Consider the following 115,343-nt stretch of genomic DNA (forward strand, 5'->3'; position numbering starts at 1 on the left):
CGGCATCAAGCTCTCAGTCGAGAATGACTTCCCGTGGGGAGAAGAAACATCAGATGAGATTCTAGTCAAACCCGATACGAAAAAAGCGACATTCACATTCAAACCGTCTGAAGCCGTTTTGAACGAGCTTCAGGGAGTCGTCGAGGCGCATGCATCTGACTGGGTCGATGCAGCGATCTATCAGGATACGAGTTACTTCTCACTTGTTGATGATGCGTCATATCTCGCAAAACAACAAAAGAACTACGACGATTGGAGCCGCAAGGACTTAGAGTGGGACGGCGAATTCATGAATGCATCGATTGACCGTTCTTCAGCGAAGTTCGTCGAATATGGTGATACGGTCGGCATCGAAGTCATGGCGACAACGTATATCCGAGGTGAAATGTATACACCTGATAGTGAATCACCAGGAAAGTCTACGGCGAAATCCCTCTTCCGTTATCTCTTCACGTATACGAGTGATGAAGATAGTTATGAAGAAGAGTTCCGGATTCAGCAAGCAACGAATATCAAATGAACATAAGGGAGGCTACACAGATGATGGATTGGCAATCAGTCAAATCACGTTTTCAAGGAATGACAGCAAAAGAATTACAAGAACAGGCGGAGCAGGCGCGACGTGAGAAGGGACGCTTGTTGTATGAAATCGGTGAGCGGCATTACATGAAGCTCCGGAGTGAAGGGCGTCGTCGAGAAATCGAGGAGATTCTTGCACAAGAAGTACTCGTATTTGGTGCCTTGTCACGAATCGACGAGATGGAAGTCGAAGCTGCCCAAAAACAATGTAAGTCATGTCGGACGCCGCTTGAGCCGGGCGCGAAGTTCTGTGGGAAATGCGGTACGTCTGTCCCGCGCGAGAACGAACAAGCGAAAGTTGAGTGCTTGACGTGCCACACGCCGCAACGAAGTGAGCAACACTACTGCACATGTTGTGGATCGGAAATGGGGCAACGTCTATGAAGTATTGTTCGACCTGTGGGCAAGCACATGCTCCGCACGCCCAGTACTGCGAAGTAGACGGAACACCCTTAGACAAGCAGGGGCGTCCTATCCGTTTTGAACAAGCTGCGCATTTCTGTGTCGGGTGTGGTACACAAATGGACGGTCGTTCGTCCTACTGTCCGAATTGCGGACATTCGCGTCTTGTCGCGGCGACGTCAGAAGAATCACTCGTTGATCGACTACCGGGTATGCACGATATTCGACAAAAGCTGAAGTCGCAAGATTGGAATGTGAACCTCCCGTGGAAAGAGCGTGGCCAGGTATTCTTATCGCGATTCGATTTATCACTTGGGAATCCGAGTCTTGCGATTGGTAGTATCACCGCTGTCATCTTTTTTGCTGCCATCATCGTCTTATTATTCATCATGCTGGGTCTTCTCAGCGATAACACAGCACTTGAAGGGGTCAAGAATGCGCAACAAGACATGGGAGACGACTTTAGTACGTTTGGTATGTTCTTCTTCCTCGCATTCGTTGCCCTTGCTGGTCTACAACTGACGTCGAGTGAAGACTTAAAGTCACGTTTTCTGACGGAAGTGACAGGTAACGATACAGAATATTTCTCTGAAATTCAAAAAGCTGTCAATCAGCTTGATTTTCATATCTTCTCAGGGCACTTCTTGTTGTCCTTACCGGGGCTAGTTCTCCTCATCGGAAGTGCCTGGTTACTCGAACGTGGTGGTGTCATCGGAATCAAAGCGACATCGTGGAATGAACGCATTGAACGTGCTGCCGTATTTGCCCTGACGTTATCGTTGATTACGCTAGTCGTCGGACTGTTTGCGACGGACTTCGGGATCTTCGATCTTCATCTGTTCGCAGGGATGATTCGCATTTTCATTCTATCGTTTGCTGGAGTCCTCTTATTCCAATTCATTGGTCAAACGAAACTCGATGGTTCTTGGCAAGTCGGACGGATTGCTGCGACGACATTGATGAGCATCTACTTGTTCGGTGTCCTTTTGACATCATTCGGACAACTGTATTATCTAAATCAGATGGATGAACTGGACGAAGTCGAGTTCGGTGAATCCGCAAGCCTCGTTTTGTTGAGCGGTGCTTCTCCGCTCTACGCAATGTCACAAGCAGGACAAATCGACTTCAAGATGACCGTTTTGACGGAAGACTTTCATTTAGGTGCTGCCTTATATGGCGAAGACCGCTTAAGTGATTTGCAACGACCGGTAGAAGCAGCCGGGGAGGCATCGAATCTTGGTCGAATTCAAGGGATCATCTACAATCAGATTGAAAATGGCGAAGAGCCGACGCTTGATCCGAAAGTGACACGTTTTGATGAAACGGTTGATGCGGGACTGTTGACACGCTTCGCACAAATGGCAGATGCTTCTACTTCGTTCGAAGAAGAACAACTTGTCAATTCAAGTGTCGCCCCGTACGGCTTGATTGCCTTGATTCTGATGTTCGTCATTCACGTCGGAATCGGTTTCCGCTGGATTCGGACGTTACCTGGTGTTGCGATTTATGCCGGTGTATTCTTGGTCGGTGGACTTATTTTGGCTTACTTCACACAAACGCGACTTGAAATCCAATGGGATAACGATCTGTTAGCTGGTGTCGTCATTTCTACTTTGACATTCTGGAATGCGTTCATGCTGTTCCTCTTCCCATTCCTCGGTGGATTAGCGGGATATGGATTGAGCCGTTTTAAAGATACAAAAGGATGATTCAAAAAAACGCTTGTCTCCGTTTTCGAAGACAAGCGTTTTATCATAAGGATTGTTTAGTGGTTTGTTCAAATTCAATCGTTGAGTCCTGCTCGATGGCTAAATCGTGAAATGTCAGACTGCCGTCTTCATCAAAAGTGATCTCTAGAGATGACTCATAAAAGTAGAGCATCATACTATTTTCAGAATCGAATCGTCCACTATATGTATAGTCATCGAGTGGCTGTCCTTCAAAATCACGGGCATCATGAATCGTCAATGTCGCCTCACGATTAGGACGTGTCACGACATCGATCGTCGCATCGGTATAATCTTGTTCGTACTCGCCTTGATCACTCGTCGAGTAAGTATAGGTCCCTGCCACGTCACGAAATGCCTGCTCGACCTTGCCGAGTGTCCGGTGGCGGCTTGCTGCTTCGTTTGCGAGTGCACGATCACCAAACGTCTGGTTCATGACTCGTTCCGCGTAACGTACGGCATCCGTCGTCTGATTCATGAATAAAGCGGCTTCGAGGTCGTGAAAAGCTTCTTGTTGTTGCGTCAGCGCGATCAGACGTTTGTCGGTCGCACCTTCCGTACGAGCCTTCTCACGCCATTGTTGTTCTTCGTATAAGTCTCCAGAAAGTGTACTTTGAGCACTTTGCTTTAAGTAAAGATCTGCTGAATCATTGCTACAACCACTTAGTAGGAGAGCTGTGAAGAAAAGAGGAAGTACACGTAACATCATGATGTCGCCTCCTTCTTGAAGGTTCGTTTAATCGACGTGATGTGATACTGTTCGTCATCAAACGTGATTTCATATTCGACACTAGCGCGATGAGATGGCTGATTTTCCATATCGAAGTCTCGTCGATCGTATGTTTCGGTCGTCTCGACATGGAAGTGTTTTTGATCAATGGCTTTTATAGCATCAAACGTCATGTCCTGTAAGGCGACGTGGCTCGTCGGATTTTCTTCTGAAAAGGCGAGTCGATTGCCGAAAGACTCGCGCTCGTCTTCCGTCAAGTCATCGTCTCCATAGAATAAGTCAGCATACGGTATGTATTCATCGAGTGATGAATCGTAATACTCCCAGTCACCGCCCGTTTCGTTTCCGATCGAAGGAAGACGTTCGGCGTACGTACTCAAAAAGCGGTATAGCGAATCGGGTGATGCCGTATCAAACGTGAGGGAATCCTCAAGTTCGTCATCCGTAAGTTGATCGCGTTGAGTCGATGAGAAGCCTTCTGGCAAGACCTGCTCGACATCCGCGGCGGTCTGTGTCAGTTCACTCGTTTTAAACAACGGTTGTGCAGCTTGATATTTCAAATAACCGAACGTACCTCCACCGATACAAAGCAGTAGAAGCAGCAATCCGGTGAACCATGATTTTTTAGATGAACGGGACCGCGTCTGATGATTTTTTTGACCACAGACCGGACAATAGATCATCTGGTCATTCATCGGGGTTTGACAATTCGAACAATGTGACACAAAAAAGCACTCCTTTCTTACCTTTGTCATTATAATGTAAAATAAAGATAAAAAATAACAAAATTTTTAAAAAGGAGAGGGAATCATGGATCCATATGAACGATTAGGAATATCACGCACCTCATCGATGAAAGAACTGGAGCGAGCGTATGCTGAAAAGTTAGAAGCGCACCCAGACGAATCCGAGGAACGGACAGAAATCGAGCGAGCATATGTCGTCATCAAGTATGAGAAAAAACAAAAGAATAAACGGAATAAGCGAACGGTTGGCATTGGAGCGCTCGTTCTCCTACTCGCTGCCGGTGGTGGGACATATTTCTTCTTGAATCAGGAAGAGACGCCTCAAGCGGTTGAACGCCAAAAACAGAACGCTTCATTCGTCATTGGTGAAGAAGAGAAGAAGAGTGAGGATAAGACGAAATCGTCGCAAGATCCGGAAACGTCGAAAAAGCAAGATTCGACGGAAGTGTCGGATCAGGACTACAAGGCGCTCCAAGATATTTCGACACTCTTTTTCCGAGAACTCGAAGATGCATTGACAGAGCGAAGTGTCAAAGGACTTTCCGTCAGCACCGATACGTATAATCAGACATTCCAAGGAAGCTTGAATGACTTAGTCACAGGTGGATACATCTTTGACGGAGAGCTCAGCGTCAATGACATTCCTCAAAACGACATCACGATTAAAGGTGACCAAGCGACGGTCCAAGCGACAGTCGACTATTCCTCTCGATCGTACCAACCCTATCTACATGAACGTCCGGAATCGAGCACGATCGTTTGGGAATTGAATCTCGTCAAGTCTGGGAAAGACTGGCTCGTCAATCAGCGAAAATCTCTCTCGGATTCAGCGGACGGTAGAGGGATGGAAGTCCGGGAGTCCGTCAAAGGAGATATCATCGATACGGTTCACCAGCATGCGAAGGAATGGGAACAGGCATATATCGATAAAGACACGTCTGCGTTCACGTTATTTACATCGACTGCTTACTTGAACAAACAACAAAGTTATTATGCCAGCATGAACAAACGTGGTGTGTATTGGGATGGATACCTCGACTCGGTCGAATATTCACCGGCATCGATCACGGTCAGCGAAAAAGCAACGGACTTATCGGCTACGGTCGAAGCGCTATGTTATTACGAAGGTGATTATTATCGAGAAGAGGATGATTCTCTTGAGGAGAGCGACCCAGGAGAAGACGTCCCGTTCAAGTATTATCTAAAATATGATGTTAAGAATGAACGCTGGTACATCGTGGATTCACAACCTTTAAAATCGTTTAGCCAAAACGATACGACGACCTATTAAATCAGAGGAGGACTTATAGTGAGAAAAATCGTAGTAGCATCGACACTTGCTCTTGTGCTCAGCACGTTACCAGTAGCGAGTGACTCAGCAGCAGCTTTAAGCAAAGGGGAAAAATCAATCGTTGATCGACAAATCGCTTTACTGAAAAAAAGCAAGCTATCCGGTGGCTACAAACCGATTGATGTCCGGTCTGCCTATCTACTTGGTGGAAAGTATCCCGAGACGTTCACGCTGTATGAACGCTTCAATTCGAAGACGTATATGAATGATGTCATCGGGAAAGCACAGAAGTACGATGCGAAAAAGAAGAAGTGGACGACGATCTACACGTATACGGATCGAGACACGGACTATTATGATGTGCGTGCAAAAGGAAAACTACTCGATACGAAGAAGGAACAGCTCGTCATCGGTCCTTCTGGTGGAAGCGGTGGGTATGTTGTACCGATTCTAATCGGTTCGACAGATGGTAAAAAGATCAAAAAGATGTTTGAGTCGAAAAATGCGTATCCGTTTGGTCGAGCGCTCATTAAAGACAAAAAACTTTTCATCGGTTCGATGACGATCGTCCATGATGTCTATTCTTATAAAGGCAAAACATTGAAGCATCGTCTTGGTACAGGGGCGGATGATCGGACAGTTGCTGGAAAAGTTTCAAAATATATGACGCTCGATTATTATAATGGTAGTACTCATCTGACAAGTGGTAAGTCGATGACGCTCAAGAAGGGAAAACGTTTCGGAATCGTCCGTAAGTCAACGAAGGATACGAATCCTTACGTCTATCGTGCGTTTTCTTCGGGAGAAGGAAAACTTACGTTTGATGGATATGGTTTTAAAGCGGTCGAAAAGGGCGTTGAGAAGTGGAACTTTGAGCCGGATGCTTACGATAAGTCCGTTACTGTGAAATTTACAGTGAAATAAGTACAAGCCAGGTCCTGTCGATTCAGGAGCTGGCTTTTTCATTTGTCCTTCCGGTGGGATTGCAAGCGATTCCATGATACGCTAGGGAACAGAAAAACCTGTCCAGAAAGAAGGAATTCCTATGCACATTCTTGTCATTGACGATGAGTCAAGCATCCGACATCTCGTCAAACTCCAACTCGAGCTCGATGGTCAAACGGTCGAGACGGCTGCCGATGGAGTAACGGCAATCGCGTTACAGGCGACGCAGACCTTTGATTTGGTTGTCCTCGATTTGATGCTACCGGATACGACCGGCTTCGATTTAATTCCTCGGCTTCGGGAAAAGACGCCTGACTTACCGATCTTGATGCTGACGGCACGTGATCAAATGAACGATAAGATCATCGGTCTGCAGCTCGGAGCGGATGACTACATGACAAAACCGTTCAATGGAACGGAACTCGTCTTACGCGTCAAAAATTTATTGAAACGCGCGAAGACGGTCACACCACCCGTGCCTGTTGTGACCGATCCATTCTTATCGGTTAATCCGGAAGAACGAGTCATCCGTCTTGACGGACAACCGTTGCCGCTGACATACCGGGAGTATGCGTTGCTCGCACTCTTCCTAACACATCCGAAACGGGTCTTCGAGCGTGACGAATTGCTCGAACAGGTCTGGGGCTTTGACTACTCTGGTCAGACCCGTGCCGTCGACATCATGGTCCAGCGCTTACGCAAGAAGCTCGGCGCGCAAGGCGAACGGATCAAGACGATTTACGGTGTCGGCTACAAGTGGGTCGACGCATGAAGCTACGCCAAGTCATCACGGAAAACTTCGTCCTTCTCCTCGTTCCGGCACTACTCGTTCTGTTTTTGATTCTTTATGCCTTCATCCAATCGAATCTCTATGAGAACGCCGTCGAGTCGGTCCAAAAACTGAGTCGGGAGGCAGAACTCTATACGACGAATTACCTCGCAAGCGAAGAGACGGATTCGCTCGCCGATACGGCGGTGCCGATCGCGTCCTACTTAGCAGACCGGTTCGACGCACGCGTTCAATTATTCGGACCAAACGCGGAACTGCTCGCCGATTCAGAGCGCGATCAATTGCCACTTCTCGCGGGAGACATTGATCAAGCCTTAAAAGGAAAATCGAGTTATCTGTTCCTCAAGGAGACTGATGTTCCGGTGCTGTTCTTCTCAAGCCCGCTGTACGGCAAGACCGATATCATCGGGTCCGTCCGTTTTCTCGTCGATCTCCGGACGGAAGCTGAACTGCTGCGGCAATTCACCTATGTCTTCACCGGTGTATTTCTGATGTTGATTGTGATCGCCGTCTGGACAGCGCGGCGGATGGCGAAGACATTAATCGGACCGATCGACGATCTACGGAGTGTCTCGCATGCCTTGACGAAAGGGCACTATGCGAACGCACTTCCAGCTTATCCGTATGAGGAACTGAACCGACTTGCAGCAGACTTCTCGACACTTGCTGACGCAATTCAGCACAATATCGGACAGCTCGAGCAACAACGAAATGACCAACAAACGTTCATCGATCACATCACGCATGAACTTCGGACACCGATGACGGCGATTATGGGCTATGTCGAATTGATCCCGAAACTGCCACCGGACGAAGCGGCACACTGCTATCACTACATCGAAGTCGAGAGTCAGCGCTTGCTGCGACTCGTCTCACACAATCTTGAGCAGGCGAAACAGCAACGTAATGAACGCCACGCAACTTCGACGATGTTCGCACTTGATGCCCTGCTTACCGATGCCTTATTCATCATGCAACTGCGACTTGACGGACAAGGGGTTCAAGTCGAACAAGATGTTCCGTCCATTTACGTGCTCGGACAACCTGATCAGACGAAACAGATCTTGTTGAACTTACTTGAGAATGCCGTCAAGTATAGTGACGCGATGACGGTGACGTTTGCAGTAGTCAGTACGGACACGACATTGCAACTCATCATGACAGATGACGGGATTGGCATCGATCCAGCCGTGCTTGCCGAATGGGAGAACGAGCAACATAGTTTGACGACGGCGAGTGGGAATGGACTCGGTCTGCCGCTCTGCCGGCGTTTGATGCAGGAACAGGGTGGCGAGTTCGCGCTTGAAAGTGATGCGAGTGGTACACGTATCATACTCACCTTCCGATTAGCCAATCAAACGTGATGTAATCGCTTACAAATGATACATTTACGAAACATTTCGACCGGATTTACGAAACAATTGCCCCGTAATCTAAGACTTAAGCAAGGAGAGGAATCATGAAAGCATCGACCATCGCGTATCTCTTCCTGATGGGTATCTTGTTTGCCCTCGGTCTTCTTTTGCTTCAGCAGACGGTCTTCGGACGCTTACATGTCCTTGATGGACCAAAACGACTGAATGCTTCCGATGACTCGCTTCCGACTGAATTGACATTACGTCACCGGTCATGGGGCGAGCAGACGGTAGAAGACGGAACGGAAGTCCAGCGCATCACGACTCTTTTGAAGCAAATGAAGACGGTGGCAAACGGGACCTGTTCGGCAGGTACTGCAACATTTAACGGCACGCTTCGTTTCTTAAACGGAACGACATGGACGTTCTCACTCGGAGAAAGCATGACGTTAAACGGACAATGTGTCGCAAAACGTCCGAATACACAGACGACGACATTAAACGCGCGGTTCTTGAATGCGTACCACGAACCGGAACAACTTGCGCGTCAGTTCGCCGAGGCAGAAGTCGTGACGTGGTATGAAGCGGGGCGCTCGCGTACGTTGACTGCACGCGAGCGAGAAGACGTCAAGCATCGCCTGACGCAGGCAGAGCCGATGACGGACTATGAAGAAGTTGGTCAGGCGCTTGATGCGAGTCAGGGACAGCCGCGCATTCTCAAGCTCCAGCGGTTCAAGGATGAGCAGAACACGCGTGCGAATCTGATGAACGTCACAGTGTACGAAACATTGTTCAGCGTCCAGTACATGGATGATGACAATGGGAACACCTTCTATTTAAAAGGTCAACTCCTGCCAACAGGGAAGGAGGCGGGACGATGAGAAAAGGAATGCTCTTCTTGCTGAGTATCATTTGTCTCATGAGCATTTGGATCGTCCGCAACAATGAACAGACGAAGCAGGGTACAGCTGCGCGGGAAACAGTCCCGCATTTGACGGCGTATGTCTCCGCGAAAGAGGATATCGGCCGTGCCTTGCTATCGTCATATTGTGAACAAGCGGGGTGTACGTATGAGTTCGTGCGTCTCTCGACGGAAGAACTCGTCCGGCGTGTGACGAAGGAAGCGGATCATCCGCGCGCTGATGTCATCATCGGGGGAACGTGGGACGCCCACCAGACGCTCAAGCAACGGGGATTATCGACGCCGTTTCCAAGCGACATGGATCAAGCGGAGCTGCAAGATCCGGGTCGTTACTGGATCGGCTATGAAGTCGAACGCTTAGCGATCGTCATCAATACGGACGTCTGGAACGAGCGGTTCGGGGCAGCACCATATCCGAAGACACTCGCCGACTTGACGGCGAAGCGGTACCAGGACGAGTTGATTTTGCCGGATCCGAACCATTCTGGTACCGGCGCGACGATTCTGCAAGCGGTCTTTGACGGATACGGAACGAAGGCGGAAGATGTCTTACGTCAATTGATCGAGCGAACGCGACTATTCACGGCAAACGGATTTGCACCGACGTCGTATGTCGCCAGTGGGGAAGCGATGCTTGGGGTCAATTTCATCGGCGATCAACAATCGCTACGTGAAAAGTATTATCCGGTTAAAAGCATCCCGCTTGATACGTACTCGATCAACGCGATTTCGAAGTTAAAGGGACGGACGCAACAGAAGCAGGCGAATGCCTTCATGCGTTTCGTACTGTCGACTGACGGTCAAGCCATCCTGCGGAAAGTTTCGTACGGAACGCCGACCTATGCGATCGCGAAGACACAACCGATCCAGCAAAATATCGGGCAGGACATCGTCGCCGATTACCGGGACTATCTCCGTCGATTCAATCAGCTCCAGGACAAATGATGCGAAGACTCTGATTCAGGATAGGGGAAATGGAAGATGGGCTTCTTCAGCATCAAAAAATTGCCGAATGCGGGCATACCAATCGAAGTACAACGCAAACAATGGTTACAACAATTCTTAAAGGCCTTTTTAGTCGTCTTCTTCTCATATATGGCGATGTACCTCATCCGGAACAACTTCAAGGCAGCACAACCACTCTTGAAGGAAGAACTCGGCTTTACAACAACAGAACTTGGATATATTGGTTTTGCCTTCTCGATTACGTACGGGATCGGGAAAACGTTACTCGGGTACTTCGTTGACGGGAAAAATACGAAACGTGTCATCTCGTTCTTATTGATTTTATCTTCTCTAATTGTCACTGCGATGGGACTGTTGATGAGTGCCGGCGGAAGTCCGGTTGGTCTCTTGATGGTCCTTTGGGGACTCAGTGGTTTCTTCCAATCGGTCGGTGGACCATCGTCGTATTCGACGATCGCCCGCTGGACGCCGTTTGAAAAACGTGGACGCTACCTTGGGTTCTGGAACGTCTCGCACAACATTGGTGGAGCGATTGCCGGGGGTCTTGCGCTTTGGGGAGCGAACGTCTTCTTCAACGGAAGTGTCGTCGGGATGTTCATCTTCCCGGCAGTGATTGCGCTTGTCATCGGGATCGTCGGTCTGTTCATCGGGAAGGATGATCCGGAGGAACTCGGGTGGAACCGGAGTGAGGAAATTTTCGAGGAACCAATCGAACCGGAAAACATCGCTGCTGAAAGCATGACGAAGTGGCAAATCTTCAAGACGTACGTCATCTCAAACCCATGGATTTGGACGCTCTGTATCGCAAACGTCTTCGTCTACATCGTCCGGATCGGGATCGATAACTGGGCACCACTCTATGTCACAGAACACTTGCATTTCAGCACGGAGAGCGCCGTTAATACGATCTTCTTCTTTGAAATCGGTGCATTATGCGGCAGTATGATTTGGGGGTATGTGTCCGACTTACTCAAAGGGCGCCGCGCGCTCGTCGCAGCAATCTGTCTTTTGCTGACAGGAGTCGCGGTCCTCGGTTATCGTTACGGTACGAGTGAAGTCATGATCTATGCGTCCCTGTTCGCACTCGGTGCGCTCATCTATGGACCACAGCTCTTGATCGGCGTCTCGGTCATCAGCTTTGCACCGAAACAAGCAACGACGGTCACGAACGGGATGGTCGGTACGTTCGGTTACTTGTTCGGTGATTCGATCGCAAAAGTCGGTCTCGCAAAAATTGCTGACCCGGAAACGAACGGTCTAACGATCGGTTCGGTTACGTTGCACGGCTGGAGTGATACGTTCGTCATCTTCAATGCCGCGTTACTGTTCGGGTTGATTGCCTTAGCAATTGTTGCGGTCGTCGAAGAGAAAAAGATTCGTCGCCTTGGACTGCTGGAACGCCAAGCGGACAAACTAAGCTCATGAATATGGACAGTCCCTCTCTAATGAAAGAGAGGGGCTGTTTTGTATATTCCTAATCCGAAAACAATATGCAAAAGGTATGTTTTCAATCTGATTAGGGAATGAAAAAAAGAAGCAGAGTAATCGCGCGAACGTGTCCATTTCATGAAAGAAGTGAGCACTGAACAAAAAAACGGCTGTACAGTGTTCCGTTTTAGGTTTTCTCATCACAAAGAGCGGTAATAAGGAGAGGACGAAGACGTGTAAATCAGAAAAAGGAAGTGTGAATCATGCTATATACGATTACTTCAACATTGCCGATTCAACATGGTGGACGTACGAAGTCGCTCCTTAGTCGAATCGCATTGATCGAACAGCATCTAGATTACGCGACGACCATCATAACGACCAACTACGATGGGTCGTATGATGAGGTGATACGGACGTTTCGCGACAAAAATAGGATAAGTGAGACGACACAAGTGGAGAATTTGTATGACTGGCTTTCCCAAAAACGATTATTCGGTCCAAAAGAAAGGGTTGAAAGCGTAAGAGAACTGGAGGGACTACGTGCCGTCCATGTCGATGTCAATACGGTCCGTTATTATGATGGAGATACGTATGTCTTGTACCGAAAATATCAAGAGAAAAGTGATTGTCTAGCATTCGAAGATTTCATGAGTCCAGTCTCGAAGAAAAAAGTCGAACGCTGGCAATACAATCATAGCGGTCGTTTGCATCGTAAGATTCGTTACTCACCAAATACGCATAAAAAAATCCACGAACAATTTTACGATCGGTACGGTCAAATCTATTGTGAGAAGCACTTCGAAGAGCAAAAACGAAACAAGCTGATTTCGATTCAAATCTATCGACAAGGACGACCCGCGTATACATTTCAGACGGAGACAGATCTGTTCCTTCATTACTTCAATCAGCGTTTCTCAGATGGCGACATCGTCTTTAATGATGCACGATTACTAGACCGAGCGCTGCTCAACAGTACACCTCAAACGAAGAATGTACTCGTTTTCCATAATTCTCATCTGGATGCGAATCCGCAACAGATAAAAAAGTCGTACCGCACCGCGCTTGAAAGAGCAGATCGTGTCGCAAAATATCTTGTTTTAACGAATCATCAAAAAGACGAGATCCAAGCACGTTTTTCGATACCGGATGATCAGTTTGCAGTCATTCCACATTCAATCGTACCAGTTGAAATCGATCGAACGCATGTACAGGATCAGTTTTGTTTCATCGGACGCTTCGGAAAACAAAAGCAACTCGAGCACTTACTCCGCAGTTATGCCATCTTCAAACGATCGGGTCACCCGACGAAACTTGCGCTTTACGGAGCGGATGAGGATGGACAACTGGCTTTGATGAAACAGATGATGTACTTGCTCAACATTGAAGAAGATGTTCTGATTCATGACTTTACGTCGACACCAGACCAAGTCTTTGCTTCTTCCCGCGCGTCGTTATTGACGAGTCGATTTGAAGGATTCGGTCTGACCGTCATGGAAAGCATTAATGTTGGCTGTCCAGTCATTGCTTATGACGTTCGATATGGACCACGTGAAATCATCGAAGATGGTCAAAATGGATACCTCGTACCTGAGGGGGATGTTACGGGATTCGCAGAAAAAATGGTCGATATCGTCGAACGACCGCTCACACACGTACAAACGAAACCTACGTTATATCAGACGAAGGGCATTGAAAATTACCGCAACCTGCTGAACTGGCTGCATACTGAATGATCGAAGGAGCGAATACAATGAAAAAACCAATTAAAAAAGCCATTATTCCAGCTGCGGGGCTCGGCACACGCTTTTTACCGGCGACGAAAGCCATGCCGAAAGAGATGTTACCGATTCTTGATAAACCGACGATCCAATACATCGTCGAAGAAGCCGCTGCTGCAGGAATCGAAGATATTATCATCGTGACCGGAAAACACAAGCGTGCGATCGAGGATCATTTCGATCATCAATATGAACTAGAAGCTGCACTTCAGGCGTCGGGAAAAACAGATTTACTCGAGAAAGTGTGTGCCTCGACGAATCTTGCGAACATTTTTTATGTCCGCCAAAAAGAACAAAAAGGACTTGGTCATGCGATTTGGACAGCTCGTCAATTCATCGGGGACGAACCATTTGCCGTCTTACTCGGCGATGATATCGTCGAGTCGGAGACACCCGCGATTCGTCAATTAATGGATGCCTACGACGAGACCGGTCAGTCCGTCATCGGTGTCCAAGAAGTCGAACCAAAAGAAACACACCGTTACGGAATCATCGATCCGATCGATAAAGATGGACGACTCTATCCGGTTCGCCGATTCGTCGAGAAACCCGAGCCCGGGACGGCGCCTTCGAATCTTGCGATCATGGGCCGATACGTCTTGACGGCGGATATCTTTGATTACTTGGAAAACCAGTCGGAAGGGGCTGGGGGCGAAATCCAATTGACCGATGCGATCGAACGGTTGAATGCGGATCAAGCAGTCTATGCGTTTGATTTTGAGGGGAGCCGTCATGATGTCGGTGAGAAACTCGGTTTCGTCAAGACGACGATTGAATATGCAATGAAGGATCCTGAAATGCATGAAGAATTAAAAGAATTTCTGAAACGATTCCAGTGAATCAGACGTGTACATCCAAGTGGGTGTACACGTTTTTTGATGGTTACAAAAGTATGAGATGGTCTCCATAGCTGAATTTTTTAGAGGAGAATCTAAAAAAAGACCCCTTAAAGGTCTTTTCACAACAGATGACTAGCAATCCGAACGATGTTTCGTCCTGATTTTTTGGCTTGATAGAGGGCTTTATCGGATAGTTCCATCGAATGCTGGACAGGGATGTCGCGCTTTCCGGAAGACAGTCCGATCGACGTCGTAACATGAATCGAAGAGCCATCTAATAAACGGAACGTATGCCGTTCGACTTCTTGGCGAATTCGTTCTGCGATGGTAGTTGCTTGTTCTGGCGTCAAATCCGTTAAGAGTACGATGAACTCTTCTCCACCCATACGGGCGACTAAATCTTCCGGACGGGTATTGCGCTCAAGGATTTTCGCAAATTGTTCCAAGACCGCATCGCCATTCGAATGACCGTACTGATCATTCACTTGTTTGAATTGATCCAAATCGAGAATGATCAAGTGATAGGTCGAAGATTGACCGGCTAGTGTCTTAGCGCGTAATTCCCATGCCCGTCGATTAGCAAGACCGGTCAACGCGTCATACTCCGCTAAATGTTGATAGACTTCAAGCTGCTTCCGGTGACGTTGTTGGAGTGGTAATAGATAAAGGAATATGCCGTACATCAAAAGCGTAAGGCTTCCATGAAAAACGACGAGTGGTAGCGTTTGATCCGGTAGCAAAAACAGTAGTGTACTTCCGATGAAAAGATGAAGCACACCAAAGCGTAAAGCAAGATGCGTCTTTTGTCGTAAAAGTAATGAGAGGATCACGATCCCTGCTGACGCAAGAAGTACAGCATCGATGTTCGCGTTGATCCATGTATGGATAAGCGTGATGAGCGTTAGGCTAAGAAACGGTCCTTTTTCTCGATGATATGCTAATAGAACAAAAGGAATGACCTGCCAAAACAAAGACTGTGATGAAAGTAAAACATCAATCGTCAACATGTAAGTCCCAAACCAGAGGATGAGGATTACGGTACCTACACGTTCACTATTTCTACTACGAATTAGTTGATATGTGGCTAAAAGGAGATACGTCAGTGCAAAAATCATGCACCCTTGAATCATCCAATCTTGAATCATATATAAGACATCCAATCTATACAAATAGTTTTCTAAAATATATAATTAAAAACGGTTAGTGTCAAATACTGTATATAAGTATTTGACATAATGGATTTTTATGGAGACAAAAAGGACCATTTTCCTCAGATTTTAGAGGGAAATGGTCCTTCATCTTCGAAGTATAGCATATGCCAGATACTTGACAAGTGATGGGAGTCACTGTCATTTTATAAGGTGGTATATGAAAGTGTTTAGAATTTATTGTAATTCAAATCGACGTTTGATTTCATGTGAAGGAATCCATTTTTTTGAGCGAGTGTCGCACTTTTTGCTCCTTGTACAGAAGAAATCGTCAATGTTTTAATGTCTTGAGATTGACTCAATTTTTGGAGGTCCGTCATCCGATCTTTTGACCACTGATCGTTGGCGACCGTTGAATAATTGAAGTTCTCCCACATGATGCCATCGATATAAGGATACGTATGGTATTTCAACGTTCCGAATCCCCAGTTCTGGATCAGCGAAAGCGACGCATGTTTAGTTTTAAGTGATTTTAAGAAGTTCGTCATTCCTACCCGTTGTTGTTCGAGAATGACGGGTTGGTCGGCATGTTCGTTATCGATGTTGCCTACTGTATCGAGGAAAACGCCATCTAGTCCTTTTTGGACGATTTGTTTCTCGACTTCTTTCATTAAAACAGCTTGGTAGTGTTTCGATGTGATGTCCGTTAAGTACGAATCCCATTCAGCGTAATGAATCCGCTGACCATCGCGGTGGAAAAAGTCTGACTCGACGAGTTGCCCCATCAAATCCGTATTCCAGTTATCTGCTTCCATCGTATTGATGTAGCCGTATACTTTTGTACCGTTTTGTTGAATCTGTTTGATTTGTGCAGCGGAATAGAAGACAGGTTCGATGATCATGACATCGTACTGTTGCATCTTTTTGATTTTCGCTGCTGACGGTGCGTCGTAGTAAACTTTGTACGACTTCGCATTGTCTAATGGATTAGATTTTTCTGCTTTTGCGTCTAGTGACGACATGAAGAACACTCCTAATAAAAGAATGCACAAAATAGACGTCATGCGCTTGAGTGAGATAATACCCATGTTGATAGCCTCCTGATTAATTATCAGAGAGCGGCTGCGGCATTGCAGACTGGCGATCGGTATCCGGAGATCGACGACCCATGTCTTTGCGCCCTTACTTTTCAGTAAGTTTGCCCTTCTCGATATGAAATTGTAGTGTTCCAACGATACATTTCTTCCATCTTCATACCGATAAAAAACAAAAGGAGTGAATAAAATGATATATACTCAGCACCGGCAAGGCATCAAGTGGATTGAGATGATCGTTAGTATTCTTATTATCGGCACTTTAGACTATATGTTTAACCTTTCGATCTTAAAATGGACGATTGACCCACTTATTTTTTATATTTTACTTTTTTCTCTCCGTTACGGACTCCTCGGAGCCTTCGCGAGCTTTCTGTTTACGATGATCTATCACCTGAGTTCTCTCGCCTGGGCAGGAGAAGACGTTTTACTCTTCGTTTATGACCGAGGTGAATTGTCATGGATCATCCTGCACTTCCTAGTCGCGATTTCTTGCGGTATGTTCAGTACTTCTTTCCAAGAACGTTATCTATCCTTACGCTTACGACAAGAGGAAGTGACAGAAGAGAACGAACGGTTGCGCGATACGCTCGAAAAGTTACGCGTTGCGCAAGAGGCAATGCGTAACAAAGTACTTGAATCCAATCACACGTTGACGAACATTTACCGGATTGGAACAGAACTTGATCAATCCGTCGCGGACATTGTACGCGATAAGCTGTTGCAAATCTTACAGGATTCCTTCGATGCAAAGGAAATCGCGATCTACCACGTTGATGCGTCACGTCGTACGCTTCGGTTGCACATTCGTTTCGGTGATAAGGAACTGTTACCGCAAACAATGTTCATCGATCCGGAACAAGGCATCTACCAACGGATGTTCCAAAAACAGGCGATTGCCATCCGGACAATCGATGAGACGGATGTGCCGTTACTCTTAGCACCGATCCGTTATGACGGACGCATCCAGGAAGTCGTCGTCATTCAATCGATCGCTTTTGAACGCTTGACGAATTATGAGATGCACGTCATGCAGTTGATCGTTGATTGGACAGGTTCACGCATCGAAAAAGCGATGCTGATGGAATGGATCGAGACACGACACGAATTAATTGAAGGGACGCATATCTTCAAGCGAGAGCACTTTGATGAAAAAGTGAAATACCAAGAATATAGACGCGAGCATTATGGTCAACCGTATAGTCTCGTTCAGCTTGATATTCGAAATACACCGTTTTCTCTGATTGAACTGGAATTGATCTTGCGACAATCGATGCGTGAAATTGACCTGATCGGTTTTGATGAAGACACGGAACACCTTCAGTTCTTATTACCCGGAACACCTCAAGAACATGCGAACCGATTCCTCGAACGAATCAAGGCTATGTATGTTCAAAAAGGAGGGCGTGTCCAATGACGACACTCCTACTCGTTCTTTATGTCCTTCATCTTTTGCTCATCGTGTTGGCTTATCGCGTACTCGTCTTTCGATTGCCAGAGCAAGAGCGAGGGATCTTAACGTTCATTTGCTTATTCAGTGCCGTCCTACCGCTTCTTGGTGAAGTACTAGGGGGACTGGCTTATCTGATTTCCCGTCGTTTTGCTTCTTCCGATACGTTACTGGATTACGATGAATATGTGCAGTTCGATGTGATGAATCTCGAAGGACTTCAACAACAAGCTGCAGACAATATGGAGATGGTTCCGATTAAAGAGGCATTGAACATGGATGCAAAGCGTCGGAAGCAATCGATGATTCATTTGACGACATCGTCCTTGAAGGAGACCGGAAAGTATTTGCAATATGGACTCGATCATGACGACTCAGAAACCGTTCACTACGCAGCGACGGTGCGAAACTCGCTGTTCGACCGTTACGAAGCTAATCTTCGTCTACGGGAACAACAACTCAATCCGGTAGATGTGACGACGTATCATCTCTTCATTCAAGAGTGTCGAACCTTTCTCGAGAGTGGATTATTAGACGAAGGTGGTATTCACCGATTGGATGAACGGCTTGAGGCTGTACTTGAGCAAATGCGAGCCTTCTATCCGACTGATCTCGTTCGGATTGAAGCAGAAGCAGAGATGGCGCATCGGCAAGGAAAGAATGAGAAGGCGATTGCGTCGTATAAAGAGATGATTCATATCCACCCGACGTTGCCAGACGGATATCTCGCGTTAATCCGCTATTACTTTCGACGAAATGACTGGACTTCGATTGGACCGGTGCTCCGTCAGTTAAGAACAGAAGTGGCAGATGAGGACATCCCAGAAGAACATCGCTTCATATTGGAACGTTTGGAAGGAGGAGACCAATGAATAAGAAACCTTACGGCTATCTCATTGGATTATTTGCCGTGTTATTCGTGACGATGGGCATCGTACAGCTATTTCGTCTCGATTATCCGCATCGACTGATTCCTTCTGAAGAAACGAAGGTCCGTTCATTCGAGACGGCAAATACGAAAACGACTGAAGCAAAAGGGGAGGCACTTCGTGTCTACTTACTTCAAAACGATAGCGACCTGTCAAAAGGCGCAATCGAAAATTTCTCGTATGCGTTGAAATATGCGAAAATCGATCACCAACGGATTCGTACGTCAGACATCAAGACGCTTCAACCAAATGACCGGACAGTGCTTGTCTTATCCGGTGAACATACGAAGGAATGGCCGTATGAGACCATTCGAAAATTCGTCCAACAAGGCGGTCGCTTGTACATCGCTGGTCGATTCATCGATCCGAAATGGGGCAACTTAGTAGGGGTAGAACGCTTTGGTGATTTTAAAGAGGACGTCAACGGGATGACGTTTAAAAAAGACTTATTTCCCGGGTATATCGATTTACCGAAAACTTCTACCTTATTCGTCCATAGTATTGCGGATGTGACGTTAAAAGATGCCGATGTCAAAATCGAGGCTGATGGGAATCCGATCTTATGGACCCATGAATACGGAAAAGGAGAGGTCTTGTTTTGGAATACCTCTTCGTTGCTCGAAAAAAACTCGCGCGGTTTACTCGTTCAGTCCCTTTCGTTGCTGTTTCCAACATTCGTCAGTCAGCAAGTCGCTGTGAAGCTGGCGCATTTCGATGATTTTCCGGCACCCGTACCGGATGCCTCCAACCCAGCGATTCAGAAAAACTATGATTTGACCGTCAAGGACTTCTTCGCAGAAGTCTGGTGGAAAGATATGCAACGGATCGCGAAGGAACAAGATGTCATCTATTCTGGATTCATCATCGGAAGCTATAAGAACGCGATTTATGATACGGAAAAACAATTGATTGAAAACATTCGTTTTCCGATGCTGAACTTCGGACGGGGATTATTGAAGATGGGCGGAGAACTCGGTTTACATGGATATAACCACCAACCGCTCATCGTTAACGGTGAGACGATGGATCCAAGTCTCGGCTATACCACTTGGGAGAACCGTAAACAGATGGTGAAAGGAATCGAGGAAGTAAAAGCAGCGCATCAATATTTCTTCCCGAACGAGCAACTGCGTAGCTATGTACCACCTTCGAACATTATTGGTCCAACCGGTTTATCCGTCTTAAATGAAGCGTTCCCGGATGGAATGATTATCGCGTCTCTTTATATCGGAGACTCCTCAAAAGGAAGTTACATCCAAGAGTTCGAGCCAGATCCTGTTCATAAGAATCTCTATAACTTCCCCCGGATCACAAGCGGATACAATGAATCGCCTGAAGACATGTTCGTCTTAGCGGATGCTGTCGCGAACTTCGGGCTTGTCTCGCACTTCATCCACCCGGATGACGTCCTCGATGAACGACGCTCAAAAGGACAAGGATGGCCGAAGATGGAACGTTCGATTGAAAAGATGTTCAAAACGATTCATACGGATTATCCGTATCTCGAAAGTATGACGCAGTACGATGGCTACAAAAAAATGAAGCTGTATCAAGAATCGAACATCGATGTTCGTTATTCTAAAACAGCGATTGAGATTTCAGGTAGTCAAATGCTTCTTCCTTCGAAGATGGTTGTTCGAGTCAATGAAGGAAAACTAGCGACCGGGTCCTTCGCGTACGGGCAAGTGCGAAAACTTGGGGATGCGGACGATTTATACGAAGTAGAACTCAAGAAGAACTTCGCGCGCATACCGGTACTGGAGGGATCTCAATGAAAATTGGTTTAGTGTTAGAAGGGAGTTATCCCTATGTCAGTGGTGGTGTCGCCAGTTGGGCACATATGTTGATCCAACAAATGACAGAGCATGAGTTTGAACTGATCACGATTACACCTACACGGATGACAGAAACCGACTTCCGGTACACACTTCCTGCGAACGTCGTCGGTGTGACGAACCTTGCACTTGATCAAACTCATGAGACACGTCCGTTAAAACAGACGTTGACGCCGGAACAGGAAGAAGATATTAAACGATGGATGCGATTTCAGGCGACGAATACATCGATTTTCCCGCTTTTTGGTCAAGCGATCGGAACGTCGACTCAATTTTTCTCAAGCCGTCTCTTTTTTGATCTCGTTAAGACGAGTTACCGAGAAGAACGACAAGCTGGCTCCTTCATCGATTATTTATGGATGTGGCGTAGCATGTATGCACCCGTTCTTGAATTGCTCCAAGCCGACTTACCGACCGTCGATCTGATCCATTCTGCGTCGACTGGATATGCAGGACTCGTCGCAGCAGCGATCAAACAGCGACAGCATGTTCCGTTCGTCTTGACGGAGCATGGGATTTATTCACGGGAACGGGAAGAAGAACTCGTCCAAGCGATGTGGATTCCGCAAGAGTATCGCATGCACTGGGTCCAGTTCTTCCATCATTTATCACGCGAAGCCTACGCTGGGGCAGACAATATCATTACGCTCTTTGACCGAAATGGTGAATTGCAGCGCGAACTCGGTGCGCCGGCTGAAAAGATTCGTGTCATCCCAAATGGAATCGATGCGACGGGGCTTGCAGCGTTAGGACATACTCCGAAGCAAGACGTACTCCGGATCGGTGCGATCGTTCGCATCGTTCCGATCAAGGACATCAAGACGATGATCCATGCCGCAAAGGTCTTACAGGAAATGCAGGTTCCATTCGAAATGACGATCATGGGTCCACTTGAAGAAGATCCGGAATACGCCCGTGAATGCCAAGAACAAATCGATCTTTTTGAACTATCAGAGAGTGTGAAACTCGTCGGAAAGGTCGATATTCGGAGCTATCTGCCATCGTTTGATGTCTGTTTATTGACGAGTATTTCGGAAGGTCAACCACTTGCTGTCTTAGAAGGCATGGCTGCAGGGATACCGTGGGTCGTGACGGATGTCGGTGCGTGTTCCGAGCTAATCAATGGACGTGAGGATGATCCTTACGGTCCAGCTGGATTCGTCGTACCACCGGTCAATCCGCGTCGGATCGCGGAGCGATGCGCGTGGTTCCAGTCGCATCCCGAAGAAGCGATTCGCTTCGGACAAAATGGGAAAGAGCGCGCGCTTGCGTATTATCAAACGCACCGCTTCATCTCGGAGTATCAGACATTGTATCAAGAGAGGGGGGTGACGTATGGCGGGCATCGGATTTAAGCTTCAAAAATTATTTCAAGAAGACTATTTCTCATCACGACTAAAAGCATACGCCTTTGCAGGACTCGTCACGTCCGGTCCATGGTTAATCGTCATCTTGACCATCGCTGTGACCCAGTGGCTGACGACATTCCTGTCGATTGCCTCTTTTGAAGAACGGACGACCTTCAATCTGGTCGTCTCATATAGCTTCATTTTTTCACAAGTGTTGCTCGGTATTCAGCAACTCGTCGTCACACGGTATTTAGCAGATTGTTTTTATGAGAAGCGATATGAAGATCTGTTTCCTGCATTTTTAGGAATGACAAAGATGACGATGGCGCTAGGGAGTATCGTCTTTCTCATCTTCCTCAGTTTTTCAAAACTTCCGCTCTTGTTGAACGGACTGATTTTCATTCTGTTCATGACGATTAACCTGATTTGGGTACATTTCCTGTTCTTAAGTGCCGCGAAGTTCTATCAGGCTGTCGCGTATAGTTTTTTGATTGGTGGTATCGTAGCTGTCGGGTCGGTCGTACTCATTGATCGGTATCTGATGGAGTATGTAACGGGTCTCATCACACCAAGTCTTGCCTTAACAGCAGGCTTCACATTCGGTATGGTCGTCACGTTATTTGGTCTATTCACCTCGATGTTGCTGACGTTCCCGCAACGCGGGACGAAAAATCAGTTTACTTACTTGAGTTACTTTGATCGTTACCCAGCACTCTTTTGGACGAGCTTTCTCTACAATATTGGTGTGTGGGTCGGGAACTGGGTTATCTGGTTCTCAGATGGAGGAGCTGTTCATCTTGGGACATTCCGTTATCATCCGTTATACGATACGGCCATCTTCTTGTCCTATTTGACGGTCATTCCGACGATGACGATCTTCGTCGTTTCCGTCGAGACGCGTTTTTATGAACGGTATCGTATTTTTTATGGATACGCGAATGAAGGCGGAACGCTAGATCAGGTCGAAAAAGCGCGGGACGCCATGTTGCTTGTCTTACGTCAGGAGTTACAACGACTGTTTCGAAATCAAGGATTGTTTACGCTGTTTACCTTATTGTTCGCCTCGACGCTACTCGGTTATCTTGCATTACCGGAAGCAACGATCAGTATCTTCCAAATGACGACGATCGGTGCATTCTCGAATGCGATGGTTCTCGTCTTGACACTTTTGTTACTGTATTTTGAGGATCAAAAAGGGGCAGCCTGGATTTCATGCGTGTTCTTCTTCTCTAATGGGATCTTAGCCTTGTTGATCGCGCCGTTCGGTTTTTCCGGATACGGTCTCAGCTTTGCAATCGGGTCGACACTAACGTTTGCATTTGCGCTGATTCGACTCATCCAGTATGTCGCAGACATTGATTATCATACGTTTTGTCGAATGGTCTTACCGCAACGCTCGATGCGCTTTACACGATGGAGTGAACGATTGAATCGCTCCTGGATGTGAAGGAGTGAAAGGTTTCTTTTAAGCGGATGTCGTTAAATTTAAAAGGGCGATCCATTTCCGAATTCGTATCGGAAGTGGATCGCCCTTTTTAGTTTGAATACAAAACATTATTATTTTTGATAGCCGTCCGGATTCTTAGACTGCCAGCGCCAAGCATCCTTACACATGTCATACAAGTTTTTTTCTGCTTTCCATCCAAGTAAACGTTCTGCTTTGGAAGCGTCCGCATAACACGAACCAACATCTCCCGGACGTCTCACCGTGATCTTTCGATCGATTTGCAGAGACGTCGCGTCTTCGAACGTCGCAACGAGTTCAAGCACACTCGTTCCTTGTCCCGTTCCTAAATTGAACGCTTCGATTCCGGAATGATCGTGGTAGAGCGCTTTGATATGTCCTTTTGCTAGATCGACGACATGGATATAATCGCGGACACCTGTACCATCTTCCGTATCGTAATCATTTCCGAAGATTTGAAGGGTATCGAGTTTTCCAGCAGCGACTTGCGTTACGTAAGGCATCAGGTTGTTCGGGATACCGTTTGGATCCTCACCGATGAGACCGCTCATATCCGCTCCGATCGGGTTGAAGTAACGAAGTAACGTAATGTCCCATGTCGGATCAGCATGGGCGATATCTTCAAGCATCTGCTCGATCATCAGTTTCGTCGCCCCGTAAGGATTCGTCGCAGAGCGCGGAGCAGACTCGGTAATTGGTGTCGTCTCAGGCACACCATAAACTGTCGCAGATGAACTGAAGACGAGCTTCTTGACATCATGACGTTCCATTACTTCGAGTAAGACAAGGGAACTGATCAGATTGTTTTGATAGTAGAACAGTGGTTGCGATACCGATTCACCAACTGCTTTTAAACCAGCAAAGTGAATGACGGCGTCAATCGCATGGTTTTGGAAAATTCGCTCTAGTGCCGATTCATCCCGTACGTCCGCTTCATAGAACGTGACCGTCTGTTTCGCGATCTGCTCGACACGTTCAAGAGCACTTCGATGACTGTTACTTAAATTGTCGACGACGATGACTTCATGACCCTCTCGCAGCAGTTCGAGGCAGGTATGGCTTCCGATATAGCCAGCCCCTCCCGTTACTAAAATATTCATGTTGTACCCTCCGATTAATTCCATTATTTATCTAATAATAGCATAAATAGAGAGGTTTTTTCTGGATTTTGCTTTACATTCGTTTCGTTAAACGAATCAGTTGAATACGCGAATCGGACTCGATGATCTGTAAATGATAATGGGTGCTTAACCGCAGTCGTCCCGCCGTATTCGTCCGCTGGAACGTTCCAAGACGCGCCAGTTCTTTTTGAGAAAGACGAGGGTTCTTCCAATCGATGGCGTATGCCCGATCATCGATGAGGTGTACGGTAAACGAATCATACGTCCACGTTTCGTCCAAAGCCGTTTTGATTTTTTGTTTCGGAGATCCGAGACCCGCCCATGTCGTAGCGGGATCGTTAAATAAATCTGTCGCTTGTGTTTGTTTCGGGAGCGCCATGTATTCGTTTGTCCATGTCAACAATGCTTGATCCGTCATCATCGAACCGATCGTTTTTTCGGACAGGTCGTTCACTTTCATATAAGCTTGTGTCCGATCAGGAAGCTGAATACGCGCGCGATCCTTGACGATATCGAGGACAGGGAACGCATCACCAAATACAGCGGATTGAAGAACGGTCGAGGAGTCGGCATGGCGATAGATCGGACTCGATTCTGTTGATACAAAATGATAGATCACGTCTTTCTTCATCCATGTCTGGTACCCCCATGTAGCAAGCGCACCAAAACAAAAGCAAGCGAGCGCGAGAAATACGAGTCGCCAGGAGAAAAATCTTTTTTTCGACACCTGAAGAGGTTGTTCCGTCTGAGGGAGTAGCATCTCGTCTCCTTCATCGAGTAAAGGAACAGAGGTGATGAAGCCATAAAAATCGGCAATACTCTCGCTAGGATGACCTTCTAAAAATCGTTTCCACTCTTCCGGACGAACTGTATCTTGTTGAAACGGTCGAGAGGGGGCTGTACCTGTAAGGTGAAGGCAGGTCGCATGAAGCGAAGAAGATGTAGATAAGGACAGCAGGATTCGTTCATGGAGGCGCTTGATCTCGACTTCCGTGTGAGAGGTATAGAATTGTAAAGCGGATAAGGCACGATGCATAGGACGGCCTCCTTCCTTCTAACGTCAAGATTTGTATGAATTTTCCGTTTGGTTTTATGATATCATTTTTTCTATAGCGACGAATGGAAAAGGAGGTAGGACGGTGCTCGATATTCATAACCATCTTTTACCGTTGACGGACAATGGCGCGACTCACGTCGAAGAGACGATTCGGATGGCACACCGTGCTGCTGCGGAAGAGGTGCGCCGAATCATCGCGACACCTTATGCGACGCATGCGACAGCAGAAGAAGTCCAATTGATCGTAGCGGAGTTGAATGTTTTACTCGCCCAGCGACAGATTCCCGTTCTAGTCTACCCTGGGCATCAAGTTCGCTTAACGCTCGGTTTACGAGATGCTGTTCATCAAGGTCACGTCTTGACGTTAGCGGATACCGCCTATCTGCTAATCGATTGTCCGGATGATTCATTACCGGTCTATACGGAAGAAATCATGATGGGATTAATCGAAGACGGATACCTGCCGATTCTGGCACAACCGGAAGATAACGTGGAACTTCTTCAAAATCCAGAACGTCTGATTCGATTGATGGAAAAGGGTGTGCGCTGTCAACTAGCGACACATAGTATTCTCGGTCATCATGGAGAAGAGAAGAGACTGTTTTGTCAGCGTGCGCTTCAAGAGGGATGGGTCCATTTCATTGCATCGAATGCTAAAAAAGCAACAGATGGTCTTGGGTTTATGCCGGCGTATCATCAGATTGAACAATGGTGTGGAGCAAGTGTCGTCGATCGACTACAATGGAATGCTGAGCAGATTTTGGTATCACCGCCAATTGTCTAATACACGACGGTAGCTTTTCCAATCGGAAAGGCTATTTTTTTAAAAACTTTTTTAATAAATCAAAATCTAGGACAATATGTGATATGATATCATTACTTGGTACTAAAAATATTCAAGCGATTAATCAATACGGGCATGATTACGTTCGAATCTCCGAGGACATCGTCACGTACGCCGCTCAATTCTTTCATTTTTTAGGCATCATCATCATTAGCGTCGTGAACGCTGGAACAACTCGAGGAGGAAGTAATACATGAGTAAAGAAAAAATCGCACAGCTGCGCAAACATGTCTCGCCTTTTGAAAAGGCAGATATCAAGGCCAGCATTCGACAGATGATCAATACGATCCTGCCGTTTCTCGTCATTTGGTTTTTGGCGTATCAAGCACTTCACATTTCAGTCTGGCTCGCAGTACCTCTCGCGATGATTGCCGCTGGATTCGTCGTGCGGATGTTCATCATCTTCCATGATTGTACACATGGTTCGTTCTTCAAAAATAAAAAAGCCAATGCGATCGTAGGAACCATCACAGGTGTGCTAACTCTATTTCCGTACGAAAAGTGGAAACGAGAACATGCGATTCATCACGCTTCAAGTGGTAACTTGGACAAGCGAGGCGTCGGTGACATCTGGGTAATGACGATCGAAGAATACATCGAGTCATCGAAATGGACGCGATTGAAATATCGCCTCTACCGGAACCCACTTGTCATGTTCGGGCTAGGTCCGTTGCTCTTGATTTTGGTGACAAGTCGTTTTAACCGGAAAGACGCACGGAAGAAAGAGCGTCTTAACACATATCTGATTAACGTATCACTGATCGTTTTATACGGTCTCTTGATTTACTGGATTGGCTGGCAAGCATTCTTGATCATCCAAGGGACAACGATGTTTACAGCAGGCGTACTTGGTATCTGGTTGTTTTATGTCCAGCATACATTCGAAGATTCTTATTTTGAAGATGAAAGCGAATGGGATTACGTCAAGGCTGCGATTGAAGGCAGTTCGTATTACGAACTCCCTAAAGTATTGCAGTGGGTGACAGGAAACATCGGTTTCCATCATGTCCATCACCTGAGTCCACGTGTACCGAACTATCATCTAGAGAAGGCACACGTCTCGACGCCACCACTTCAAAAGGCGACGACAATCGGCTTGTTCTCTAGCTTAAAATCCTTACGTTATAAACTGTACGATGCTAAAAATAAGACGTTCGTCACATTCCAGGATATTAAGCATCTCCTGCGTGAACCGAAACCATCATCACTTTGAGCTTGCAGCACTTTATCTTTTTTAAGATGAGGTGCTTTTTTCGTTGAATTCACATAAACTTGACCGATAAAAGAGTAAGGAATGGAAAAATATAGGCACGACAAATTTGGAAATGTTATTCTAAACTAAAGAATAAAGAGAAGATATGTGCAGAGAGGAGGACTGGCATGAAAGGGAAAATATACTTCTGGCTGCTGTTTTTAAATGCGATTGCGACAGTAGGGGCGCTTGTCTACCTGTCTTTTGAACTGGGCGCTTTCGGCATTGTCTTAATGGGGCTAACGATCGTCTGGCTTGCTTGGAAAGTATTACGACTCTTTTCTTCGGTGATCCGATTGCAACAAGAAGGCATTGAGGTAACCGAACATCGTTTTCCGGAACTGTATCATGATATCGCGGCGTTATCGGAACGTTTGAATTTAAAGACACCACGCATCTACATCGTCGGAGACAATGTATCGCCTATTAGAGGAGTAAGTTTGTTCCGAACGAACGTGTTTTTCTTACCAGAGAAAGCCATGAGAGAGCGAAATGAGTTCGAACGAGTTCGGGAGTTGCTTCGTCTGAAACACAATGACGAGGAAAAACGATTCGCATTATTATTAGGCAGTTGGATTCCATTTCTAAGACCGGCTTATTTGCGAGCTGTATTTTTGTACCGGGATCGTCAAGCCATGCATCTTGTAGAAGACCCAGATAGTGTCATGCAGGGTATTCTAAAAGAAAACGGACGGCACCAATTGATCAATGAAATCGATGTAACAGCATATTTAGCTGAAAAGAGGCAGATCACGCTAGCTGAAGTTGTTAGCGAAATGGTCTACGCGACACCGACGACAGACAGACGATTGATTGAATTAGGCTGGATGTCACGCGAGACCCCTACTGGGCAACGTGCTGTTCGTTTTTTGTTGGTAGCATCGAGTATAGTAGCATTCGTTTTGATTGGCTGGAGTGTCCAGAACGTTTCATTGTCAAATGAAACCGCAAAAGCTGTCGTCACCTCATCGGATGAATCAAAGGCGAATGGATTGCAGGAAACGAAATTGATGGCTGCCATTCAAAAAGGCACGTTAGAAGAAGTCCAAAAGGAGTTACCAGACGGAGATATGAAAGCCGTGGATGCAGATGGTGATACAGCACTTCACTATTTAGGGTATCGGAAGTCAAGTGAAGGACTAAAGGAAATCTTTGATACGTTACTTAAGCAGGGGAGTGATGTGGACGCGATCAATGACTTTGGAGAACGTCCGTTCATCACAGCAGTATATAGTAACAATAATGAATTAGTAGAATTGTATTTAAAGAACGGTGAAAAGATCAATCAGCTCGATGATCAAAAGTACACGCCTTTACATCATGCGGTGGAAGGGGAAGGCGTTCAAACCGTGAAAGTATTGCTAGAACAAGGGGCAGACGTCTCGATTAAGAATAAGGATGGTTTGACGCCTTTGATGTTGGCGCAACAATATGAATTAGATGATATCATTCGATTGTTAAAGCAACATACGTCTCAAACATTATAAGAAAAATGCTCCTTCCCCGGTCGGGGAGGAGCATTTTTTGTGAACTTATTTACCTTGAAGAGCTGGATCCACGTTAAGGATACGTCCTTCAATTTTGTAATCGATTGTTTTCTTAGAAATCGCGTAGTCGCGGAACGTTTCCCAGTCAGAGAGACCGAGGTCTGTGAAACGACCATCATCATAAGCTGTTTTAAATGCTGTTAAGCCATCGGCTCCTGTCGCAGAGAAAGCATTTGTTGCAACAACGTACATTTTCGCTGGATCAACGACTTCTTCCACTCCGCCATCCTTCGTGATTGTCATCTTCGTGACACGCTCACCTTTTGCTTTTGAGCCATCGTATTCGAGCTTCATACCAGAAACTTGTAAGAAACCACCGTTTTCAAGTGGGAATAATCCAACACTGCTTTCGAACAATTGTTTTAATTCTGCTCCTGATAATTTAACCGTCGCAAGCGTATTACCGAATGGTAATGTTGTTAAGATTTCGCCAGTTGTCAGTGGACCTGCATCGATAGCAGCACGAATTCCACCACTGTTTTGAACAGCGATGACGGTATCAGGATTTAATGTTTTTGCTTTTGCAAGCATGCCGTCTGTAATTAAGTTACCAAGAGCTGTTTCTGAGTTACGTACACTAATTGGATTATCTGGGTTTGTCCGTAAGTTAGGGAGTGCTGTCAATACTTCTACACCAATTTCTTGATTTTTGATAGCTGAAATTTTGTCAGCGTAAGGCTTCAAGATTTCAGCAGCACCTGCATCCGGAAGCTGTGCTTTTACATCAAGTAGTGATCCCTTATATGATTTAAGCTTTCCTTTGTAGTCGAATGTCATATTGACATCTCCAAGGAACTCGCTATATTGATACGCTTGAACGATAATTGTTGGTTCTGTTTTCTTTGGATTGACTTCTGGATCAACAGGTACATAAGTCGGTTGAAGAAGCTTAGAATGTGTATGACCACCGACGATGACGTCAATTCCATCAATATTTTGAGCGAGTAATTGATCATTATCGACTGCAGGATTATCATCGTAACCGATATGCGTCAACGCAACGATTTTATTGATACCGCGTGCTTTGAACTTATCAACCGTCGCTTGAGCACTCTTGATATAGTTCGAGAAAGCAACCGTTCCTGGACTTGAAATGTCGACTGTCTCTTCTGTCGTTAAGCCGAAGAAACCAACTTCTTCACCGTTGATTTTTTTGATGACACCTTGGTAGATCCGTCCATCTTCCGGACCAGACGTGATTGTTTTCTTTTGCATGCCATTGAAGAGCGGATTTTTACTGAAATCAACGTTTGCTGTGATGAATGGGAAGTCAGCGCCAGCAACGAAGGCTTGCAAAGCAGCACCTTGATCTTTAGCACCTAGATCAAACTCATGGTTACCGAACGTCATCATGTCATATTTCATGTAGTTCATGAGTTTAAGATCGGCTTGTCCTTTGAACTCATTGAAGTAAAGTGATCCAGAGAAGACGTCACCTGCATCAAGAAGAAGCGATGGTGTACCTTCTGCACGGTAAGCGGCACGGCGTTCTTTAATAGCAGTTGCGCGCTTTGGTGCAAGATCAAGCGAAGCGTGTGTATCGTTCGTATGGAGTAATGCGAGGCTGAAATCATCTGTATTGATGTCACGGACGATGATTTTTGCTTTTGTTGTGACTGTTTTACCTTTATGCGTTAAGCTACCTGTCGCGTAGTAAGTACCTGACTCACTTGTATCGACTTTGCTCCATTTGATTTCTTTATCGTAGACTTTACCGTTTGCGTAAAGAACAGCTAGTTTTTTTGGAAGGTCTGGTTTTTGATCGACTGAAATCACTTGTTCCTTTACGGATTCGATGATTTTGATGACATAGTTTTCGACGTGAATTTTTACTTCGATTGGGAGCTTTTTCTTACCATATGTGCCATGAACCGTTTGGTAGCGATTGAAGATGTGCTTGTTATATGCACCCCATGAAATTTTTTCTCCCTTATATGTAGCTGGAAGCTTAACGGGTTCACCTTTAGTGAAAGTGAGTGACTTCAATTTGACCGTCTTGACTTTGACATGAGTTGCAGCAGATACGGTCGTTTGTGCAGCCGGCACGATTGCCGATGTCGTCAATGCGACAGCTACAGCTGCCGCGTAAAGCGGTTTTGATTTGTACATAAATAAAAATCCTCCCTCGAGATAGTATGAGGTCGACTAGCGATCGATGACCTCTTCTTCTACTATAAATGCTTAACGGACAATCGTGTCATGAACCTTTTGTAAAATGCGTAAATTCTTAGGTCCGACGACAATACAACCCCAGCAAGTCGTTTGCTTTCTTCTTTAAAGTAAAAAAGACAGAAAATGATTGCGCTTACATTATATCTTTTTATTCAACCAAAGGAAACGTAATTTATGAAGGAAGCATACATATTGCCCTCATTTTGAGATAATACCATAGTCATCATTTTCAAGATATTGTATAATTTATTATATAAAACACATGTGATGGGGAGGTGGAGAGTTTAAATGAATGAAAAGCTGCGCGGTAGTCTACTTGTAGGAATTCTTTGTGTAATGGGCTTCTTGATTATTTGGGGGCTGGCCTCTCCACCAACGACAATTGAGTTCCCCTATTTTACCCATACTTAATCTTAGTGAAGAATCGACAAGTATCACTTGTCGATTCTTATTTGTTTAGTAGGAAAGCTACAGTTTGGTGTCGGTTCACGCTATACGTTGACACGCTTTTTACGGATGGCTAGAATTGATTAAGTGTACTTCGTGTATACACAATTGAAAGATAAACGAGGGGGGATGGATAATTAGACATGATACATCATGTCGATCGGAGGAATGTTCGTTTGAGGAATCGCGGACAGAACCCGTTTTTTGTTTGAATTTGATCCAGAATTCATTGAATTACAAATACATGCACCATGAAATCGGAAGGAACTTACACTTATGTTGAAAGAAATGAAAAGTATCATCCGGGAACAGGTTGAAAACTTTCCTTTGATTCGCCGGCTCGCGCGATATGAAATTAAGTCCGCGCACGCAGAACAACGCCTTGGTCTCTTATGGGAGCTCCTCAATCCGGGTCTCCAAATTTTCATCTACTGGTTCGTCTTTGGTGTCGGTCTGCGAGGGAATGAAAATGTGGATGGGAACATTCCATTCATCGTATGGCTTCTTTGCGGGATCGTCGTTTGGTTCTTTATCAACGATGCTTTATTACGTGGATCGAACTCGATCAATAGTCGACTTGCGATGGTGACGAAGATGCGTTTCCCGATGAGTGCCATTCCGTCGTACGTTATTTTGTCACGGATGTATCAACACTTCGCAATGCTTGTGATCGTATTCATCGTCATCCTCGCAAATGGGATTCCGATTACATGGAAACTACTTCAGTTACCTTACTACATGATTGCGACGTATATTTTCGTCTACGCATTTTCACTTTGTTTCTCAACGCTCATCACGCTCGTTAAAGATATTCAGCTCTTCTTACAATCGATGATGCGGATGCTCTTTTATATGACACCGATTCTTTGGAATATCGAGCGATTCCCAGATGCTCTGCATGGTGTCCTTCGCCTAAATCCGGTCTACTATCTCGTCGAGGGATACCGGGCAAGTTTGCTTGGTGGCCATTGGGTCTGGCAGGAATGGCCAACTGGATTATACTTCTGGAGTGTCACGCTCTTGTTGTTCACAGCTGGAACATTCTTGCATATCAAATTCCGTAAATCATTCACTGAGCTCGTCTAAGGGAAGGAAATCGCCATGTCTATGATTAAACTCGACCATGTCACGAAACGCTTCGACATGGTTACGACTACAAAAGAAAAATTCAAGCTCTTGTTCAAGAATCAAAGCAAGAGCGTTAAAACATTTACTGCACTGCGAGATATCTCGCTTGAAATCGGCTCGGGTGAAGTCGTTGGACTCGTTGGAATTAACGGTTCCGGTAAATCCACACTTTCGAACTTGATTTCAGGAATCATCTATGCAAACGAAGGAGACGTCGCCATCAATGGTGAAGTCGCGATCATCGCTGTCTCACAAGGATTAAAGAATGTCCTGACAGGGCGAGAGAACATTCGCTTGAAGTGTCTCATGCTTGGGATGGATGACGCGGAAATCGAGCGTCGGATGCCAGGAATCATCGATTTCGCTGATATCGGAGATTTCATCGATCAGCCAATCAAGAAGTATTCGAGTGGGATGAAATCTCGACTCGGATTTGCGATTGCCGTCAATGTCGACGCAGATATTCTAATTGTTGATGAAGCCTTATCCGTTGGTGACCAAACCTTCTATAATCGTTGTATTGATAAGATGAACGAGTTTAAGGATGAAGGCAAGACGATTATCTTCGTCAGCCACTCGTTATCACAAATCAAGAGTTTTTGTGAACGCGTCATTTGGCTCGAATATGGTCAAGTACGACTCGACGGAACAACGAAAGATGTCTTACCGGAATACAAAAAGTTTCTTGCGGAATATAAAAAATGGTCGAAAGAGGAGCAACATCAATTTCGGCGTGACCGTTTAAAAGCACAAGCTGCTAATGCTCGTTCCGGGAAACAAAACACGGATTCAGATGAAAACATCAAACATCCGGCATTGATCTTATCTGCGCTAGGTATTCTTGTACTTGCAGCAGGAAGCTTAATGGTCGTTGATGAGACGCCATCTTTGGCGAATTTAAGCGACGCTATCTTAAATTTCTTTTGATTCTCTGCGCCAGGTACCAATCGGTATCTGGCTTTTTGCATTATGTAAGTAGGAATTAGTAAAAGGAATGAAGAATGCTAAAGTGAGTGGAAAAAGAAGGAATCATCGCAACTCAAGAAATGTAATCAAAAAAAACGGAGTCTTGGACTCCGCTTTCATCAGGTTTGTGAACGATCCATATAGGTTTTGACGCGTGGTGCTTCATACGTTGAAAAACGTTCTAAAAGACGTTCAGCATCTGATTCGACGATCAACATGGATCGGTGTTCTGGAATCAAAAATCCTTGACGTTCCATCGTATCGAATAGGGAAATCAAGGCATCATAGTAGCCATCAATGTTCAGTACACCACATGGCTTTTCATGAAGTCCAAGCTGTGCCCAAGTGAAAACTTCAAAAAATTCCTCCATCGTTCCAGGACCACCTGGGAGAATGATGAATCCGTCAGAGAGCTCTGACATTTTGGCTTTTCGCTCATGCATCGAGTGGACGAGATGCAGTTCGGTTAGTCCAGGATGCGCAAGTTCTTTTTCCTGAAGAAAGTGGGGAAGAACACCGATTGCTTGACCTTTAGCAGCGAGCGTAGCATCTGCGACTGCGCCCATCGTTCCAACGCGTGATCCTCCATAAACAAGTCCGATGCTGCGCGCGGCGAGCGCTCGACCGAGTTTTCCTGCCGCCTCTCGAAAGAGTGGATCGGCACCATCTTTAGAACCACAAAATACAGCAAGTCTATTCATGAAAGAACCTCCTTCGTTATCTTCACCATAGCATATTCGGTGATCGGACGGCAGGGTAGACCAGAAAGGAGCTTGATATGCGACCACGTACAATTGTTTGGCTCGTCCTAATCATCGCAGCAATCAATTTAGGACTTGGGATATGGATGCCCGATACATCGACTCGAACGACGATTAGTTCAATATTACTAGGATTGATTCTAATACTCGGAATATTTTATGTCATTGCGTTGCGACAATCATCTAAATAAAAATGCTCGTTCGACTCATATGAGTTGAGCGAGCATTTTTATTTAGATTTGAAAAAATAAAGCGATGGAATATTCAAAAGAATCTATTTTCATACACAAATTCAATACTTTGATGGATAGTTTGTAAAAAAAGAACAGTATTCAGGACATATGATACGTGTCAAAAGTAATGGTTATAATGAATAATGTGTAAAATAACATAAATATTCGTATTCGAATATTTAGAGGGGGTCTAAGGATATATGATGTTGTTACAAAGCCAGACGAAAAAAATTAGGAGGTTATTTATATGAACTTGAAAAAGAAACTAGGTTTAGCAATTGCTGCTTTATCATTGACTGCTACTTTCGGTGTCAGTGCTGCAAATCAAATTGGACATAAAGACATAGCAATCGAACGTATTCCACTTGAATATTCGGTTAAACGTGACGTAGCAATCGAACGTATTCCACTTGAATATTCGGTTAAACGTGACGTAGCAATCGAACGTATTCCACTTGAATATTCGGTTAAACGTGATGTAGCAATCGAACGTATTCCACTTGAATATTCGGTCAAACGTGATGTAGCAATCGAGCGTATCCCACTTGAATATTCGGTCAAACGTGATGTAGCAATCGAACGTATCCCACTTGAATATTCGGTTAAACGTGACGTAGCAATCGAGCGTATCCCACTTGAGTACTCAGTCAAACGTGACGTAGCGATCGAACGTATCCCACTTGAGTACTCAGTCAAACGTGACGTAGCGATCGAACGTATTCCACTTGAATATTCTACAACACGAGCATAATTAACTATTTTGACTAACAATGTTTTTTAAAAAATCACTTCGAATAGAAGAAATGATTTTTTTATACTGATTCATGTTGAGTAGTTCGAACAAAAAATACGCTTTGTCATACGCACCAATAATTTGTTCTTTAGTCGCGCCCAACTTCTCAAGGCAATCTCCCTTTTGAGCGTATAACTGTCCTAATACCGACATGTCTTTAAAATTAAGGCTTTCTTCAATTGCTTCATCAATCAATTGCAGAGCTTGTTCATATTTAGAGAAATCTAATAAAATTTTAGAAAAATTATAGGTGATTCTAATTTTTTCTGTTACTAAATCATCGCTATCAAAATTTAATTTGAGGATTTCCTCATAAACATTAATACTATGCTGATAACTTTTATTTTCAGAGTATAGATTCGCGATAGCTGACTTAATACGAATCAGCATACTGGGTGAATAATGAGAAGTTAGATAATCTGCTGATAAATTTTGAAGCTCAACGATACAGGTTCGATAATCAATTTTTTGAAGCCGATACGAACAAAGGTAATAGTAGTATTTGTACAATAGTACAAACTCAAAAGAAGAATCATGTTGCTCTAAAATCTTTTGACTCTCTTTATAGATCGACTCAAAGTCTTGATTTCTAAAACGATGTAGTAAGTCTTCATCGATCGTCTTTAATGAATCTTGTTGACGATTGGGATCTAGAAACGCAGAAATTGGAACTTGTAACCTTCGGGATAGCGCATATAACAATTCGATTGTTGGGGAATGTGTGCCACTCTCAATCTTACTGATTTCTGCTTGACTGCAGATACCGTTTGCTAAATCCTTTTGCGTTAGATTATGTTTTTTTCGCAGACGGCGTAACGCCAAACCAATTTGCGGTGACGTGAAATGATCCATTGGATCCTCGTCCTTTCATGAAAATTGAACTGTTACTCAGTATCCATTTCTATTATAGAAGTGATTGCAAAGGGATACCATAGATTTACTTGATTTCATATCAATGTTTCATCGCCCGCCGTATTTGATTCAGAAAGGGGTACACCCATGACACTCATCTTAAAAGAAACGCGACGTAACATGACTTCTTGCGCTTGGTGTCTCAATGCTGCTACCGTCTCAGTCGCCCCCTTGGCTCATCGGGAAATGGATCAAACCATTGCTAAGTCTAAGAAAGATAGAAACAAGACTGCTTGAATCATTCAAAGGACTTCATTCGTATGTGGGATGAAGTCCTTTTTGCATGATTTTCATCAGAAAGGAGCAATCACATGATAGGAATTACGATCGTATCAGAACAGGATGGTTGGTTACAACGCTCACGTCCCTCTTCAGCGATGAGACACTTTTGTGAAACCCATCGTTTTTCTTTAGATGTTTTTAATTACGACATGCATACGTTCGAGGATTTACTGGATTATATGGATTTTCAAGAATATGAACATTATCTCTTTATTCTACAAGGTGAAGGAGAACGTACATTACGACTGGTTGCTTATTTGCAGCAGCAGATGCTTCATGTTCAGTTTCATTTAATTCGAGCGGAAGGTGGTATCGTATTTGGACAACCCGATTTTCTAAATGGTTTAGAACTACCTCTCATATTTGAGGATGAAAAGTTAGTGCTTCCCATCGTTCAAAACGAGTTATTGTCTTTGATGACGGGCGTTCATCGATATGCTTCACTATTCCAACCACAACCGCTGCGGCATGTCTATATCGAAGATAGCTCATTGTTGAATCGTATTCCGGCATCTTTTTTCACATCGATGACAGTGAATAGTATCGTGTATTTCGATCATCCGATGCGTCACGATCTACCAATCATTGAATTAATGAGTCGGACGCCAATCCTTCTTGCTTTCGTTGATACCCTGTTCCCTCCGCTTGAAACACGACTGGATGTGTTATCTCGGGCAGAACTCGCTCATCAATTAAAGCGCTGGAAGGATACCGGATGGATCCACAACGAACGATTCGCCGGTATATTGGATTATGCGACACAAGTTGGATCGAACAGTTCACACCGTCTTTTTTTCTTTGAAGATGGTATCTATGCGGATCGTCAGAAAACGGATCGGTTGAGTTCGGACATTTCTCTAATGGTTGAGAAAAGAGCAGGACAGTTTGAAGCATTGGCCACACCAAAGGAACTCGAGTTATTTCCGTTACTCTATCAACTCGCAGGATCATTTTCAGGTGAAAGTCGATTCGTTACACCCTATTCAGATTTAGAATTACCACGAACGATTGGACGTATCGGTCCACTCACGTTGATTGGTATTCAAAATGAAGAGGGGTATTTCGCTTTCGATTTAACATCGATGCAACTATTCGAGACGAACGAAGCATTTTTGTGGATTCTTGAAGCTGATCAAAAAGAACAATTTGACGTGTTACCAGAACGACTTGGAGCAGACTATGCAGAAGCGATTCGATACTATAAGGAGTTGATGTATCATGAGTGACGTATTATTTGGTCCATTTTTAAGAAAAGGAAGCTATTCTCGTGTTGAAGTACTCGATCACGTTTATGCAGATGAACGTTTTGGACAACTGTATCAAGAAGCGAAGCAAATCACAGAAATTGATGAGTTGACGTTTTATCGACGTTATCTACAAAAAGAAGAGACGGTTCTGTTTTACGGCACCTTCGATCCAAAACTCTTTAATCTGTTATCCGACGAGGGGTACGATTTATATTTGATCGAGTCAGAAATGATTCGGACACATCAAATCGATACACCGTACCGTCATAAAGTATATGGCTGGAGCCATGATGTGACAGACGTCGTAGGTCCTGAATTCTTTGATCGGATCGTTCTTCCTGGTACGACCATCATGCATTACAACCGTGGGGAACTGCTATTATTCTTTCGGAACATACGTCAACTTTTAGGTGTACATGGAAGACTTCTCGTTTCGTTGCACGATATTCCTTATCTAAGAGAATCAGAGCAGTCCATTTCGACTCGACGGATTCATGATACTTTAATGTTCTTTGGTCATCATGTAGATAGCGAACGACTCTTATTTAATGCGTATTTAAAATCAGGTAGCGAAGAAAAAGTAAGCTATGCGATCGATTACTTATACAAACCTGAAACCTTGTTTGAATTCGCGAAACTCTCTCGTTATGAAGGGCAATCAATATATGAAGGAAAAACAATCGTCGTTCTTGAATTCAATAAACAATAAGCTTTTGATAGAATAGAAGGAGAGTAATTTTAAAATATATCTCCTAGTTTAGTTTGAATGGGTCTAAAGACAGGGTATTGAGATACAGAAGTTTTGTATTACGATTCAAAGTACATCATGAGAAAGAGGAGCCGGACCATCATGGAAAATCAGAACGAAACTACCTTTCAAAAAAGCTGTCTATCGTTCATTGAGACTTTGTTTCCAGACGAATCCTTTCACTTCTTAGAAGAATCGAGAGCAATGGATGCTTTCGGACATCACGGTATTCAATTGTTTTTTTCTTCAGAACTTCGAACGCTAAAATTCAGTCTTCTCAAACAGACACATCAACGATACGATCGCGTGTTTGTTTCGGAGAAAACCGAACAAAACACTTTTTTTCGAAGGCTGTTGGAGGCAACATATGAAGAAAATCAATTGTACATCGATCATGTCGTAAAAACCGATTAATCCAAAGAAAAGGCATGGGAGCGATTACGCCCCATGCCTTTTCTCTTTTTAAGCTTCAATCGATGCTGATCCACGTTTTAACGCATGGTCAATCGAAGTCGCCATCTCTTCTCGAACTGTAGTTGAGATCAGTCTACCATCGAAATAAATTTCTTTAGATAAACTCAAGTGAACGAGTAAATCCTCTAATACGAGCTTTAAATCAAGAGGTTTCGTCGGTTCGAGCGCCTGTTGTATGAATTCATTCAGAGATGGGTGCTGAACATGCTTTGGATCAATCAAATCAATGATCGTCGTATTTAAAGCAAGTGCTAAGCGTTCGAGGGATTGGGGAGTCGGCATCCGTTGTCCGCGTTCATATGCGGAAATCGTCGTCGCAGTTTCACCGCATTTTTCGGCTAGATACTTTTGGGTGTACTTATGCTGTTTTCGTAGTTGCATGATTTTTTTTCCAAGTGCGCGATTCATAGCGCTTCACTCCTATTCCTCAGGTCATCGTGTATAGTACTAATTAACCACTTATGGTATAGAAGAAACCTTTTGATTGTAAAAAAGCGTTTGAATAAGGAAATAAAGAAAGATTGAAATTCCAAAAGTGGATTATTCAAGGTGGTATTATTCTTTTGGATACCACATGTTATTCTAAGGTGTATGTGAAAAAAGGAGTGTCTTCATGAAAAAAATTACATGGTCCGGCTACGTTGTCATCGCCGTTCTATTGGTTCTCTTTATCTCAAGTTCGATGCCATACCAGGCACAATCCATCAAGCCAGGGTTATCTCGATATATCCCGTTAGGATTTGTCGATCATTTGCGTTTCATCTCCTTCTCGTATCACGGAGAAGTCAGTGTTGATGCACTCGGACGAAGTGGCTTCATTGAATTTTTCATCCGAAAAGCCGCGCATGTCTCGACGTTTCTCGTGTTAGGTGTGGCATTGATTGATTTGACACGTCGCCGCCTGACAACAGGACTTGCTGTTTTATTCGCTTATTCGTTAGCAATCATGGTGGCTGTCTTTGATGAGTTTCATCAGATTTTGACGGGAGATCGGACGGGACTCATCCAAGATGTCTTACTCGATGGAACCGGGGCATTGATTGGAATCGGATGTTATCTACTCGTCTATAGGAAAAAAGTACGACGCCAAGCAGGAAGTCTTTCCTTCCGGCACGAAAAGAGAAGGCATCACTTTTAACGAAGGAGACTGCCTTATGAAGACTTCCCATTTGTTGATGACGAGCGTCGGGCGCCGGACGAAACTGGTCGAGTATTTCGTCCGTGAGATGCCAAACGGTCATGTCAGTACCGCGGATTGTAGTCCACTCGCACCGGGTCTCTATATGACTGAACGCCATCATCTCGTACCACGCATCGATGCACCGGACTATATCGAGCATTTACTTGAACTGTGCCAGCGGGAACAAGTGACAGCGTTATTGTCATTGATTGATCCTGAACTCGAGTTACTTGCAGCGGCAACAGAACGGTTTGAAGCAATCGGTGTCACCGTACTCGTCTCACCGATGGACGCGTGTCATCTCTGTTTTGATAAGTACGCGATGTATACGTACTGTGTTACGGAAGGTATCGCGCATGCGCGGACATATGTGACGCTCGAAGCGTTTCGAAGTGCACTTACGCTAGGGGAAGTCCAGTTTCCGGTCTTCGTAAAACCACGTAACGGGAGTGCTAGTCTTCATGTCCAGGTCGTCTCTTCACTTGAAGTCGTCGAAGGATTGTTTGCCGTCCATTCGGATTTATTGATTCAAGAATACTTAAGAGGGCAAGAGCTTGGGGTGGATGTCTATGTCGACTGGCTAACGCATGAAGTCACTGATATCTTCATCAAGGAGAAACTCGTCATGCGCGCTGGAGAAACCGACAAGAGTCGCTCCATCAAACGCGACGACGTCTTTGAACTGATCGAGCACGTTTTAGAAGGAACAGGTCTCGTCGGTCCGCTTGATTTTGATCTCTTCGATGTCGACGGAACGCTGTATTTATCAGAAATCAATCCGCGATTCGGTGGTGGATATCCACATGCTTACGAATGTGGCGTCAACTTTCCGAAAGCGATCCGAAACAATTTGCAAGGGCAACGTAATCCCCGACGCATCGGTGCATATACGGAAGACATCTATTTATTGAAGCACGACACGTTGACGCTCTTACCGGCATCTCTGCTTAAGCAAATCAAAAAACCGTAGGCATACGAAAAAAGAGTGATCCGGTGTGATGCCGGATCACTCTTTTTAGGTGGAAGGGGATGATCAGGAAAGAGAGACGCGTGCACGCTTGAGACACTGCACGGCAGAGGTCCAGCTACCGAAGAGAGCGTTAATCGTTGAAGTGCTCGGAACCGAGCGATCTTCTGCCCATTTTCGGTAATGAATAATGCTGAGGGAAGGTAATTCTTCTTGTGCCTGTCGTAGTGCTTCAAGGACATCTTCTTCGACCCATTTTCGGCGAGGAGGTGCGATGTCGAGGCAAGCAAGAGCATCTGCCCATGAACCGTATTTACGGGCAATCGTCGCGACTGTCGGATGTCCGTTTTCTTGTGCCCAAATCGCATACGTCTGTGTCGTCAGGCGTGGAAGGACATCTGAAGCTTCGAGCAGTGCCGTGATAATGCGTTCTTCTGTCATCGAGATAGAACGTGTCATTTCAATGTGTGCTTCTTCGAGTGCACGTGACCAAGAACCGAAGCGTAAGTTGATCAGTGTCAAGGAGGGTCCATGTTTCGCCTTTGCCCACTCCCGGTAGCTGTTGCTATGGAAAGGGTGGAGACGCGTTGATGCTTCCTTGATGAAAGCAAGGATTTCCTCATCAGAGAAATAAGGACGGATTGATGAGAGACCAGCGGCTTGGAGTGCTTCACGCCAAGAGCCAAATACATTAATGATCGTCGTGATCGATGGAATGTCTTTTCCAATCGACCAGCGCGCATACGTCTTTGCGTCGAGAGCGGGATATTCGATACTAGCTTCGATTAGGCTATCGATGACTTGTTGTTCTGTCCATTTCTTCATGATGTCATACCCCTTTCGTGTAGGTGCTCTAGGTGTGGGTACTGTCGTGAGGTGGAAGTCGACGAAGCGACGTATAAGCGAGAAGGCTAAGCCAAATAAAATAAAATCCGCTCGGTCGGACGAGAACGCTTTCCGTGAATTGGAGCAACCCGAGCCAGCCGGTAAGCAACAGCGCGAGGAAAGCGAAATCCGTCATTTGAATACGAAAGAATCGGTAAAACAGATAAAGAAAAACCGCGATGTATAGCAGACAACCGATGAGTCCGAATTCGTAGAGATAGGTGATCGGTGTACTGTGGAACGTATAGAGAACTTGTTCGTTTAGCTGTTCTTGTAGTCCGCGTGGTGCACTCCCGATGCCGTGACCGAACCAGAGTGCATCTGCGGAAGCCCGCCAACCTGCTTCCCATAGCGTAAATCGTCCATTGAGACTCAGCAAACGGGGAAGCAGACCTTGAAACGAAAAGACAATGAGGAGAATCAGGCTTCCCGTCACATAACAGGCCGTTACTTGCAACCGACGTCTCGTTCCCGGAACCATTCGAATACTCGTCAAAAGGGCGAGGAGAATAAAAGAATAGATCCCGGTCTGCGAACCACTTTTGAGTAAAGCAATGATGATCAGAAGTAGAAAGACGGCGTGCAGAAGGCTGTGCCGACGAGGAAACTGTTTGAGCAGATAAAACCAAGCAAATAGTCCTCCTGGAACGAGCCAAGCTGCAAACGTATTCGGATTGTTCATCAGTCCAGCGAGACGAAGGAATGAGCCTTGTTCCCCTACGTACAACTGAGGAAACGACAAAGGACCGATTCGAAGCCATTGCAGGTTTTCGACCGGGACATACTCTGATCCAAATGAGACGATGAGGGCGTAGGAAGCAAGAAAGACGGCTTGCCCGTAAAGGAAATAACATAGAAGACGATGCCATTGGTTAATCGATGTACGCGAGAGCGAAGAGACGATGCCAACGAAAAGCCAAGTCGAGATGAGGTAAAGCGAAGCAAGAATACGATCCGTATTCGCGTTGAAAAAGAAAAATACGATATGAAAAGTCAGATAAATCAGAAAAATTAGTACGATTTGATGCCCAGCCGCCCGATTGACGCGATAGAACGGTTGTAAGATGAACCAACAGACGCTAAATAGAATGGTGTAAACGGGAAGCAACCAAAAGGACCACTGTTTCGGCAACACTTCGTCCGTGAAGGATAAGGGACGAATCCAAGCATCGAGCATGATCCAAACGACTAGGATGGATAAGGCAAACGATGTGGGTATATTGGCTGATTTTAACATGATTTCTAAAGTCTATCCACCCTTCATATAGGACTTATTACCGATTTAAGAACTTTTTAATCATCAAATTTGTATTTACCCTTATCTTTCAAAATATCATGCAGATAAATGAAACAATATTAAGAAAAACGTGATCATTTTTTCGTGAATCGCGTTTTTTTCGTGACATGATTTCATGCTGTGAACTAGCGTCACGCAAGCGAGATAGCTACCGAAAAAAATATAATCATTTCCACCAAGCTCTAATTGTTTTGGGAGTCGATTGGAAATAAGGTGTAGACATAACCAATGTCCATCCATTCGGTCAAGCCAGAAAGAGGTGAACAACAGTGAGCTCGATGCATCAAAGAAAAACTTTCGGAGATCATCTGACGACACTCCGACGCGGCTGGTGGCTACTCGCACTCTTCATGATTCTCTTCGCAGGTGCCGGATATGCTCTCAGCACGTATGTCATTCCGAAGACATACGAGGCGACGGCTTACATCCTCGTCGTTCCTCAAGAGAATACAGAGGCGACATCGACGCCGACACTCGTCAGTACCTATCAAGATATTCTACGAAGCCCAGAGGTCGTTGATCAGGTTGCTCAAAAAATGAACGTTACCGATAAGCGACTATTCGATTTGACGGATCGTCTAACGGTTTCAAGCAATCTAGATTCGCAAGTTATCGCCTTATCCGTCACGGATCGTTCGGCGGAGCAGGCAGCCATCCAGGCGAACACGATGACGGAAGTCTTCCAGGACTATCTACCACAACTAATCAACACGAGTAAGACGGAAGTGTTCTCGAGTGCACGGATCCCAACGAACCCCGTATCTCCGAACATTTTAATGAATACAGGTATCGGTGGTGTTCTTGGTCTGATGCTCGGACTTCTGATCGTCTATTCTCGATCGTTAAGCAAAAAGGAAGTGACACGTGAAGCGACAGACAGTTATCCGAAAGCCATTCCCCGCACCCATTCATGAGAGAGGAGAGGAGACACCGTCATGCAGCATTCCCCGCTCACCCCGTATCGTCGGCAGTTGAAGATCGGACTCCTTCGCCTGATCGACGCCGGAATCATCGCACTTGCGACCGTAGTGACGTTCTATTTCTTTAATCCACTCCATCTCACTGTCAACTTCGAGTTGCAGGATGCACTCGAAATCGCCCTCATCCAGTGGGTCGCCCTTACGTTCGTCGCACATTGGATGCGCTTCTATCAAATCATCTGGCGCTACGCAAGTCTACGTGATCTTGCCGTCTTACTCGTCGTCGTTCTTGCTAGTAGCTTCGTCTTACTCGGTCTCGAATACGCGTTGTTCGACTTTGCCGTCGAACGGGCGATCTTCTTACAGACAGGACTTGTCCTAAACGGTCTCTTATTCGTCCGCCTGTTGATTCGTGGACGTAGTTTAAGACTCGTTCCGGACCATAAGACGCTCGGAAAACGAACACTGATCATCGGTGCCGGTGCTTCCGGTCAGATGATCACAAAAGAGCTGAAGCAAAAGAAGTCGCATATCTTAAACGTCGTCGGACTCCTCGACGATTCGCTCGAACTACGCGGAATGCGGATTCATGGTGTTCCTGTCATCGGCGCGATCGATCAACTCGAATGCATCATCGAAGAGCAGAAGATCGAAGCGGTCGTCCTAGCGATTCCATCTTTACCGTATCCACAACGGGTTGAATTGCTGAACCGGATTAAGCAGACCCAAGTCGAAGCGCACACGTTACCAATGCTTGTCGAACTGGCATCTGGAAAAGTCTCCATCAAACAAATCCGTGAAGTTTCAATCGCTGACTTACTTGGTCGCGAACCCGTCGAGCTCGATATTACGGAAATCGAACGAAGTGTCCACGGGGCGACCGTCCTCGTCACCGGTGCTGGTGGTTCGATTGGTTCAGAGATTTGCCGACAGTTGATTCGTTTTCGTCCCGAACGGCTTGTTCTTCTCGGACACGGCGAAAATAGCATTTATCTGATTCGTCGAGAACTCGAGTGTCTCAGCCGGGACATCCAGTTCGAATCCGTCATCGCTGATGTGCAAGATAGTGACCGGATGCTTGAGGTCATGCGACGCTTCGAACCGGATCTCGTCTATCATGCAGCAGCCCATAAGCACGTGCCGTTGATGGAAGATAACCCGAGCGAAGCTGTCAAGAACAACATCTACGGCACACGCAACGTCGCTCGAGCAGCAGAAGCAGCTGGTGTCAAACGATTCGTCATGATCTCGACCGATAAGGCCGTCAATCCGACGAGTGTGATGGGGGCGACAAAACGAATCGCTGAGATGGTTATCCAGCAGATGGCTCGTAACAGCGAGACGACGTTCGCCGTCGTCCGGTTCGGGAACGTCCTCGGTAGCCGTGGTTCCGTCATCCCGCTCTTTAAAGAACAAATCGCGAAAGGCGGACCGATTACGATCACGGATCCCCGGATGACACGCTATTTCATGACGATCCCAGAAGCGAGCCGGCTCGTCATTCAAGCGAGTGTTCTCGCAAAAGGTGGCGAAGTGTTCGTGCTCGATATGGGCGAACCGGTCCACATCACGACACTGGCGAAGAACTTGATTCACTTGAGTGGCTTCACAGAAGAGCAAATCCCAATCGTCTATAGCGGTATTCGAAAAGGCGAAAAACTGTACGAGGAACTGCTCGCTCAAGATGAGGTCCATGACGAACTTGTCTTTGATAAAATCCTCGTCGGGAAGACACGCCCCTTCGGATCCGTCGACCCGTACTTGCGTGAGATTGCCCAAGCGCTTGGGCAGGATGAGGTCCTTCGCCAGTATTTGTTAGGAATTACGAATGAGACCGACGTCGACCCAGTCGCACCGACGATGCGGATCGCTCGTGAATAGAGAGGAGGGAGAACGATGAAAACGGCCCGACTGTCCCGCTTCAATCTCATCTTCATTGCTGATACAGCGTATTCGCTACATCAATGGATGATTTTGACGCTCTTGATCAAATGGAGTACACCGCTCAACATCGGTTACTTCAACTACGCCCTTGCCATCACCGCACCGATCGTCATGTTCTGTTGGCTGAACGCCAGTACGATCCTGACGGCAGAACGGGCTGGACTGACGAACTTCTGGCTCTTCATCAAGACCCGTTTTTCGCTTCTCTCAGCAGGCGTATTCGTGTTACTCGTTATCTATTATTTCTTCGGTGAGGCGGACATCTTACTCCTAACGTTACTCGTGTATCTCAATAAATATATGGAATCGTTCGCGGACCTCGCATACGGCTTCTTGCAAGGACACACCGCCTTCAAGGAAGTTGCTGTCTCGAAGATCTTTCGTAGTCTCTTGAATGTCTCGGGTGCAGCACTCGTCCTCTTTACGACCCATTCCATTCACGGATTCGTGCTCGCCTTGATTGCTGGGAACTTGATCATGCTACTCGTATACGACTTACCGACGATTCGCCGTGTGGGTCGTGGCTTTGACAATCAAGCGCTCGACTTACGATACCGGTCAGGCAAGGAATTATTCCTCAAAGCGATGCCACTCGGATTCGTTGCTCTCTTGATTGCCTTGAACGCGAACATTCCGCGATTGTTCGTCGGGCACGCAATCGGAACAGAAGAGCTCGGGTACTACGCTAGTATCGCCTATCTACTCGTACTCGGTAGTCTATTCATCCACTCCTTGATTGCCGTCTTGCTACCGAACTTCTCGTCTGAGACTGGTGAACGACAAAGTTTGCCAGAGTTGCGCAAGCTGACCCGATCGATGTTACTCATGACGAATATCGTCGGTATCTTGTTGATTATCGGAGCCATTTTCTTCGGAAAGTGGGGCTTGACGATTTTCTACAACGCGTCGTTCGTTCAATACCATCTGATTTTCGTCTTGATGATGGTTGCCTCACTCTTTTTCTACAATTCGACCGTCATCCAAGCACTCCTGACCGGTTTCCAACAGTTTCGGATCCAGACGATCTCAATCTTCGGTAGTGTCGTCGTCAATCTGATCGCTTGTAGCTTATTGATTCCGCTGTACGGTCTATACGGAGCAACGATTGCGTACACACTTTGCGCCGTCACTCAGATCGTTCTACTTTTACCAGCACTGTATCGGTCCTTATATCCACGGGACGTCGCTCTCGTCGTCGAACAAAGCAGCTAAGGAGGGAAGAAGATGCGACCAATCCTACTACTCATCGTGCTCGAAGCGCTCGTTTGTCAATTCGCCCGGTCGCTCTTCCCGGACACGTACGTGACCGCCTTACTGCTCCTGAACTCAGTCCTGTTTCTCTACTACCTACTTCGCCAGTCAAAGACAACACCACTCTTTCTCATCTTCATCACCGCCTTCTTCGTCCGACTGGTCTTGATGTTCATCGATCTCGAGTTGTTTCGCTTACCGCCACACAGTGGTGACGATACTGAGGCTTTTCATCTCGAAGGTGTCCAAATCTTCACCGATCCGTCGACCTTCAATGATGTCGTCCGTGGCACCTATTCCAAGTTTCTTGGGATCTTCTACCTGATGTTCGGTCCAGAACGGATACTCGCTCAGTTCTTCAACGTCATCCTCGGCGTCGTCGCCGTCGTCATCCTAGCGAAGACACTTCAACGGTTACGCTTACCAGAACGATACGTGTTCGGAGCGACACTAGTTTTCGCGTTCTTCCCACAAGGATTGTTACTCTCACCGATTCTCTTACGCGACCAAATCGTTGCACTCGGTATCGTCTATACGCTCTACTACATGGTGCGCTGGACGGAAGAGAAATCCGGATCGTATATGATTCTCGCGTATCTCGGCTACTTCGTCAGTACGATGTTCCACTCCGGTCTTGCCGTCGGAATCATCGTCTTACTCGTCTACTTCTCGTTTTACAGTCATGAGACACGACGAATGGATTTTGAACCGACCAAGGTGCAGCGACTAATCTTCCAAGTGCTCATCGTCGGCTTCATCGTCTATAGCTTCCAAGACGTCTTGTTCGCGAAGTTCACCCACGTTTCAGAAAACGGACAGTTGTTCAGCGGGATGAGTTACGATCGTGGCGGCTCGGCTTATCTAAACGGATTGACGGTAACGGGTCCAGCGGACATGATTCTCTACGCACCGATCCGAACGATTTACTTCTTATTCTCACCGTTCCCGTGGCAATGGTCGAGTGTCATGAACATCCTGATTTTCTTCCTTGACGCGATCTTCTACTTCATCGCCTGTTTTGCAATCGTCCGGTCGTTCAAATTGATCCGTCAGCACCCGTTCGGCAGCGTCCTCTTCTTCTTTTTCCTTCTCTTTGCTCTCAACGCCGTCATCTTCGGTCTTGGAACCGGCAACGTCGGAACGGCCATTCGACACCGGTATAAGTTGTTCCCGATGATACTCATCGTCTACACATCCGTCCACTACATGCGCTTACAAGCGCGCCATTACTTCGAGGAGGTCGAACACCGTGCCGAATAAAACAATCTTAATCACTGGTATCGCTGGTTTCATTGGATTTCACGCCGCACGTCGTTTCATCCGAGAGGGTTACCGAGTCATCGGACTCGATGAAGTGAATGACTATTATGACCCGACGTTAAAGGAAGCACGGCTCGCTGAACTAGGAACGAACTATACATTCTACCGGGTCTCACTCGAAGAAACAGCAGCAGTCGCGCAGATCTTCGAACAAGAATCGATTGATCTCGTTCTCCATCTCGCAGCACAAGCAGGGGTGCGTTACAGCATCGATCGACCGGATGTCTACATGACATCAAACATCGTCGGTTTTCTCTCGATTCTTGAAGCCTGTCGCCATCACCCAGTCGAACAACTGATCTACGCTTCTTCAAGTTCCGTTTACGGATCGAATACGAAAATGCCGTTCGCGACGACGGACGCCGTCGATCATCCACTCAGCCTGTACGCCGCCTCAAAGAAAGCGAACGAATTGATGGCACACACTTATAGCAGCCTCTACGGGATCAAGACGACGGGCCTTCGCTTCTTCAGTGTCTACGGTCCATGGGGACGCCCGGATATGGCACTGTTTAAGTTCACGGAAGCGATCGCAAAAGGCGAACCGATTGATCTTTATAACTACGGCGAGATGGGACGGGACTTCACTTACGTCGACGACATCATCGAAAGCATTTACCGTCTCTTCCAGACCGAACCGGAAGTCGACGCAACGTTCGACGCTTCAAAGCCCTTACCGGATCGAAGTAACGTCCCGTACCGTGTCTACAACATCGGTAGCCACAGTCCGATTCGACTCAATGAATTCGTTGCCTTGATCGAACAGCGACTTGGGAAGACAGCAATTAAAAACGGGATGCCGCTTCAACCAGGCGACGTTCCGGAAAGCTTCGCTGATGTCACTTCCTTGTTTGAGACGATCGGCTATCGACCACAGACGACGGTCGAAGCGGGGGTCAATGCATTTATCGATTGGTATGAGAGTCATTACTTGCTGAAGGAGGAAATTCAAGATGGCGCTTAAAGAGGAATTCTACTATCGCTCTCCAATCTTCATCCAAAATTGGCTGACCTCCTTATACGGTCGGAAGTTAATGCAAGAACGATACGGCCCTCTCTATGAACAGAAGATGAAGGAGCTTCGGAAGAAGGACCGGACGCAAGATTATAAAGAGGAGCAACTTGATCGTTTGAATGCCTTCCTCATTTTCGTTGCAACGCATACGCCATATTACGCGCAACTCTTTCACGAACATGATATTCAATTACCGTTCACGTCACTGGAGCAGCTAAAGACGATTCCAATCCTTGAAAAAGAAACACTTCGTCAAAACAATGATGCCTTCATGTCCCGCGTCGATGCGCCGGTTCGAGGGAGAACGGGTGGAACGAGCGGGAAGTCACTTCAAGTTGCCTTCATGCGTGATGATGTCCAGGAACGAATGGCGCATCTCGATTACTTCAAAGAACGTCATGGATTCCACGCTGGGATGCGCCGGGCGAGCTTTACTGGACGGACGCTGACCGCCGTCGATCAAAAGAAACCGATCTTCTGGCGGATGAATCGACCACTCAATCAGTTGTTACTATCGATTTTTCATATGAAAGAAGAGAACTTCCCGGCATATCTCGAAGAACTGAATCGTTTTCAACCGAGAGCGCTCGACGGAACACCGACAGCGATGGTCGAAATCGCTCGTTACATGTTGAAGCATCACATCCAGCTGGATATCCCGCTGATCGCTATCTTCCCGACATCAGAAACGGTAACAGAAGAGATGCGCTCGATTCTTGAGGAAGCATTCGGTGTCCCAGTCTTCGATCAATACGGTTCTTCGGAAGGTGCACCAATCATCTCGGAATGTAGTCATCGAAAATTACATCTCCACCATGAGACAGGCATCATCGAACCGTATGGAGAGGACGGAGAAGTCGTCGTCACCTGCTTTACGACACGCGGGACACCGCTGATTCGTTACCGGATCGGTGATCGGATGACACTCAGTGACGAGACATGTAGCTGTGGATTGAACGGACCAGTCATCGCTTCAATCGATGGACGGGGAACGAGTTACATCGTCAGCGAGAAGCGTGGCAAAGTCTTCGAAGGGGATATCACGACGATTGCTCGGGAACTTCCGAACTCCGTCTTGCGTCTCCAAGTCGAGCAGCATGCACTCAATCACGTAACACTCCGGTATATTCCAGATGCGAAACGCTTCCATCCAAAACACGAGCAGATTCTCTTAAACGAGATGCGCAAGTTGCTTGGGTCTGATATGAAAATCGTTCTGGAGCCAGTCGAACAAGTCAAACAAGAACCGAACGGAAAAACGTTGATCGTCAAACAGTCGATGAAATAGGAGGAACCCACCATGAACAAGGCAGTCAAACACATCGTAGATACGACAGCAGCCCAAACCGGTGCACTTCCCATTGCCAACCGTTCGATTGCCGTCGTCGGACTCGGATACGTCGGTCTTCCTGTCGCCGTCGCCTTTGGCGAAAAAACAGACGTCGTCGGCTTTGACATCAAGGAACAACGCGTTCAAGAACTACAAGAAGGGATCGACGCGACGCTTGAACTCAGTCCGTTCACACTGAAGAACGCAACCGTCGACTATGTCTCTGATCCAGCAGCGCTCCAAGCGAGCGACTTCATCATCATCGCCGTCCCGACACCGATCAATGCCCAGAATCAACCAGACTTAACGCCACTCTTACGGGCTTCACATCTCGTTGGTCGTCAACTCAATAAAGGCGACATCGTCGTCTATGAGTCGACAGTCTACCCAGGGGCGACAGAGGAAGATTGTATTCCGGTTCTTGAAGAAGCATCTGGATTACGTGCTGGCGTTGACTTCTTCGTCGGGTACTCACCAGAGCGCATCAACCCGGGTGACCATGAGCACACGTTTAAGACGATCAAAAAAATCGTCTCTGCCCAGGATGATCAGACTCTCGACATCGTTGCTGAAGTCTACGAAGCGGTCGTTGAAGCTGGTGTCCACCGGGCCTCGTCGATCAAGGTCGCGGAAGCGGCGAAAATCATCGAAAACACACAACGTGATCTTAACATCGCCTTGATGAACGAACTAGCAATCATCTTCGACCGGATGGACATCGATACACTCGAAGTCCTCGAAGCTGCCGGCACGAAGTGGAACTTCCTCCCGTTCCGTCCGGGTCTCGTCGGTGGGCATTGTATCGGCGTCGATCCATTCTATCTCACGATGAAAGCGGAGTCGCTCGGATACCACCCGGAAGTCATCCTCGCGGGTCGTCGGATCAACGATACGATGGGGCGCTTCATCGCAACAGCACTCGTTAAGAACTTGATTAAACAAAACATGCCGGTCCTCGGCGCTCGTGTCACGATCCTCGGTCTATCGTTCAAGGAAAATGTTAGCGATATCCGTAACTCGAAAGTCGCGAATCTCGTTCGCGAAATCGAAGAGTTCGGGATCGATGTCCAAGTGACGGATCGACTCGTCGAAAAGAGCGAAGCGAAACGCGAATACGGGATCGACTTACTCGAGATGAGCGAACTTAAACCAGCCGACGTCGTCATCTTCGCCGTCTCGCACGAAGAATACGTCGAGGGTGGCTGGAACCTTGCACAACACTTACTCAAAGTCGGACGCGGTATCGTCGTCGACATCAAAGGGATGTTACCACGAGCAGAACAGCCTGAGGGGGTCCACGTATGGCGCCTCTAAAAATTCTTCAAGTCTGTGCCCTTGATACGACGGCAGAGACGATGTTGCAGCCGCTCTTACTGGCTTTACAGAATGCTGGACACGACGTCGGCATCGCTTGTGCTGATACGGGAGCCTCAATCAAACTCGCAGCCAAAGGATTCCGAATGCACGACATCCCGATTGAGCGACGGATCGACTGGACGAGTAACTGGCGGACGATCCGAGAAATCACGCGCATCCTCAAAGAGGACGGATACGATGCCGTTCATGTTCACACACCAGTCGCTGCTGCCCTTGGACGGGTCGCAGCGAAGCGAGCAGGAACGAAGCACATCGTCTATACAGCACACGGCTTTTACTTCCACGAGAAGATGGGGCGGGTGACGTATCAACTGACGTATTCCGTCGAGAAGTGGCTGGCACGTTTCGCAACCGATTATTTACTCCTCCAAAGTGAAGAAGATTATCAGCTCGCTCAGCGGAAACGCTTCAAAGCGAATACCCGCTTGATGCACCTTGGAAATGGGATCGACTTAACGCGCTTTTATCCACGGCCGCGCGAAGCAGGCGCACCGTTTACCTTCTTATTCATTGGTCGGATTGTCGAAGAAAAGGGGATTCTCGAACTCCTCGAGGCGTTTGAAGATGTTGTCTACCGTCACCCGGAAGCGCGACTCGTCATCGCGGGTGAGATGATGGCAAGCGAACGGGATCAGACGACAAAACATCTCTTTTTACGGCGGATTCGCGAGATCCCGAACGTCGACTATCTTGGATTCGTCGAAGACGTACCGAACTTGTTCCAACAAGTCGATGCTTTCGTCTTACCGTCGCATCGCGAAGGGGTACCACGTTCGATCATCGAAGCAATGGCGAGTGCAAAACCCGTCATTGCAACAAACATCCGGGGCTGCCGCGAAGAGGTCGTTGAGGGGAAGACGGGTTACCTCGTCGAAGTCCGCGACATCGCGAAACTTGCCAAACGGATGAATACACTTGTCGAACAACCTGACCGTGCCAACGATATGGGACGGAACGGATTTGACCGTGCTATGAAACATTTCAACGAAGCCGACGTCATCAAACGACAACTTGATCTCTTTTCAGCTATGTAAAAGGAGGACGTCATCATGAAACGCACATTTGACTTCACGGTTAGTCTCATTGCCATCCTCATCCTAATTCCTGTTTACGTCGTCGTCGCCTTATTCATCTATACGAAACTCGGACGACCGATCTTCTTCAACCAAGTCCGTCCTGGCTATAAGGGGGAGCTGTTCAAAATCTATAAGTTCCGCACGATGACGAACGAAACAGATGCCGAAGGACAACTCCTTCCCGATGCCGACCGGATTCCAGCATCGCTCGAGTGGATTCGTCGCTTGAGTCTCGATGAGATTCCACAGTTCGTCAATATCCTTCGTGGACAGATGAGTTTTGTCGGACCGCGTCCGTTACTTGTCAGCTACTTGGACCACTATACGAAGGAGCAGATGACACGCCACGACGTCTTACCTGGTCTAACTGGCTGGGCGCAAATTCACGGTCGGAACGCAACGACGTGGCAACAACGTCTCGAGCAAGATCAATGGTACGCCGCACATCATACATTCCGAATCGATCTTTATATCTTGTTCAAGACGTTCAAAATGGTCATCTCGTCAGAAGGGAACTCGACAGCTCACCAGACTGGCATGGGTGAGTTCAAGGGTCTCGACGGAGGTGTTCCCCATGATGTCGCTAAGCGATGAACGGTTGATTCGGGATCCACGCGAATGGGATGCACTCGTTGCAACCTACCAGCTCGATTGTTACTACGAATATGCTTACTTCGAACTTGCAAAAGAGCCTGATGAGATTCCTGAACTCTTTTATTATCCGACAGAGTTCGGTACGTTGATCTATCCGTACTTGCGGCGACGGGTTCCAGGAACACTTTTTGAAGACATTACGACACCATACGGATACGGTGGTCCTTATTTCACAGGCATCTGGTCACTTGATCAAGTTCGCGAAGCGCGGGAGCGATTTGAACAGTACTGCAACGAAACAGGGATCGTCACTGAGACGGTTCGCTTTCATCCACTTTTGCACAATCAAGAGCTCGGGCAATACTGGTGTCATCAAACGAATATTCTACAGCCGACCGTGACACTCGAACTGACCGATCCGTTCGAGACGATCGAAGGTGGATTTTCACAAATGACACGTCGCAACATCCGGAAGGCGCGGCGCGAAGGTGTCACGATTCGCCTTGGGCGTCCAGAAGAATATCGCGACTTCGCACGTCTCTATCAGATGACAATGGATAAACATCATGCCGATGCGCGGTATTACTTTGATCAGATCTACTTCGACTATTTCGCAGAAGGGCAGATCAAAAATGTCCTCTTGCTTGCCGAACAAGACGGACACATCATCGCTGGCTGTATCGTACTGACGGGTCGACAATTCGCGCATTATCATCTCGGTGCTTCGGATCCAGCATACTTGTCTCTTCGCCCGAATCATCTGTTATTCGCGGAGATGATTCGCTGGGCGAAACAAGCTGGTTTTCAAGCCCTCCATCTCGGTGGAGGAACGACACGATCCGACGAGGATAGCTTACTCGCCTACAAACGTTCTTTCGGTGAAGCGAATCTGACGTTCTTTGGACTCGGAACATCGATTCTTGATGCGACGATCTACGAACGACTTACGCGACAATTCGAACGACAACATCCAGAAGTCGAAACAGGTCAATGGTTTCCGCTCTACCGAACGCCAATCCGTCATCTGTCACCTCGAAGGGAGGAAACATCATGAAACACATCCCGCTCTCCATCCCGCACTTAAGTGGTCAAGAAGCACGTTACGTTACCGAAGCACTCGAGACGAACTGGGTCGCACCACTTGGACCGAACGTCGATGCCTTCGAACGCGATATGCTGACCTATACAGGAGCTAGCGCCACACTTGCGACAAGCAGTGGCACGGCAGCGATTCACTTGGCACTCGCGACACTGGGTGTCACTGCCGGAGATGACGTCTTCTGTCAGTCCTTGACGTTCATCGCTTCGACGAATCCGATCCGCTACGTTGGAGCGCAGCCGGTGTTGATCGATTCGGAAGAAGAGACGTGGAACATGTCACCCGTTGCACTCCGTCGGGCGTTGTTGCAGGCAGCAACACGAGGAAGACTTCCGAAAGCGGTCATCGTCGTTCATCTTTACGGCGTCGCAGCACAAATCGAGGAAATCGCCGCTTTATGTGAAGAGTACGATGTTCCGTTGATCGAGGATGCAGCAGAATCGCTCGGGACCCGTGTCAATGGACGGATGACAGGGACGTTTGGGACGTTCGGGATTTATTCATTCAATGGCAACAAAATCATCACGACGTCAGGTGGCGGGATGCTTGTCGCAAATGATCCCGCTTTGATTGAACGTGCCTTTTATCTTGGAACACAAGCGCGCCAACCAGTCTTGCATTATGAGCATACGGAAGTCGGCTACAATTACCGGATGAGTAATGTCGCTGCTGGCATCGGACGGGGACAACTTGAAGTTCTCGATCAACGCGTCGACGCACGGCGAAAGATTTTTAATCGCTACGACCGTGCCTTTGCACCGCAATCGGTCACGTCACAAGTCGAGCAGCCTGGAACATTCGCTAACCGCTGGCTTAGTGCCTTTCTCTTACCGGGTGGTCAAGCGCAACGCGATGCGATGATTCAGACACTGCAACAAGTGAACGCGGAATCCCGCCCGGTCTGGAAGCCGATGCACTTGCAGCCTGTTTACCGAGACGTACCATTCGTCACAGCAGAAGGAATGGATGTCAGCCGTCGCTTGTTTGAAGACGGTATCTGCCTTCCGTCTGCTTCACAAATGACGTTCACCGAACAAGCCGTCGTCATCCGAAACGTTCGTCAAGCCTTGCAGACGACCGTACGCCGGAACGTCCAGTCATGAATATATGGGAAGGGGACATCGTCATGCGCGATATGGAGGAAGCGATCCACGCACTCCGTCTCGCTGCGAACGGGAAGAATGAATTGACGGCCAATACCTATTTCCGCTGGCAACTGAATACTACGCATCCAAGCGTTGCGGAAATCCTGATGCTATTTGGATCGTGGCAAATCGCCTTGGAACGAGCTGGCATCGGACATGCCCGCTTGACGTTCACGAAATCGGAAATCATCGACGCTTTGCGTCAGGCACGAGAGGAACTCGATCCTTTCACGAGCGCGACGTACCGCGAATGGGCTCAGCGAAAGCAAGCACCTAGCCTGACGGATATCGTCCATCAATTCAACTCGTGGCAGCAAGCATTGTCAGAAGCAGATATCTTGAAGGAACGCGTACAGGAAATGGAACAACGGATCATCGAGTCGTTACTTGAAGCGCAAGGTGCCTTGCCGGTCTTGACGAGCCAGACCTACACGAAGTGGGCGGCTGGTCAAAATCGCCCAACCGTCGCAACGATTGCGCGCCGGTACGGCTCTTGGTCAAATGCACTGGAAATCATCGGCATCGAATTCCCACGAAAACGCTGGCGGGAAGAGGAGGTACTTGATGTACTCGCCGAAGCCGCGCGAGAAACAGAACATCTGACAATCGCGAGTTACCAACGATTCAGTATCGGCCGTGATACACCAAGTATCGGCGTCATTACCGCGTTGTTCGGTAGCTGGCGCAATGCCTTGCTTGTACTCGAAGCACAACGACCGTCTTGAATTCAAACCGAAGAAAAGGAGAATGGATGATGAAGAAGTGGAAATGGATTGTATTGACACTAACGGGGATATGCCTGCTCCTTCTCTTCGGTTCAGGCGGATACGTCTATCAAAAAGCGAGTCAGACGATGAAAGAAGTCCAAGTGCCAGTCAAGGCGAGTGTCGAGACAGAGAAAGCCGTCGAACAGAAAAAAGGACTTTCGTTTCTTTTACTGGGCGTTGACCAACGAAAAAACGAGACAGGACGTAGTGATACGATCATCGTCGTGACGATTGATCCGAAGACGAATAAAAGTCAGATGATCAGTATTCCGCGTGATTTAAAGACGGAAATCATCGGTAATGGATCGAATGATAAAATCAATCATGCCTATGCTTTTGGTGGTCCACAGATGGCACTTGATACGGTGAGTCATCTGCTCGATATCCGAATCGATTACTTCGCAGAAATTAATTTAGCAGGCTTTACAGATCTCGTGAATGCGGTCGATGGCGTTACCGTCAAGAACGATATCAACTTTTCGTACTATGAAATGCAATTCCCAAAAGGAGAACTGTCGCTGAATGGGAAGGAAGCACTCGCGTATGCCCGGATGCGACATGATGATCCACGAGGTGATTTCGGACGACAAATTCGCCAACGTCAAGTGGTTCAGGCAGTCGCCGATAAGATGACAGAGGACTTCTCGATTCGTCGTTTCAACTCGGTCCTTGATGCACTCGGTAAAAACGTCAAGACGAACGTACCGTTTTCTGTCGTGCGGACTGTCGCGACGGATTACCGGGATGCCCTACGAAACGTCGAGACGTTGTCATTAGACGGAAAAGGTGGTATCGAGTCAGACGGAATCTATTACTGGCATCCGACGGACAAGTCGTTGAAAGATGTGCAAACGCGTCTGCAGGAAGCACTGAAATGATTTGAATGGAGAGAATAAAGATATTAGGTCTGATTTATAACGAAACGAACGCTACCATCATCCGCACTTTCTTTTCCTGTAGAAGTTGCGTATGAATTGTAGCGTTCTGCATTCATTGAACGAAAAGAGGTCCGTTTCCCAGGATATATTCGGGAAAGGACCTCTTTTTATGTTAGTGATTTGATGCGATGTATCTATTACGATGAACGAATCGTCCGAAGCATCGAAAATTTCATCATCGTATAAAGGAAATAGATAGTAGTCAAAGCGGCAGCACCGCTCCATAACCACTGGTATGCCGAACTAAAGTAGCCGAACCGAAGACCGATCAGTGCCGGGACGATCAATGTCAACCAACTCAAGACGAGTGCAACGCGTGCAGTGATCGCATCAATTGGTCGATTCAATCCCATTCCGAGGAAAAACAGGCTCCAGAGCAATGCCCAGAACAACCAGGTCACGCCACCGATGATGTCATTCGTCGTGAAACTGACGAAGGCATAAAACAACGCAGCAATCGCGACGAACAAGGAAAACCAACCGACTCCGCTTCCGTCAAGATTAAATAAGAACGTGATCCCGACATAGACGTACGTAAAAGCAAACAGATAAATGCTTGCGTAACCGAACGTCAGCGCCGGGTCTCCCGCTGCACCGATGACGAGATACGTTGCGATAAACGTCTGCAACAAACCGGTGATAAGACTGAAGACACCTGCACTGCGAAGATCGACTTTTCCGAACAAGGTCAAACTATTTAAAAAGAGCGCGACGCCCCCGAATAATAAGCTTACATTTCCCACGTAAAAACTCTCCTTCATTAAGACGTCAGACGTCTGATTCTAAAGTTAACTCTAAGATGAATTCGTTTTCAGCGCAAGTACAATTTTAGAGGAAAATGAAAAACAACCTGACTCCCGCGATTGGGAATCAGGTTGCTGATTGAGCGATCATTGGTTCAGGACAGAACGGAGGGTGGTTTCCGTTTGAGTAGGAGTACCTTTTAGTGTGACTAATCCATAACGGACATTTCCTTTTTTAAGGAAAAAGACGCGTGTATTATTCGCTTCAGGAGTATATCCTGTTTTGCTCGCATAAATACGGGATTCTTTAGGTAAGGTTTTATCTGTATGATACCACTTCAGTGTACGGGCATACGGTCCTTTAATGTTTGCTTTATATGATTTTCGACCACTGACTGTAATTAGATAGCTATAATTTGCATACGTATTCGCGAGTTTTTGCATATCAGCAGCTGTCGTATAATGATTCCATTCATGAAAACCATGTGGATTAGAAAAATGACTTGCTGTCATGCCGAGTGCTTGAGCGCGACCATTCATTAACGCCACAAACTTAGATTCAGAGCCTGCGGTCCGAACGGCAATCGCTTTAGCGGCATCATTACCGGAGCGAATCAACATCCCATTCAAGAGTTGTCGCATCGTAACACGATCTCCTGAACGTAAGCTAGCGACACTGCTACCATATGGTACAGCGATCATCGGATACGTAAGGGTGAACGGTTGATCCAATGTTCCGTTTCGTGCGGCCACTTCGTAAGCAACGATGGCGGTCAATAACTTCGTCGTACTTGCTGGGTAGCGTCGTACGTTACTCTGTTTCGTTGTGATATAGGAAGCAGAACCTAGTTGGAAATAACGTAAAGAGCCGACAGGATATTTACTAGCGGCTGTCTTTTTTCGAACGACTTGATTCGAAACGTATCGTGTTTTTCCTCCGTCTTTAATCTTGTACCATCCTTTGGAATACGAGACTGCTTGAAGTACGGCTTTGTAAGCAGCGCGTCGAACAATCGTCTTACTCGAGGATGTACTTGGTTTAGAGCGAATGTTCGCTCCAGACTTAGAGGTGACGATGAGTGAATATGTACTTGATCCGGTCACTTTTTTTGCGACTTGATTGGATAAATAACGGTAGGTTCCACCATCTTTGATCTTGTACCAACCATTTGAATACGATACTGCTGTGAATTTCGATTGATAAGCAGCAAGTCGAACGATGGTCGCTGAGGAACTGGTGCTTGGCTTAGAACGGATATTGCCTCCAGATTTAGAAGAGACGACTACTTGATAACTGGCGGCTTGCGCTGGTAAAGCAGGTAGACAAAGTGTAAACAGGATCAGGAGTATCAGACTCATTCGAAAAAATGGTTTCATAAAAAATCATTCCCTCCTTTTTGAAAATATAGCTTCATCATAAAGCAAAAAAAGGAAATTCACTTGTTTTCAAAAAAATCAATGTATTCGACTAAAATAGTTGTTAAGAGGGAATAATTCATCAGATGAATGGAGGAGATTATGAATGAAGTTAGCTGTAGTAGGTATAGGAGACATCGCGCAAAAAGCTTACTTACCTGTGTATGCCGCAAGAGAAGATGTAGAAATCTATTTAATTTCGCGGGAAGAAGAGAAAGCAAAGAAGTGGCAAGATATCTATCGTTTTGCTGGGACATTCCCGACTTTAGAAGAAGCGTTATCAAACGGAATGGATGCTGTCATGATTCATTCAGCGACGAAAGTCCATTCAGCACAAGCGAAACAATCGCTCGAAGCCGGAGTGCCTGTGTTCGTCGATAAGCCGATTTCGATGAATATTGAAGAAATTCGAGAACTGGTCCAGCTAGCTGAGGAGAAGGAGATCCACTTCATTACAGGGTTCAACCGTCGATTCGCCTCTGCGCATCGTCGGCTGCTAGAAGTTGAATCCCCTAACTTGATCATCATGCAAAAGAATCGAACGCCTTCCGTTGAGGAGGCACAACCTTTTTTGTTCGATGATTTTATTCATGTTGCTGATACGCTTCGATATTTGACCGGATGTGGAGAAATTGAAAATCTGCATGTCAGAAGTAAACAAGATACGAACGGTCTGCATCACGTAACTATTCAATTCGAATCGAATGGAATTACTGCGATTGGAGTAATGAATCGGAATAATGGTGTGACGGAAGAACGAGTAGAAGTGATGGGACCGTATGAAAAACGCATCGCTACGGATGTAACGATGCACGAACGACGAACGAATGAAGGGACGCTTTTCTATCCGCTTGATAATTGGGAGTCGACGCTTAAAAGAAGAGGATTCATTGAGTTGGTTGATGCATTCTTGAAAACGATAGCAGGCGAACAATCCCCATCCGTCACGGCTTCAGATAGCTTAGAAACACATGAACTCTGTCATCGTGTGTATCAACAGCTACTGAACTGACTGAAAGCCCTAGACTTTCGCTACGTAAGTAGCCTGCTCTTCTTGTGAAATCATCATAGAAATCATTAAATCGTAATCTGGTCGAGTTGGTATGTTTGTTTTCCGCCGGGACCTTCGAATGTCAAACGAAGTGTCGAGCGAACGAATCGGTAAGTGACACTTCCTTCTGAAAACGGAAGTCGAGCTGAAAAATCAGGTTCGAACCGAATGACTTCTGTGTCGTTACGATATGATCCAGCTGTTCCGAAATGATCAAATTGAAGTGACGCGACGAAAGTATCGCGTGAATCAAACGAGACGTGGATACGTCCGCTCCCTTCAAATGGTTCGTTTTCAAAAGTGCTCCGTTCTACTTCGTATGTTCCTTCGAGTTGATGGGCTTGTTTAATTTTCTCTTGAACGGTATGTTTCATCAGCTGCGCACGTTTACGAATGGGATGATCCGGTGTTAAGTCGAACTGCTCGATTTCACGAGCGGTTCGTACTACTTCATTGAAATGATAGCTAGCGAATTGCTGCTCGAGCTCCACCATCATTTGAGCAGCTTGAACATCTTGTTCATCGTCCGCGCGCTCGACGACTTGTGTGTAAGTAGCGTTTTCCATTTCCGTTCGAACGTTAGAAGGGTTCTCCATGCAACCAGATAAGATCACACAGAAGAGAATAATCCAAGTATATTTCATGCCTTTACCTCGGTTCGTGTAATTTGTGTAATTTGAAGATGATCTGTATGCAATTGAATACGATATTTTACGTGATATGTGACAAAAAGTGATTCATTTTCTTGTGTCGTTTGGTACGTTTCTAATGTACGTAAGTCATAGAGGGATCCATTGGATGAAAAATCATGGAATTCCACCGTATGAACGCGAGGAGGTAAGGTGGCATCTGCTTTTTTTCGTAGAGCGGATAATGATTGAAGTTCGGATTCGAACACGCGAGAAGACATATATTGAATGGAAGCAAAGGTCTCGATCGAATCATAACGTTTTGAAAATGTAATAAGTTCAGGGACAGTTGATGTATACTGACGGACGAAACGCAACACGTCATAAGATGTAGGTGGCGCATGCTTCGAATAGGTCTGGTTATATGCAATTTGTTCATCTGACCATTCAGAAAGGCTCCATTTTTCGATCGGAGTAGATACGACTTCTGAAGAAGAGGCGTCTTTCGTCACGTACCAAAATACACTCGACGTCACCAAAACGAAGATGGCGATCAGACATAACAGTAATGGACGAGATGAGGATGAAGACGGTTCAGTTTCAGGACGCTTACGTGCGATGACTGGATGCTGGCAATAAGAACAAACGTCATCCTCGTAGCGTAGCGGTGTTCCACAAAGCGAACAACGTTCCATAAGACAAGTCCTCCTAACCGTTTGAAATTCAATTTCTTATTGTTATCTTATTTCTTGAAATCATTTCCATCTTATCATTAATTGAAAACGTAATCAAAGTATGAAAAAAGAACCCATTCGATATTGCGTCGAATGGGTTCTTTTCTATTGCGTGCATTAAATCTTTTGTGGATATGTGACATATACACCTTCCGTCGTTTCTGCTGTTTCGAGCGGCGATTCGTCTAAAAAGTAAGTACGGACGACTCGATTGGCAGCATGTCCATCTTCTTTCGCACAGAACGTCTCTCGAAATTGATCGAGTTTTGCTTGATAGTCCGTCGACCAAGACGAAATCGTTGCTAATGCCTCGTAAAAGGATTGTTCGTCTTCAATGATTGGACCTGGTAAGTCCTTTTGATAGTTCAGATAGAAGCCGCGTAGTGTATCACGATAGAGTTCTAAGTCATATGCATAGAACAAGATCGGACGATTGAGGTTAGCAAAATCAAAAAAGACGGACGAGTAGTCAGTAATCAATAAATCCGTTAACAAATAGAGTTCTTGAATGTCAGGATAGCTAGTGACATCAATGAATTGTTCGCGATACTCACTTGGAATATTCGGCTTTTTCGTGACAAGTACATGGGTCCGAATCAAGAAGACGTAATCGTCGCCGAATGCTTCCGCTACACGACTAAACTCGAATGGATAATCAAAGTAGAACTTTCCGTTTCCTAAGGCATGATGATCGCGGAACGTAGGAGCATACAAAATGACCTTTTTATCCGAAGCAATATTTAATTGTGCTCGTAAGTCCTCTATTTTTTTAGTGGTATCTGTAAAGAACAAATCGTTGCGCGGATATCCAGATTCGAGAATCGATCCTTCATACTGAAAAGCACTCTTAAAAATGGACGTTGCATAACTACTTGGTGAGAGAAGAACGCTCCATTGCTGAATGGAACGCGTGACACGTTCAACGTATCCGGCGTCCCGACCATGAATCTCATCTAGATCGAATAACATTTTTTTCAACGGCGTTCCGTGCCAGGTTTGAATATAGGTTGTCTCCGGGCGGCGAGTGATGTAATGGGGGAAGTTTTGATTGTTCACCCAATACTTAGCTGTCGCCAAATGATAAAAATAGCTTGGAGACAAGCGTTTGATGACATTGACGTGATCATCTCCAAGATAAAGGCGTTTATTATGAACCCAAATGACTTGATGGGTACCACCGAGGCGGCGTAACTCCTCATAAATGTAACGAGGACTGTCACCGTATTGTTTCCCAAGACCACTTTCGAATACGATTTTGTTGTCTTGTACTGGAAGTATCTTCATCAAACGATAGCCGATCTTCATCGTTGGGAAATAGAAGCGGCTTCGACGGAAGAGTCGGAATAAGACGAGGGAGGATTCTTTAGTTTGAACCATTTCCCAAAAATGACGCTGTTGTTTATAGTCAAGAATCGTCTGATAAATATCTTCTGAGTAGGAGTGTTCTGTCGGTTTCAAGAAGACTGCGGCACGCTCCTTGTAAGAAGGGAGCATTTTGAAATCCCGCTTAGCCGTTGCTTCTAAATCAGTTAATAACTCATCTACAGTAGTCGAAATGGTACCTGGGAGTTCCTTCGCTAAATCAAGATGGGAACCGACGGGACCGATGAATCTCCTCGCATCAAATTGGAAGTAATGAACCGGTCGACCTAAGAAACTGAAATCAAAGGCAACACTCGAATAGTCTGTAAGAAGTAGTAAACTCTCTTTTAACAAACTTTGGACATCTCGTTCACCTTGATGAATAACGGTGACGGGGAACTGTTCAAAGTGACTTGCATACTGTTGCATATTTGGATGTAAACAGAATAGAATCTCTAACTCATGTTTATGTGCGAGTTCGTGTAGACGCGGATGTTCTAAAAGTGCCGAGTACTGAGCAAAATATTCAGATTCTAAAAACTGGATAGGTGTTTGCAACCAAGAACGCCATGTCGGAATGATTAAAATTTGCCGTTTGACAGGCGTATCACCATTCAACAACGTATCAAAACGCGAGAGTCCTGTAATACGGATTTCGTCTTGACGATAGTCCATGTCTTGCATGACTAATCGACGTTCCCGCTCAGAGCTGACTAAAAATAGATCCGTTTCAAACGATAACGCATATTTACCGTATTGATTCTCCATATTCTTCGCACCCAGTACACCGTGTTGAATGAAGATGCGATCCGCCTTCATTTTTTTCTTGAATCGTGGTGAACGGAGTGGGTAGAGATAGTCTGCATGATGTGTCCCGATGAATTTACTTGCCATGAATGAATGATAGATATGCTCTTTTGAGCGAAACGGTAAGGTATTTCCGAGAACAGCGACCTTCTCATACTCGGGAGAATTCGGATCAATCACGTAGTACGCAGGATGATCTGAATGATGCTCGCGCATGAAGCGGAAAAAGTGATAGCCGTTATCCTGTGCCTTATAAGGTCTTTCTCCAATCAACCATGTATTTCGATCAGAAAAGAGTCGATAGATCGGGGCATACGTCATCATATGCTCGAGATAGCGATAGTTTTCATTCGTGAAGGCACTTAATTCAAAAGAAAGATTCCGGTGTCCGACGGTGAAATAAGGGGTAACATGCATCGTATGCGTTTCATCGCGTCCCGTTATTTCCGTTGTTAAGTGGCGAGTGATGTAGCGGGCTCTGCCGAGTCGAACGAGACGAGGCGTCAGGCGGTGTTCATATGTCAGTTCCATAAAGCTATCATAAATTCCCTCGTGTAATCGTTTCTCGGATTGTAGGACTGACCAATCAATCTGCGTACGATACATATAGCGATATAGACCAAAACGACGTTGACTCGCCTCTTGATCGTAAAACCAATCGACAGGCAGGAAGATACGTTCACCTGTTTCTCGATGGACGAGGATGAGCTGTCCTTTTTTTAAAAAGGAATGACGTGAAAAAAGTTTCCCTTCGATCTGTGTTTCGTGCTTTCTTTTCTTATCGATTCGATCAATCTGAAGTCGTGTTTTTATGATAGGTTCTTTATTAAGTAACAATCGAATATTGCCTTTTAAGTCCTGGTAGATAAAGATACGATGTTGCTTCGCTTCATCAAAAAGAGGCGAGAGTGGTGAAGGAATAGTAGTACGTAAGAAACGACCTAATGTAATTTCTCGTACATACGACTCATTAGTAATGACCGATCGTGAAGGAAGACCGTTTTCTTTCCACTTTTCAATCGTCTCCGGTGGAATGACCGAAAGCGGTTTACGGTATTTTAAGAATAAGGAAAATCGTGCGCTAGGTAGTAGTGTCTCAGATGTAAGGGATTGTTCTTCGGATGGGTCTTCTTCTGGATGAGCATCTTGATGAAGGGATAGGTGATTAATTAATACCTGGATATGCGATGGATTGAAGTCAAACTGGAAAAAAGTCGAAGACGCATGATGATTCATGAGTTCGCAAACTAAAAGTTGATTCTGATCATAAATACAAAGCGACTCGACGACTAAATCTGGATCGGTCAAATGACCGGCAACGGATAACGTATGATCGTCAGAAGTAAGCGTAAGTTGTTGTTTACTCGTCTTACGCTTTTTAGAAGAAGAACGTTTCGGTAAAATGATTTTTCCGGCACGCGCCATTCTCAAAAGCATATGGGACACATTCATGATAAAACCTCCTAAGATACGAAAAGAAGTTAATAGCATTTTAGACACACAATAACATACCATAAAAGGGAATGTAAGTGGTTACAAAGATTAGCCGATTAACTTATAAAGAAGGAGGATAAAATGCGGCATTTGATTTTATTAGATACGTTCAAAGGAAGTATTACTTCAGAAAAAGCAGCAGAGGCTGTCGCAGCTGGTATCCTCCAACAAGATCCTTTTGCCATCATTGATCGCTCACCAGTTGCAGATGGTGGAGAAGGAACGCTTGCTGTGTTTGCCTCAGAAGGATATAACATTCGAAGAGAGACGACGATTGATTTAGCAGGACGCTCTTGTAAAGTCATGTACGCTCAGAAAGGAGACGAAGCCATCATTGAAGTTGCACAAATATGTGGACTCACAATGAGACATGAAAACGATGATCCATTCCTAATGCATACGAGAGGTGTAGGGAATCTCGTCAATACGTTACGTAAAAAAGGAATAACGAAGATTCGAATCGCTCTTGGAGGAACGGGAACGACGGACGGAGGATTAGGCTTTCTTCATGAGATGGGATGTTCTTTGAAAGACGAAAAAGGTGTACAGATTCGATTTCAAACGAATCCGTTAGTGGAGACTAAACAAATTATCCGGAAAAAGGTTTCTTTTTCTTTAGAGGCACTTGTCGATGTCCGTTCACCGTACTCTGGTGAGGATGGACCAGCCTATCTATTTGGAGCACAAAAAGGGTTACAGCGAGGTGAAATCGTGTGTCTGGATCAGCGACTAAAAGAGATAGGATCTCTACTTGAGTTGGAACATGTTCAAGGTGCAGGAGCTGCGGGAGGACTCGGCGGAGCCATTCATGCCATAGGAGGAACGATCACCTCAGGTGCGCAATCGATTCTGGCGTATTTAAGAGTCGAAGAACGATTGAAGCAAGCAGATTACGTATGGACAGGTGAAGGAAAAGTCGATCGACAAAGTCAGCTCGGAAAAGTGACGGGTGAGATTGCACGCGTTGCTTCTATCGTTCAAGTTCCTTGTCTTGTTCTTGCTGGAGTGGTCGAAGAAAAGATACCGGGGACACTCGATTGTCGTTCGATTCACGAAGGACAACCCATCACACTGGATCGAGGGCAGACGTATGCTCGTTTAAAAGAGCAAGCGCGTAGTTGGCTAGAAGAACTTTCAGCGAAACAGGGGTGAAGTCGGAAAAGTTTGGGTAAATAACTGTATATTGCCATACTTTTAGAGAAGGTAGGTCGTCTTATGATTAATCAATCGATTCAACTATCGTTTCGCCAAGTCCGGGCGCTTGTCGAACATACTCTGTTGCTGTTTAAAGAGCTTGATCAACAATTAGCGAATCGTGGATATGAGCCTGTTTTGCCGGAAGTCGTTCAAACGGAGCATGGTCTGAGTATTCATCAGACGAAAGAGAGTGCCGAGTCACTCGTTCCGCATTTTTTAACGCGGACGTATGTCCGGCAACAGGAAAAATCGAACCAACATGGATTGCTGATTTCGGTGCAATATACGCATCCTCTTCATGAACGCTTTGATCCCGTCGTCCTTGTCGGTGATGTTACGTTCAAACAGGCGAAACATGCGCTAAAAATCTTGAGCGAGAAACCATGGCTCTTGAAATACGCTGCTTTTGAATCGACGATTGCGCGAGACTTCGTCGCGGATGGAACACGATATACGACACAGCCCATCGATGAAATCGAAGAGTTGATTGTCTGGGGACATCCGTTCACGGAAATGCGCGATATCGATGACGTCAAACGATTGGCAGAAGAAATGATCAGCCGCCATCTCGAACCGGGAACGACATGAAAACAAGCTTCCGTTTCTTCGTGAGAGAAGGAAGGAAGCTTGTTTTTTTAGACTTGAACGAGAAGTCGTTCGATTGCTGCTGTTAAGTCGGTCGGATTCGTTTTTGGAGAGAACCGTGTCACTTCACCATCGCGTGTCACGAGGAATTTCGTGAAATTCCACTCGATGTCTGTTGTACCATCTGTTGTTGGCGCTTGTGCTTTTAGTTCTTCGAAGAGTGGATGAGCCTGCTCCCCATTGACATCGATTTTTGAAAAAACAGGGAACGTCACACCGTAGTTGATCTGACAGAATGACTGGATTTCTTCATCCGTCCCCGGGTCCTGATTTGCGAACTGATTACACGGGAAACCAAGCACGGTCAGTCCTTGCGCTCGGTAGTCTTGATGCAATTGTTCGAGTCCTTCGAACTGCGGCGTCAAGCCACATTTGCTAGCGGTATTGACGATCAACCACGCTTGAGCGGGGTAGTCTTTCAAGGACGCTGTCGTCCCGTCAACACGTTGAAATGAATGATCCTGTAACATATCAATTCCTCCTTTTTTAACTACCCTTTTAGTGTAACAAATCCGTTTTCCTATCGTCTTCTGTCACTACTCATGAGATGACAGAAACATCACAATCGGGTATCATCGACGATTTTTCAACGAATTTTTGTTACGATAATAAAGAATATGGAAGGAAAGGAGAGATGCCACATGAGAAAAATGTTGAAACAATCGCGGTTCGTTATGATCGCGACGCTTTGTCTCGTCCTCGTAGGTAGTTGCATTACATTACTGACGCTTGGATTCGAACGCGATATTGTGATTCTTGTTTCTGGAGTGGTTGCCCTATGGGTGACGATGCTAGCTCCTTTGACGGTCCATGCCAAAATGAATCAGCAATCATAATTCTGGTTTTCTCATGAAACCGCAGAACGATTCGCTCTGAAATGAAGTGTTTTCATTTTAGATGAAGGAATCGATTTCTGCGGTTTTTTTTCTTCTATAGCATAGGTGTGAAAAACACTATTTTTAGAAAATAAGTCATTAAAAAATCAGACTATTTTTTTTTCATCTTTTCTATTTACAAGCCTCAATAATCGGAGTAATATCCATCTCATCAACGAACACTAACATGTTAATGCTTCGATCTCAAAGTACGCCGAATTCATGATTGAAGCGGGGGACCCAACCGTCACAAACCGTGACACGGGGTGAATCCTTTCCAATCGGGAAAGGTAGGGCGAAATCCTAGGTATGCCCGAATCCGACAGCTAACCTCGCAGGCGTTTTTAGGAGGGAACGACTCTTTTTCAGTATGCCAAGTTATATAGGCGATGCTGGGGCCGTTTATTGCCTCACATCGTCTTTTCGTCGTGTTTAATTGTAAAAATATTGAATAATATGGGGGTAATTTCATAATGGGAGAGCTATGGAGTATTGTACTGCTTGCCTTCTTCTTCGGTACGACGTTCGGGATGATTCAGTTGATCGAACGCGTCCAGTGGAGAGCAGGTGACCGCAAATGACGTGGTTTTTATTAGTAACGGGATGTCTCGTCTTTTTGTATCTCGGTTATTGTCTGATCTATCCGGAAAAATTCTAATCGCATAGGGAGAAAAGAAAAACATGTGGACTCAATTCCTGATCCAATTTTGGATCCTACTCGTCATCGCACTTTGTGCAGCAGTCTTGCTCGGTCGTTACATCGGGACATACTTCGCGCCGATCGCAGAGCGTCGAGTCGATACAATCGGTAAGGTTGAACGACGCATTCTGTCGTTACTCGGTGTCGATGAAAAGAAACAAGATCAATCGTGGGTCGGCTATTCAAAAAGTTTATTAGCCGTCAATCTACTCTTTTTCATCGGAGGCTACTTGTTGCTTCGCTTCCAAGGCAGTCTGCCACTTAATCCAAACGGTGCTGCGAATCTTGAGTGGTCGACGGCGCTTCATACGACGATCAGCTTCATGACGAACACCGATCAACAACACTATTCAGGTGAAGCCTTATCGTATCTCTCACAAACGTTCGTTCTTGGAACGATGTTATTTGTCGCACCGACGATGGCATTCACGGTCTGTATCGCAGTCATTCGTGGTCTTGCCAACAAGCCGCTCGGTAACTTTTATGCGGACTTCGTTCGCTTCATCACACGTATCCTGCTTCCGATTTCATTTTTCTTCGGGATGTTGATGATTTTACTTGGCGTGCCGCAAACATTTGGTGGAGCGATCAGCGTCACGACGCTTGAAGGGGCGAAGCAGTTGATTTACCGTGGACCGGTCGCAGCATTTGAAGTCATCAAACAACTCGGTAACAACGGCGGTGGTTTTTTCGGAGCAAACGGTGCACATCCGTTTGAAAATCCGAACCAATTCGTCAACTTCATCCAGATGTTCTTGATGTTATTGATTCCGATGTCACTCCCGGTCGCGTATGGAAAAATCATCGGTTCTGCGAAACAGGGACGTCTTTTCCTCGGTGTCATGACGATCTTATTCATCATGATGACATTCGGAATGGCAGGTAGCTTGTTTGCAAATCCAACCGCACACGGTCAGGAATTACGCTTCGGTCAAGTCGGTACAGCACTTTACAGTTCGATTACGACAGCGGCTGAAACCGGTGCAGTCAACGCGATGCATGACTCGCTCCATCCGCTCGCAGGATTGATTCAACTAGGGAACATGATGCTCAACGTCGTTTATGGTGGTGCGGGTGCCGGATTCCTGAACGTCTTACTCTATGCCTTCGTCGCTGTTTTCTTGACGGGGCTCTTAATTGGACGAACACCAACGTTCCTCGGGAAGAAAATCGAGACGTTCGAAGTGAAGATGATCGCGATCGCACTTCTTGTACCGCCGTTCCTGATTCTTGTCGGAACCGCAATCTCGATGTACGTTGCACCAGGTGTTGCCGGAATTTCGAATCCAGGCTATCACGGTCTATCGCAAGTCTTGTATGAATTCACGTCAGCGACAGCGAATAACGGATCCGGATTTGAAGGGCTTGGGGATGCGAACGTCTACTGGAACGTCTCGACGTCGTTTGCCTTATTCTTCGGACGCTACATTCCATTGATTTTAATGCTTGCGATCGTCGGTTCGCTGAAGGCGAAGCCGTCCGTGCCGCAAGATGAGTTTTCGTTTAAAACAGACACACCACTCTTCGGAACAGTCTTCCTCGGTACGGTCGTACTCGTCGGTGCATTGACATTCTTGCCAGTGCTCGTACTTGGACCGGTCGCGGACTGGCTGACGATGTGAACAGGAGATAAAAGCATATGATGGAACGTATCATGCATCCGACGCCCGAGGAACACCAACCGAATGGGCAGCCGGATCAGCAATCGAAATCAGCAATCAACGGCTCGATTGTCCGCCAAGCGACAATCGATGCCTTTAAAAAATTAAATCCCGTCAATATGATTAAACAACCGATCATGTTCGTCGTCTGGATTGGTTGTTTACTCGCAATCGGTTACACGATCTTCATTGACGAGATGCGCGGCTTCAACTTGACGGTCAGCATCATCCTCTTTTTGACGGTCTTGTTCGCGAACTTCGCGGAATCAATCGCCGAAGGACGTGGGAAAGCGCAAGCAGACTCGCTGAAAGCATCGAAAGCAGACGTCATGGCACGCAAACGTGTCGGACAATTGATTGAAAGTGTCTCGTCCGCGACGCTTCGTAAAGGGGATATCGTCTTTGTTCGAACAGGCGAATATGTACCAGGTGACGGTGAAATCATCAAAGGTCTTGCCTCGATCGATGAATCGGCAATCACGGGAGAATCCGCTCCGGTCATCAAGGAAGCAGGTGGGGACTTCTCATCTGTCATCGGTGGCACGCTCGTCGTTAGTGACGAAATTGAAGTCCGGATCACGAGTAACCCGGGAGAATCGTTCCTTGATCAAATGATTGCGCTCGTTGAAGGAGCGAGCCGTCAAAAGACACCAAATGAACTGGCGCTATCAACGCTGTTGACGAGTCTGACCTTGATTTTCTTACTGGTCGTCATGACGTTACCTGTCTTTACGCATTACCTTGGATTTGATTTATCGGGTCCGATTTTAATCGCTTTACTTGTCTGTCTGATTCCGACAACGATTGGTGGCTTGTTATCGGCAATCGGAATCGCTGGAATGGACCGCGTCACCCGTTTTAATGTCATCGCGATGAGCGGTAAGGCGGTCGAAGCAGCCGGGGATATCCAAACGATCATCTTAGATAAAACGGGAACGATCACGTTCGGGAACCGGATGGCGTCAGAGATCACGCCGGTCGGTGGACGCTCTGCCGAGCAGGCATTCGAAGGAGCGATCATCGCTTCGTTAGCCGATGAGACACCGGAAGGACGTTCCGTCTTGGAACTCGCAGAACTACGAGACATGCCAGTCGAACGTCAGTGGTTAGATGGAGCAGAAATCATCCCATTTCGCGCAGAAACACGGATGTCAGGTCTTGATTTAACGGACGGTCGCCGTGTTCGTAAAGGGGCGGGACAAGCGATTCAAGAGTGGGTTGCAGAACAAGGCGGAGTGATTCCAAATGACTTACAAGAGACAATCGATTCGGTCTCGCGTCTCGGTGGAACACCGCTTGTCGTCGCGATTGACGCAACAATCCTCGGGGTCATCTATTTGAAGGATACGGTCAAACCAGGGATGCGGGAACGGTTCGATCGACTCCGTGAAATGGGAATCAAGACGATCATGTGTACGGGAGATAACCCGTTGACGGCAGCAACGATCGCTCGAGAAGCAGGCGTTGATGATTTCGTTGCGGAATGTAAACCAGAAGATAAGATTCGTGTCATCCAGCAAGAACAAGCAGCCGGTCATCTTGTCGCAATGACAGGAGACGGTACGAATGATGCACCAGCGCTCGCTCAGGCCGACGTTGGTCTTGCGATGAACAGTGGGACACAGGCAGCAAAAGAAGCAGCAAACATGATTGACCTCGATTCGAATCCGACGAAAATCATCGAAGTCGTTGAAATCGGGAAACAGCTCTTGATGACACGGGGCGCCTTGACGACGTTCTCGATCGCAAACGATGTCGCAAAATACTTTGCGATCATCCCGGCGATGTTCATGGTCGCGATTCCGCAGATGGAAGCCCTCAACATCATGCGTCTTGATTCTCCGACGACAGCGATTCTATCTGCTTTGATTTTCAACGCGATCATCATCCCAATGTTGATCCCACTCGCGATGAAAGGTGTCTCGTACAAACCGATGACGGCCGATCAATTGCTTGGACGGAACTTACTCATTTACGGTCTTGGTGGTGTTGTTGTTCCATTCGTAGGCATTAAAATCATCGATGTCTTGCTTGCAAGCATCATCTAAGGAGAAAACGAATCATGAAACAAGCCATTCGTGTGACGATTTTCGTCACGGCATTATGTGGGATTGTCTTTCCCGCCTTATTGACGCTATTCGGTCAACTGTTTGTACCGGATAAAGCAGCCGGTTCGCTCGTACAGGAAAACGGAAAATTCATCGGATCGGAATTGATTGCCCAACCGTTCACGTCGAAACAGTATTTTCATGGACGTCCATCAGCGGTCGATCAATTAGCGGGGTCATCTGCTGGGGATAACCTAGCAGCATCGAACCCGGAGCTTGGCACGAAGATGGCGGAATTGCAGAAACAGAACCAAGTGGACGGCGCTTCGCTTCCGGACGATGCCCTCGTGACATCAGGTTCTGGCTTCGATCCGCATATCTCAGTCGATTATGCTTTGGTTCAGGCGAAGCGTATCGCAACCGCCCGCGATTTGTCGCGTGACGAGGTCCGGAAGTTAATCACGAAAGAAGCGGGGACACATGATTACGTCAACGTGTTACGTTTAAACTTAGCACTTGATCGGAGTAAGTCATGACACGGGGAAAGCTGAAGCTTTATATCGGCTCAGCTCCTGGTGTCGGGAAAACGTATAAGATGCTTGCCGATGCACGAATCCTGACTCTTGAAGGCAAGGATGTCGTCATCGGTCTGATTGAAACGCATGGTCGTAAAGAGACGGCGGAGATGGTCGGACAACTCGAACAAGTCCCTTTACTAGAGGTTGTCTATAAAGAGAAAGTGTTTCTTGAGGTGAACGTGGACGCGATCATTGCCCGTCACCCGGATATCGTTCTGATTGATGAACTGGCGCATACGAATGCGCCAGGATCCGAGCGAAAGAAACGCTATCAAGATGTTGCGGCACTACTTGACGCCGGTATCAATGTCTACTCGGCCGTCAACATTCAACATTTCGAGAGTCTACTCTTTAAGGTCAAAGAAGTGACGGGTGTCGAGGTTCGGGAGCGAATCCCGGATCCGTTTCTTGGTGAAGCCGATGAGATTCTACTCGTCGACGTTACGCCGCAAACGTTACGGGAACGACTCGAACAAGGAAAGATTTATAAGAAAGAAAAAATCGAACAGAGTTTAAATTCCTTCTTTTCGCTTCAGAATCTCGCAAGCTTACGCGAGTTATCGTTACGACAAGTCGCCGACGAAGTCGACGATCAAGTCTATCAATCACGCTTATTGATCGAAAAGGATCCAGCGACGTTACAAGAACGAATTCTCGTCTGTATCCAACTTAATGACAATGCCCGGAAGTTGATTTACCGAGGATTCCGAATGGCGAGTCGATTAAAAGCAGAACTGTATGTCTTGACGATTCTACCGGCAGCAGAGAATCAATTGAATGCGAAGCAAAAAGAAGTCTTAGCGATGGTACGTGAGAGTGGCTCCTTGTTTGGAGCAGAGGTATTGATTCGGATACAAGGAGAACGCTCGATTGCCCAAGCGATCACAGCTGCTGCTAAACATCATCGCATCACGCAAATCGTTATCGGTCAATCCGCGCGGACCCGGTGGCAGGAGATCCGGCGCGGATCGATCATCAATGAAATCATGCGTCATGTCCGTGGCATCGACATTCAAATCGTTTCCGATGACTTAGAACGCTAGGGGAGCCCTTCCGCGTAAATGCAGGGGTTTTCTTCGATGTATCAATCGTCCGTTAAGAACGAGTCAATCATCTAGGTATGGAGGGTGGTTCTTCTTGTTCTGCATTCATCAAAAAGGAAAGGCTGTTCCGGTGTACTTACCAGAACAGCCTTTCCTTTTATTCATACATATAGATGAGTTGATTCCTTTATCCCTTAACGAGCGAATACTGGGATATCAAAGACAGCCGTATAGCTATCCATTTGTTGATATAAATCATAAATTCGAGTCGTTTGCTTCGCTGCCCATCCCATATCTGTCGCATATTGATGACGACCAGGGTTCATTGGGTTCCAGCGCATTTTATAGAGTGTGTTTTGATTGTATGCATGGTGAATGTACTGGGTTCCGATGAATTCGGCTCCACCCATGATGGCTGCTTCCGGTGTAAACCATCCTTTTTCATAGGCTGTTCTTGCTCCACCGTTAATTGGATCCGAATCGACAGCACCGATTCCGTACATGTTATAGACCATTTTTCCATTCCATATGACTCCATTTGCTAGTGTTGACGTTCCATTTCCCGTCTCTAGAAGCGCGTGAGAGATCAGGTAGATTTCGTTGACTGAATAGGCTGTTCCAGCATCGATGAATGCTTGTCCACAGCTTCCAGTCGTACATTTCCCGAAGATACCTTTTGTACTGATAATTTTATCTAACGTTGCAGCAGAAGCGCCTGTCGTCTTCGATAAATCAAGGAATTGGAAGAATTCCTTTGAAGAGCGACTGACCTTTAACGGATCAGCTACGTTCCGGACATCAGATTCGAGTGCATTCAACCAACCAAGTGTCCAGTACCCTGTGGAAGAGGTATAAACACGCGGATACGTCGTATAGAAATCACCGATTCGTTGATAGACCTTAATCATCTGTTTCGGTTGGAATTGTCCATAGATATGGCTATCCGTTGCTGCACCAGAACGGATATTGAGTGGCGTCGTTGACGAAACGGTTGCTAGCGTACCGTTGACAGGATCTTCTGATCCACCAAACCGAACATACATCGAGCTGACATACATCATTTTGTTTTTATACAAATCCGTTTGTGGTGAAGGATTTAACTTCATTTGAGTACTGATGAAGGTATCAAATGTATACGGCGTCGCGATAGAGTTGTAGACATTTAATTTTGAAGATGTCGTCACAAGTGTTCCATTATACGCATAGCCTGATTTACCTTGATAGGAAATCTTATACCACTGTCCGATTTGACCAGTGACGTTGACGACTACGTTCGAAGGAATCGTCGTCACGACTTGATATGAACTTCCGACATACGAACGAAGTGGAGTAGCACTTGTAGCGCGAACATATAACGAGTCTTTCGAAATATAGTCGATTTTACTTGTGGATGCCTTCGTATCGACATAACCTGTTTTTCCATTGATCGTTACTTTATGCCATTGTTTATTCGTATGCGATGTAATGAGTGAAGTCGTGTAGTAAACATTTCCTTTAGCTAATGTCGTAAGTGTTGTTGCTTCTTCTAAAGGTGAATTTCGAATGATTAAATTCTCGTTCGCGAGGAAACGAGCACCACTAATCTTTTTCGTTTCTGTGTAAGGTGTTAAATAGGATCCATCGATGTAACCTGTTTTTCCATTAACACTCACATTCGTCCATGTCCCAATCGTACCGTTCACTTGTACGACTGTTCCTTTCGCAAGCGATGAGACTTCGCTGTATGTTGGACCGGCGTATGACTTTAGAGAAGTCGTTTGTACCGTTTTATAACGATGGGCTGAAATCTTACTGTATGAAATCGGGTTTCCTTGGTTTGCTCGGATGTATCCTGTTTTCCCATCCACTGAAATACGATGCCACGACTGACCGTGACCGTTCGTGACAAGACGCGTCGTGTAATAGACATCCCCATTCTTTAGCGTTTTCCATGTATCAGCATCGGTCTGATAAGTTGTCTTGACGTCGATTGATGTGTTTAATACATAACGCGCTGGTGAGATTGTAGACGTTACGATGTATTCGTTCAAATCCTCTTGATGAACGTATCCAGTTTTTCCTTCATACGTCACACGGTACCACTCATTGATGGACCCTGTTACAGATACCTTGGTTCCGCTTGGGATGGACTTGACGGAAGCGTAAGATACGCCAGCATAAGACTTCAAGCCTGTAGCGTTAGTAGTTTTCATCGTCACGCTATCCGCTTGATAGATGACTTTTTCTCCACTGCCATACGCGATGTAGCCTGTCTTCCCGTCTTTTGTGATCTGATACCATTTTTTAGAACCAAGTGTGATGAGACGTGTCGTGTAATAGATATCGCCTTCTTGAAGTGTAGCGACTTTAAATGCATCTGCCTCAGGAGCGACTAAAACATCCGTTGAGGACGTGACTGCGAAGCGTGTACCTGAAATCTTTTGGACGATGGCTGCTGTCTTAAACGTCGCAGCGGACGCATATCCTGTTACACCGTCGTACGAGACACGATACCATGCACCGATTCGACCAGAGACGAGTGGTTTTGCACCGGCTGGGATCGACTTGATCCCTGCATACGAGCTGCCTGCATACGACCGAATCGTCGTTTTAGCTGTTGTGACGAATGACATGTTCGTCAGACTTTCATAATTCACGCTAGTCCCTTGATTTGCTAAGATATAACCGGTTTGACCGTCTTTTTTGATTTTGTGCCACGTGCCACCACGTGAATCCGTTGCAAGTGTCGTCGTGTAATACGCATCACCTGTTTTTAAAGAAGCAATCGTTTTACTCGTTGAAGAGGCAGATGCTTTGATCTCAACGGATTTCTTCAATAGAAAACGTGCAGTAGGAATCGTTTGGATACTTTGTTTAGAGACTTGTAAAAAAGCGTCACGGTGCATATACCCACTATTTTTTCCGTAACGAACGCTATACCATTCATTAATTTTTCCAACTACTTCAACGTTTGTTCCAGATGGAATCGATTGAATTTTTGGATATCCCGTCCCTGCATAGGTGCGTAATGTATAGGTATCAGTCGTTCGAAGTGTTTCGTTCTTGATGTTTTGATACGAAACAGGAGTAGCGCCGGATGGGACATATCCTGTTTTCCCTGCGTAATTCAGACGATACCATGTCTTACCGTATGGATCGGTAACCCGCTGTGTCGTATAATACACATCCTTATTTTGCAAGGTGCCAATCGTTGTTGCTGTCGTGCGTGCCGCATTTTTAATCGCCGTATTTGTAGAGACGATATAGCGTTGTCCAGAGATCGCTTGCTTTTTCTCGTACAACACTAAATATTTTGAAGCGACATATCCCGTTTTTCCGCCATATGTTACTTTTTTGTAGCTTCCAGCATCATATGCGGATGAAACGATCGTTCCGGTCTTGATCGTCAACAAGCGTTTCCGTGAAGATGTCGTCTTATCATACAGATCTGTATCTGCTGATAGACGATAAGTCGTTGCTTTCGTCGTCGCTGCGTTCACTATCGGTAGTGATGATAGGATGATGCTAAACACGATAAGAAGACTCGCGAACACCTTCAAAGGTTTCGAGATGGATGTCGTATTCAAAGTATCTTTCCTCCTAGTAGATATTCGTCCAAGCGGACGGAATCGGCTTCTAGGATGTCTAGTCTAAGGTGTACGTACTTATGCCTATTCCTACTATCGACCATATCGGATTTTTATGAAGAAAATATTGGATTTTTTTGAAAAAAGGGGTTTAGTTTTTTGAAAAACCCTCCTGTTTTTTTAAACAAGAGGGTAAAGTGTCATATATCGAATCGTGCGAGGAGTTCTTGAAGATCGGTTGTTGGTCGTTCGCAAGCAAAGTCACGACAAAGATATGCGGTCGGTTTTATTGGTTCAGGATAATCTACGAGAAATGGAGCGAGCGGTAGAAGATTCTGTTTCGTTCCAATCAACAAAGCGACTTCCGGTAGTCGAATCTGTTGAAACTGATAGATTTCGATCGGAATGTCTGACTCTTCCGGAATCAGAATAATCAACTCCTTCGGTTCCATCTGCCGAGAGGTGAAGATACTAACGAGTGAGGCAAAGCCGGTCGGTTGTTGCTGGACTTCTTCTGTTAAGGCTGCGAGAGCTCGTTCAGCACTTTCCTGATAGATGAGACGCCCGGTCAGGCGGCTGAGCGTAAAGAAAGCGTTCAAGGCAACGCTGTTTCCGGCAGGTGTCACACCGTCATACAGATCGAGCGGACGAACGAGTAGCTGATCAGAGCGCAAAGAGGTTAAATAAAAATAACCATCTGCTGTCTGGAACTGATCGCGTAACACATCAGCCAGTGTTAAAGCCTCCTTCAGATGCAGCGCCTGTCGTGTCGATTGGAACAGTTCAAGATGTGCGTCGATCAAGTAAGCATAGTCGTCAAGAAATCCGTGCCCGGTCGCTTGTCCTTCGCGGTAATGAACCGCAAGCTGATTCTCAGTCCGGACGACGTTCTCGAGCGACGTCATAGCACGCGTTGCGACATTCGTGTAATGAGGTTCACTAAAGACACGACCAGCTTTTGCGAATGCTGAAATCATCATCGCGTTCCAAGACGTCAAGCGCTTATCATCATGGAACGGACGCGTGCGTTCATTTCGTGCGTGAAGGAGAAGCTGCCGCTCGTGTTCGAGTTGCGCTGCCGTCTCAGCAGGCGACAGGTCAACGGAACGTGCAAACGTTTCGAGCGTTCGTCCTGTCCGGTAAAAGACGTTCCGTCCTTCGAAGTTTCCGGACGGCGAGGCATGATAGAAGCGCGGGAACAGTGCATCCGGTCCGAGTAAGTCAGAAAGTTCTGTTGCCGTGAACGTATAATAATGACCTTCGCCCTCTTCGCTATCCGCATCAAGTGCAGCATAGAAGGTGCCGTCTGATGCGGTCAATTCGCGTTCTGTGAACGAGAGGACTTCTTCTGCGTAGCGGCGGAACCGGATTTGTCCGGTCACTTGATACGTCTCGATACATAACGTCGCGAACCAAGCGTTATCGTAGAGCATCTTCTCAAAGTGAGGAATTTCCCACTTGGCGTCGACCGTATAGCGAAACAGACCGTAGCCGACTTGATCCGTCATTCCACCGTCGCGCATGGCAATCAATGAGCGCATGACCATGTGCAGTGCCGTCTCATCTTCTGCGAACTGGTAATAATCAAGTAAGAAACGGAGTAGGGCAGGCGAAGGGAACTTCGGTGCTTCTCCGAATCCGCCGTGTTGCCGATCGAATTGCCGCATCGCTTGATCAAAGGTGTCGTGAATGATCGATTCATCCCAAGTGCTAGTCGATGAAGCGGGCTGCAATACGTCATGAAGCGTCTGTGACATATTCTGTCCGACTTGTGCAATCTTATCCGGTGAACGTCGGAATTGTTCGCTGAGTTGTAGCGTCACCTGACGAAAGCTCGGGCGATTGAACTGAGGTGTCTTCGGAAAATATGTGCCGATATAAAAAGGTTTTTGATCCGCTGTCATGAAGACGCTGAGTGGCCAGCCACCTTGTCCATTCATGACTTGAGCTGCCGTCATATAGAGGTGGTCGATATCAGGACGTTCTTCGCGGTCGACCTTAATCGAGATATAACGTTCGTTTAAGAGACGTGCCGTTTCTTCATCCTCGAAGCTTTCGTGGGCGAGCACATGGCACCAATGGCACGTCGAATAACCGATCGATAAAAAAATCGGCTTTCCTGTATCCTTCGCTACAAGAAAAGCTTCTTCTCCCCATGGATACCAATCCACGGGTTGGTGTGCGTGTTGTAATAGGTAGGGACTCGTTTCATGGATAAGTCGATTCGACATGATGGATTTCCCTCATTTCTTCTATAGTAGTAAGTCTTCTTCACGATACTCGGCTTTGACGACAGGTGCAATACCGATTCCAGGCAGAACGAAAACGATTTTTCGAAAGAAAGATTGACTTTATAAAGAAATGTGTGCTATATTATTAAAAGTCATGAATCGGGGATGATCACTCATGTGAGAATCTTCAATCCATATCATACAATTAAATCGACAGGTCAGGATTTTTAGACCGCTACTGACAAATGAGTCAGACATAAGTCATCGCTTTTATTTTGTCCTTCTTCATACTACGAGGAGAAGTTGACCCAGCAAGATAAACCTTCCAATCGATACTTTTCCGCTCATTCCCGAGCTATTTCTAAAAATCCCAGTATCATGCGTCCATTGCAGACGCATCACGATTCTTTCTAAAATGCTTGATTCAGCTGGCGCGGCCAAGGAGCCGTAACAACGAAAGAGAGGTAGGGCTTTCGTCGTTTCAGGTGTTTTGATCACCTGTAATCCTCGATTCTCATGACAACCAAAAACAACGACACGCTGATGAGGCGTTTTTTTTGTGCCTTTTTTCGGGTAAAGCTGAAAGAGGGGGGGACAACATGCCATGGAATGAAAACGACTATCCGGATTCGTTCAAGAACTTCGATCTGCCACTTCGAAAAAAAGCGATCGAGATCGCGAACGCTTTACTAGAAGAAGGGTATGAGGAAGGGCAAGCAATTCCGATTGCGACGTCGCAAGCCGAAAAGTGGTACGAAAGTCACAAAGACGAACAATAAAAAGTTGTAAGCGATACCATTTCTTTCATTTACGAAGGATGGTATCTTTTTTTACGAAAAATATACACTCTTGAGAATATAATCTGATATTATAAAGAAGTGTCAGAAAATTCAATAGGGGGTCTCATCATGAAATACGGCAGTACGTTTGGAAAGTGGGCATTGGCCGGAGTATTGACAGCAGGAATCCTTCCACAAGCGGGTCTAGTCGGGGCAGAAGGCGAAGGCGTCATCTTGTCTGAGTACATAGAAGGAACAAGCAATAATAAGGCAATCGAGCTATACAATGGGTCGGGGCAAATCATTGACTTAGCAGACTATAATCTCGTTCAATATACGAACGGTGGACCAACGGAAGCGAAAATTACACTATCGGGGAAAGTCGATCCTGGCAAGACGTTCGTCATCGCGAACTCGAGTGCGAATGCAGATATCAAAGCAAAAGCACAATTGACGACAGGATCATTGAACTTCAATGGGAATGATCCGATCGCATTGAAAAAGGGTGACGTCGTCCTTGATATCATCGGACCAATCGGTTCATCAACGGATTTCGCAAAAGATACGACACTCGTCCGTAACTCAGGCATCACGTCTGGTGCTAAGACGTACGAGCCGTCGCAGTGGACAAGCTTCCCTGTTGATACCTTGACGAATCTCGGCAGTCATCAGACAGAAGCGGGAGACATTCTTGCAGCACCAACGGCTTCTCCAGTCGGTGAAGTCGAACGTGGGGATCAAGTGACATTGTCAGGCGAAGGAACGATTCATTATACGATTGATGGCTCAACACCAACTGTCGAGAGTCCGGTTTACTCTTCACCGATCACGATTAATGACGAAGTGACGATCCAAGCAGTTGCCGTCAAGGATGGTAAAACGTCCGCTGTTTCGACGTTCAAGTATTATATCGCACCGCCGATCACGAAAATCAGTAACATTCAAGGTGTTGCGCATACGTCTCCTTATGCAGATCAACTCGTCCGGACGACAGGTGTCGTCACGTATGTCGTCGATGCAAACAACTTCTATATGCAAGATCCGAATCCAGATAACGACAGCCGGACATCGGAAGGGATTCTCGTCTATGCAAAAAATCATGGTGCTGCCGTTGGACAACAGGTCGCGACGACAGGATACGTCAAAGAGTGGTTACTTGGCGGTTACAGCGATAAAGCCGATACGGATCTTGCCGTCACTGAAATCAGCACAGTCAATCTCGTTAAGGGAGCGCTCAACGAAGGATTACCGGCGAGTATCGTCCTTGGTGATAAAGGCGTCTTGATTCCGACTCAAGTCGTCGACAATGATTCTTTCGCTCAGTTTGATCCAAAAGAAGATGCGATCGATTTGTATGAAAGCTTAGAAGGTATGCGTGTCGCATTACCAAACGCGATCGTCACAGGCCCACAGGCGAACCGAACGATTCCAGTACGAACGCAGACAGCAGATAAGGTCTACACGAAACGAGGAACACCGATTCTGACGAAAGACAACGTCAACCCAGAACGTCTTTTCGTTGAGATGGGAAGCTCGTCGTACCGTGCGAAAGCTGGTGATACATTCAACGGAACAATCGAAGGTGTCATGAGCTACAACTATTCAGCTTATAAAGTACTTGCAAAAGCGGCTGACCTTCCGCCACTCGTTGCGCGTGAAGCAGATCGTCAACCAACGAACATCAAAACGGGTGAATCACGTTTAACAGTCGCTTCGTACAACGTCGAGAACTTTGCATCAACAGCGGATGCTGGGAAAGTCGATCGTGTATCAGAAGGAATCGCAACATTCCTGAAAACACCAGACATCGTCGGTTTGACGGAGATGCAGGATAACGATGGTGCAACGGACAGCGGAACAGTCGATGCATCGAAATCATTCGAGACATTAATCGCAGCAATCGAAGCGAAAACAGGCGTTCGGTATGCCTATACGGACATCGCACCTGAAGATAAGAAGGATGGCGGACAGCCAGGCGGAAACATCCGTGTCGGATTCCTTTACAATCCAGCGCGGGTCTCACTCGCGCCAGGTGAAAAGGGTGGCGCGACGGAAGCCGTTGCGGTTGAAAACGGTAAGCTGACGAAAAACCCAGGTCGCATTCAGCCGACGGATCCGAACTTCGCAAGTTCGCGGAAACCCCTCGTCGCAGAATTCCTCTTTAACGGTGATTCGTACCATGTCATCGTCAACCACTTCAACTCAAAAGGTGGCGACGGAGCTGACTTCGGTAAAAACCAACCAGTTGTACGTAAGAGTGAAGTCCAGCGTCACGCAATCGCGAATATCGTCCAAGGATTTGTCTCTGAATTAAAGACAGAAGTCAAAGGCTCAAACGTCGTTGTCCTTGGCGATTTGAACGACTTCCAGTTCTCAGAAACGTTGGATATCCTAAAAGGAAAGAATCTGTGGAATACGGTCGATGATCTTCCGGAATCGGAGCGTTACTCTTATGTCTACAACGGAAATGCGCAAGTACTTGACCACATCTTGATCTCAAATAACTTAAAACGATACACGTCTTCTGATATCGTCAATATCAACTCGGAGTATATGGAAGCAGACGGTAGCGCGAGTGATCATGATCCGGCGATCATCTCGATTCAAGGTGCAGAAACGGTCGTACCAGTCAAAGGAATCGCAGAAAACGGAAAGTGGCGTGCTGTTCAAAAAGGAAAACATATTTTCCTCGAATGGAAACTTGGCCGTCATTGGTTAAAAGCGAGCGGAACGACTGGAGAACAACAAGGTGAGTTACTCGCACTACGTGTATCGCAAGATCGACCATACATTCAAGTGAAGACGAAAAAAGGTAAAACGATTTGGTTAGAGCTTGTTAATCTGTGCCAATTAAAAGAAACGAAAAAATATCAGTAATCGGACGAAATGATGAAAAGCGGACTTAATGGTCCGCTTTTTTGCGTGACGGTACAAAAAGTGAGAAAAGAGAAAGCATACTAATCGAGAGAGTTGAGATTAAAGCGATAGGAAGAGGAATAACGCGGAACATATACGTGAAATGGATCAGGATCAAAAATAGAATGATGGCAAGACCGGGAATGAATTTTTTAGAAAGTAACATTCCAGAACCGGGAACGAGTAATTCGAAACCGAGGCGTTGATTCAGTCGGACATCTTCGTGCGCATTAGCTAAACTAAACGATACGGTCAAAGCTACGAGAATCATCCATCCAGAAAATAAGTATTGCTGAATTGGTAAAAAGGCGATGGACTCATAAATGAAATACAGTAAAACCATAGGTCAACTCCTTCATTTCATTATGTTATTTGGAAAAGCATTGAAAGTTTGGCTTACGAGTTCTAATGATACCGAGTAGGAATTCCGAGAGCAATCAAAAATCTCAAATGACGAAATAAAAGAATGTTCACACATTTTAAGAAAAGGGAAAGATGGTTTAGTATATGTACTAAATGCTTTTAAGAATCCTCTTCACTAAAGCATTTTACTAATGTGGGAACGTTATCATGAAATGTGTCGAATTTGTGGACACAAGATGTGATTTAGACAATTAAGAGCCAATGGCTGTTCGAAAGAATCATTTTCTTTTAAAATAAAGGTAATGATTAAAGGAGGCGAAACGAAGACATGAAAAAATGGTTGATCATCGGAGTAGCAGCAGTAGCTTTTTTCGGTTACGAGAACATTCCAATGGAACAGGCAGAAGCCGATTATCCTAAAAGCGGTGGCAAGCTGATTGATCGATATAGCAGTGAATATCCAGGTTATGACTGGGAAGTCAGGCGGACGTCCAGCGAAGAATTCGTATCGTTGACGAAAGACGGGAAAGAATACGGGAAGTACCGGTTTAAAAACGGTATAACGACGCAAGGTGCGATCTTGAATAAAGATACGGAATCGTCTTTAAAGAAAAAGGGCTGGACCGCAGTGAAGTCCTATCGTAAAGGGAATACGAATTATATGTTGAATTTAGATCATGCAGCTGTTTATGAGAAGAAGGGCAATTACGTGACATACTTCTTTGATCAGCATGACGGCAATAAGGTCAAAGCGACGCTTTCGATTCCAAAAGACGTCGAAGCGAAGAAAAAAGGGTTCTACGGCACCGCTTCGAATACGTTACGAACGACAGATGAAAAACTGATGCTTCGTTTGATGAACTGGGAACGGGCTGACTATCAGCTGAATCCATTAGCTCCGTACACGGCATTAAAGCCAGTGACACGCGGACATAGCGAAAACATGGCGAAGAATAACTTCTTCTCGCATACGGATCCGCAAGGACGTGATCCGTTTGACCGGATGAAGCGTGAAGGTATTACGTTCAGCTATGCTGGTGAAAATTTATCAATGGGATATCCGAATGTTTTCGCATCACACTGGGGTTTAATGAATTCAAAAGGGCACCGGGATAACATTTTGAAAAAAGAGTATAAGCAAGCAGATGTCGGTGTGGCGTTTCGAAGTAATGCGCCATACTTTACGATCAATTTCCGGAGACCTTAAATACGTAAAAAGAGGACGACATGTAATGATGTCGTCCTCTTTTTCATGAGTTGGTTTATTCTATATTAAAAGCAGGAGGTGGAAATGATGGAAATACGTCAATTAAGTGCAGAAGATGCAGCTCTTTATAAAGTACTGCGGTTAGAAGCCTTACGAAACCATCCGGAGGCATTCGGTTCGGATTACGAAGCAGAAAAGGATCGACCGGTCGAACAGTACGCAACTCGTCTTGAAAGCGAACAGGCATCGACGTTCGGTGCCTTTCATGAAGGAGAACTCGTTGGTGTCGTCACCATCGTCTGCCTAGAGCCGGTCAAGGTGCGACATCGAGCGAATCTGTTTGCGATGTACGTCACGCCACGCGTCCGAAAACAGCAGATTGGACGACGACTCGTACAAGAAGCCCTACAGATATTAAAAGAGCATCCTTTAATCGAGCAAGTCCATCTTTCGGTCGTCCAGACGAATGAAGCTGCTAAAGCGTTGTATCAATCGCTCGGTTTTGAATCATACGCGATCGAACCACGGGCACTGAAAATCGGAGATATGTATCATGACGAAGAACTGATGTGGTATCGATTCTAATAAAAACATCCAGGTTGTAGAGAGGTCGTCTCTCTAACATCCGGATGTTTTTTGATTAGTTCGCCCATTCAGGCTTACTGAAGCCTTTGAATGATTTTTCGATGACTGTATTGAAAGCGTCCGATTCAACAGCGGCTTTCAAGTCTTTTGCGACTTGTGCGTCTGCATCTTTCGTTTGGACAGCAACAAGGTTACGGTACTGTTCGTCCATCGTCTCAAGCGCTAACGCATCGAGTAAGTCGAATTTCGCAGCAAGTGCGAAGTTCCCCGGAACAGCTGAGATATCGACACTCTCGATGGCGCGTGGTAGTTGCGCTGCCTCGAGTGGTTTAATGACGAGTTTTTTCGGATTCTTGACGATATCCTTTTCAGAAACCGTCAATGGATCAGTGTCCGGCTTTAGTTCAATCCAGCCTTGTTCCGCAAGTAAGTTCAACGCACGTGCTTGGTTCGTCGGATCGTTCGGCGTTGCGACTTCAGCGCCCGTCTTGACATCTTCGAGGGTCTTCACTGTCTTACTGTACAGTCCCATCGGTGCCGTCGGAACAGTGATCAAGCCTTTTAAGTCGAGGTTCTTTTCTTTAGAAAATGTCTTGAGATAGATCGAGTGTTGGAACAAGTTGGCGTCGATATTACCGCTACCGAGTGCGATGTTCGGTTGGATATAATCACTGAACTCGACGATTTCGACTTTGTAGCCTTTCTTTTCGAGTTGCGGCTGAATCGCTTGTTTGACCATGTCGCTATACGGACCGCTCGTCGCGCCAATCTTGATTGTCTTGTCTTTTTCGTCCGCACTGCTGTCTCCGCATCCTGCGAGGACTCCTGCACCGAGTAAGGCTGTGGCTAAAAAGGCATATCGTTTTTTCATGATTCCACTCTCCCTTTGTATGTATGATTAGCGTTTATCTGTTTTTCGCGCCAGTTGATTGCCAAGTGCTTGAATGCTTTGAACGATGACGATGAGGACAACGATCGTGACGATCATGATGACATTATCGTAGCGATAGTAACCGAATCGGATCGCGAGGTCACCGACACCTCCACCACCGACATTGCCAGCCATCGCCGAGAAGCCGATCAGGCTGATCGTTGTCAGGGTGATGCCTTGAATAATCCCTGGGAGTGCTTCCGGTAAGAGAACGCTGACGATGATCCGTAACGGTTTTGCGCCACAGGCTTCAGCGGCTTCGATCAAACCAGGTGGAATCTCACGCAGTGACGTTTCGACGAGTCGTGCGAGAAACGGAATTGCTGCGACACTGAGGCTGACGGACGCGGCCGTCGGACCAATCGTATTATCGAGTAACAGTTTCGTTAAAGGAATAAGGGCAACCAGCAAGATGATGAACGGCAATGACCGGACGATGTTGACGACGAAGTCAAGGACACGTCGGATAGCAACGTTTTGAAAGAACAGACCACGATCGGTGACGAACAAAATAATCCCGAGCGGAATCCCGACAACCAATGCGAATGTAAGAGAAATTCCGACCATCCATGCCGTCTCACCGAGTGCTTTCAGGAGCTCGGGTAACATCATTTGAATACGTTCAAGCCACATCCTGAATCACCTCGAGTGCATGAAGTTCAGTTGCGAGCCAGTCAAGGGCAGGGGCGATTTGGTCGGATGATCCCGTCAAACTGACGATCAGAACACCAAAGGCGACGTCTTGAATGTAGTCGACCTTCCCGTGCAAGATACTGACCGAGATATCGTAACGCCGAATGGCTTCTGATAGTGTACTCTCACCAGTTTTCTCACCTGTGAACTGTAAACGGATGATTTTTCCGGGTGTCGCTTGCAAGATGCGTTCCGGCAGTTCAATCTGTAGTGCCGTATCGACGTAATGTTGTGTGACCGGATGTTTGGCTTGACTGAACAAGTCATAGGTCGAAGCGACTTCGACGACTTCTCCTTGCGACATGACGGCGACGCGGTGGCAAATCTGTTTGACGACATCGATCTCATGGGTGATAAGAACGATCGTTAGACCGAGTCGTTCATTCAAATCTTTCAACAAATCCAAAATCTGCAGCGTCGTGACCGGGTCAAGGGCAGATGTCGCTTCGTCACATAACAGGACGGTCGGATTGTTCGCGAGTGCCCGGGCAATCCCGACGCGCTGTTTCTGCCCACCGCTCAGCTGACTCGGGAAATTCGTTTCAAATCCTTCGAGTCCGACAAGCGAAACGAGCTCACGAATCCGTTCTGGGAAATCGGCGCGTTTCACACCAGCTGACTTGAGTGCAAAAGCGATGTTATCCGCGACGTTACGTGATTGAATCAATTGGAAGTGTTGAAAGATCATTCCGGTCCGCAGTCGTAGTTGGCGCAAGTCCGCTTTAGACATCCCACCGAGCGAGACACCGTCGACCTTGATCGTTCCTTGTGTTGGATGCTCGAGTCCGTTGATCAGGCGAAGCAACGTACTCTTACCGGCACCGGATTCACCGATGATGCCGAAGATCTCTCCTTTTTGAATCGTCAAATCGACATCCCGTAATGCAAAAATCGGGGTCCGGTCTCGGACGAACCGTTTTGTAATGTGTTTGAATTCAATCATCCGCTCATCTCCTCATACAAAAAAAGTCGCTTTTTCCTAGTAGCAGAGCAACCAGAAAAAAGCGACGAAAGTGTAAGATTTCGTAACTTATCTCTCAGAATGAATCCATTCTGTAGGATGTGGCACCGTTCCTAATAGGTGGTTGCCGGACGTCGTTGGGCCTAATCCCTCGGTCGCTCTCGATAAGTAGTTATGCTGTTGGGATTTACTCTAACGGAAATGATTCCCATCTGTCAAATGTTTTTTCAGAATTATTCCGCAACAGGCGTCCGGAACAGGTTGAGCGTTCCGATTCGGTCAATGGCTTCCTCCAACCGTTCGACATCAGCAATCAAGCTAATTCGGACATAACCTTCTCCGTATTCACCGAAGAACGATCCCGGGGTTACGGCAACGTGCGCTTCGTCAAGCAGGTGATCGGTGAAGCTTTGGGATGTGTATCCTTCAGGCACCGGAAGCCAAACGAAGAATGAACCGCCTGGACGTGGTCCACTCCATCCAATTTCATCGAGTTTTGCGAACAACGCATCGCGGCGAGTTTCATACAGATTACTTAACTCGCGGACGCATGTCTGTTCGCTCGTTAAGGCAACGGTCGCCGCATGTTGAATCGGTGTGAATGCACTGACGTAGAGATGTTCTTGGTACGTCTCGATGCTTGAGATGACAGACGGATTTCCGATTGCGAAGGCAATCCGGAAGCCGGACATATTAAAGCGTTTTGAGAGCGAAAATAGCTCGATGCCGACGTCTTTTGCGCCTTCTGTTTGCAAGAAACTTCGGGTCGGACCATCGAAGCTGATACCGCCGTATGCTAAGTCATGGACGACACAAATATCGTTCGCATCCGCGAAAGCGACCGTTTGTTCGAAGGCTTCCGCTGTTGCCGTGGCGCCAGTTGGATTACTCGGATAGTTGAGGAACAACATCCGGGCACGCTCAACGTCTGTCGTATCGAGCAAATCATAATCCGGTAAGAAGTCGTTTTTCTCAAGCAACGGTAAGGTGATCGGGTATGCACCGGCAAGTGCAGCACCAGACAGGTAATCCGGGTATCCGGGATCCGGAACGATGACACCTTCCCCAGGGTTAACGATCGTTTGCGGTAAGGCGACGATTCCTGCCTTACTACCGAGAAGAATCGCGACTTCCGTTGCCGGATCGATCGTGACACCAAATTCGCTTGCGTAAAATCGCGCGACAGCTTGTTTTAGAAAATCATGTCCACGAAACGGTGGATATTGAAGGTTCGTTGGCTCATCGATCGCCTGTTTCAAAGCGTCGAGAATATGTACGGGCGTCGTTTGATCGGGTGTTCCTTGACCGAGTGTGATGACATCGTGTCCGGCAGCTTTCACAGCACCAATCCGATTCGCAAGTTCAGCGAAGACGGGAGCAGGAAGCCGGTCAATGGCGATGGATGGAGCGAAATGTTTCATAAGATGTGTGCCTCCTTCGTGGTATTGTCGTCAAGGATAACGAATATTCAGTCAAAAGAAAAGAACTTTTTCGAAATTCAAAAAAATTATCTGATATACAGGTACAGATAAGTGGAGCGGGAATAAAGAATAGGGAGAGGAGTGAAGAGATGAAGCGAGCTAACTGGAAAGAGGCGGTCGTCTATCAAGTCTACTGGCGTAGTTTTAAGGATTCGAACGGAGATGGTATCGGTGATTTACGAGGTGTCATCGATAAGCTTGATTATATCGCGTCACTCGGTGTCGATGTCGTCTGGTTGAATCCTTGTTACCGTTCTCCGGACGTCGATAATGGCTATGATATCGCAGACTATTACGAGATCATGGAAAAAGCAGGGACGATGGGGGATCTACAGGAATTAATTGCAGTGGCACATGCGCGTGGACTAAAGATCATTTTGGATCTAGTCGTTAATCACACGAGTAACCAGCACGACTGGTTCCGCCAGTCGCGCGACCGAATCAATGATAAGGAAGACTGGTATATCTGGAAAGATGGAACGAAAGACATGCCACCAAACAACTGGCGCTCGTACTTTGCACAGAGTCCCTGGACGTGGAGTGAAGAGCGCGGACAATACTATTTTCATTCCTTTGCGAAAGAGCAACCTGACTTGAACTGGGAACATCCGGCTGTGAGGCAAGCGATTTACGACATGATGAACTGGTGGATTGCTCAAGGCATCGACGGCTTCCGGATGGACGTCATCAATTTGATTAAGAAGCGGACACTCGAAGATGTGACGAATCCATTCGATCTATCGTACTTAGGCAATCAACCTGGTGTACATGATTTTCTACAAGAGATGCACGCGAACGTTCTTGCCGGGAAAGACTTGTTCACGGTCGGTGAGATTCCGTTCGTTGGTCCAGAAGATGGTCTGTTATATGTCAGTGAAGAACGCGAAGAACTCCGGACGCTGTTTCACTTCGAAGTCGCAGATGATATGGAGTCGATGGATCTTTTGCGATTCAAGGAAGTTCAAAAACGCTGGTACGACGTATTATACCCATTAGGTGTTAATTCACAGTTTCTCAACAACCATGATCATACGCGACAAGTGACGCGATTCGGCAGTGAACGATACCGCGTTGAAAGTGCGAAATTACTCGGTTTAATGCTGCATACGTTACCAGGCATTCCATATGTGTACCAGGGAGAGGAGATTGGAATGACAGGGATTCGTTTCTCCGATCCGTCGCTCTATCAAGACGTCGCCTTTCGAAATCGCTACGAGGAGCGTGTTGCTGGCGGAGAGGACCCAGAGGTCGTACTTTCTTCGATGCAGTTACTTGCGCGTGACAACTCCCGCACACCGATGCAGTGGGATGGTACACATGCAGCAGGATTTACGAATGGGAAGCCTTGGTTAGCGGTCAACCCCAATTATACGGACATCAATGTCGCGCAAGCAGAAGCGGATCCATCGTCCGTGCTTGCTTTTTATCGAGCGCTGATTCAGATGCGAAAGAATCATCCGATCATGGTCTATGGCACATATCGAGACTTAGCACTCCATGATCCGTATCTCTATATTTATGAGCGGGAATTAGACGGAGAGGTATGGCGCATCGTCCTCAATGTTCATGATGAACCGATGGAGACCGCTTTCGTCTTACCGGAGAAAAAATTGTTAGTATCGAACTATCCAGATGCTCCAAATAAACTACGTCCCTATGAGGCACGGATTTATCAATACACTGTTACAGAACAGAGGTGAATCCTTTGAACACTAAAACATCCGCGAACGTGTCAATAACACGTTCGCGGATGTTTTAGTGTAAGCCATTTACTTGAATGGCGATGATTTTTTTGACTGTAATACTTGGGTGAACCGATCGACGGCTTGACGCATTTCGTAACTCGGTCCAAGAAAGAGTGGACCATGTCCGACAGCAAGAATATCTGGAGACAGTTCCGTTAATTGATCAGCGGAACGGAGTGCAACGTCCGGATCCCATGTTGCAAGTGCCGGGAACGGAAATTGCCAACGCACATCTCCGGAGACCGCCAGACCTCCTTGCGTTTGAAAGGCATCTCCAGCAACTAATGTCCGGCTACCTTCATGCCAAAGCGAGATGGAACCCGGCGTATGACCTGGTGAAGCAATAACACTGAGACTACCGATTTGTTGACCACTTTCAAGCAATCGGTCCGGACGTGTCTTGATGTTCTTCGGAATACCGCCTTTTAGTGGTGTCGTTTCACCTTCTCGTAGCGTCTCATCTCCACTGAGCAGGGCAGCATCGCGGTAACTAATAGAGACTTCAGCGAGTGGAAAGGCGTTTGCGAGGAAATCGAGCGATCCAACATGATCAGCATGTGCGTGAGTCAGGATGATTGCACCGAGCGGTTTTTCTTGCTTTCGAATATAGTGATAGAGGGCCTTTGCGTTGATACCGAGACCTGCATCAATCAATGTCAAACTGTCTGCTTCTTCAAAGAGGTAGCAGTTGACCGGAAAAAAGGATGGGGTCGTCTGCAGTTGATGTAAACGTTCGATCTTCGTGACACGCATTGGCTTCACTCCTTGAAAAGTTAGGATAGGCTTCTTTTTTAGTATCGTCTGTTTTTTTAGACACGTCTAGATGAATTGTGTAGAAAAAGAGGGATCCCCGTAAAAAGGAGATTCCTCTTCTCGAATCATTCAAATGTTACAGCAAAAACGGCACCAGCATGTGGTGCATCATCCCCGTCCGCAGCTGTTGTAACAAGTAATCGATCCTCGTAGAAGATCGGACATGTTGGATTTGAAACAGGGAAATCGATATGGGCGAGTTTTTCACCTGTCTTAAGATTCCAACGTGTGACGCAAGATCCGGCATAGTGTGCGATCCAAGCGTGACCTTCCGCGTCTTTCGTCATGCCATCCGGGAACCCGTCTTCCTCTTCGAGATCAACAGCGACGCGTTTGTTCGAAAGAGGGGCGTCTGGACTGTAATCAAAGGCATAAACTTTTTTCGTCGGAGTATCGATATGATAAAGTGTCTTACCATCCTCTGACCATACGAGTCCGTTGGAGTTTGTTAAGTCTTCGTGCAAAACATCAACGGACCCATCGTGGCGCAGACGGAATAATCCAGCGGTTTTACCGTCTTCTTCATTAATACTACCGGCGACGTATTGACCAGCCGGGTCAAGTTTTCCGTCATTCATCCGGTCAGAATCTGGTAACGATAGTTGATGTTCAAGAGATAGATGACTTTCTTGGAGATCGAACGTTCCAAAACCATGTTCTGACGTAACGCGTAATAAATCGGGTGCATCCGTTAAGGCAATCGATGTGATGGCACTTGGTAACGTGTACGGTTTGAGTGCTTCTGTGACAAGATCATATGAAAAGAGTAATTGGTTCGGAATATCGACGAAATAAAAACGTTTTGTTTTCGCGTCGTAGACAGGAGATTCACCTGTCTTACACGCGACATCAATAAATACAGATACGGTCATGATAGATGCCTCCTACGGTCATGTATGCTTGATTTTACATGCTGATTATAAAAAAAAGAATGATTGAACTACTTTCTATACCTGTTATGAATAAAAATAAACCTCTTCCAAATTAATTATGTCATTTATTTACTAAAAAAGGCATAATATATAACGGAGGTGTGTTATGTTCAAGAAAATTTGTATTTTATTAACAACTTTTTGTCTTTTTCAATCTGTCTCTACCATTCAGGCAGAAACGATTTCAAAAGGTGTAACCTATACGACGAAATCAGAAACACTCTCGGGTACACCACAGTTATTTCGACATGTAACGGTTCAGCCTGATGCCGGTAACTACTGGGTGACTACTAAAGGACGAGACCGTGTATTAGCAACGGAATCCTTACCTTCTCAAGTTAGTCGTGTGGCAACAAGCGGGGGACGTGTCGTAACGGCAATCAATGCAGATATGTATCGAGTAGCTTCAGGGTTACCGATTGGACTTCAAATCCAGCAAAATCAAGTACTTGTTAGTCATAGTGTTAAAGATTCTGCAACAAAATTTCCATCATTCATGATCAATGGACAAGGAAAACCAGAAATCGGATCGTTCGGTATTATCGGATCTGCGATGGCTGATACGAAGCGCGTAACGATTCATTCAGTTAATCGTAACGAGAACTTAGCAAATCGAATCGGTATCTTTAGTTCAGCCCATCATGCTTCAAAAATTCTGAAGCTAATTGAGCCGTCAGAAGCGATGAAAAAAGACATCGCGATCGTCTATTTAAAAGGATCGGCGACATCGGCGTTCACACTCGGTAAAAATTATCAATGGACCGTTGAATCAATAGATACGACATTCCGTAAAGAAATTCGCTTGCCCGACGCTGGAGTTGTCCTCGTCGGACTTGGAAAACAAAAAGCAGCCCTACTTGCACTTGTTAAAGCAGCAGAAGAAAAATCAAATGGTTTGTTATCAACTCAATTAAATCTAGTTCAATTATCTAATCTGCAAATGCGTAATGATATTCAGGAAGCTGTATCTGGATATAACTGGTTGATTCAAAATGGAGTTGGATATAGTTTAGGCAGCCTAGCATTGAACCATGACCGCTTTTTGATGCTTGCTCGTAAAGCGCGGACACTTATCGGTACAACATCAAACGGGACAGTTCAAATCATTACAGTGGACCAAGCTCGTCTTGATTCAAAAGGGATTACGATGCTTGAAGCAGTGGAGCAAATGAAACGTTTAGGTGTCACGTCAGCTCTCGCATTTGATGGAGGCGGTTCGACTGAGTTAATGGTTAGACGCGCAGGAGAATTCTCACCTAAAACAGCGAATGTACCAGCAGATGGAAGAAGCCGCTCCATTACGAACGGGTTAATCTTAGCGACGCATTATGTTCCATCGAATCTAGCGACGACCATTTTATTGACTGCCCCTAAAGAATTATATGTGGGTGAAAAAAGTGGATTTGGATTAAAACTGACGGATGCGAATGGTCAACCTGTGGATGCGACAAAGAAATCGATCGCATGGAAAGGGACAGGTGTTAAAGGATTGCAAATCACAGCACCACTGACTCCTGGGAAATGGACAGGTACGATGCAAGTCGATCGTGCTAAACGAACCGTATCGATCCCAATCACGAATCGTTTGACCGGTCTTACGGTCAATGGAGGACGTCCCATCTTGTTAAAAGTAGGACAACGCCTCGCGATTTCATCAGAAGGATGGCTAAACGGACGACGTGTCGTAATCCCTGCTTCGCAACTCAATTACCAAGTCACAAACGGAGCAACCGCATCGATTACAAAAGGGAATCTCTTGGCAAAAAAAATCGGGAAAACAGAATTAATCGTCTCCTCCGGGGGGCAGACGGTTCGATTACCGATTACCGTCTCTGCTATGAAAAAAGAAGAAGTCATCGATACATTCGAACAGGGTGTCTATGAAGCAGTATCTCCGTATGTTTCGAGTTATTCTGTTCGTCTCAGTTCTTTGCAGAAATCAGTCGGTAAACAATCACTCGAAATGACATATGATTATTCAGGATGGAAGAAACAAAACGGAGCGATGTACATTAAAAAAGCATCATGGATCATTCCTTCTCCTGCCCGTGCATTGACGATTGATGTCTACGGAGATGGACGTGCGCCTTGGTTACGCTCGGAAGTCAGAGATGCTTCAGGAAATCGGCATGTTGTGGATTTCGTTAAGAAAGTAGATTGGAAAGGATTTAAAACGGTACAAGCGACCCTTGATCCGACATGGCCAACGCCTATTAAAATCGAATCACTATATTTTGTTGAAACGGATGCAACGAAAAAGGGAACAACTATTAAAAGTAAAGTGTATTTAGATCAACTAAAAGTTTTATACTAAAAAGTAAAAAAGGGTTCGGATTCCATTGAATCTGATCCCTTTTTCGAGTTGAGATATAAACTATTCTGACTGATTGTCTATACGAATTAGCGACTTTTAACCAGAAGATTTACAGCTTCCTTCACAAGCTCTTCTGTCTGCCCGTCACCATTTTGTTCTGCTTCTTTCACGCATTCAATTAAATTGGAACTTACGACGACACCAATCGTACGATCAATCGCGGAGCGAGCAGCGGAAAGTTGAGTGATAACATCCCGACAGTCTTGCCCTTCTTCCATCATGCGAAGGATACCACGTAATTGCCCTTCGATTCGGCTGACGCGATTCTTCATTTTGCGATCATAATCCATTTGTGTTCCTCCGTTTCATAGTAGAACTAACGTCTGAGTAATACCTTTATGCTATGCCCATAACGGTATTACTGTCAATTCTATCGAATTTTAAGCTATAATTTTCTTGAAATCAGGGAATATGGATGTGGTGGAGAATTTACTTAGAAAATTGATGAAAATTAAAACGATTTGGTGTTAGCTCTCGTATACTATATGATGAAGCTGATATCAGGAGGAGGAAAAGGATGCATACTCAATCCGATGAATCGCTTTATCATCTGATGCGTAGCGGTGATGAACAGGCACTCGAGACTTTGTATGAGAAGTACGAGCGATTGTTGTTTTCATTCGCCTATCGCTTTACGAATAATGATCGATTGTCCGAAGAAGTCATTCAAGAAGTATGGATGAAAGTTTGGAATGGTCGTGTTGATTTTGATACACAAAAAGGAAAGTTTTCATCTTGGATTTTAACGATTACACGTAACGCGGCTCTTGATTGTCTACGTCGTGAAAAACGACAACCGACGATTGAAGTTGAAGAACGAGATGGCGGATATGATGAACCTGTTGAGCGGACCGTCATGCAACGAGAAACTGCAGCGGAAGTGCGTGATGCCGTAAGCGAACTAAAATCGGAACAACAGGATTTGATCGAGCTAGTCTATTTCCAAGGACTAACTCAACAACAAATCGCAGATCAACTTGACTTACCACTCGGAACAGTCAAGACACGTATCAGAAGTGCGATTCAAGCATTAAGAAAACGATTAGATGGGAGGGAACGAGATGGAAGAACGTTGTCATGACTTGATCAATTACTTCAATGGAATACTCTCTTCAGCAGATCGCGACGCGTTCGAAGCGCATCTTGCGACGTGCGAAGAATGTCGCGAAGCGCTTTTAGAAATGGAAGAACTCATGCTTCCCATCGCTGAATCGCTTCCGGAGCGTCCTGTTCCTGTAGGAATGAAAGCACGTATTCTTGGAGAAGTTCTTGGTTCAGCAGAGACGGAGTCTCCTAAGGAAGAACCGATGACTACTCCAGTAGACATCAAACAAGCACGTCAGCAACAAACGAAGAAAAAGAGTGTCCCACTCGGCTGGTTGATGAGTATTGCTGCCGCCCTTATTCTTTCACTTGGTGCGAACGCCTACTTCCTGTCGCAAGAAGAAAGTACAGATACCCCGGAAACACTAGCGATGGATGAAATTAAAGGAATGGGAAACTTTGAAAGTAACGAATCGATCAAAGGGTCTAGTATGGTGTTCACACAAAATGATAAATCGTATATGCTCGTTCAATTGAAAGATCTACCTCCTTTGAAAGAAGGAGAACTGTATCAATTATGGACCATCAAAGGTGAAACACCGACTGCGAATGGTATCATTGAAAAAGACGGCGAAGCAGCAGCGGTATTTCCACTCAAAGGGAACGGTGACGTCGATGCGGTAGCGATTACTGTCGAACCAGAGCCGGATTTAGCGAAACCTACGGGAGAAATCGTGGCATCAGTTGCACTCTAATTTAAAAAATATAAACGGATTCGTCTATGGCGAATTCGTTTTTTTATGCGTTTTACACTAAGAAAAAAAGGACTAAAAAATAGAAAATATCAATAAAATCACATGAAATGCAAGTTTCGACTGAAAATATACTTCATAACCGTCGATACTAAGAAGAAAGTCAGTTCTGTAAGGAGAGGCCACATACAATGAATGAATGGATTATTTTAACGAAGCACTATGAAGTGGGCTTAGTTGTACTGTCGGTACTCGTCGCGATCATTGGATCGTATGGATCGCTTGAATTAAATCGACGGTTGGCTAAGGCAACTTCTTTAAAGAAACGAGCGTTATTCTTATCTTCTTTGACGATGGGACTATCGATTTGGGGGATGCATTTTATCGGTATGGGTGCTTTCGCTTTATCTGTCACTGTTCGTTATGACTGGATTTTAATGTTTTTATCCGTTATTCCAGCTATTTTATCTGCCTTCATCGCCTTTTATCTGCTCTACTCATCAACGATTACACGAAACAAAGTCATTTTAGCAGGTTCTTTGATGGGCGTAGGTATTGCGATGATGCATTATCTTGGGATGATGGCAATGGATTTCGGTGGCGCGATTCGTTATGAAAAGGGTTTGTTTGCCTTATCTATTCTCATCGCAATTACTGTAGCGTACATTGCACTATTACTTTTACATCGTTTACGACATGTTGATAAAAAAAGAATTCTTATTCCCATTGCAATCGTAATGGGCTTTGCTATCTCTTCGATGCATTACGTTGGTATGCTTGGAACCTCTTTTTGTATCCCGGTCGATCAAGCAGGACGTATTGGAGATAGTCCGATTACATCGAATATTTTAAACGATGTAGCAATTCCTGTATTTTTAATTCTAATCTTCATCGCAGGACTCTATATTCATTTAGAACGACGTGCTTTACAAATGATGGCATATACCGATCATTTAACCGGCTTGCATAATCGGAGATGGTTAGATCATCACATGATAAAGGTTGATACGCATTACGGAAAGTCTAAAGACGAGATGGCGATGGCTATACTCGATCTTGACGGATACAAATGGGTCAACGATACGTTTGGTTTTGATAAAGGAGATGCCGTTATTCGTGAGTTTGCAGATCGAATGCGTGCGTCCTTATCAGAAGATGAAGCATGTATTCGTTATAATGGAACGCAGTTTTTTCTTATCAAAAAAGTACCAACTGATGAATTACTTCTTACTTTCGAACGAATTTTAGAAGACATTCGACAACCGATTCACTTAGATGATCAACCAATCCATTTGACAGCAACGATGGGGGTCATCCTACCGGATATGGGAGAAACGTTAGAAATGCGAATTGGCCAAATGGAAAGTGCCCTCCGGGTCGGCAAAAACGAAGGAAGAGATCGATTCATCGTGTATGATGACTCCTTGCATTCTGATAAAAGAGAGCAATTGATCGTCGGTTCTTTACGTCGGGCAATGACCGATTTTAACGAGTTCGCCCTCGTCTATCAACCAAAGATTGCACTCGCAACAGGAAAAGTTGATCAGGCAGAAGTCTTGATTCGCTGGAATCATCCGAAGTTCGGTTTCATCTCACCAGCCGAATTCATTCCACTCGCTGAGAAGTATAGTCTGATTCACCGTTTAACCGAGTGGGTACTAAAAGAGACGGTTGCTCAGATGGAAATTTGGAAGAAGGAAGATTATTTCATTCGCCAAGTTTCTGTCAACTTATCGGCGATGCACTTCCGGTCGGAGTCGCATAATTTAATGATTAAAGAAATCGTTCATCATTCTTTGAAGAATGGAAGCGAATTGCAACTACAGCTCGAAATCACCGAAACGTCCGTCATGGAGAACCTTGACCGAGCGATGACAATGCTGGGTGAACTGAAACAACTCAGTCTGACGATTGCCCTCGATGATTTCGGGACCGGTCTATCGTCGCTCACACACCTGAAGCATTTGCCGATTGATATCTTAAAGATCGACAAGTCGTTCATCGATGAAGTACCGCATGACGAACGAGGAACGGCGATTACGGAAATGATCATCCAACTCGCAAAAAGTCTTGGAATCGAAGTTGTTGCGGAAGGTGTCGAGACGCTTGAACAGCATCTCTTCTTGAAACGTCTCGGTTGTGATTATGGACAAGGTTACTATTATAGTAGACCGATGCACGTCAAGGATCTAGATCAGCAAACGATTGAAGATACCGTTCTGAATGTCGGATAAGGCAATCCAAATACGACTTCCATTCGTATACTAGATAAGCATGCGAGGACGATGCATGCGACGTCTGGGGGGACGCAAAGCGCTGGGTTTTCACCAGCTCGTGCACGATGCAGACAGACATCCAGTACATTTAATCATACTCAGGCAATTTAGCTTTCAACGCAGCAACTGTCTGTTCGAACACAAACAAAGGCAACTTCCACGATGGAAGTTGCCTTTTTCATCTGTGTTTATGAACGAACCGCTAGGACACAGCCTGTCTGATCCGTCACGAGAACATTCGTATTGAAGTATTGACCATCACTTTTTAAAATGAGGGCTTTTTTCTCTGCATTGTAATCAAGCGTCATTTCTTGATCGAGGAAATGGCTCGACCACCGTTTGACGAGGACGGGACCGACGTTCGAGTCGATCGTCATGTCTTCCGGTGTCGCTTCATCGACGATACGAATGCTGAAAATACCAGAGTTTCCGCAACCGCAACCCTCTGTATCATAGTAGAGGTGTAGTTGGCCGGATACTTCACCGCGTAATTGGCGAACCCGTTCCTGAGCGGGTGGTGTAAATGTGATGTTCATAGTCATTCACTCCTTTCCTCTAGTATACGCCGTTTGAAGCAGAAAATAACGTCACTTGCTCACGCTGACTTGGCGACGCATCCGAACGAGAAGGAAGATATAACCGGCAAGCAACAAGACGACACTCCCGAGAACGGTCGTATCGACGAGACCATTGTCGGACTCGAAATTGATTGCGATATACGCCCAAACGAAGACGAGCGGATAAATCGGATCACGGTTAGCGAACATGAAGAGAAGAGCGACGACGACACCAACAACGAGCATAATCATCGTCCAACCAGCATCTCCGATTCCGAGCCAAGATGTCACACCTTCTGCGTTGATCGTTAAGAAGATGTCCGCAATTGTTGCGACCGATACCCAGCCGAGATACAGCGAAAATGGTAATTTGAAACGTAACCCTTTCGTCTCACGATCGATTTTTGAATAGATGACGATCAATGATAGCAATAGACCGACAATGACGACGACTGAGACGACAAACAGTTCGAATGTGAACGAAACGATCCAACCGGCATTGAACAGACAACTGATCAAGAACCACGGTCCAATTTTTTTCGCGAGTTCATGTTCCTTGAATTTCGGAATCGATTGCAAAATCAACCAAATGAGTAATACCGTATAAATCAATCCCCAAATTGAGAACGCATACCCGGCAGGTTTGAACAGTGTGATGATCGAGTCGGAAATCCGTCCTGTCTTTCCACCATCAAGGGCATTCACGGCAATCGTGAAGATGAAGCCGACCCAGTTGAGCCAAATCCATTTATTATTTTTCAAACAAAAAACCTCCTTTATTCTCTAAAGAAGGTTTACCCAAAAATCATTTTCATTAGTCATCACGGTCGGCTCGTTGGATTTAAAAAGGACATGCCAATGGCTGGGTTTCCTGTATGCGAACCGAGAACGGGCGTTAAATCATCAATGCGGACACGCACATCAAACTGCGATTCAAGGCGTTGTTTCCATTCCAGTGCGAGTTCATAGGCTGTCGCGTGGAACAAGGAGATGTCTGTCACCTGTCCTCGTTCAATGATCGTGACGAGGTGATCGAAAATCTTCGAATGGGCTTTCTTGAACGTCCGAACGGTTTGATAGGGAACGATCTTTCCTTCCTCGAAGTGGAACAACGGACGAAGCTGCAACAAGTTGCCGACGAATGCTTTTGTAGAAGAGATGCGTCCACCGGCTTGTAATTGATCGAGATTCGCAACAGTGAACTCGATATGATGGTCGAAACGACGCTCAAGAATGATCTGTTCGACAGATTCGATCGAATGTCCGGCTTCGACGAGTTCAATGGCTTCCGCAAGAAGTTGACCAGCCGGGTAAATCCCACAACGGGAATCAATCGCAATCAAGCGGAAACCAGCAATCTCTGCACCTTGGACGGAAGCGCTATACGTTCCACTCAGCTCACTTGATAAGTGAACAGCAAAACCGACATCATATTCTTCTTTTAATCGTTCATAGTGTTCCGTGAAACTACCGATCGAAGGTTGGCTCGTTGTCACTTTGTGTTTTGCATCAATCCAGCTATAAACGGTTTCTGCATCCACATCGACACCATCAATGAAACTTTCTCCATCCTTCATGACGAGTAAAGGGACAACCGAAAGATCATCACGCTGAGCGATCGTATCCGGTAAAATCGTTGTACTATCAGTGATCCAAGCGATCCGCATAACAAGTTCCTCCTTAAATTAGTACCTGATAATAATTGTAGGTGTAAGCGTTCTTGCTGTCAAATGAACATTAAAAAATATCGAACGTTTTAGTTGATTAAATAATAAAATACGCTATAATCGGTACGTGATTAGTAAACTTTTAGTCATCTTATACTAAACTAGGCAGATGAGAGGAGGACGTCGATTGTACTCAATCGGTCAAAAAATCAAAAACCTCCGTCTTCAAAAGGGATTGACCCAAGAGGAACTAGGGGAAAGAACAGACCTGAGTAAAGGGTATATCTCGCAACTCGAACGGGAAATCAGTTCACCGTCGATCGAGACGCTGTTTCACCTCCTTGAAGTCCTTGGCATTTCACCAAAAGATTTCTTTGATGAGGACACACTCAATCAAAAAGTTGTTTACGGAGAAGAAGATGTCACGACGTATGCAGATGAAGCGCAAGGATACCATGTCACATGGCTGATTCCAGAATCGAACGAAAAAGAGATGGAACCGGTCCTGCTGACACTCGCGCCAGGTGGAGCCTTCAAGACATACGAACCGTCGGGTGCTGAGACATTCGTCTATGTGCTTGCAGGAACCGTCACGCTGATGCTTGGTCGTCAGTCTTTCGTAGCAAAACAAGGGGAGACACTTTACTATAAAGCTTCAGAAATCCATCAACTACGCAATGAGTCCACACAAGAGACGAAGGTCCTTGTGACTGCGACCGACTCATACTTATAAAGGAGGAACTAGATTGGCAGATACTACGATCATTCAATTCAAGGACGTCACGAAACGATATGACGATCAGACCGTCCTCGACCAAGTGAGCTTCGAAATCGAACGCGGGAAGTTTTATACCTTACTCGGACCATCGGGTTGTGGGAAAACGACGATCTTACGATTGATTGCCGGCTTTTCAGAAGCGACAGAGGGAGACATCGTCTTCAACGGAAAACGCATCAATGATGTACCAGCGAACAAACGTCAAGTCAATACCGTCTTTCAGGATTACGCGCTCTTCCCACATTTAAATGTCTTTGAAAACATCGCCTTCGGTCTTCGAATCAAGAAGGTCAAAGAAGCGGAAATCGCACAACGTGTGACCGATGCGTTGAAGTTCGTCAACTTGTCCGGCTATGAAAAGCGGGAAATCACGGAGATGTCGGGTGGACAACGACAACGTGTCGCGATTGCCCGAGCAATCGTTAATGAGCCGGAAGTTATCTTGCTTGATGAGCCGCTTTCAGCGCTCGACTTGAAATTACGGACAGAGATGCAATATGAACTCCGTGATTTGCAACGTCGTCTTGGGATCACGTTCATCTTCGTCACGCACGACCAAGAAGAAGCACTTGCGATGTCGGATGAGATCTTCGTCCTTAATCATGGTGTCATTCAACAATCGGGTACGCCGACAGATATCTACGACGAACCGATCAACCGCTTCGTCGCTGATTTCATCGGGGAGTCGAACATCATTCCAGGGCGCATGGTCGAAGATTACCGGGTCTGGTTCGCAGAAAAGGAATTTGAATGTGTTGACCGGGGTCTTGAACTGAACGAACCGGTCGAGATCGTCATCCGTCCGGAGGATCTTGAGATCACAAACGTGACACAAGGGAAACTGCAAGTCACTGTTGATTCGCAACTCTTCCGTGGCGTGCACTATGAGATCGCCTGCATGGATGAAGTCGGCAACGAATGGCTCGTCCATAGTACGAAAAAAGCAACAGTGGGTGAGCAAATCGGTCTGACATTTGATCCAGAAGCGATCCACGTCATGCGATTGAACGAGACAGAGGAAGAATTTGATAAGCGTCTGGAATCTTACGACGGGGTGTTATGATGCAGAAATCACGTAACTGGTATCTCATTCCGTATCTATTCTGGATCGCCTTGTTCGTCATCGCACCGATCGTCCTCGTCGTCTATTATTCGTTTCTCGACCTAGACGGTAATTTCTCGTTTGAGAACTACCAGAACTTCTTTACGTCGACTTATTTGACGATGACGCTCAGTTCGTTTTGGTACGCCTTTTTAATCACAGTGTTTTCACTCTTGATTGGTTATCCGACGGCCTATCTCTTGACGAAAACAAAACACAAGCAACTGTGGTTGTTACTGATCATCTTACCGACATGGATTAACCTATTATTGAAAGCTTATGCGTTCATCGGGTTGTTCAGTACGTATGGTCTAGCGAATCAAACGCTTGAAGCGATCGGCATCGGACGGCAACAGATTCTCTTTACCGACTTCAGTTTTGTTTTCGTATCGGTCTATATCTTCATTCCGTTCATGATCTTGCCGATTTTCAATGCGATTGAAAAACTCAGTCCGTCACTCGTCTTCGCTGCACGTGACCTCGGAGCATCGAACTTCACGACATTCCGTCGTGTCGTCTTCCCACTGACGCTTGACGGTGTGAAATCAGGCTGTCAGCTCGTTTTCATTCCAGCATTGTCGCTGTTCATGATTACACGTCTGATTGCCGGGAACCGCGTCATCACGCTCGGTACGGCGATTGAACAGCAGTTCCTCGTGACGCAGAACTGGGGTATGGGAGCAACGATTGCCGTCTTCCTCATTATCGCGATGGCGATCATCCTTGCCTTGACGAGTACGAAACGGAAGAAAGGAGCGACGACTTGATGAAACGTCTGAAACTAGCAAATCTTTATCTGATCGGTGTCTTCATCATTTTGTATGCTCCGATTTTCTATCTCGCGTTCTATTCATTCAACAGCGCCGATAACATGACGAACTTCGATTCGTTTACGTGGGACTGGTACAAGGAAGTCTTCCAAGACTCACGCTTGTTGATCATCGTCTTGAACACGCTTGTCATTGCCTTGTTGTCAGCCGCGATCTCGACGATTCTTGGCGTGTTCGGAGCGATTGGAATTCAAGCCGTCCGCAAGAAACGTGTCGAGACGTCATTACTGACACTGAACAGCATCTTGATCGTCAGTCCGGATGTCATCATCGGGGCATCGTTCTTGATTTTCTTCACGCTACTTGGCATCCAGCTTGGATTTACGTCGGTCTTACTGTCGCACATCGCGTTCTCAGTACCAATCGTCGTCATTCTCGTTTTGCCGAAGTTACAAGAGATGAGTCCAACGCTCGTCGATGCAGCACGTGACTTAGGGGCGAGCCGCTGGGATGTCTTGACGAAAGTCATTTTGCCGTATATCACGCCTGGTATCTTCGCCGGATTCTTTACGGCATTGACATACTCACTGGACGATTTTGCTGTGACGTTCTTCGTGACAGGAAACGGCTTTACGACACTATCTGTAGAGATCTACTCACTCGCCCGTCAAGGGATTTCGATGAAGATCAATGCCTTGTCGACTGTCATCTTCCTGTTTACGTTCTTACTCGTCATCGGCTACTACTTCTTGAACCAACGAGCTGCTACGAAGCTTTCACGACCGGAGGTGAAATGACCGTTGAAAAAATTGATTCAATTGTTCGCCGCGATTTTCCTGATCTCAGGTGTCATTCTTTTCACCTTGAATCAGTTAAATGAGACACAAGGATATTCAGGTAAAAATGTCCTGAACATCTACAACTGGGGCGATTATATCGACCCAGCACTGATCAAACAGTTTGAAAAGGAGAGCGGCATCAAGGTCGTCTATCAAACATTCGATTCAAACGAAGCGATGCTGACGAAAATCGAACAGGGTGGAACGACGTACGATATTGCCGTTCCGTCTGATTACGCGATCGCGAAGATGATCGATGAGAAGCTTGTTCTACCGATCGACCATCAAAAGATTCCAAACCTCAAGAACATCGATTCGCGTTTTTTGGATTTATCATTTGACCCGAAAAACAAGTATTCGATTCCGTATTTCTGGGGAACAGTTGGGATCGTCTATAATAAAGACTTGATTGGTGGGAAGAAACCGACAAGCTGGAAGGATCTTTGGGATCCAAAGCTGAAGAATCAAATTCTACTCGCTGACGGTGCTCGAGAAGTCATGGGGATGAGCTTAAATAGTCTTGGTTATTCGTTGAATGAAACGGATGAATCAAAATTACAAGAAGCAAAAGCAAACTTGATGCGTCTGACACCAAACGTCAAAGCAATCGTTGGTGACGAAATCAAGTTACTCCTCGCGAATGAAGAAGCAGGACTCGGTGTCGTCTGGTCTGGTGATGCAAACGAGATCATGAGCGAAAACGAGAACCTTGACTACGTGATTCCAAAAGAGGGGTCAAACGTCTGGTTCGATAATGTCGTCATTCCAAAAACGGCTAAAAACGTCGAAGGTGCGCATGAATTTATCAACTTCATGTTGCGCCCAGATATTTCAGCGAAGAATGCTGACTACGTTGGGTATTCGACACCGAACAAAGAAGGCTTGAAGTTGCTCGACAAATCGGTTCGTACTGACGAACGATTCTATCCTGATAAACAAGTTACGGATACGCTTGAAGTCTATGAGAACCTCGGTAAGAAGATGCTCGCTCATTACAACGAGTTGTTTCTCGAGTTTAAGATGCATAAAAAATGAGGAAGAACCTAGTGTCAGGAGACACTAGGTTCTTTTTGTTTATACTTATAGAAAAGTAAAAATAAACTTCCATAAAAAAACTATAAAAACTGAATAATTTTTTGAAATAGGGGAATCAGTTTATTATCAACGCTTTTTATAGGCGCAGAGGAGGACATCATCATGAAACAAGTCTTAGGAATCATCTTAACTGCCGCACTCACTGTCAGTATTGTGTCAGGCACTTCATATAATCAACCGGTCGAAGCAACGAAACAGACTGATGTCAAATGGCTTCAAGAAATTCAGACACAAGCGAAACAAGCACGTTCACTCGATGGAAAAGTCGTTCTTGAAAAAACGACACTTGCGCAAGTACATAAAGCGTACAAAGGCGAAAAGAGTTCGAACTGGTGCCAAAGTGGAAATGGCTTAACGTCAGCGGATCAAGCAATGCATTATTGTTCAACGTACGGTGTGAAGGATGCAAAAGCGAAAGTCAGTGCCATCGTTTATGATCCAAAACAGGTTAAACGGACGGTTACAGTCAAAGATGTCAAACAAGCATACTCGAAAGCAAAACTCGATAAAACATTCAATGTCATGACTGTTTCCTCAAAACAGGTCAACATTTATCTAAATTTAAACTCTGACCGTACACAAGTCATGTCAATTCTAGTAAAATATAACTAATGAAAAGGATGACCGATTCGGCCATCCTTTTTATTTAATCGTTTTATAGAGTGGTACGAGATGCGAGTAGGTATTTCGAATCACATCTAACAATTCTTCACGTGTTAATGTACTCACTTGTTTTGCTGAAATGTGACGTCCAACGAGGAATTCTGCTTTTTTGACATCATGGAAGCGTTTTAACCCTGATTGGATGTCGGTCTCGTGTACGAGAACAGCATCTTTTTTCATATGATCGTATGAGATGACGAAGTCTTTCGGGAGTTTTGTTAGCAAATCCGTGTGTTCGAGTAGTTGAGAGGCGTACTGTTGTTTGTTTGGAAGCTCGTAAATATAGGCAAGCCAAATGAACAGATGGTCATCAAACAGTCCGACTTGAAAATGTGGATGCTTTTTATAGCCGCGTTTATCTGGTGAGAAAGCCATCCACGTATCTTGTGGTGGATTTACTTTGCGTCTAGCATGTTGTGCAATATGAACGTGCATATCTTCTTCTATCGCCATGATCAAGTCAGGTGCGACTTCGTGACCGATATCTCGAAAAATTGGTTGGATTCGTTCGCGAATGGCACTCATTCGTGAATCAAGACCGTCAATGTGAAACGTATCAAAAGCATGTTGAGTAAACGTTTTTGTCATAAAAAATCACCTCATGTATGAGTGTATCAAAAGAAACGATTCAAGTTCGACATTTTGCTCAAAAAAATGAATAATGAAATTAACAATTTATTACAATTTTAGACGATAAATGAAAGAGGAAGGGGAATGTCTAGTGCGCCGTTTTCAACAATATCTCCTTCGAAGCTGGGTTGTGTTTTTCTTAATCGTGATTGGCATCGATCTTTTTGCGAAGTCTAAGGATTATAGCCTCAGCGTCGACTTATTTACATTTTTATTAATTGCTGCCTTATCCACTATTTTTGTCGTCGATCCAGTTCGCCGTCGACATATGAGCTTTACGTTTCATTTTGGTTTTGTGCTGTTCACGTTTTTGACATATGGTATGCTCTCTGCCATCTGCGTGGGACAGGTCACTATGTTGATTTATCAATTGCGTACGATTCATACGCCAGTCGGAAGGCGACGGATGCTACATAATTATCCGTTCAATGTTGCGCTAGAACTTTTCTTAATCGTGCCGGCAGGTCTTGCTTATAATCTCTTAGGTGGGACACACGGTGATGCCTTTCAATTAACTGACAATATCATTCCATTGCTTGCGATGGTCATTATTTTATGGATCGTTTTATTGTTGCAGTATCAGCTTTCACGATTTCTTTTGGGGGAGAACATTCCAAGTGATGTCATGTTTCAGCTGTTACGCTTTGAAGCAGTTGTGATCACGGCAGAACTGTTATACGGCATTTTCAGTACGCTCGTCGTGCAAGGAAACGGGAACAGCGGACTTGTAATGGCAGCGTTTGCACTCTTCATCATCAAGCGATCTCTCGGTAGCTCTGTCGAGGCATCGGATCGGATCGAGCACTGGGAACAAATTGAACGTTTAAAAGAAGCAGCATGGAAAGACGGTGATGCGCAGTTTATCATCGAACGTTATCTACGACAGCTTAATCAATTCGTCAAACCTGATATCGCTTGGATCAAATTTGATTTTGAAGAAGGAAAACAGAGTGTCTATTATTCATTAAAAGATGGTCGGAAGTTAAAAGCTGATCATGTCGAAGGACGAATCATTGAAGACATCATTGAAAAAGAGGAAGTATTGATTTATGGTATGCAGCAGGAGTGGGATATTCGACTGTATGACTGTTTACCAGAAGAGATTCAATCCGTGTTGTTTATTCAACCTGAAGCAACGGAGACGATCAACTGTTCACTATTGCTTGCATCGGAAGCAAGTGGAGAGTTTACAAAAGATTTTGGCTACGAATTATACCGGGCACTACGTGTCTTATCTTGGGCTGTAGAACGAGCGCATGAACGCGAGCGACTTTTGATTGATAGCCGAACAGATGCGATGACGAAATTACCTAATTATCGTGCGTTACAAGAGTGGGGTGATCGTCGGATTAAACAACGTGATCTTTATCCGTTCTCCGCATTAATGATTGATCTCGATCACTTTAAACAAATCAATGATACGTACGGTCATGAAATTGGGGACGTCGTCTTATTTGAAGTGGCTAAGCTCTTGATGCAAGCTACGCGAATAACGGATCTCGTTGCACGTTATGGAGGAGAAGAATTCGTTATCTTACTGCCGAATACGGATCTGGAATCTGCACAGATCGTTGCGGAGCGTATTCGAGAAACGTTGCACACGCATCCGATTTTAGTGGAAGGTCATACACTTGAGATTACAGCGAGTATCGGTGTTGACACGCTAAAAGAACTTGGTGATTTAGCGAGTTTGATACGGAATGCAGACCGCGCGATGTATGTCGGAGCGAAATTCCAAGGACGCGACCGTGTCGCATCATATCAAGAGTGGAAAGAAAAGGTTATTTAATTCAAACAGTAAAGATGACGGTGACGTCATCTTTTTTTGATGAAAAAAAGTCCTTTCGGCTAGACAGAAAGGACTAAAAAGATAAATGAGTTCATTGAGCTTGTTGTTGTTTAGTAAGACGAATTTCATTTTCAATGGCATGGATAGCAGCAGACCATGAGCCATAACGATGCAATAAAGCTTTCGTCGAGGGCTTATTGTTTCGTTTCGCCCATTCTCGATAGGCTTCAAATGAAAGTGAAAATCCTACTTCCTCGATAGCTTGACGAAGCGAGGCAGCGAGTTCAGCTTTTGAGTAAGTCACACTAGCTTCGAGCCCTGCTGCAGTACAGGCATCATGCCATGACCCGAACATCTTGACGATATGATAGTGACTCGGTGCATGATGAACGGATTTACGCCACATTTGATACTTCTTGAGTGTGATGGTAGAGCCGACATCTTGAGCATAACGATTGAATGATTTTAAAATTTCATCTTTTGTATACTTCGGTGCACGCTCGAGTTCTTCGGGTTGCTGATCAACGTTCCATTCGTAACCTGCTGCAGACAAAGCTTCTGGCCAAGAACCAAATTGACGAACGATATTTTCTGGCTGTGGCCAGTCATTGACGAGGGCATAACGACGATAGACTGTTCGTCTTGGGCGGTCCTGGATGAGTTCACCGACTGCGCGAATCGCTTCAATCATCTCGAGCTGTTCTTCTGTATAACTCTTTTGATTTGTAAGTACGCGTTGCTTCATGAGTGAGTCCTCCTTCCTAGTAAAGTAGAGTATTGAGGCAAAAGTCCTCTGTGGTAAATATATCGGTTCATTTCCATTAATTATGAATAAATTTAATGAATTATTGTAAAAAAAGTGAATCGGATTCTTTGCTAGTATAAAACGAAGTCATAAAAATGAAAACAGAATGACACGAAATTTTAATGCTATTCAGAAAAATAGGACAAAGGACACAGGTGGAAAAAAAGACCAGACACGCTCGTCAGCGAATCTGGTCTTTTGATGTAACTTATTTTCCTTCGATTGATGCCCATTTGTATGAAGTATCAGCACCGACTTTATGGTTGACGATACCTTTAACATACGGCTTACGTAAGTAGGAAGCCCCACGCTGGTACATGACAGAGATCGCTTGATCGTCCTCTAGGAGAGTTTTCTCAGCGTCTTTAAGCGACTGCCAACGTTTTTCAGCGTCTACTTCTTTTTGAGCTGATTTGATGAGTGAATCATATTTATCGCTTGAGTACTTACCACGGTTGTATGGTCCACCTGTTACCCACATATCGAGGAACGTCATCGGATCCTGGTAATCAGGTCCCCATCCTGCGAATGATAGTTCGAACTCACCTTTTGATTCTAACTCAAGTTTGTTTTTGAACGGCTGTTGTTTGATCGTGACTTCAAGACCTGGAAGGTTTTTCTCCCATTCGCCTTTAAGGTACTCAGAGATTTTCTTCGAGTTATCGTCATCGTACGAAAGAAGCTCGAGTTTGACTGATTTTTTACCGATATCTTTCAATCCTTTTTCGAACGATGATTTCGCAGAAGACGCATCGAATGAACCGAATCCTTCGTTGCCATCACGGAAGTCTTTACCGTCTGGACCTTTAGCGAATTCTTTTGGAACATAGTAATAAGCTGGGATTGAACCGTTGTTTAAAAGAACTTTTGCCATCTGCTCTTTATCGTACCCAGAGTCAATCGCTTTACGGATATCTTTATTTTTCAAGAGTTCATTCTTGAAGTTCATTTGGATATAGTACATCGATGCATCAAGGCGTGTATCGAAGTCTTTGTTGTCTTTGTACTGATCAACGAATTCGCTTGTCAGACCAACTTGATCGATATCACCTTTTTCGTACAAGTTGACTGCAGTCGATGTTTCCTTAACGACTTTGTAGTTGATCTCTTCGAGTTTAACGTTGTCTTTATCCCAGTACTGATCGTTTTTCTTGTAGCTCCAACCGACCTCTGTTTTCCAGTCTGATAAGACGAATGGTCCGTTGTAGAGGAATGTATCTGGCTTCGTCGCGAAGTTTTTCCCTTGTTTTTCAACAAATTCTTGTTTCAATGGCATGAATGAACCGAAACCAGTCAATGATTTAAAGTATTCAGCTGGTTGTGTTAGCTTAACTTCAAGTGTTTTATCGTCAACTGCTTTAACGGCAACATCATCTGCTTTTCCTTTTCCTGTGTTATACGCTTCAGCACCATCGATGAGATACATGATATACGCATATTGTGAACCACTTTTTGGATCAAGAACACGTTTCCATGCATACTCGAAGTCTTTTGCTGTAACATCACTGCCATCCGACCATTTAGAATCACGAAGCTTGAACGTGTATGTAAGTCCATCTTCCGAAACATCAACACTTTCCGCAACACCTGGTGTAGCTTCTTGTTTGTCATCAAGACGGAATAGACCTTCTTGGACGTTGTTCAATACTGTGAAGGATACTGAGTCTGTTGCGACTGTTGGGCTAAGTGCTGGAATATCTGAAGCACTTGTTAAATTTAAGATTTGTTTGTCTGAAGATTTTTCTCCAGATGTCGAACCGCCTTCTTTTTTACCTTCCTCTGCCGTCGAACATGCAGCAAGACTTGATCCAGCGATTGTCAGTGCTCCTACGAGTGCAAGTGCTTTTTTCTTCTTCATAAAGTAAATCCCTCCCAAAAGAAATAGATATATCTGGTGAAACGATAAGAACCGATAGGATAGCGATCCGGTGTCCGACTAAAAATAAGAGGGGTCATCGCCTTTTATTCTTAAGCTGTGGAAAGCACCGGATCAACTTGTTATCAATAATAAATACAATATTCAGAAAAATCAATAGAATATTTTCAGATTATTTCAAAATTATTAAATTTATGTGTGATACCAATGGTTTTTTTATTTAATTATTTTTATCTAAGGATAAAATTAGGAGTTTTTTGAATGTTTGAATACAAAAAGAACCAGTTGATTCAATCAACTGGTTTTTTGCATTATTTTTGTTGTTGCACATACTGAAGTGCTTCTGCAACGTGATCTTTTACTTTCACACTGCGCCATTCCTTCACGATTTCACCGGACTCATCGATTAGAAATGTTGAACGAACAATCCCAAAATATTCCTTACCGTAATTCTTTTTTAGTTTCCAAACACCGTACTGTTCACAGACTTCATGATCGACATCTGATAACAATTGGAATGGTAATTCATATTTTGCGATAAAATTCTGATGTCGTTTCTGACTATCGGCAGAGACTCCCAAAATGACGGTATTGTTTTCTTCAAACGCTTGCGTCGCATCTCGGAAATCACATGCCTCAGTCGTACAACCAGGTGTTGAATCCTTCGGATAGAAATAAAGTACGACTTTTTTTCCACGATAATCCTCGAGGGAAATCGAGTCTCCTTGTGCGTTCGGAAGGGTGAATGTAGGTGCTTGCATGAAAAATCCTCCTTATCCTAGTTCCATATTTAATTGATCCGCATATTTCTCAAGCTTTTTTTGAAGACTTTCTTTCAATGGATCGAGAGCAATCAAGTATTTCTCATAATCCGTACCGGCTTTTGCTGTCTTCATGAGAAGTGGTTGTTCTTCCTCATACCAATCTGCATAATCCTCGTAGTAGTCGGCGAGCGTCTCAGGATTTCCTTCGTTCTTTAGCGCCTCACCATAAATCATGAGAATGTTACTGTTCATCTCAAGCGCCATATAATCGGTTTGCGCATTGACGCGAGAGAAGACCGCATCCTGCTCTTTTTCATCCGTTTTTCCGATCTCGTCGGCGGCTTTTGCATTGACGCCATACTCATCAGCATTAAATCCAACGAACATGTCACCAAGTGTCGAGAAGACGGACGGATCGAATGTCGTAGGAGTTAGGACGATTTTCCATTCATCGTCTTTCTTTAATAACAGTTTTGACCCACGGTTCGGGAGAATTGATCCTTTCGCATCCTTGAA

103 protein-coding genes and 3 riboswitches (2 of these 106 running past the window's edge) are annotated in these 115,343 nt (G+C 45.7%); of the genes, 67 read left to right on the plus strand and 36 right to left on the minus strand.

From position 1 onward, the window contains the following. The 3 genes in view from ACV3PA_RS04775 to ACV3PA_RS04785 are tightly spaced (at most 20 nt apart) and all read left to right on the plus strand, a layout consistent with a single transcriptional unit that may run on beyond the window. Positions 1-520, plus strand: the 3' portion of a protein-coding gene (locus ACV3PA_RS04775; protein WP_456125737.1) for a TcaA 3rd/4th domain-containing protein. The gene continues 866 nt to the left of window position 1, outside the view; only the last 520 of its 1,386 coding nucleotides appear in the window; the start codon falls outside the window, past its left edge; the stop codon is at positions 518-520. 20 nt (positions 521-540) lie between these two features. Beyond that, on the plus strand, positions 541-963 hold the full coding sequence (locus ACV3PA_RS04780) for a zinc ribbon domain-containing protein (protein WP_456125738.1): 423 nt from the start codon (positions 541-543) through the stop codon (positions 961-963). Beyond that, entirely contained in the window at positions 960-2,690 is a 1,731-nt protein-coding gene (locus ACV3PA_RS04785) for a zinc ribbon domain-containing protein (RefSeq protein ID WP_456125739.1), read from the plus strand. The genes ACV3PA_RS04780 and ACV3PA_RS04785 overlap by 4 nt, the downstream gene beginning before the upstream one ends. A gap of 43 nt (positions 2,691-2,733) precedes the next feature. Here ACV3PA_RS04785 and ACV3PA_RS04790 read toward each other — a convergent pair whose 3' ends face one another. Next, positions 2,734-3,417, minus strand: a complete 684-nt coding sequence (locus ACV3PA_RS04790) for a hypothetical protein (RefSeq protein WP_456125740.1) — start codon at positions 3,415-3,417, stop codon at positions 2,734-2,736. Beyond that, complete coding sequence (locus ACV3PA_RS04795; protein ID WP_456125741.1) at positions 3,414-4,163, minus strand: hypothetical protein; 750 nt, start codon at positions 4,161-4,163, stop codon at positions 3,414-3,416. Before ACV3PA_RS04795 ends, ACV3PA_RS04790 begins: the two co-directional genes overlap by 4 nt. An 85-nt stretch (positions 4,164-4,248) precedes the next feature. Between ACV3PA_RS04795 and ACV3PA_RS04800 the strand changes: the two genes are divergently transcribed. The 9 genes from ACV3PA_RS04800 to galU all read left to right on the plus strand — a co-directional run bounded on the left by ACV3PA_RS04800 (position 4,249) and on the right by galU (position 14,501). Beyond that, positions 4,249-5,475: a J domain-containing protein gene (locus tag ACV3PA_RS04800; RefSeq protein WP_456125742.1), complete on the plus strand. Its 1,227-nt coding sequence runs from the start codon at positions 4,249-4,251 to the stop codon at positions 5,473-5,475. A gap of 18 nt (positions 5,476-5,493) precedes the next feature. Then, positions 5,494-6,399, plus strand: a complete 906-nt coding sequence (locus tag ACV3PA_RS04805) for a hypothetical protein (RefSeq protein WP_456125743.1) — start codon at positions 5,494-5,496, stop codon at positions 6,397-6,399. Positions 6,400-6,520: 121 nt separating this feature from the next. After that, a complete protein-coding gene (locus ACV3PA_RS04810; protein ID WP_456125744.1) occupies positions 6,521-7,192 on the plus strand; it encodes a response regulator transcription factor in 672 nt (223 codons plus the stop codon). Further along, positions 7,189-8,574 carry a sensor histidine kinase gene (locus ACV3PA_RS04815; RefSeq protein ID WP_456125745.1) on the plus strand — a complete coding sequence of 462 codons (1,386 nt, stop codon included), beginning with the start codon at positions 7,189-7,191 and terminating at the stop codon, positions 8,572-8,574. The genes ACV3PA_RS04810 and ACV3PA_RS04815 overlap by 4 nt, the downstream gene beginning before the upstream one ends. A gap of 95 nt (positions 8,575-8,669) precedes the next feature. Continuing rightward, on the plus strand, positions 8,670-9,446 hold the full coding sequence (locus tag ACV3PA_RS04820; RefSeq protein WP_456125746.1) for a DUF3919 family protein: 777 nt from the start codon (positions 8,670-8,672) through the stop codon (positions 9,444-9,446). Beyond that, positions 9,443-10,432 carry an ABC transporter substrate-binding protein gene (locus ACV3PA_RS04825; protein ID WP_456125747.1) on the plus strand — a complete coding sequence of 330 codons (990 nt, stop codon included), beginning with the start codon at positions 9,443-9,445 and terminating at the stop codon, positions 10,430-10,432. The genes ACV3PA_RS04820 and ACV3PA_RS04825 overlap by 4 nt, the downstream gene beginning before the upstream one ends. Positions 10,433-10,468: 36 nt before the next feature. After that, on the plus strand, positions 10,469-11,878 hold the full coding sequence (gene uhpT / locus ACV3PA_RS04830; protein WP_456125748.1) for a hexose-6-phosphate:phosphate antiporter: 1,410 nt from the start codon (positions 10,469-10,471) through the stop codon (positions 11,876-11,878). A gap of 266 nt (positions 11,879-12,144) precedes the next feature. After that, positions 12,145-13,617 (plus strand): glycosyltransferase, encoded by a 1,473-nt coding sequence (locus ACV3PA_RS04835; protein ID WP_456125749.1) that lies wholly within the window; start codon positions 12,145-12,147, stop codon positions 13,615-13,617. A 17-nt stretch (positions 13,618-13,634) separates the two neighbouring features. Further along, on the plus strand, positions 13,635-14,501 hold the full coding sequence (gene galU / locus ACV3PA_RS04840) for a UTP--glucose-1-phosphate uridylyltransferase GalU (protein ID WP_456125750.1): 867 nt from the start codon (positions 13,635-13,637) through the stop codon (positions 14,499-14,501). A gap of 119 nt (positions 14,502-14,620) precedes the next feature. Here galU and ACV3PA_RS04845 read toward each other — a convergent pair whose 3' ends face one another. Then, a complete protein-coding gene (locus tag ACV3PA_RS04845) occupies positions 14,621-15,646 on the minus strand; it encodes a GGDEF domain-containing protein (protein WP_456125751.1) in 1,026 nt (341 codons plus the stop codon). A gap of 233 nt (positions 15,647-15,879) precedes the next feature. After that, entirely contained in the window at positions 15,880-16,671 is a 792-nt protein-coding gene (locus ACV3PA_RS04850; protein WP_456125752.1) for a glycoside hydrolase family 191 protein, read from the minus strand. Positions 16,672-16,777: 106 nt separating this feature from the next. After that, positions 16,778-16,862, minus strand: a riboswitch (cyclic di-GMP riboswitch). Positions 16,863-16,933: 71 nt separating this feature from the next. On the opposite strand from ACV3PA_RS04850, the gene ACV3PA_RS04855 reads away from it, so the two are divergent. Genes ACV3PA_RS04855 through pelG form a run of 5 tightly spaced genes read left to right on the plus strand, consistent with a single transcriptional unit; the run spans position 16,934 to position 23,753 of the window. Further along, entirely contained in the window at positions 16,934-18,160 is a 1,227-nt protein-coding gene (locus ACV3PA_RS04855; RefSeq protein WP_456125753.1) for a GAF domain-containing protein, read from the plus strand. Then, positions 18,157-19,065 (plus strand): hypothetical protein, encoded by a 909-nt coding sequence (locus ACV3PA_RS04860; protein WP_456125754.1) that lies wholly within the window; start codon positions 18,157-18,159, stop codon positions 19,063-19,065. Before ACV3PA_RS04855 ends, ACV3PA_RS04860 begins: the two co-directional genes overlap by 4 nt. After that, positions 19,062-20,897 carry a DUF2194 domain-containing protein gene (locus ACV3PA_RS04865; RefSeq protein ID WP_456125755.1) on the plus strand — a complete coding sequence of 612 codons (1,836 nt, stop codon included), beginning with the start codon at positions 19,062-19,064 and terminating at the stop codon, positions 20,895-20,897. Before ACV3PA_RS04860 ends, ACV3PA_RS04865 begins: the two co-directional genes overlap by 4 nt. Further along, positions 20,894-22,312, plus strand: coding sequence for a GT4 family glycosyltransferase PelF (pelF, locus tag ACV3PA_RS04870; RefSeq protein ID WP_456125756.1), 1,419 nt, complete (start codon positions 20,894-20,896; stop codon positions 22,310-22,312). The genes ACV3PA_RS04865 and pelF overlap by 4 nt, the downstream gene beginning before the upstream one ends. Beyond that, entirely contained in the window at positions 22,293-23,753 is a 1,461-nt protein-coding gene (gene pelG / locus ACV3PA_RS04875; protein WP_456125757.1) for an exopolysaccharide Pel transporter PelG, read from the plus strand. The genes pelF and pelG overlap by 20 nt, the downstream gene beginning before the upstream one ends. Positions 23,754-23,863: 110 nt before the next feature. Here the strand turns inward: pelG and galE are convergent, their stop codons facing one another. Both galE and ACV3PA_RS04885 read right to left on the minus strand, forming a co-directional pair. Beyond that, positions 23,864-24,871: a UDP-glucose 4-epimerase GalE gene (gene galE / locus ACV3PA_RS04880; RefSeq protein ID WP_456125758.1), complete on the minus strand. Its 1,008-nt coding sequence runs from the start codon at positions 24,869-24,871 to the stop codon at positions 23,864-23,866. Positions 24,872-24,944: 73 nt separating this feature from the next. Beyond that, the gene (locus ACV3PA_RS04885; protein WP_456125759.1) at positions 24,945-25,928 is read right to left on the minus strand and encodes a hypothetical protein; all 984 of its coding nucleotides are present in this window, start codon (positions 25,926-25,928) and stop codon (positions 24,945-24,947) included. Positions 25,929-26,031: 103 nt separating this feature from the next. Between ACV3PA_RS04885 and ACV3PA_RS04890 the strand changes: the two genes are divergently transcribed. From ACV3PA_RS04890 to ACV3PA_RS04905, 4 genes are all read left to right on the plus strand, one after another. Next, entirely contained in the window at positions 26,032-26,733 is a 702-nt protein-coding gene (locus tag ACV3PA_RS04890) for a tyrosine-protein phosphatase (RefSeq protein WP_456125760.1), read from the plus strand. Positions 26,734-26,816: 83 nt separating this feature from the next. Next, on the plus strand, positions 26,817-26,990 hold the full coding sequence (locus tag ACV3PA_RS04895) for a hypothetical protein (RefSeq protein ID WP_456125761.1): 174 nt from the start codon (positions 26,817-26,819) through the stop codon (positions 26,988-26,990). Next, positions 26,987-28,006, plus strand: a complete 1,020-nt coding sequence (locus ACV3PA_RS04900; protein WP_053454334.1) for a Delta(5) desaturase DesA — start codon at positions 26,987-26,989, stop codon at positions 28,004-28,006. The genes ACV3PA_RS04895 and ACV3PA_RS04900 overlap by 4 nt, the downstream gene beginning before the upstream one ends. A 167-nt stretch (positions 28,007-28,173) precedes the next feature. After that, positions 28,174-29,532, plus strand: coding sequence for an ankyrin repeat domain-containing protein (locus ACV3PA_RS04905; protein ID WP_456125762.1), 1,359 nt, complete (start codon positions 28,174-28,176; stop codon positions 29,530-29,532). A 45-nt stretch (positions 29,533-29,577) separates the two neighbouring features. Here the strand turns inward: ACV3PA_RS04905 and ACV3PA_RS04910 are convergent, their stop codons facing one another. Then, positions 29,578-31,701: a 5'-nucleotidase C-terminal domain-containing protein gene (locus tag ACV3PA_RS04910; RefSeq protein WP_456125763.1), complete on the minus strand. Its 2,124-nt coding sequence runs from the start codon at positions 31,699-31,701 to the stop codon at positions 29,578-29,580. Between the two features lie 786 nt (positions 31,702-32,487). Here ACV3PA_RS04910 and ACV3PA_RS04915 point away from each other — a divergent pair. Next, entirely contained in the window at positions 32,488-33,297 is an 810-nt protein-coding gene (locus tag ACV3PA_RS04915; RefSeq protein ID WP_023469416.1) for an ABC transporter permease, read from the plus strand. Between the two features lie 15 nt (positions 33,298-33,312). Then, positions 33,313-34,266: an ABC transporter ATP-binding protein gene (locus tag ACV3PA_RS04920; protein WP_053454330.1), complete on the plus strand. Its 954-nt coding sequence runs from the start codon at positions 33,313-33,315 to the stop codon at positions 34,264-34,266. Positions 34,267-34,424: 158 nt separating this feature from the next. Here the strand turns inward: ACV3PA_RS04920 and ACV3PA_RS04925 are convergent, their stop codons facing one another. Further along, a complete protein-coding gene (locus tag ACV3PA_RS04925; protein ID WP_456125764.1) occupies positions 34,425-35,006 on the minus strand; it encodes an LOG family protein in 582 nt (193 codons plus the stop codon). Between the two features lie 77 nt (positions 35,007-35,083). Here ACV3PA_RS04925 and ACV3PA_RS04930 point away from each other — a divergent pair, with 77 nt between their 5' ends. Both ACV3PA_RS04930 and ACV3PA_RS04935 read left to right on the plus strand, forming a co-directional pair. Further along, on the plus strand, positions 35,084-35,257 hold the full coding sequence (locus tag ACV3PA_RS04930) for a hypothetical protein (RefSeq protein ID WP_456125765.1): 174 nt from the start codon (positions 35,084-35,086) through the stop codon (positions 35,255-35,257). Positions 35,258-35,546: 289 nt separating this feature from the next. Then, positions 35,547-36,050: a hypothetical protein gene (locus ACV3PA_RS04935; RefSeq protein ID WP_456125766.1), complete on the plus strand. Its 504-nt coding sequence runs from the start codon at positions 35,547-35,549 to the stop codon at positions 36,048-36,050. Here ACV3PA_RS04935 and ACV3PA_RS04940 read toward each other — a convergent pair whose 3' ends face one another. Next, positions 36,051-36,944 (minus strand): helix-turn-helix domain-containing protein, encoded by an 894-nt coding sequence (locus tag ACV3PA_RS04940; RefSeq protein ID WP_035396046.1) that lies wholly within the window; start codon positions 36,942-36,944, stop codon positions 36,051-36,053. Between the two features lie 371 nt (positions 36,945-37,315). Between ACV3PA_RS04940 and ACV3PA_RS04945 the strand changes: the two genes are divergently transcribed. Together ACV3PA_RS04945 and ACV3PA_RS04950 are read left to right on the plus strand one after the other, a co-directional pair. Next, positions 37,316-38,512: a hypothetical protein gene (locus ACV3PA_RS04945; RefSeq protein ID WP_456125767.1), complete on the plus strand. Its 1,197-nt coding sequence runs from the start codon at positions 37,316-37,318 to the stop codon at positions 38,510-38,512. Next, complete coding sequence (locus ACV3PA_RS04950; protein WP_053454326.1) at positions 38,505-39,242, plus strand: class I SAM-dependent methyltransferase; 738 nt, start codon at positions 38,505-38,507, stop codon at positions 39,240-39,242. The genes ACV3PA_RS04945 and ACV3PA_RS04950 overlap by 8 nt, the downstream gene beginning before the upstream one ends. Positions 39,243-39,743: 501 nt before the next feature. On the opposite strand, the gene ACV3PA_RS04955 is transcribed toward ACV3PA_RS04950, so the two are convergent. Then, positions 39,744-40,163: a helix-turn-helix domain-containing protein gene (locus tag ACV3PA_RS04955; RefSeq protein WP_053454324.1), complete on the minus strand. Its 420-nt coding sequence runs from the start codon at positions 40,161-40,163 to the stop codon at positions 39,744-39,746. A gap of 205 nt (positions 40,164-40,368) precedes the next feature. Between ACV3PA_RS04955 and ACV3PA_RS04960 the strand changes: the two genes are divergently transcribed. Both ACV3PA_RS04960 and ACV3PA_RS04965 read left to right on the plus strand, forming a co-directional pair. Beyond that, entirely contained in the window at positions 40,369-40,893 is a 525-nt protein-coding gene (locus tag ACV3PA_RS04960; protein WP_053454323.1) for a VanZ family protein, read from the plus strand. Positions 40,894-40,909: 16 nt separating this feature from the next. After that, positions 40,910-41,905 carry an ATP-grasp domain-containing protein gene (locus ACV3PA_RS04965; protein ID WP_053454322.1) on the plus strand — a complete coding sequence of 332 codons (996 nt, stop codon included), beginning with the start codon at positions 40,910-40,912 and terminating at the stop codon, positions 41,903-41,905. 63 nt (positions 41,906-41,968) lie between these two features. Here ACV3PA_RS04965 and ACV3PA_RS04970 read toward each other — a convergent pair whose 3' ends face one another. Beyond that, a complete protein-coding gene (locus ACV3PA_RS04970) occupies positions 41,969-42,727 on the minus strand; it encodes a homing endonuclease associated repeat-containing protein (protein WP_053454321.1) in 759 nt (252 codons plus the stop codon). 28 nt (positions 42,728-42,755) lie between these two features. Then, positions 42,756-44,024, minus strand: a complete 1,269-nt coding sequence (locus ACV3PA_RS04975; protein ID WP_456125768.1) for an O-antigen ligase family protein — start codon at positions 44,022-44,024, stop codon at positions 42,756-42,758. 338 nt (positions 44,025-44,362) lie between these two features. Between ACV3PA_RS04975 and ACV3PA_RS04980 the strand changes: the two genes are divergently transcribed. The 13 genes from ACV3PA_RS04980 to ACV3PA_RS05040 are packed head-to-tail and all read left to right on the plus strand — an operon-like array spanning position 44,363 to position 58,800. Next, entirely contained in the window at positions 44,363-44,998 is a 636-nt protein-coding gene (locus ACV3PA_RS04980) for a YveK family protein (RefSeq protein ID WP_235504913.1), read from the plus strand. A 21-nt stretch (positions 44,999-45,019) separates the two neighbouring features. Beyond that, positions 45,020-46,885: a polysaccharide biosynthesis protein gene (locus tag ACV3PA_RS04985; RefSeq protein ID WP_456125769.1), complete on the plus strand. Its 1,866-nt coding sequence runs from the start codon at positions 45,020-45,022 to the stop codon at positions 46,883-46,885. Positions 46,886-46,900: 15 nt separating this feature from the next. Continuing rightward, on the plus strand, positions 46,901-48,160 hold the full coding sequence (locus tag ACV3PA_RS04990; protein ID WP_053454317.1) for an oligosaccharide flippase family protein: 1,260 nt from the start codon (positions 46,901-46,903) through the stop codon (positions 48,158-48,160). A gap of 12 nt (positions 48,161-48,172) precedes the next feature. Next, positions 48,173-49,459 (plus strand): glycosyltransferase family 39 protein, encoded by a 1,287-nt coding sequence (locus ACV3PA_RS04995; RefSeq protein ID WP_053454316.1) that lies wholly within the window; start codon positions 48,173-48,175, stop codon positions 49,457-49,459. Then, positions 49,449-50,483, plus strand: coding sequence for an NAD-dependent epimerase (locus ACV3PA_RS05000; protein ID WP_053454315.1), 1,035 nt, complete (start codon positions 49,449-49,451; stop codon positions 50,481-50,483). Before ACV3PA_RS04995 ends, ACV3PA_RS05000 begins: the two co-directional genes overlap by 11 nt. Next, the gene (locus tag ACV3PA_RS05005) at positions 50,473-51,822 is read left to right on the plus strand and encodes a phenylacetate--CoA ligase family protein (protein ID WP_053454314.1); all 1,350 of its coding nucleotides are present in this window, start codon (positions 50,473-50,475) and stop codon (positions 51,820-51,822) included. Before ACV3PA_RS05000 ends, ACV3PA_RS05005 begins: the two co-directional genes overlap by 11 nt. A 12-nt stretch (positions 51,823-51,834) precedes the next feature. Next, positions 51,835-53,178, plus strand: a complete 1,344-nt coding sequence (locus ACV3PA_RS05010) for a nucleotide sugar dehydrogenase (RefSeq protein WP_053454313.1) — start codon at positions 51,835-51,837, stop codon at positions 53,176-53,178. Continuing rightward, positions 53,166-54,275, plus strand: coding sequence for a glycosyltransferase family 4 protein (locus ACV3PA_RS05015; RefSeq protein WP_456125770.1), 1,110 nt, complete (start codon positions 53,166-53,168; stop codon positions 54,273-54,275). The genes ACV3PA_RS05010 and ACV3PA_RS05015 overlap by 13 nt, the downstream gene beginning before the upstream one ends. A gap of 15 nt (positions 54,276-54,290) precedes the next feature. Beyond that, the gene (locus ACV3PA_RS05020) at positions 54,291-54,911 is read left to right on the plus strand and encodes a sugar transferase (protein ID WP_053454311.1); all 621 of its coding nucleotides are present in this window, start codon (positions 54,291-54,293) and stop codon (positions 54,909-54,911) included. Beyond that, positions 54,892-55,965: a lipid II:glycine glycyltransferase FemX gene (locus tag ACV3PA_RS05025; protein WP_053454310.1), complete on the plus strand. Its 1,074-nt coding sequence runs from the start codon at positions 54,892-54,894 to the stop codon at positions 55,963-55,965. The genes ACV3PA_RS05020 and ACV3PA_RS05025 overlap by 20 nt, the downstream gene beginning before the upstream one ends. Continuing rightward, the gene (locus ACV3PA_RS05030; RefSeq protein ID WP_456125771.1) at positions 55,962-57,113 is read left to right on the plus strand and encodes an aminotransferase class I/II-fold pyridoxal phosphate-dependent enzyme; all 1,152 of its coding nucleotides are present in this window, start codon (positions 55,962-55,964) and stop codon (positions 57,111-57,113) included. Before ACV3PA_RS05025 ends, ACV3PA_RS05030 begins: the two co-directional genes overlap by 4 nt. Positions 57,114-57,136: 23 nt before the next feature. Continuing rightward, positions 57,137-57,880, plus strand: coding sequence for a hypothetical protein (locus ACV3PA_RS05035; RefSeq protein WP_053454308.1), 744 nt, complete (start codon positions 57,137-57,139; stop codon positions 57,878-57,880). Between the two features lie 29 nt (positions 57,881-57,909). Beyond that, complete coding sequence (locus tag ACV3PA_RS05040) at positions 57,910-58,800, plus strand: LCP family glycopolymer transferase (protein WP_053454307.1); 891 nt, start codon at positions 57,910-57,912, stop codon at positions 58,798-58,800. 197 nt (positions 58,801-58,997) lie between these two features. Here the strand turns inward: ACV3PA_RS05040 and ACV3PA_RS05045 are convergent, their stop codons facing one another. Both ACV3PA_RS05045 and ACV3PA_RS05050 read right to left on the minus strand, forming a co-directional pair. Then, on the minus strand, positions 58,998-59,603 hold the full coding sequence (locus tag ACV3PA_RS05045) for an AmiS/UreI family transporter (RefSeq protein ID WP_053454306.1): 606 nt from the start codon (positions 59,601-59,603) through the stop codon (positions 58,998-59,000). 147 nt (positions 59,604-59,750) lie between these two features. Further along, a complete protein-coding gene (locus tag ACV3PA_RS05050; protein WP_456125772.1) occupies positions 59,751-60,980 on the minus strand; it encodes an SH3 domain-containing protein in 1,230 nt (409 codons plus the stop codon). 145 nt (positions 60,981-61,125) lie between these two features. Here ACV3PA_RS05050 and ACV3PA_RS05055 point away from each other — a divergent pair, with 145 nt between their 5' ends. Next, on the plus strand, positions 61,126-62,031 hold the full coding sequence (locus ACV3PA_RS05055) for a Gfo/Idh/MocA family protein (protein ID WP_456125773.1): 906 nt from the start codon (positions 61,126-61,128) through the stop codon (positions 62,029-62,031). 65 nt (positions 62,032-62,096) lie between these two features. Here the strand turns inward: ACV3PA_RS05055 and ACV3PA_RS05060 are convergent, their stop codons facing one another. From ACV3PA_RS05060 to ACV3PA_RS05070, 3 genes are all read right to left on the minus strand, one after another. Continuing rightward, positions 62,097-62,714, minus strand: a complete 618-nt coding sequence (locus ACV3PA_RS05060) for a hypothetical protein (RefSeq protein ID WP_456125774.1) — start codon at positions 62,712-62,714, stop codon at positions 62,097-62,099. Beyond that, positions 62,711-63,394, minus strand: coding sequence for a zinc ribbon domain-containing protein (locus ACV3PA_RS05065; RefSeq protein ID WP_053454302.1), 684 nt, complete (start codon positions 63,392-63,394; stop codon positions 62,711-62,713). Before ACV3PA_RS05065 ends, ACV3PA_RS05060 begins: the two co-directional genes overlap by 4 nt. A 156-nt stretch (positions 63,395-63,550) precedes the next feature. Beyond that, a complete protein-coding gene (locus ACV3PA_RS05070) occupies positions 63,551-67,054 on the minus strand; it encodes a CDP-glycerol glycerophosphotransferase family protein (RefSeq protein ID WP_456125775.1) in 3,504 nt (1,167 codons plus the stop codon). A 123-nt stretch (positions 67,055-67,177) separates the two neighbouring features. Here ACV3PA_RS05070 and ACV3PA_RS05075 point away from each other — a divergent pair, with 123 nt between their 5' ends. After that, positions 67,178-68,248 carry a glycerate kinase gene (locus ACV3PA_RS05075; RefSeq protein WP_456125776.1) on the plus strand — a complete coding sequence of 357 codons (1,071 nt, stop codon included), beginning with the start codon at positions 67,178-67,180 and terminating at the stop codon, positions 68,246-68,248. A gap of 63 nt (positions 68,249-68,311) precedes the next feature. Then, positions 68,312-68,881 carry a hypothetical protein gene (locus tag ACV3PA_RS05080; protein ID WP_053454299.1) on the plus strand — a complete coding sequence of 190 codons (570 nt, stop codon included), beginning with the start codon at positions 68,312-68,314 and terminating at the stop codon, positions 68,879-68,881. A gap of 47 nt (positions 68,882-68,928) precedes the next feature. Here ACV3PA_RS05080 and ACV3PA_RS05085 read toward each other — a convergent pair whose 3' ends face one another. After that, complete coding sequence (locus tag ACV3PA_RS05085) at positions 68,929-69,408, minus strand: glutathione peroxidase (protein WP_053454298.1); 480 nt, start codon at positions 69,406-69,408, stop codon at positions 68,929-68,931. A 171-nt stretch (positions 69,409-69,579) separates the two neighbouring features. Between ACV3PA_RS05085 and ACV3PA_RS05090 the strand changes: the two genes are divergently transcribed. The 6 genes from ACV3PA_RS05090 to ACV3PA_RS05115 all read left to right on the plus strand — a co-directional run bounded on the left by ACV3PA_RS05090 (position 69,580) and on the right by ACV3PA_RS05115 (position 75,843). Beyond that, on the plus strand, positions 69,580-69,774 hold the full coding sequence (locus ACV3PA_RS05090; RefSeq protein ID WP_023469379.1) for a hypothetical protein: 195 nt from the start codon (positions 69,580-69,582) through the stop codon (positions 69,772-69,774). A 241-nt stretch (positions 69,775-70,015) separates the two neighbouring features. Then, positions 70,016-70,169, plus strand: a riboswitch (cyclic di-AMP (ydaO/yuaA leader). Positions 70,170-70,390: 221 nt separating this feature from the next. Further along, entirely contained in the window at positions 70,391-70,471 is an 81-nt protein-coding gene (locus ACV3PA_RS05095; protein WP_082318578.1) for a potassium-transporting ATPase subunit F, read from the plus strand. A gap of 23 nt (positions 70,472-70,494) precedes the next feature. Continuing rightward, positions 70,495-72,135, plus strand: a complete 1,641-nt coding sequence (kdpA, locus tag ACV3PA_RS05100) for a potassium-transporting ATPase subunit KdpA (RefSeq protein ID WP_053454297.1) — start codon at positions 70,495-70,497, stop codon at positions 72,133-72,135. A 20-nt stretch (positions 72,136-72,155) separates the two neighbouring features. Next, positions 72,156-74,222 (plus strand): potassium-transporting ATPase subunit KdpB, encoded by a 2,067-nt coding sequence (kdpB, locus tag ACV3PA_RS05105; protein WP_456125952.1) that lies wholly within the window; start codon positions 72,156-72,158, stop codon positions 74,220-74,222. A 14-nt stretch (positions 74,223-74,236) separates the two neighbouring features. Then, complete coding sequence (kdpC, locus tag ACV3PA_RS05110; RefSeq protein WP_456125777.1) at positions 74,237-74,758, plus strand: K(+)-transporting ATPase subunit C; 522 nt, start codon at positions 74,237-74,239, stop codon at positions 74,756-74,758. Then, a complete protein-coding gene (locus tag ACV3PA_RS05115; protein WP_053454294.1) occupies positions 74,755-75,843 on the plus strand; it encodes a universal stress protein in 1,089 nt (362 codons plus the stop codon). The genes kdpC and ACV3PA_RS05115 overlap by 4 nt, the downstream gene beginning before the upstream one ends. A 194-nt stretch (positions 75,844-76,037) precedes the next feature. Here the strand turns inward: ACV3PA_RS05115 and ACV3PA_RS05120 are convergent, their stop codons facing one another. Together ACV3PA_RS05120 and ACV3PA_RS05125 are read right to left on the minus strand one after the other, a co-directional pair. Then, positions 76,038-79,409 carry an SH3 domain-containing protein gene (locus ACV3PA_RS05120; RefSeq protein ID WP_456125778.1) on the minus strand — a complete coding sequence of 1,124 codons (3,372 nt, stop codon included), beginning with the start codon at positions 79,407-79,409 and terminating at the stop codon, positions 76,038-76,040. Between the two features lie 200 nt (positions 79,410-79,609). Further along, positions 79,610-81,640: a thioredoxin domain-containing protein gene (locus ACV3PA_RS05125; protein WP_456125779.1), complete on the minus strand. Its 2,031-nt coding sequence runs from the start codon at positions 81,638-81,640 to the stop codon at positions 79,610-79,612. A gap of 599 nt (positions 81,641-82,239) precedes the next feature. Here ACV3PA_RS05125 and ACV3PA_RS05130 point away from each other — a divergent pair. Continuing rightward, positions 82,240-82,419 (plus strand): DUF2188 domain-containing protein, encoded by a 180-nt coding sequence (locus ACV3PA_RS05130; protein WP_456125780.1) that lies wholly within the window; start codon positions 82,240-82,242, stop codon positions 82,417-82,419. A gap of 129 nt (positions 82,420-82,548) precedes the next feature. After that, positions 82,549-85,296, plus strand: coding sequence for a chitobiase/beta-hexosaminidase C-terminal domain-containing protein (locus ACV3PA_RS05135; protein ID WP_456125781.1), 2,748 nt, complete (start codon positions 82,549-82,551; stop codon positions 85,294-85,296). A gap of 25 nt (positions 85,297-85,321) precedes the next feature. On the opposite strand, the gene ACV3PA_RS05140 is transcribed toward ACV3PA_RS05135, so the two are convergent. After that, positions 85,322-85,678 (minus strand): hypothetical protein, encoded by a 357-nt coding sequence (locus ACV3PA_RS05140; RefSeq protein ID WP_053454289.1) that lies wholly within the window; start codon positions 85,676-85,678, stop codon positions 85,322-85,324. A 348-nt stretch (positions 85,679-86,026) separates the two neighbouring features. Between ACV3PA_RS05140 and ACV3PA_RS05145 the strand changes: the two genes are divergently transcribed. Further along, on the plus strand, positions 86,027-86,905 hold the full coding sequence (locus tag ACV3PA_RS05145) for a CAP domain-containing protein (RefSeq protein ID WP_053454288.1): 879 nt from the start codon (positions 86,027-86,029) through the stop codon (positions 86,903-86,905). Between the two features lie 87 nt (positions 86,906-86,992). Then, a complete protein-coding gene (locus ACV3PA_RS05150; RefSeq protein ID WP_053454287.1) occupies positions 86,993-87,490 on the plus strand; it encodes a GNAT family N-acetyltransferase in 498 nt (165 codons plus the stop codon). 55 nt (positions 87,491-87,545) lie between these two features. Here ACV3PA_RS05150 and ACV3PA_RS05155 read toward each other — a convergent pair whose 3' ends face one another. The 4 genes from ACV3PA_RS05155 to ACV3PA_RS05170 all read right to left on the minus strand — a co-directional run bounded on the left by ACV3PA_RS05155 (position 87,546) and on the right by ACV3PA_RS05170 (position 91,496). Further along, the gene (locus tag ACV3PA_RS05155) at positions 87,546-88,361 is read right to left on the minus strand and encodes a MetQ/NlpA family ABC transporter substrate-binding protein (RefSeq protein ID WP_053454286.1); all 816 of its coding nucleotides are present in this window, start codon (positions 88,359-88,361) and stop codon (positions 87,546-87,548) included. A gap of 27 nt (positions 88,362-88,388) precedes the next feature. Next, positions 88,389-89,054 (minus strand): methionine ABC transporter permease, encoded by a 666-nt coding sequence (locus ACV3PA_RS05160; protein ID WP_053454285.1) that lies wholly within the window; start codon positions 89,052-89,054, stop codon positions 88,389-88,391. Then, positions 89,044-90,057: a methionine ABC transporter ATP-binding protein gene (locus tag ACV3PA_RS05165; RefSeq protein ID WP_053454284.1), complete on the minus strand. Its 1,014-nt coding sequence runs from the start codon at positions 90,055-90,057 to the stop codon at positions 89,044-89,046. Before ACV3PA_RS05165 ends, ACV3PA_RS05160 begins: the two co-directional genes overlap by 11 nt. 84 nt (positions 90,058-90,141) lie before the next feature. After that, positions 90,142-90,246: riboswitch (SAM riboswitch) on the minus strand. Between the two features lie 62 nt (positions 90,247-90,308). Then, positions 90,309-91,496 (minus strand): aminotransferase class I/II-fold pyridoxal phosphate-dependent enzyme, encoded by a 1,188-nt coding sequence (locus ACV3PA_RS05170; RefSeq protein WP_053454283.1) that lies wholly within the window; start codon positions 91,494-91,496, stop codon positions 90,309-90,311. Positions 91,497-91,645: 149 nt separating this feature from the next. Here ACV3PA_RS05170 and ACV3PA_RS05175 point away from each other — a divergent pair, with 149 nt between their 5' ends. Beyond that, positions 91,646-93,256, plus strand: a complete 1,611-nt coding sequence (locus tag ACV3PA_RS05175; protein ID WP_053454282.1) for an alpha-glucosidase — start codon at positions 91,646-91,648, stop codon at positions 93,254-93,256. A gap of 69 nt (positions 93,257-93,325) precedes the next feature. Here ACV3PA_RS05175 and ACV3PA_RS05180 read toward each other — a convergent pair whose 3' ends face one another. Next, entirely contained in the window at positions 93,326-94,054 is a 729-nt protein-coding gene (locus tag ACV3PA_RS05180; RefSeq protein ID WP_053454281.1) for an MBL fold metallo-hydrolase, read from the minus strand. Positions 94,055-94,179: 125 nt separating this feature from the next. Continuing rightward, positions 94,180-94,986: an SMP-30/gluconolactonase/LRE family protein gene (locus ACV3PA_RS05185; protein ID WP_456125782.1), complete on the minus strand. Its 807-nt coding sequence runs from the start codon at positions 94,984-94,986 to the stop codon at positions 94,180-94,182. Positions 94,987-95,152: 166 nt separating this feature from the next. On the opposite strand from ACV3PA_RS05185, the gene ACV3PA_RS05190 reads away from it, so the two are divergent. Continuing rightward, on the plus strand, positions 95,153-97,360 hold the full coding sequence (locus tag ACV3PA_RS05190) for a phosphodiester glycosidase family protein (protein WP_456125783.1): 2,208 nt from the start codon (positions 95,153-95,155) through the stop codon (positions 97,358-97,360). Positions 97,361-97,446: 86 nt separating this feature from the next. On the opposite strand, the gene ACV3PA_RS05195 is transcribed toward ACV3PA_RS05190, so the two are convergent. Continuing rightward, positions 97,447-97,710: a metal-sensitive transcriptional regulator gene (locus ACV3PA_RS05195; protein ID WP_035410294.1), complete on the minus strand. Its 264-nt coding sequence runs from the start codon at positions 97,708-97,710 to the stop codon at positions 97,447-97,449. 227 nt (positions 97,711-97,937) lie between these two features. Between ACV3PA_RS05195 and ACV3PA_RS05200 the strand changes: the two genes are divergently transcribed. The 3 genes from ACV3PA_RS05200 to ACV3PA_RS05210 all read left to right on the plus strand — a co-directional run bounded on the left by ACV3PA_RS05200 (position 97,938) and on the right by ACV3PA_RS05210 (position 101,450). Continuing rightward, a complete protein-coding gene (locus tag ACV3PA_RS05200) occupies positions 97,938-98,501 on the plus strand; it encodes an RNA polymerase sigma factor (RefSeq protein ID WP_053454278.1) in 564 nt (187 codons plus the stop codon). After that, a complete protein-coding gene (locus ACV3PA_RS05205) occupies positions 98,482-99,219 on the plus strand; it encodes an anti-sigma factor (RefSeq protein ID WP_053454277.1) in 738 nt (245 codons plus the stop codon). The genes ACV3PA_RS05200 and ACV3PA_RS05205 overlap by 20 nt, the downstream gene beginning before the upstream one ends. 188 nt (positions 99,220-99,407) lie before the next feature. Beyond that, entirely contained in the window at positions 99,408-101,450 is a 2,043-nt protein-coding gene (locus tag ACV3PA_RS05210) for a bifunctional diguanylate cyclase/phosphodiesterase (protein ID WP_456125784.1), read from the plus strand. Between the two features lie 230 nt (positions 101,451-101,680). Here the strand turns inward: ACV3PA_RS05210 and ACV3PA_RS05215 are convergent, their stop codons facing one another. From ACV3PA_RS05215 to ACV3PA_RS05225, 3 genes are read right to left on the minus strand one after another with little or no spacing between them, the layout of a single operon-like run. Next, positions 101,681-102,028, minus strand: a complete 348-nt coding sequence (locus tag ACV3PA_RS05215) for an iron-sulfur cluster biosynthesis family protein (protein ID WP_053454275.1) — start codon at positions 102,026-102,028, stop codon at positions 101,681-101,683. A gap of 51 nt (positions 102,029-102,079) precedes the next feature. Then, positions 102,080-102,811, minus strand: a complete 732-nt coding sequence (locus ACV3PA_RS05220; RefSeq protein ID WP_053454274.1) for a hypothetical protein — start codon at positions 102,809-102,811, stop codon at positions 102,080-102,082. Between the two features lie 59 nt (positions 102,812-102,870). Continuing rightward, a complete protein-coding gene (locus tag ACV3PA_RS05225; RefSeq protein ID WP_053454273.1) occupies positions 102,871-103,716 on the minus strand; it encodes a DegV family protein in 846 nt (281 codons plus the stop codon). Between the two features lie 169 nt (positions 103,717-103,885). On the opposite strand from ACV3PA_RS05225, the gene ACV3PA_RS05230 reads away from it, so the two are divergent. The 6 genes from ACV3PA_RS05230 to ACV3PA_RS05255 all read left to right on the plus strand — a co-directional run bounded on the left by ACV3PA_RS05230 (position 103,886) and on the right by ACV3PA_RS05255 (position 108,912). Continuing rightward, the gene (locus ACV3PA_RS05230) at positions 103,886-104,449 is read left to right on the plus strand and encodes a helix-turn-helix domain-containing protein (RefSeq protein ID WP_053454272.1); all 564 of its coding nucleotides are present in this window, start codon (positions 103,886-103,888) and stop codon (positions 104,447-104,449) included. A gap of 13 nt (positions 104,450-104,462) precedes the next feature. Beyond that, positions 104,463-105,557, plus strand: coding sequence for an ABC transporter ATP-binding protein (locus ACV3PA_RS05235; RefSeq protein WP_053454271.1), 1,095 nt, complete (start codon positions 104,463-104,465; stop codon positions 105,555-105,557). After that, the gene (locus tag ACV3PA_RS05240) at positions 105,554-106,363 is read left to right on the plus strand and encodes an ABC transporter permease (protein WP_029342588.1); all 810 of its coding nucleotides are present in this window, start codon (positions 105,554-105,556) and stop codon (positions 106,361-106,363) included. Before ACV3PA_RS05235 ends, ACV3PA_RS05240 begins: the two co-directional genes overlap by 4 nt. Further along, positions 106,363-107,163: an ABC transporter permease gene (locus ACV3PA_RS05245; RefSeq protein WP_029342587.1), complete on the plus strand. Its 801-nt coding sequence runs from the start codon at positions 106,363-106,365 to the stop codon at positions 107,161-107,163. Before ACV3PA_RS05240 ends, ACV3PA_RS05245 begins: the two co-directional genes overlap by 1 nt. A gap of 3 nt (positions 107,164-107,166) precedes the next feature. Then, positions 107,167-108,240 carry an ABC transporter substrate-binding protein gene (locus tag ACV3PA_RS05250; protein WP_456125785.1) on the plus strand — a complete coding sequence of 358 codons (1,074 nt, stop codon included), beginning with the start codon at positions 107,167-107,169 and terminating at the stop codon, positions 108,238-108,240. A 162-nt stretch (positions 108,241-108,402) separates the two neighbouring features. After that, positions 108,403-108,912 (plus strand): hypothetical protein, encoded by a 510-nt coding sequence (locus ACV3PA_RS05255; protein WP_053454269.1) that lies wholly within the window; start codon positions 108,403-108,405, stop codon positions 108,910-108,912. A gap of 30 nt (positions 108,913-108,942) precedes the next feature. Here ACV3PA_RS05255 and ACV3PA_RS05260 read toward each other — a convergent pair whose 3' ends face one another. Further along, positions 108,943-109,551, minus strand: a complete 609-nt coding sequence (locus tag ACV3PA_RS05260) for a YktB family protein (RefSeq protein ID WP_053454268.1) — start codon at positions 109,549-109,551, stop codon at positions 108,943-108,945. 133 nt (positions 109,552-109,684) lie between these two features. Between ACV3PA_RS05260 and ACV3PA_RS05265 the strand changes: the two genes are divergently transcribed. Next, positions 109,685-111,382, plus strand: a complete 1,698-nt coding sequence (locus ACV3PA_RS05265) for a GGDEF domain-containing protein (protein ID WP_053454267.1) — start codon at positions 109,685-109,687, stop codon at positions 111,380-111,382. A gap of 91 nt (positions 111,383-111,473) precedes the next feature. On the opposite strand, the gene ACV3PA_RS05270 is transcribed toward ACV3PA_RS05265, so the two are convergent. The 4 genes from ACV3PA_RS05270 to ACV3PA_RS05285 all read right to left on the minus strand — a co-directional run. Next, the gene (locus ACV3PA_RS05270; protein WP_053454266.1) at positions 111,474-112,127 is read right to left on the minus strand and encodes a homing endonuclease associated repeat-containing protein; all 654 of its coding nucleotides are present in this window, start codon (positions 112,125-112,127) and stop codon (positions 111,474-111,476) included. Positions 112,128-112,395: 268 nt separating this feature from the next. Continuing rightward, on the minus strand, positions 112,396-114,045 hold the full coding sequence (locus ACV3PA_RS05275; RefSeq protein WP_456125786.1) for a peptide ABC transporter substrate-binding protein: 1,650 nt from the start codon (positions 114,043-114,045) through the stop codon (positions 112,396-112,398). Between the two features lie 329 nt (positions 114,046-114,374). Next, the gene (gene bcp, locus ACV3PA_RS05280; RefSeq protein WP_456125787.1) at positions 114,375-114,824 is read right to left on the minus strand and encodes a thioredoxin-dependent thiol peroxidase; all 450 of its coding nucleotides are present in this window, start codon (positions 114,822-114,824) and stop codon (positions 114,375-114,377) included. Positions 114,825-114,836: 12 nt separating this feature from the next. Further along, on the minus strand, positions 114,837-115,343 hold the 3' portion of the coding sequence (locus ACV3PA_RS05285; protein ID WP_053454263.1) for a hypothetical protein. Its footprint extends 333 nt past the window's final position; the window shows 507 of its 840 coding nt (coding positions 334-840); the start codon falls outside the window, past its right edge; its stop codon occupies positions 114,837-114,839.

Source organism: Exiguobacterium sp. EA-TM-5 (assembly GCF_053878415.1).

Bases quoted from the DNA above. Each gene is read 5' to 3' on its own strand.
- ACV3PA_RS04780 (WP_456125738.1), top strand. From the start codon at position 541: ATGATGGATTGGCAATCAGTCAAATCACGTTTTCAAGGAATGACAGCA.
- ACV3PA_RS04785 (WP_456125739.1), top strand. From the start codon at position 960: ATGAAGTATTGTTCGACCTGTGGGCAAGCACATGCTCCGCACGCCCAG.
- ACV3PA_RS04790 (WP_456125740.1), bottom strand. From the start codon at position 3,417: ATGATGTTACGTGTACTTCCTCTTTTCTTCACAGCTCTCCTACTAAGT.
- ACV3PA_RS04800 (WP_456125742.1), top strand. From the start codon at position 4,249: ATGGATCCATATGAACGATTAGGAATATCACGCACCTCATCGATGAAA.
- ACV3PA_RS04810 (WP_456125744.1), top strand. From the start codon at position 6,521: ATGCACATTCTTGTCATTGACGATGAGTCAAGCATCCGACATCTCGTC.
- ACV3PA_RS04815 (WP_456125745.1), top strand. From the start codon at position 7,189: ATGAAGCTACGCCAAGTCATCACGGAAAACTTCGTCCTTCTCCTCGTT.
- ACV3PA_RS04820 (WP_456125746.1), top strand. From the start codon at position 8,670: ATGAAAGCATCGACCATCGCGTATCTCTTCCTGATGGGTATCTTGTTT.
- ACV3PA_RS04825 (WP_456125747.1), top strand. From the start codon at position 9,443: ATGAGAAAAGGAATGCTCTTCTTGCTGAGTATCATTTGTCTCATGAGC.
- uhpT (WP_456125748.1), top strand. From the start codon at position 10,469: ATGGGCTTCTTCAGCATCAAAAAATTGCCGAATGCGGGCATACCAATC.
- ACV3PA_RS04835 (WP_456125749.1), top strand. From the start codon at position 12,145: ATGCTATATACGATTACTTCAACATTGCCGATTCAACATGGTGGACGT.
- galU (WP_456125750.1), top strand. From the start codon at position 13,635: ATGAAAAAACCAATTAAAAAAGCCATTATTCCAGCTGCGGGGCTCGGC.
- ACV3PA_RS04845 (WP_456125751.1), bottom strand. From the start codon at position 15,646: ATGATTCAAGATTGGATGATTCAAGGGTGCATGATTTTTGCACTGACG.
- ACV3PA_RS04850 (WP_456125752.1), bottom strand. From the start codon at position 16,671: ATGTCGTCACTAGACGCAAAAGCAGAAAAATCTAATCCATTAGACAAT.
- ACV3PA_RS04855 (WP_456125753.1), top strand. From the start codon at position 16,934: ATGATATATACTCAGCACCGGCAAGGCATCAAGTGGATTGAGATGATC.
- ACV3PA_RS04860 (WP_456125754.1), top strand. From the start codon at position 18,157: ATGACGACACTCCTACTCGTTCTTTATGTCCTTCATCTTTTGCTCATC.
- ACV3PA_RS04865 (WP_456125755.1), top strand. From the start codon at position 19,062: ATGAATAAGAAACCTTACGGCTATCTCATTGGATTATTTGCCGTGTTA.
- pelF (WP_456125756.1), top strand. From the start codon at position 20,894: ATGAAAATTGGTTTAGTGTTAGAAGGGAGTTATCCCTATGTCAGTGGT.
- pelG (WP_456125757.1), top strand. From the start codon at position 22,293: ATGGCGGGCATCGGATTTAAGCTTCAAAAATTATTTCAAGAAGACTAT.
- galE (WP_456125758.1), bottom strand. From the start codon at position 24,871: ATGAATATTTTAGTAACGGGAGGGGCTGGCTATATCGGAAGCCATACC.
- ACV3PA_RS04885 (WP_456125759.1), bottom strand. From the start codon at position 25,928: ATGCATCGTGCCTTATCCGCTTTACAATTCTATACCTCTCACACGGAA.
- ACV3PA_RS04895 (WP_456125761.1), top strand. From the start codon at position 26,817: ATGATATCATTACTTGGTACTAAAAATATTCAAGCGATTAATCAATAC.
- ACV3PA_RS04900 (WP_053454334.1), top strand. From the start codon at position 26,987: ATGAGTAAAGAAAAAATCGCACAGCTGCGCAAACATGTCTCGCCTTTT.
- ACV3PA_RS04905 (WP_456125762.1), top strand. From the start codon at position 28,174: ATGAAAGGGAAAATATACTTCTGGCTGCTGTTTTTAAATGCGATTGCG.
- ACV3PA_RS04910 (WP_456125763.1), bottom strand. From the start codon at position 31,701: ATGTACAAATCAAAACCGCTTTACGCGGCAGCTGTAGCTGTCGCATTG.
- ACV3PA_RS04915 (WP_023469416.1), top strand. From the start codon at position 32,488: ATGTTGAAAGAAATGAAAAGTATCATCCGGGAACAGGTTGAAAACTTT.
- ACV3PA_RS04920 (WP_053454330.1), top strand. From the start codon at position 33,313: ATGTCTATGATTAAACTCGACCATGTCACGAAACGCTTCGACATGGTT.
- ACV3PA_RS04925 (WP_456125764.1), bottom strand. From the start codon at position 35,006: ATGAATAGACTTGCTGTATTTTGTGGTTCTAAAGATGGTGCCGATCCA.
- ACV3PA_RS04930 (WP_456125765.1), top strand. From the start codon at position 35,084: ATGCGACCACGTACAATTGTTTGGCTCGTCCTAATCATCGCAGCAATC.
- ACV3PA_RS04935 (WP_456125766.1), top strand. From the start codon at position 35,547: ATGAACTTGAAAAAGAAACTAGGTTTAGCAATTGCTGCTTTATCATTG.
- ACV3PA_RS04940 (WP_035396046.1), bottom strand. From the start codon at position 36,944: ATGGATCATTTCACGTCACCGCAAATTGGTTTGGCGTTACGCCGTCTG.
- ACV3PA_RS04945 (WP_456125767.1), top strand. From the start codon at position 37,316: ATGATAGGAATTACGATCGTATCAGAACAGGATGGTTGGTTACAACGC.
- ACV3PA_RS04950 (WP_053454326.1), top strand. From the start codon at position 38,505: ATGAGTGACGTATTATTTGGTCCATTTTTAAGAAAAGGAAGCTATTCT.
- ACV3PA_RS04955 (WP_053454324.1), bottom strand. From the start codon at position 40,163: ATGAATCGCGCACTTGGAAAAAAAATCATGCAACTACGAAAACAGCAT.
- ACV3PA_RS04960 (WP_053454323.1), top strand. From the start codon at position 40,369: ATGAAAAAAATTACATGGTCCGGCTACGTTGTCATCGCCGTTCTATTG.
- ACV3PA_RS04965 (WP_053454322.1), top strand. From the start codon at position 40,910: ATGAAGACTTCCCATTTGTTGATGACGAGCGTCGGGCGCCGGACGAAA.
- ACV3PA_RS04970 (WP_053454321.1), bottom strand. From the start codon at position 42,727: ATGAAGAAATGGACAGAACAACAAGTCATCGATAGCCTAATCGAAGCT.
- ACV3PA_RS04975 (WP_456125768.1), bottom strand. From the start codon at position 44,024: ATGTTAAAATCAGCCAATATACCCACATCGTTTGCCTTATCCATCCTA.
- ACV3PA_RS04980 (WP_235504913.1), top strand. From the start codon at position 44,363: ATGCATCAAAGAAAAACTTTCGGAGATCATCTGACGACACTCCGACGC.
- ACV3PA_RS04985 (WP_456125769.1), top strand. From the start codon at position 45,020: ATGCAGCATTCCCCGCTCACCCCGTATCGTCGGCAGTTGAAGATCGGA.
- ACV3PA_RS04990 (WP_053454317.1), top strand. From the start codon at position 46,901: ATGAAAACGGCCCGACTGTCCCGCTTCAATCTCATCTTCATTGCTGAT.
- ACV3PA_RS04995 (WP_053454316.1), top strand. From the start codon at position 48,173: ATGCGACCAATCCTACTACTCATCGTGCTCGAAGCGCTCGTTTGTCAA.
- ACV3PA_RS05005 (WP_053454314.1), top strand. From the start codon at position 50,473: ATGGCGCTTAAAGAGGAATTCTACTATCGCTCTCCAATCTTCATCCAA.
- ACV3PA_RS05010 (WP_053454313.1), top strand. From the start codon at position 51,835: ATGAACAAGGCAGTCAAACACATCGTAGATACGACAGCAGCCCAAACC.
- ACV3PA_RS05015 (WP_456125770.1), top strand. From the start codon at position 53,166: ATGGCGCCTCTAAAAATTCTTCAAGTCTGTGCCCTTGATACGACGGCA.
- ACV3PA_RS05020 (WP_053454311.1), top strand. From the start codon at position 54,291: ATGAAACGCACATTTGACTTCACGGTTAGTCTCATTGCCATCCTCATC.
- ACV3PA_RS05025 (WP_053454310.1), top strand. From the start codon at position 54,892: ATGATGTCGCTAAGCGATGAACGGTTGATTCGGGATCCACGCGAATGG.
- ACV3PA_RS05030 (WP_456125771.1), top strand. From the start codon at position 55,962: ATGAAACACATCCCGCTCTCCATCCCGCACTTAAGTGGTCAAGAAGCA.
- ACV3PA_RS05035 (WP_053454308.1), top strand. From the start codon at position 57,137: ATGCGCGATATGGAGGAAGCGATCCACGCACTCCGTCTCGCTGCGAAC.
- ACV3PA_RS05040 (WP_053454307.1), top strand. From the start codon at position 57,910: ATGAAGAAGTGGAAATGGATTGTATTGACACTAACGGGGATATGCCTG.
- ACV3PA_RS05050 (WP_456125772.1), bottom strand. From the start codon at position 60,980: ATGAAACCATTTTTTCGAATGAGTCTGATACTCCTGATCCTGTTTACA.
- ACV3PA_RS05055 (WP_456125773.1), top strand. From the start codon at position 61,126: ATGAAGTTAGCTGTAGTAGGTATAGGAGACATCGCGCAAAAAGCTTAC.
- ACV3PA_RS05060 (WP_456125774.1), bottom strand. From the start codon at position 62,714: ATGAAATATACTTGGATTATTCTCTTCTGTGTGATCTTATCTGGTTGC.
- ACV3PA_RS05065 (WP_053454302.1), bottom strand. From the start codon at position 63,394: ATGGAACGTTGTTCGCTTTGTGGAACACCGCTACGCTACGAGGATGAC.
- ACV3PA_RS05070 (WP_456125775.1), bottom strand. From the start codon at position 67,054: ATGAATGTGTCCCATATGCTTTTGAGAATGGCGCGTGCCGGAAAAATC.
- ACV3PA_RS05075 (WP_456125776.1), top strand. From the start codon at position 67,178: ATGCGGCATTTGATTTTATTAGATACGTTCAAAGGAAGTATTACTTCA.
- ACV3PA_RS05080 (WP_053454299.1), top strand. From the start codon at position 68,312: ATGATTAATCAATCGATTCAACTATCGTTTCGCCAAGTCCGGGCGCTT.
- ACV3PA_RS05085 (WP_053454298.1), bottom strand. From the start codon at position 69,408: ATGTTACAGGATCATTCATTTCAACGTGTTGACGGGACGACAGCGTCC.
- ACV3PA_RS05090 (WP_023469379.1), top strand. From the start codon at position 69,580: ATGAGAAAAATGTTGAAACAATCGCGGTTCGTTATGATCGCGACGCTT.
- ACV3PA_RS05095 (WP_082318578.1), top strand. From the start codon at position 70,391: ATGACGTGGTTTTTATTAGTAACGGGATGTCTCGTCTTTTTGTATCTC.
- kdpA (WP_053454297.1), top strand. From the start codon at position 70,495: ATGTGGACTCAATTCCTGATCCAATTTTGGATCCTACTCGTCATCGCA.
- kdpB (WP_456125952.1), top strand. From the start codon at position 72,156: ATGGAACGTATCATGCATCCGACGCCCGAGGAACACCAACCGAATGGG.
- kdpC (WP_456125777.1), top strand. From the start codon at position 74,237: ATGAAACAAGCCATTCGTGTGACGATTTTCGTCACGGCATTATGTGGG.
- ACV3PA_RS05115 (WP_053454294.1), top strand. From the start codon at position 74,755: ATGACACGGGGAAAGCTGAAGCTTTATATCGGCTCAGCTCCTGGTGTC.
- ACV3PA_RS05125 (WP_456125779.1), bottom strand. From the start codon at position 81,640: ATGTCGAATCGACTTATCCATGAAACGAGTCCCTACCTATTACAACAC.
- ACV3PA_RS05130 (WP_456125780.1), top strand. From the start codon at position 82,240: ATGCCATGGAATGAAAACGACTATCCGGATTCGTTCAAGAACTTCGAT.
- ACV3PA_RS05135 (WP_456125781.1), top strand. From the start codon at position 82,549: ATGAAATACGGCAGTACGTTTGGAAAGTGGGCATTGGCCGGAGTATTG.
- ACV3PA_RS05140 (WP_053454289.1), bottom strand. From the start codon at position 85,678: ATGGTTTTACTGTATTTCATTTATGAGTCCATCGCCTTTTTACCAATT.
- ACV3PA_RS05145 (WP_053454288.1), top strand. From the start codon at position 86,027: ATGAAAAAATGGTTGATCATCGGAGTAGCAGCAGTAGCTTTTTTCGGT.
- ACV3PA_RS05150 (WP_053454287.1), top strand. From the start codon at position 86,993: ATGGAAATACGTCAATTAAGTGCAGAAGATGCAGCTCTTTATAAAGTA.
- ACV3PA_RS05155 (WP_053454286.1), bottom strand. From the start codon at position 88,361: ATGAAAAAACGATATGCCTTTTTAGCCACAGCCTTACTCGGTGCAGGA.
- ACV3PA_RS05160 (WP_053454285.1), bottom strand. From the start codon at position 89,054: ATGTGGCTTGAACGTATTCAAATGATGTTACCCGAGCTCCTGAAAGCA.
- ACV3PA_RS05165 (WP_053454284.1), bottom strand. From the start codon at position 90,057: ATGATTGAATTCAAACACATTACAAAACGGTTCGTCCGAGACCGGACC.
- ACV3PA_RS05170 (WP_053454283.1), bottom strand. From the start codon at position 91,496: ATGAAACATTTCGCTCCATCCATCGCCATTGACCGGCTTCCTGCTCCC.
- ACV3PA_RS05175 (WP_053454282.1), top strand. From the start codon at position 91,646: ATGAAGCGAGCTAACTGGAAAGAGGCGGTCGTCTATCAAGTCTACTGG.
- ACV3PA_RS05180 (WP_053454281.1), bottom strand. From the start codon at position 94,054: ATGCGTGTCACGAAGATCGAACGTTTACATCAACTGCAGACGACCCCA.
- ACV3PA_RS05185 (WP_456125782.1), bottom strand. From the start codon at position 94,986: ATGACCGTATCTGTATTTATTGATGTCGCGTGTAAGACAGGTGAATCT.
- ACV3PA_RS05190 (WP_456125783.1), top strand. From the start codon at position 95,153: ATGTTCAAGAAAATTTGTATTTTATTAACAACTTTTTGTCTTTTTCAA.
- ACV3PA_RS05195 (WP_035410294.1), bottom strand. From the start codon at position 97,710: ATGGATTATGATCGCAAAATGAAGAATCGCGTCAGCCGAATCGAAGGG.
- ACV3PA_RS05200 (WP_053454278.1), top strand. From the start codon at position 97,938: ATGCATACTCAATCCGATGAATCGCTTTATCATCTGATGCGTAGCGGT.
- ACV3PA_RS05205 (WP_053454277.1), top strand. From the start codon at position 98,482: ATGGAAGAACGTTGTCATGACTTGATCAATTACTTCAATGGAATACTC.
- ACV3PA_RS05210 (WP_456125784.1), top strand. From the start codon at position 99,408: ATGAATGAATGGATTATTTTAACGAAGCACTATGAAGTGGGCTTAGTT.
- ACV3PA_RS05215 (WP_053454275.1), bottom strand. From the start codon at position 102,028: ATGAACATCACATTTACACCACCCGCTCAGGAACGGGTTCGCCAATTA.
- ACV3PA_RS05225 (WP_053454273.1), bottom strand. From the start codon at position 103,716: ATGCGGATCGCTTGGATCACTGATAGTACAACGATTTTACCGGATACG.
- ACV3PA_RS05230 (WP_053454272.1), top strand. From the start codon at position 103,886: ATGAGAGGAGGACGTCGATTGTACTCAATCGGTCAAAAAATCAAAAAC.
- ACV3PA_RS05240 (WP_029342588.1), top strand. From the start codon at position 105,554: ATGATGCAGAAATCACGTAACTGGTATCTCATTCCGTATCTATTCTGG.
- ACV3PA_RS05245 (WP_029342587.1), top strand. From the start codon at position 106,363: ATGAAACGTCTGAAACTAGCAAATCTTTATCTGATCGGTGTCTTCATC.
- ACV3PA_RS05255 (WP_053454269.1), top strand. From the start codon at position 108,403: ATGAAACAAGTCTTAGGAATCATCTTAACTGCCGCACTCACTGTCAGT.
- ACV3PA_RS05260 (WP_053454268.1), bottom strand. From the start codon at position 109,551: ATGACAAAAACGTTTACTCAACATGCTTTTGATACGTTTCACATTGAC.
- ACV3PA_RS05270 (WP_053454266.1), bottom strand. From the start codon at position 112,127: ATGAAGCAACGCGTACTTACAAATCAAAAGAGTTATACAGAAGAACAG.
- ACV3PA_RS05275 (WP_456125786.1), bottom strand. From the start codon at position 114,045: ATGAAGAAGAAAAAAGCACTTGCACTCGTAGGAGCACTGACAATCGCT.
- bcp (WP_456125787.1), bottom strand. From the start codon at position 114,824: ATGCAAGCACCTACATTCACCCTTCCGAACGCACAAGGAGACTCGATT.